A 109756-nucleotide genomic window follows, 5' to 3' on the forward strand; every position below is an offset into this window, starting at 1 on the left:
AAGTGCAGGTCAACGTCGGCGCTTCGCAGCTGCAGGAAGGCATCTTCGAAGTGGTGGTGACCGGCACCGTGACGACCAAGGTGCAGGACAAGGTTGCCTTCCTGGTCGAGGCGCACCAGGCCGGTATCTTCGATATCCGCAACGTGCCGGTCGAGCAGCTGGACCCGCTGCTGGGCATTGCCTGCCCCACCATCCTCTACCCGTACCTGCGCGGCAATATCGCCGACGTGATCACGCGCGCCGGCTTCCAGGCCATCCACCTGTCGGAAATCAACTTCCAGGCGCTGTACGAGCAACGCCTGCAGGCCGCCATGGAAGAGGCGCAAGGTGGTGCCGAAGGCGGCAACAGCGGCATCGTCATGCCCGACGGCAGCCAGGCTCGCCACTGATCCCGGCGTTCTGCGCCATCCACTGAAACGGGGCTGCGGCCCCGTTTTGCCTTTGGGCTACCATCGTTGGCGCAAGCGGCCAAAGCGCTTGCGCCAACTACTGTTCGAGCTGCCATGAAACTGACCTTCCTGGGTGCCGGGGCGTGGGGCACCGCCCTCGCCAGCCATGCCGCGGCCACCAATGACGTGGTGTTGTGGGGACGCGACCCGGCGCAGCTCGCGGCGCTCGCGGCCACGCGCGAGAATGCTGCCTACCTGCCCGGCGTGACACTGTCCGAACGGCTGGCGGTGCAGGCGCATTTCGAGCAGGCGGTGGCGCACGCCGCCGACGATGCGGATGGCATCGTGGTGGTGGCGACGCCGGTGGCGGGCCTGCGCGAGATGACGCGCCGGCTGGCCGCGCGCAGCGCGAAGCCGGTGTCGATGCTGTGGCTGTGCAAGGGCTTCGAGGCCGGCACCCACCTGCTGCCGCACCAGATGGTGCGGGCCGAGCTCGATGCCGTCGGGCGCACCGAGGGCTTTGCCTATGGCGTGCTGACCGGCCCCAGCTTTGCCCGCGAGGTGGCGCTGGGGCTGCCGTGCGCGCTGACCGTGGCCGGCACCGAGCCCTCGCTGGCGGACCGCGCGCAAGCGGCCTTCCACCATCACGCCATGCGCATCTATGGCAGCGACGACCTGACCGGCGTGGAAGTCGGCGGGGCGGTCAAGAACGTGCTGGCGATCGCCACCGGCGCCAGCGACGGGCTGGGCCTGGGGCTGAACGCGCGCGCCGCGCTGGTCACGCGCGGGCTGGCCGAGATGACGCGCCTGGGGCTGGCGCTGGGCGGCCGGGTCGAGACCTTCATGGGCCTGGCCGGCGTCGGCGACCTGATCCTGACCGCCACCGGCGACCTGTCGCGCAACCGCAAGGTGGGCCAGCAACTGGCGGCGGGGCAGAGCCTGGAGCAGATCCTGGCCGGGCTGGGGCACGTTGCCGAAGGCGTGCGCTGTGCCCAGGCGGTGGCCGAGCTGGCCGCCACGCACGGCATCGAGATGCCGATCGCGCGCGCCGTCTGCGCGGTGCTGTTCGACGGGCTCAGCGCCGCCGACGCGGTGGCGCAGCTGCTGCAACGCGACGCGCGCGACGAATGACAGGCCGCGTATCCACTGATTTCTGAGCTTCTGCATCGCATGTCAACACGACGCCAGGCGCTGATCGCGCTCGCTGCCGCCTGCGCCGCCGGGGCCTCCGGCAGCGCTTTCGCCCAACCCTGGCCGGCGCGGCCGCTGCGCATGGTGGTGCCGTTCCCGCCGGGCTCGTCGCCCGACCTGATCGCGCGCATCCTGACCGAAAAGCTGGCCGCCGCGCTGGGCCAGCCGGTGGTGGTGGAAAACCGCCCGGGCGCCGGCGGCAACATCGGCACCGGCATGGTCGCGCGCGCTGCGCCGGACGGCTACACGCTGCTGTTCACCATCAACGGTCCGCTCGTGACCGCGCCCACGCTGTCGCGCAACCTCAACTACGACCCGTTCCGCCAGCTGGCGCCGGTCACGCTGGTGGCGACCTCGCCCAATGTGCTGGTGGTCGATGCAAGGCTGCCGGTGCACAACCTGCGCGAGTTCGTCGCGCTGGCGCGGTCCCGGGCGGGTGAGCTGAATTATGGCTCGCCCGGCAACGGCAGCGCCTCGCACCTGGCGATGGAGCAGCTGAAAGCGATGGCGGGCGTCGACCTGCAGCACGTGCCGTATCCCGGCTTCCCGCAGGTCACCACGGCGATGGTCGGCGGGCAGGTGCAGGCGGCCTTCATGGTGCCGGCGATCGCGATGCCGCAGGTCAACGCCGGCAAGCTGCGCGTGCTGGCGGTGACCACCACGGGGCGCACCGCGGTGCTGCCGTCGGTGCCTACGGTGGCGGAATCCGGCTACCCCGGCTTCGAGGCGATTTCGTGGCAGGCCGTGCTGGCGCCCGCGGGCACGCCGCAGGCGGTGATCGACCGGCTCTATCGCGAACTGGTGGCGATCATCGGTAGCGCCGACGTGCGCGACAAGATGCGCGCGCAGTATTTCGTGCCGGCCGGCACCGCGCCGGCATCGCTGCGGCAGACCATGGCGAGCGAGAAGGCGCGCTGGGACAAGGTAATCCGCGCAGCCGGCGTGCAGCCGGAGTAAGCCGCCGCGGCAGCTTCAGCTGCCGCCCGCGAAGCCGTTCTGCCGCCAGGCTTCGAACACCACCACGGCAACCGTATTGGACAGGTTCAGGCTGCGGTTGTCCGGCCGCATCGGCAGCCGGATGCGCTGCGCGGGCGCGAACCACTCGCGGCGCTCGGGCGACAGTCCGCGCGTCTCGGAGCCGAACACGAACCAGTCGCCCGGCCGGAACGCCACCTGGCCGAACGGCGTGGAGCCGCGCGTGGTCAGGGCGAACATGCGCGTCGGGTCGGGTTGTTCGCTGGCCATCAGCGCATCCCAGCTGTCGTGCACGCGCATGGTGGCGTACTCGTGGTAATCCAGTCCCGCGCGGCGCATGCGTGCGTCTTCCAGCGGAAATCCCAGGGGTTTGACCAGGTGCAGCTGCGCGCCGGTGTTGGCACACAGGCGGATCACATTGCCGGTATTGGGCGGGATTTCCGGTTCGACCAGGACGACATTGAACATGATGCGGGGCGATGGCGGGCGCACGGACGCCCTTCGTCAGAACGGTGCGCAGCTTACCGCGCGCCTGTGCCCCTGTCATCCCGCCCGCTATGGCGTGCGCAGCGCGACGATCACGCTGACCCGGGCCGCGCCCCGCGTCTTGAGCGCGGCGGCGGCCTCGTGCAGGGTCGCGCCGGAAGTCATCACATCGTCCACCAGCGCCACGTGCAGGCCGTCGAGCCGCGTGGCGCGCGTGGGCGCGAACGCACCGCGCAGGTTCACCTGCCGCGCGGCGAGGTCCAGCGCGCGCTGGCTGCCGGTGTCGCGCTGGCGCTGCAGCAGCACCGGATCGGCGCGCAGGCCCAGGCGGCGCGCCAGCGGCCGCGCGATTTCCCAGGCCTGGTTGAAGCCGCGCGCGGCCAGCCGTTGCGGCGACAGCGGCACCGGCACGATCAGGTCGGGTGCGGCATGCCGGGCCCAGGCCCCGGGCAAGCCCTCCGCCAGCCTGGCGGCGAGCCACGCCGCCAGCGGCAGGGCGTGGCCAAACTTGAGCGCCAGCACCAGCTGGTCCTGCGGCGAGGCGTAGTCGCCCAGCGCATGGGCGTGGTCGAAGGCGCGCGGCGAGGCGCCGCAGGCCGGGCAGTGGAAATGCCGCCCCAGCGCCAGCGCGCACACCGGGCAGCGCCGCACTGGGCGCAGCAGGTCGGCGGCGCAGGGCGCGCACACCACCTGCCGCTGCACCGTCCCGCACAGCGCGCAGGCGCTGGGCAACAACTGTTCGCGCGCACTGGACCAGGCGCGGCGGGCGGAGCCGGCAGCCTGCGCGGCGCGCGCGTATACTTGCCGTCCGGTCGCGGCCCATCGGGCGCGGCGGCCTTGTTCGTCCGGCGCCTTGGGCAGAGCCTGCCCGCGCGCCGGTTCCTGTTTTCCTTGCTGCCCTGTCTGCCCGTGTCCCTGCATGCCGCCGATTCTCCCGATGCCTTCCTGCCGCCCGCGCGCCTGACCCGGCTCGCCTTCGACCGGCGCAGCCGCGGCTTCGGCCAGCTCGATTTCCTGCTGGGCGAGATCGGGCGCCGCATGCAGGAGCGCATGGAGGTGATCCGCCTGGCGCCGCAGCGTGCGCTCGATATCGGCTGCGGCCACGGCCAGGGCCTGGCCGGGCTGCGCGCACGCTTTCCGGATGCGCAGATCGCCGGCCTGGACATCTCCGGCGCGATGCTGGCCGAGGCCGGCCAGCGCGATCCGCAGCGCCGGCCCGGCTGGATCGGCCGCATGCTGGGCAAGCGGCCGCTGTTCGACCTGGTCCAGGGCGATCTTGCCACACTGCCTTTTGCGCCCGCGAGCTTCGACCTGCTGTGGTCCAACCTCGCCCTGCACTGGCATCCGGAGCCGCACCGCGTGTTCCCGGAGTGGCACCGGGTGGCGCGCGACGAGGGGCTGGTGCTGTTCTCGCTGTTCGGCCCGGACACGCTGAAGGAGCTGCGCGCGGCCTTCGCCGAGGTCGACGACGTGCCCCATACGTTGCGCTTTGTCGACATGCACGACATCGGCGACATGCTGGTGCACAGCGGCTGGTCGACGCCGGTGATGGATATGGAAACCCTGACCGTGACCTACGAGTCGCCCGCCACGCTGCTGCGCGAGGTGCAGGCCTTCGGCGGCCTGCGCGCGCCGGCCGGGGCGCCGCCGCAGGGCCTGCGCGGCCGCGGCTGGTACCAGGCGCTGACGCAGGCGCTGGAGCGGCGGCGCAACGCCGAGGGCGTGATCTCGCTGAGTTTCGAGATCGTCTACGGCCATGCCTGGAAGCTGGCGCCGCGCGGCGCGCAGGCGCGCGACGGCGAGGGCCGCGCGGTGGTGCCGCTGGACCAGATCGGCCGTGCAAAACCGCGTCGCGCAGGTTAAAACTGAGTTAACTTGCGCCGGTGGCGGATTGCCGCAAACATAGAGCCGGCGCGGCGGGCGGGGCGATGGCAGCATTACGGCCCATGCACAGAATCAGGCGGCGCGCAAGCCTTGTGGTCAAGGCGCGCCCTTGTCCGTGTATGGGAAGCGCCCTATAATGCGCCAGTTTGTCGCAGTGGTCCCCTGGCACAAGAACGTCCTGGTTTGCACGCACTGTGCGGTCCGGACGCCATCGTCCCGGGTGTGCATCCGATGCAGAGTGGTTGGCGATGCAAGACTTGGGTATCGCATTCCAGACGGCAGGTGGTGACTCCGGCGGAAATCTCGACGGACCTTCCTCCTCGCCCCACGACTGGCTGATGAAGCGGAACTGCTCGCTGAGTCCACGCCAGGTCGGCTGGTTTTACCTCTCGATCCTCACGGTTTCGCTTGCCATCGCGTTGTTTTTCGCCTGGCAAGGGTCGTGGCTCGTGCTGCCCTTTGCCAGCATCGAGCTGATCGGGCTGGGCATCGCCCTGCTTGTGTATGCGCGCCATGCGACGGACTATGAGCGCGTCAGCATCACCGACGGCACGCTGGTCGTGGAGACAGCCAGCGCCGGACGGGTGACGCGCCAGGAATTCAATCCGTGCTGGGTGCGGATCGAACTGGGTGAATCGTTCCGCGCGCTGGTGACGCTGCGCTCGGGCAGGCGAGCGGTACAGGTGGGGTGTTACGTGGACCCGTACCGGCGACGCAAGTTCGCGCAGGAGCTCGCAGCGGCCTTGCGCCGCCTCTGAGAGGCGGCACAAGCGGCGGCGGGGACAGATTTGAATCTGTAAATTGGGTAGATAACAAATGAAAATGTGGAAGAAGGCATCCGCAGTTTGTCTGGCCGGCGCGTCCCTGCTTGCCAGCCAGGCGGCATCCGCGGTCAGCGACATGCCGGGCGGCCCCGCCGTGCGCCAGCTCAACCTGACCGAGCCGGTTACCAAGATCGCCGAACAGATTCACTGGCTGAACTGGATGATGCTGATCATCTGCACGGTGATCTTCATCGCGGTGTTCAGCGTGATGTTCTATTCCATCTTCACGCACCGCAAGGCCAAGGGCGCCAAGCCAGCCTCCTTCCACGAGAGCATCACCGTCGAGGTGGTGTGGACCATCGTCCCGTTCCTGATCGTGATCGCGATGGCCCTGCCGGCCACCAAGACCGTGGTCGCGATGAAGGACACCACCAACTCCGACGTCACCATCAAGGCCACCGGTTACCAGTGGAAGTGGGGCTATGACTACCTGAAGGGCGAAGGCGAGGGCATCTCCTTCGTCTCGACCCTGACCACCCCGCGCGAGCAGATCAACAACGAGCAGGCCAAGTCGAACACCTACCTGATGGAGGTGGACAACGAGCTGGTCGTGCCGGTCAACAAGAAGATCCGCATCGTCACCACCGCCAACGACGTGATCCACGCCTGGATGATCCCGGCTTTCGGCGTCAAGCAGGATGCGATCCCGGGCTTCGTGCGCGACACCTGGTTCAAGGCCGAGAAGATCGGCGTGTACCGCGGCCAGTGCGCCGAGCTGTGCGGCAAGGAACACGCCTTCATGCCGATCGTGGTGCGCGTGGTCTCCGACGCCGACTACACCAAGTGGGTCGACGGCAAGAAGAAGGAGCTGGCGGCCAAGGCCGACGATCCCAACAAGACCTGGACCCTGGACGAAGCCAAGGTGCGCGGCGAGAAGATCTACGCGGCCAACTGCGCGGTCTGCCACCAGCCCAACGGCAAGGGCGGCGGCGCGTTCCCGGCGCTGGACGGCTCCAAGATCGTGAACGGTCCCAAGGCCGGCCAGATGCACATGCTGCTGGAAGGCAAGGGCGGCATGCCGTCGTGGAAGCAGCTGTCGGACACCGAGCTGGCGACGGTCATGACCTATACGCGCAACGCCTGGGGCAACAAGACGGGTGAAGTGATCCAGCCGAGCGAATTCGTGGGCGCCCGCGCGGGCAAGTTCCCCGAAGGCGGCGGCGCGGCCAGCGGCGAAGCGCCGAAGGCCGAGGCCAAGCCGGCCGCTCAGGCTGACAAGCAGGCCAGTCTCGCGGGCAACCGCGTCGCGGGCTGACCCGCTGAAGACAGAACAGGATTAGAGGAGCATTTGCGATGAGTACTGCTACCCCGGACGCACTCGCCCATCCGCACGATCACGCGCATGACGACCACGCGCACGATCACCCGCATGGCTGGCGCCGCTGGCTGTTCGCCACCAACCACAAGGACATCGGTACGCTGTACCTGCTGTTCTCGTTCATCATGCTGCTGTCGGGCGGCGTGCTGGCACTGCTGATCCGCCTGGAACTGTTCGAGCCCGGCCTGCAGTTCTTCCGCCCCGAGCTGTTCAACCAGTTCACCACCATGCACGGCCTGGTGATGGTGTTCGGCGCGATCATGCCGGCCTTCGTCGGCTTCGCCAACTGGATGATCCCGCTGCAGATCGGCGCCTCCGACATGGCGTTCGCGCGCATGAACAACTTCAGCTTCTGGCTGATGCCGCCGGCCGCGCTGCTGCTGGCCGGCTCGTTCTTCGTGCCGGGCGGCGCCACCGCCGCGGGCTGGACCCTGTACGCGCCGCTGTCGGTGCAGATGGGCCCGGGCATGGACATGGCCATTTTCGCCATGCACATCATGGGCGCGTCGTCGATCATGGGCTCGATCAACATCATCGTGACCATCCTCAACATGCGCGCCCCCGGCATGACGCTGATGAAGATGCCGATGTTCTGCTGGACCTGGCTGATCACCGCCTACCTGCTGATCGCCGTGATGCCGGTGCTGGCCGGCGCCATCACCATGGTGCTGACCGATCGCCACTTCGGCACCAGCTTCTTCTCGGCCGCCGGCGGCGGCGACCCGGTGATGTACCAGCATATCTTCTGGTTCTTCGGCCACCCCGAGGTTTACATCATGATCCTGCCGGCATTCGGGATCATCTCGCACGTGGTGCCGGCGTTCGCGCGCAAGCGCCTGTTCGGCTACAGCTCGATGGTGTATGCCACCGCGTCGATCGCCATCCTGTCGTTCATCGTGTGGGCGCACCACATGTTCACCACCGGCATGCCGGTGACCGGCCAGCTGTTCTTCATGTACGCGACCATGCTGATCGCGGTGCCGACGGCCGTGAAGATCTTCAACTGGATCGCCACCATGTGGCGCGGCTCGATGACCTTCGAGACCCCGATGCTGTTCGCGATCGGCTTTATCTTCGTGTTCACCATCGGCGGCTTCACCGGCCTGATGCCGGCCGTGGCCCCGATCGACATTCAGCTGCAGGACACCTACTTCATCGTCGCGCACTTCCACTATGTGCTGGTGGCCGGCTCGCTGTTCGCGCTGTTCGCGGGCTTCTACTACTGGGGTCCGAAGTGGAGCGGGTTCATGTACAACGAGGCTCGCGGCCAGATCCACTTCTGGGGTTCGCTGATCTTCTTCAACGTGACCTTCTTCCCGATGCACTTCCTGGGCCTGGCCGGCATGCCGCGCCGCTATGCCGACTACCCGACCCAGTTCGCGGACTTCAACGCGATCGCGTCGATCGGTGCGCTCGGCTTCGGCCTGATGCAGGTGTATTTCTTCTTCTTCGTGGTGCTGCCGTCGTACCGCGGCGGCCAGCAGGCCTCGGACAAGCCCTGGGATGGCGCCGAGGGCCTGGAGTGGACCGTGCCGTCGCCGGCGCCGTTCCACACCTTTGAAGTTCCCCCGCAGGTCCGCTAAGGCGGTACCCGCGTAACCAGGCCGCGGAGGGGCGGCAGCGTTCGTCCCTCCGCGCCGGCAGGTATCAAGACCGTTATGCAGTCTCCAGACAAAAGCCCGTCACGCCCGGACCACAAGGCCGCCAACCGGCGCCTTGGGCTGATCCTGTTGTCGATCGTGGTGGTTTTCTTTCTGGGGTTCTTCGCCAAGATGAAGTTCCTTGGCTGAGGCGGCAGGGTAGCGAGATGAGCATCGAGCAGCAGCCAGGCAGGGAAGCGGACAAGCGGTTCAACCGCGGCATGATGCTGCGGCTGGTCGTGATCGTTGCCGTGATGTTCGGCTTTGGCTACGCGCTGGTGCCGCTGTACAAGAAGATCTGTGAAATCACCGGCCTCAACGTGATCACCACGCGCGAACTGCATGGCGCGGTGAAAAACACGCAGATCGACAAGAGCCGCACCATCACGGTGGAGTTCGACTCCAACGCGCGCGGGCCCTTCGCCTTCCGGCCGGTGAAGAACAGCATGGAAGTGCATCCCGGCGAGATGGCGACGATCGTCTACGAGGTGGCCAACGGGCAGCCGCGCGATATCTCGGCGCAGGCCATCCCGAGCTACGCGCCCAAGCAGGCGACCCAGTATTTCATGAAGCTGGAGTGCTTCTGCTTCAAGCAGCAGACGCTCAAGGCGAACGAGGCGCGCGAGATGCCGGTGGTGTTCGTGATCGATCCCGCGCTGCCCAAGGATGTGAAGAGCATTACGCTGTCGTACACCTTCTTCGAGGTGGGCACGCCGGTGGCGCAGGCGCCCGAAGGCCAGCTGGCGCCGCAGCCCGCGCCGGCCGGCAAGGGCATCTGAAGCGAGCGGCCGGGGCCGGTCAAGCGGAGGACGGGCGATGGATGAGATGAAGGACGCGGTCAAGCGCAAGCTGTCGTTTGCGCAGACCATGCGCGCGGTGCTGTGGTCGTTCATCGGCTTGCGCAAGGGCGCGGAGCACGAACGCGACATGGCCCGGCTGAACCCGGTGCATGTGGTGATCGCCGGGCTGATCGCGGCGGCGGTGTTCATCGCGGTCCTGGTCGTGATCGTGCGCCTGGTGGTCAGCCAGGCGGCGGCGTAGCAGGGCAGGAAGGGTAGACAACAAAAGCAGTCGCAGAACAAAGCAACCGCGGCGGCGGGGCCAACCAGAGGAGGCGGTTGGCCTGCAGTGCCAAGGCGGGGACAACGAATACTGAATCAAAGACTCTGAGCTGGAGATAAAAGAATGAGTGCGAATCGCGCAAACGCTCCGTACTACTTCGTACCGGGCCCGTCGCGCCACCCCATCACCGCAAGCTTCGGCCTGCTGATGACGGGCGCCGGCGCCGCCGGTTGGGTAAACGGGCAGTCCTGGGCGCCGTACCTGTGCGGCTTCGGCCTGCTGTGGTTCCTGTTCGTGCTCAAGAGCTGGTTTGGCGACGCCATCAGCGAGTCCGAAGGCGGCATGTACGGCAAGAACATCGACCTGTCGTTCCGCTGGTCGATGGGCTGGTTCATCTTCTCCGAGGTGATGTTCTTCGCCGCGTTCTTCGGCGCGCTGTTCTATGCCCGCGCCATCGCCATGCCGTGGCTGGGCGACCTGAACAACAAGATCCTGTGGCCCGACTTTGCCGCGGTATGGCCCAACACCGGCCCGGCCGGCGTGGTGGAAAACTTCCAGACCATGGGCCCGTGGCCGATCCCGACCATCAACACCGCGCTGCTGCTGATGTCGGGCGTGACGCTGACGTGGGCGCACCACGCGCTGCTGGCCGGCAAGCGCAGCCAGCTGATCCAGGGCCTGTCGCTGACCATCCTGCTGGGCGCGATCTTCATGGGCTTCCAGGTGTACGAGTACATGCACGCCTACTCGGACCTGAACCTGAAGCTGAGCTCGGGCATCTACGGCTCGACCTTCTTCCTGCTGACCGGCTTCCACGGTTTCCACGTGACCATGGGCGCGATCATGCTGGCGGTGGTGCTGATCCGCGTGCTGAAGGGCCACTTCACCCCGGAGCACCACTTCGCCTTCGAAGGCGCGGCCTGGTACTGGCACTTCGTTGACGTGGTGTGGCTGTTCCTCTACATCGTGGTGTACTGGCTGTAAATCCGGCTGCCGTACCGGCCGGCGGGCCCCGGGACTGACCGGGACCGCCGGCGCCAACGCAAAAGAGAAACGCCGCAGGGGCCTGGCCAGCCTGCGGCGTTTGTCTTTTGCGGGCCGCGGTCGGAGCCGGCGCGGCGCGCCCGTTCAGGGCGCCATGCGGATGCCGGTGCTGTGGATCCAGCCCATCCAGCTCGAGAACAGGATGAACAGGAACAGCGCCACCGAGAAGCCCACGCGCAGCATCAGCGAGCGCATCATGTTGGGCGTCTTGCCGCGGTCGCGCATCATGAAGAACAGGGCCGAGGCCAGGCTGGCGATGATCAGGATGAAGGCGATGATGATGACAAAGCGCATGGCGGGGCGGATTGGGGGTAGGCGCGGCGCGACGTGCGGCGCACAGGGCCATTATCGCACCGGCACCCGCTGCGCAGTGCCGCCGCGGCGATGAGCTGGCGCCGCTTCGCCAGCCCCTTGCCGCTGGCCGCCGCCGCGGTGGTGATCGCGGTGACTTGCGCGCTGGGCAGTTGGCAGCTCGACCGCGCGCACCAGAAGGAAGCGCGCGCCGACCGGCTGCAAGTGCTCGCCGCACAGCCGCCGGTGGTGCTTGGCACGGCGCCGCTGTCACAAGTTGTGACCGATCGCGTGGTGCGCGTGAGCGGGCGCTTCGACGCATCGCGCACCGTATTGCTGGATAATCGCCCCCACGGCACCGGCGGCCGCAGCGGCGACAGCCGCGCCGGCTTCCTGGTGGTGACGCCGCTGGTGATCGGCGCGGCGCCCGATGAGGCCGGCGCTCAACGCGCGGTGCTGGTGCTGCGCGGCTGGCTGCCGCGCGATGCCGAGGACCGCACCCGGATCGCGCCGTTCCCGACGCCCGAGGGCGAGGTGACCATCACCGGCACGGCATTGGCCGGAGTGCCGCGGGTCTATAGCCTGGGCCAGGAGGCGGCCGGCAGCCGGATCCGCCAGAACCTCGAGATCGCGCCGTATGCCGCCGAAACCGGCCTGGCCCTGCACCCGCTGGTGATCGAGCAGCGCAGCGATAGCGGCGACGGCCTGGCGCGCGACTGGCTGCCAGCCGACGTCGGCGCCGAGCGCCACTATGGCTATGCCTTCCAGTGGTTCGGGCTGGCCGCGCTGACGGTGGTGCTGGTGGTCGTGCTGGGCTGGCGCCGCGCACGGCGGCTGGCCGCACCCTGATCGAATGAATTGACCGCCCTTGCGCCGCGTACCGGTGCATTGGCTTGCCGAAGACAAAGGACAGACGTACTCCATGGCACAGCAAGACTCCGCTCCGGCCGCCGCGGCTTCGCCGCGCGACGCCCGCATCGACGCGCGCACGCGCCGTGGCCGCCTGCAGATGCTGATGCTGCTGCTGGTATGCGCGTCGCCGGTGATTGCCTCGTACTTCACCTACTACGTGATCAAGCCGCGCGGCGGCGCCACCAACTACGGCGCGCTGGTCGACCCGCAGCGGCCGATGCCGCCGGTGCGCGTCACCGACGAGCAGGGCCAGGCCGTGCCGCTGGAGCAGTTCCGCGGCAAGTGGCTGCTGGTCAGCGCCGATCCGTCGGCCTGCGACGAGGCCTGCGCGAAGAAGCTGTTCACCATCCGCCAGATCCGCGCCGGGCAGGGGCAGGACCGCCTGCGCATCGTGCCGGTGTGGCTGGTGACCGACGACGGCAAGATCGACGAACGCCTGGTCTCTGCCTACAACGAGCCCTACGCGGGCGTGCGCTTCCTGCGTATCGACCGCCAGGCCGCGCAGCACTGGTTGCCGGCCGAGCCGGGCAAGCGCGCCGAGGACACGCTGTTCCTGGTCGACCCGCTGGGCAACCTGATGATGCGCTTCCCCCAGGACCCGGACCCGAAGAAGATGAGCGGCGACCTGAAGAAGCTGCTCAAGGTCTCGCGCATCGGCTGAGGGGACGGCATGCTGCTGCAACTGGCCATCATCGGCGTCCTGATCGCGCTGTTTCCGCTGTCCTACGTGATGGTGAAGGGCGACCGCAACAAGTACCGCAAGCTTGCCTGGATCACGGCGTTCCTGACGCTGGACCTGATCATGTTCGGCAGCTTCACGCGGCTGACCGACTCCGGGCTGGGCTGCCCGGACTGGCCGGGCTGCTACGGGCATTCCAACCCGCATGCCGCGATGGAGCCGATCCGCGCGGCCGAGACCGCCATGCCCAGCGGGCCGGTGACGCTGGCCAAGGCATGGATCGAGATGATCCACCGCTACTTCGCCATGGCCGTCGGCGTGCTGATCATCACGCTGATGGTGCTGGCGTGGGTCAAGCGGCGCGAACTGAAGCAGTCGCCGTGGTTCGCCACCGGCGTGCTGCTGCTGGTGTGCGTGCAGGGCGCCTTCGGCGCCTTCACCGTGACCCTGAAGCTGCAGCCCATCATCGTCGTCACGCACCTGATGCTCGGCATGGCGCTGCTGGCGGTGCTGATCCAGCTGGGCTCGCGCAACGACCCGCCGCACCCGGTCGCGCCGCAGGCGGCGCGGCTGCGCTGGCCGGTGCGCATCGGCCTGCTGCTGCTGGTGATCCAGATCTTCCTGGGCGGCTGGGTCAGCACCAATTATGCGGTGCTGGCCTGCACCGACTTCCCGCTGTGCAATGGCCAGCTGGTGCCGGAGATGGACTTCCGCCATGGCTTTACGCTGTGGCGCCAGCTGGGCATGACCGCGGACGGCGACTACATCCCGCACGCGGCGCTGGTGGCGATCCACTGGGTGCATCGCGGCTTTGCGGTGATCGTGCTGGGCTACCTGGCATGGTTCGCCCTGCGTGCGCGCCGGCTCGAAGGGCTCAGCCGCGCCGCCGGCTGGCTGCTGGCGACGCTGGTGCTGCAACTGGCCACCGGGATGTCGAATATCGTGTTCGACTGGCCGCTGGTGGCGGCGGTCGCGCATAACGGCGGCGCCGCGGTGCTGCTGCTGCTGCTGGTCCGTCTCCACTACAATATCGGGCTGACGACCCGGGCCGCCGGCGCCCCCGCTGCCGTGCCGACTGCCGCCCGCGCCACATGAAAGACAAGACCCCTTCCGTGGTTACCGCTACCCATCCCCATTCCCTGGGCAAGTTGAGCCGCATACGGCACCTGGCCCGGCAATATGCCGCCCTGACCAAGCCGCGCGTGACGCAGCTGGCCGTGTTCTGCGCCATCATCGGCATGTTCCTCGCCACGCCCGGCATGGTGCCTTGGCCGGTGCTGATCGGCGGCGCCGCCGGCATCTGGCTGCTGGCCGGCGCGGCCTTCGCCATCAATTGCCTGGTCGAGCAGAAGATCGATGCGCTGATGCGCCGCACCGCCTGGCGCCCGTCCGCCACCGGCGAGATCACTACGCGGCAGACGCTGGTGTTCTCCGCCATCCTGGGTGGCGCGGGCATGTGGCTGCTGCACGTCTACGCCAACGACCTGACCATGTGGCTGACCTTTGCCACCTTCCTGGGTTATGCGGTGGTCTACACCATCCTGCTCAAGCCGGCCACGCCGCAGAACATCGTCATCGGCGGCCTGTCCGGGGCGATGCCGCCGGCGCTGGGCTGGGCCGCGGTGGCGGGCGAGGTGCCGGCCGAGGCCTGGTTCCTGGTGCTGATCATCTTCACCTGGACCCCGCCGCACTTCTGGGCGCTGGCGCTGTACCGCCGCGCCGACTACGCCAAGTCCGGGCTGCCGATGCTGCCGGTGACGCACGGCGAGCGCTACACGCTGCTCCATATCCTGCTGTACACGCTGATCATGATCGCGGCGACGCTGCTGCCCTTTGTCTACGGCATGAGTGGCTACATCTACCTGGCGGCCGCGCTGGCGCTTGGGGCGGGCTTCCTGGCCTATGCCTGGAAGCTGTACCGCAACTATTCGGACGAACTGGCGCAGCGCACCTTCCGCTTCTCGATCCTGTACCTGTCGCTGCTGTTCGCTGCGCTGCTGGTCGACCATTACTTCAAGTTCGTGCCGCAGGTCTGACCTGCTCTTTTCGCGTGCCCCGGCTGCGGCATCTTGCCGCGCCGGCGCGAGCGCGGCAGCATGATCGGCGATACTGCATGCTGTTTCCTTCTCATCCCTGACCCGTCCCCCGCATGCCAAGCCTCAGCCCTGCTTCCGGCCTGTTTGCCGCCTTCCGCCGCTTTTCCCTGCTGGCCGCGCTGGCCCTCGCCCTGGCTGCCTGCGGACAGCAGAAGGCGTTGTTCCGCAATGTCGATATCACCGGCGCCGCCGACTTCGGCAAGGACTTCTCGCTGACCGACCACACCGGCAAGGTGCGCACCCTGGCCGACTACAAGGGCAAGGCGGTGGTGATGTTCTTCGGCTACACCCATTGCCCGGATGTCTGCCCCACCACCATGGCCGAACTGAAGGCGGTCGTGGAGCAGCTGGGGCCGGACGCGGACCGCGTGCAGGTGCTGTTCGTCACGGTCGATCCGGAGCGCGATACGCAGGCGCTGCTGGCGCAGTACGTGCCCGCCTTCGATCCCCGCTTCGTCGGGCTGCGCCCGGCCGACGAGGCCGCGCTGCAGAAGCTGGCCAAGGACTTCAAGGTGTTCTACGCCAAGGTGCCGGGCAGTTCACCCAACAACTACACCGTGGATCACTCGGCCGGCAGCTATGTGTTCGACCCGCAGGGCAAGCTGCGGCTGTTCATCCGCCATGGCCAGGGTCCGGAGCCCATCGCGCACGACCTGAAGCAGCTGTTGTCCTGACGCAAGCGGGGCGCAAGGGTGTGGCATAACGTCGCACCAACGCTTCGCGGGCAACAAAAAGGCCGGTCCAGGGACCGGCCTTTTGCATGCTTGCGGCTGGGGATCAGGCGAATGCCTGCAGCGCGCCCTTCATCTTCTTCATCGCCGCCGCCTCGATCTGGCGGATGCGCTCGGCCGATACGCCGAACTCGTCGGCCAGCTCATGCAGCGTGGCGCCGCCGGAGCCGTCGTCCTCGACGTTGAGCCAGCGCGCCTCGATGATGCGGCGGCTGCGTTCGTCGAGCTTGCCCAGCGCTTCTTCCAGCCCCTCGACCTGCATGCGGTCGTGGCGCTTGGCCTCCATCACGCGCGTCGGCTCGTTGTGGTTGTCGGCCAGGTAGGCGATGGGGGCGAATTCCTCTTCGCCGTCGTCGACCTGGCCTTCGAGCGCCAGGTCGCCGCCCGACAGGCGGGTTTCCATCTCCATCACTTCTTCGGGCTTGACGTTCAGCTCGCGCGCCACGGCCTCGACCTGTTCCGGCGTGAAGGTGTGCCCGCCCTGCTTGTGGCTGCGCAGGTTGAAGAACAGCTTGCGCTGGGCCTTGGTGGTGGCCACCTTGACCATGCGCCAGTTCTTCAGCACGTATTCATGGATTTCGGCCTTGATCCAGTGCATCGCATACGACACCAGGCGCACGCCCTGGTCCGGATCGAAACGCTTCACCGCTTTCATCAGGCCGATATTGCCTTCCTGGATCAGGTCGGCATGGGGCAGGCCGTAGCCGAGGTACTGGCGGGCGATCGACACCACCAGCCGCAGGTGCGACATCACCAGGCGGCGGGCCGCATCGACGGAATCGTGGTCGCGCAGCTCGCGCGCCAGGCGTTGCTCTTCCTCTGCGGTCAGCAGCGGAATGCGGTGGACAGCCTGGATGTAGCTGTCGAGGTTGCCCACGGTCGCCGGAAAGGTCAGCGCAAAGCTGCCCGTGTTCCGGGGCACCGTCGGCAGACGGTTGTTCGTCAGGGTTTGGTCGGCAGACAAGACTGCGTTCACTCAATGGCTCCTTTCGCGTCCGGCGGTTTGGTTGCCGGTGCGCCGCGGCCCTTCGGGGAATCGGCGGCACTGCAACACATCTTAGCACTCTGGCCGGGTGAGTGCTAATTGGAGTACCGGTGGCTCCGATAGTTCCCGGGTATCGATCTGTCTGTTTGGATAGTCAGGTAGATCATAATGCGACGGCAACGATACCGCTGCCGCCGCGCACTGGTAGTTAGAGCCTGGTGTGGCAACGGGGTTCTGCCTGCCGGCGCAATGCTCTGTTCCACCACCGACTACACTCGACCCGCGGGCAGCGCACTGGCATGCTTGCGAGCCTCTCTTATCGGATCGGAGGAGTTATGTCTGTTATCGAACACTTGCTCAAGCCGCATGTGCGCGACCTGGGCGATTTCACCGTGCGCCGCCTGCTGCCGGCCGCGGCAACCCAGACCGTCGGGCCGTTTATCTTCTTCGACCATATGGGACCGGTGCAGCTGCCACCGGGCCAGGGCGCCGATGTGCGCCCGCATCCCCATATCGGTCTGGCCACGGTTACTTATCTGTTCGAGGGCGAGATCATCCATCGCGACAGCCTGGGCAGCGACCAGGCGATCCGCCCTGGCGACGTCAACTGGATGACCGCCGGCCACGGCATCGTGCATTCCGAGCGATCGCCCGAGCACGTGCGGCCGGAGGGCGCACGCCTGCACGGCATCCAGACCTGGGTGGCGCTGCCGCAGCAGCACGAGGGCGCCGAGCCGTCGTTCTTCCACCATCCCGCCGCGACGCTGCCGCGCATCGAGCGGCCCGGCCTGCGCATGGTGGTGATTGCTGGCGATGCGTTCGGCCAGACCTCGCCGGTCCAGGTCTTCAGCCGCACGCTGTACGTGGCGATCGAGCTGGACGCGGGCGCCAGCGTGGAGATTCCCGCCGACCACGCCGAGCGCGGCATCTATCCGGTCGACGGCGCGGTCGCGCTCGACGGCGAGCCGCTGCCGGCCGAGCACATGGTGGTGCTCACGCCGGGCCAGCCGGCCACGCTGACGGCCACGGCGCCGTCGCGCGTGATGCTGCTCGGCGGCGACCCGACCGACGGGCACCGCTTTATTTACTGGAATTTCGTCGCCAGCAGCAAGGTGGCGATCGAGGCCGCGGCCCAGCGCTGGGAGGACGACCAGTTCCCGCGCGTGCCCGGCGAGACCGAGCGCATTCCGCTGCCCCCGCGCAAGCCCTGACGGTGGTGCCGGGGCTGGCTCAGACCGGGCTGGCCCAGGTCACGCGAGTGCCCTGGCGCAGGCATTCGCGGACGGCCTCGATCTGGATGGTGATCGGCGCCGGCACCGGCACCGCGCCGTCCAGCACGCGCCGGATCCAGGCCACGGTCAGGCCGGCATCGCTGCCCGGCGGAAGCTCCGGCACGTCGCCGATCGAGCCGCCGGCCTGGCCCACCAGCGTGTGCTGGTGGCCTTCATGCAGCCAGTCGATGCGGCCGGTGCGCCGGGCATCGGCCACCACCTCGCCCTCGGTGCCGCGCGCCAGCAGCACGTTGGCGGGTTCGTGGGAGAAGTAGTCGGTCAGCGTCTCGCGGTATTCGGGGTGCGTGTAGCTGTACAGCCGCAGGCCTTCGGCCGGCGAGTGCTCGCCCACCGGCTGCAGCATCTTGGCCACCGTGTGCGAGGAATTGCGCAGGCCGATCACGGTGCGCCGCTCCAGCAGCCGCGACAGCCCGGGCGACAGCACATCCACCGGCAGCACCGCCAGCGGGCCATTGCCGTCGCCATCGCGCAGCCTGGCCGCGGCTTCGGCGGTGCTCGCGCACAGGGGCACGCCCAGGGCCTCGAACAGCGCCATGCTGGTCACGCGACCCTCGAACACGCGCGTGCCGTGCACCAGCACCGGAATGCCTTCGCGGGCCAGCAGCAGCGCCAGCAGCGGCACCAGGTTGGGCTGCTTGCGCGCGCCGTTGTAGCTGGGGATCACCACCACCTGCCGGTCCGGCGGCGCCGGCAGCGGCTCGCAGTGCGCATGCGCGGCCTCCAGCATGCCGGCCAGCTCGTGCGGCGCCTCGCCCTTGATGCGATAGGCCATCAGGATGGCGCCCAGCTCCAGGTCGGACACGCGGCCCGCCAGCATGGCGTCGAACAGGGCCTGCGCGTCCTCGCGCGGCAGCGCGCGCGCGCCGTTGACGCCGCGGCCGATCTCCTTGATAAAGCGGGCGGCGGGAAATGGGGCGGCGGCGGTGGTCATGGTGGCGTGGGGGTAGTGTGTTCTGGGTTCATGATAGCGGAGCGCGGCGGCCTCGCCCATGGCCGCCGGGCGCGCCCCGCGCCGCTACGCCGCTCCGCCGCTACGCCGCTTGCAGCAGCGCCGGATTGCGCTGCTTGCGGTAGAGGAAGTCCAGCACCGCGGTGCGGCAGCGGTGGTAGGCCGGATCGTCCGCCAGCGCCACGCGGTCGCGCGGGCGCGGCAGCTCCACCTTGAGGATTTCGCCGACGGTGGCGGCCGGGCCGTTGGTCATCATCACGATGCGGTCCGCCAGCAGCACGGCCTCGTCGACATCGTGCGTCACCATCACCACCGTGCTGCGCGTGCCCGCCACGATCTTGATCAGCTCGTCCTGCAGGTGCGCACGCGTGAGCGCATCGAGCGCGCCGAAGGGCTCGTCCATCAGCAGCACCTTGGGCGCCATCGCCAGCGCGCGGGCAATGCCCACGCGCTGCTTCATGCCGCCGGAGATCTCGTGCGGATACTTGCCCTCGGCGTGGCTCAGGCCGACCAGCGCCAGCGTGTCGTGGGTGCGCGCCCTGAGCTGCGCCTTGCCCTCGCTGGCCGAGAACACCCGCTCCACGCCCAGGTAGACGTTTTCGAAGCAGGTCAGCCACGGCAGCAGCGAATGGTTCTGGAACACCACCGCGCGCTCCGGCCCCGGCCCGGCGATCTCGCGCCCGGCGCAGATCAGCGCGCCCGTGGTGGGCGTGGCCAGTCCCGCCAGCAGGTTCAGCAGCGTGGACTTGCCGCAGCCGGAATGGCCGATCAGCGTGATGAACTCGCCCTCGGCGATATGCAGGTTGATATCGCGCAGGGCGACGAACGGTCCCTTGCGGGTCTTGAAGGTCTGGCCGACGTTTTCGATGCTGACGAACTTGTCCATGGCGATTCTCCCCGCGTATCAGTTGGTGCCGTAGCTGAAGCGCCGGGCCAGCGCCAGCAGCGCGTGCTCCAGCAGCAGCCCGATGATGCCGATCACGAAGATCGCGATCACGATGTGCTCGACCTTCAGGTTGTTCCACTCGTCCCACAGCCAGAAGCCGATGCCAGTGCCGCCGGTGAGCATCTCGGCCGCGACGATCACCAGCCAGGCCGTGCCGATCGACAGCCGCACGCCGGTCAGCATGTAAGGCAGCACCGCGGGCAGCAGCACGCGCGTGAACACCTTCCATTCCGACAGGTCGAGCACGCGCGCCACGTTCAGGTAGTCCTGCGGCACGCGCGTGACACCCACCGCGGTGTTGATCACCATCGGCCAGATCGAGCAGATGAAGATCGCCCAGATCGCGGCCGGATTGGCCGCCTTGAACAGCAGCAGCCCGATCGGCAGCCATGCCAGCGGCGAAACCGGCCGCAGCAGGCTGATCACCGGCGCGGTCATGGCGTTCAGGAAGGCGAAGCGCCCGATCAGGAAGCCGGCCGGGATGCCGACCAGCGCGGCCAGGCCGAAGCCCGCTGCCACGCGCGCCAGCGACGCCAGCACGTTCCAGCCGATGCCCTGGTCATTGGGACCGTTGCGGTAGAACGGGTCGGCAAAGAGCGGCACCGCGGCGTTCCACGTCGCGCCCGGCGTGGGGATGGCCGGGATCATGATGGCGATGCCGTGCCAGGCCAGTACGAACAGGGCGAAGCCCAGCAGCGGCGGCACCGCCTTGAGCACCAGCGCGGCAGCGGTCTCGCGGCGTGCCGCGCGCCGGGCCTGCGCGGAGATTTCCTGTTCGCGCCGGCGTGTCCGTTCCTTGGTGTCGGGATCGGCTGCGGCATCGGGCGTGGTGGAGGCAATGGCATTCATGTCGGGCTCCTTTGGTCAGGGCACTCTGGATCAGGCGGCGGCCGTGCCGGCGGCCTTGATCTTGAAACCGTCGGCGTAGGCTTTCGGGTCCTTGCCGTCCCAGACCACGCCGTCGATCAGCTTCGAGCTGCGCATGTCGCTCTTGGGCAGCGGCACCTGCGCGGCAGTGGCGGCCTGCTTGTAGATGTCGATGCGGTTGACCTGCCTGGCCACGGCGAGGTAATCCGGGTGGGCCTTGAGCAGGCCCCAGCGCTTGTGCTGCGTCAGGAACCACATGCCGTCGGACAGGAACGGGAAGTTCGCATTGCCGTCCTGGTAGAACTTCATCGCGTCGGGGTCGTCCCAGGTCTTGCCCAGCCCGTTGGTGTAGCGGCCCAGCATGCGGTCGAGGATGATGTCCATGTCGGTGTTGACGTAGGACTTGGCGGCGATGGTCTCGGCGGTCTTGCGGCGGTTGGAGGCCGATGCATCGATGAATTTAGAGGCCTCGAGTACCGCCGCCACCATCGCGCGCGCCGTGTTCGGATGCTTCTGCACGAACTCCGCGGTGGTGCCCAGGGTCTTTTCCGGGTGGTTCTTCCAGATCGCCTGCGTGGTCTCGGCGGTAAAGCCGATCTTGTCGGCGATCGCGCGCGCGCCCCACGGCTCGCCCACGCAGAAACCATCCATATTGCCCACGCGCATGTTGGCCACCATCTGCGGCGGCGGCACCGTGATGGCCTTGGCGTCCTGCATCGGGTTGATGCCGTTGGCCGCCAGCCAGTAGTACAGCCACATCGCGTGCGTGCCGGTCGGGAAGGTCTGGGCGAAGGTGTAGTCGCGCTTTTCCTTCGCCATCAGCGCTTTCAGGCTGGCGCCGTCGCGCACGCCCTTCTCGGCCAGCTTGGACGACAGCGTGATGGCCTGGCCGTTGTGGTTCAGGCTCATCAGCACGGCCATGTCCTTTTTCGGCCCGCCGATCCCGAGCTGCACGCCATAGACCAGGCCGTAGAGCACGTGGGCGGCGTCCAGCTCGCCATTGACCAGCTTGTCGCGCACGCCCGCCCAGGAGGCTTCCTTGGTCGGCGTGATCTTGATGCCGTATTTCTTGTCGAGCCCGAGCGTGGCCGCCATGACCACCGAGGCGCAGTCCGTCAGCGGAATAAAGCCGATGCGCACCTCAGTCTTCTCCGGCGCGTCGGAGCCCGCCGCCCAGGCGCCGGCGCGCACCAGCGGATCGACCAGCGTCATCACGCTGGCGCCGGCGATGGTGGCCAGCGCACGGCGCCGGCCGCTGCTGGCCGGTACCGCGTCGGCAGCGGCGTCGGCGTTCTGGACGGCTGCGTGCAGCGGCTTGGCATGGCTGAGGCGAGTGGGCATTGCTTGGCTCCAAAAAAAAGCGTCCCCTGCCGCCGCCGGCTTCGCCAGAAGACCGGTGCGTTGCGGGGACGCCGTTGTCCGTGGCGTGACGCGGCCCGCGTTGGCCGTGTCCGCCTGAATTGTCGATCGGCCGCCGTTGGCCGATACCAGCATGACGCAAGCCGTGTGCCAGCATCATGCGGTGCAGCATTTGGGGGAACGTGGTGCCGGAACGGGGCGAAATGGGCGAGGTCGGTGCGTACGTGACGCGGTCCGGACACAGCCGCCGCACTCAGGCGGAGATGGATCGGCCAGGCGGTAAGGAGGGGGGCGCCAGGAGGGTGCAACGCACCAGCCGCGTGCGGCGTTGCACCGCGGCGGCGATGGCAGGGCGCTCAGCCCATGACGTCGATCACGCGCTGTGCGGCATCCACCAGCTTCAGCCCGCGTTCCATCGCCATGCTGCGCAGGCGCTTGTAGGCGTCTTCCTCGCTCAGCCCGCGCGCCTGCATCAGCAGGCCCTTGGCGCGCTCCACCACCTTGCGCTCGGCCAGTTTCAGCCGCGTGGCGTCGAGTTCGGCACGCAGCTGCTGGTCCAGTTCGAAGCGTGCATAGGCGACGTCGAGCACCGTCTTGACGCGTTCGGCGCGCAGGCCGTCGACGATATAGGCGGTAATGCCGGCGCTCAGGGCGGCCTTGATGCGCTGGCTGTCGTCATTGTCGGTGAACAGCACGATCGGGCGCGGGGCATGCTGGGTCGAGACGCACACGTGCTCGATGGTGTCGCGCGCCGCGGACTCGGACGCGATGATCAGCATGTCAGGCTGGCTGGCGGTGATCACGTCGGGCAGCCGCAGGTCCGCGTCGACGACCTGGATCTCGGTGAAGCCAGCGTTCACCAGCCCGCTGCGGATGGTCTCGACGTTCAGGGGATCGGCGTCGAGCGGGTCGCGCACGAGCAGGATACGCAGCACCCGGCCGGCGGCGGGGGTGGCCGGCTTCGCTGGAGTGGGCGAGGGGGGCGGATGGCGTCTTGTCATGGCTGGCTCTGTTGCAGTGCGCCATGCAAGATTCGCGCCGGCAAGGTGGGTTTGGCGCCCCAGTCCGGGTGCAGCGGCGCTGCGAGCGTGCCTGGATTCATTGTATGCGGCCGTACGCAGGCCCCGGCCTCGCGGTGTATCCTGTTGCCCTGCTGCGCCCGGCACCGGGCCCCGTCGCAGCACCGATCTGACCTATCTGGAGAGATGCATGACCGAATTCGTGTTCGCCCCGCCCGCACCCGTTGGCGTGCCAGTGCGCGGCAGCGACGCCAGCTTTCCGGTCCGGCGCGTGTACTGCGTCGGCCGCAACTATGCCGCCCATGCCCGGGAAATGGGTTCGGACCCCGACCGCGAGCCGCCGTTTTTCTTCTGCAAGCCGTCCGACGCGGTCAGCTACGTCGCCGACGGCACCGAGGGCGCCTTCCCGTACCCGCCGGGCACCAGCAACTGCCACTATGAAGTGGAGCTGGTGGTGGCGATCGGCAAGGGCGGCCGCGACATCCCGGTCGAGCAGGCCGCCGGCCATGTGTTCGGCTATGCCGTGGGCCTGGACATGACGCGCCGCGACCTGCAGAACGAATCGAAGAAGACTGGCCGCCCGTGGGAGACCGGCAAGGCCTTCGACCGCTCCGCGCCGATCGGCCCGATCGTGCCGGTCGCGGCCATCGGCCATCCGCAAAAGGGCGAGGTCACGCTGTCGGTCAACGGCGTCGAAAAGCAGCGCGGCGACCTGTCGGACCTGATCTGGTCGGTGCCGGAGATGGTGTCGTACCTGTCGAAGCTGTTCGAGCTGCAGCCCGGCGACCTGATCTTCAGCGGCACGCCCGAGGGCGTGGGCCCGGTGGTCAAGGGCGATGTCATGCAGTGCCACGTCGGCGGCGTGGGCGATCTCACCATCAAGGTAGTCTGACCGATGCTCAAGCTTTACAGCTATTTCCGCAGTTCGGCCTCGTTCCGCGTGCGTATCGCGCTGGAACTCAAGGGCCTGTCCTATGACTACGTGCCGGTGCACCTGCTCAAGGAAGGCGGCCAGCAACTCAAGCCCGAGTTCCGCGCGGTGAACCCCGACGGGCTGGTACCGGCGCTGGCCGATGGCGAGCACGTGCTGCAGCAATCGCTGGCCATCGTCGAGTACCTGGACGAGGTCCACCCCGAGCCGAAGCTGCTGCCCGGCACGGCACTGGACCGTGCCTATGTGCGCGGCCTGGCGCAGGAGATCGCCTGCGAGATCCATCCGCTGAACAACCTGCGCGTGCTCAAGTACCTGAAACACACGGTGGGCGTGACCGACGAGGTCAAGGACGCCTGGTACCGCCACTGGATCGAGCTGGGCTTCGCCTCGCTGCAAGCCAACCTCGAGCGCAGCGGCAAGGCCGGGCGCTTCTGCTTTGGCGACACGCCCACGCTGGCCGACCTGTGCCTGGTGCCGCAGGTGTTCAACGCTCAACGCTTCAATATCGACGTGGCGCGCTATCCGGCGATCGCGAAGATCTATGAAGCGTGCATGGCGCTGCCGGCGTTCCAGAAGGCGGAGCCGAAGTCGCAGCCCGACGCGGAATAGTATTGCGCCCCGGCAAAGCGCAAACACCCCGGCACTGCCGGGGTGTTTTGTCTTGGAGGACGTCGGGATTTAACCCAGCAGCGCCTCGGCGAACTCCTCCGCCTTGAACGGCTGCAGGTCTTCTACCTTCTCGCCCACGCCGATGAAGTAGACCGGCACCGGGCGCTGGCGCGCGATCGCCGCCAGGATGCCGCCCTTGGCGGTGCCGTCGAGCTTGGTCACGATCAGGCCGGTGAGCCCGAGCGCGTCGTCGAAGGCACGGGTTTGCTGCAGGGCGTTCTGGCCGGTATTGGCGTCGATCACCAGCAGCACCTCGTGCGGGGCGCTGGGCATGGCCTTGCTGATCACGCGCTTGACCTTCTTCAGCTCTTCCATCAGGTGCAGCTGCGTCGGCAGGCGCCCGGCGGTGTCGGCCATGACGATGTCGATGCCGCGCGCCTTGGCGGCGTTGACGGCGTCGAAGATCACCGCCGCCGGATCGCCGCTTTCCTGCGCCACCACGGTGACGTTGTTGCGTTCGCCCCAGATCGCCAGCTGCTCGCGCGCGGCGGCGCGGAAGGTGTCGCCGGCGGCCAGCAGCACCTTCTGGTCATAGCGCTGGAAGTGCTTGCACAGCTTGCCGATGCTGGTGGTCTTGCCGGCGCCGTTGACGCCCGCGATCATCATCACCAGCGGCTGCTCGCGGCCCAGCGCCATGGTTTTTTCGAGCGGGCGCAGCAGCTGCGTCAGCAGCTCGCGCAGCGCCGCCTTGACGCCCTCGGCGGTTTCAATGCGTTCGGACCTGACGCGCTTGCGCAGTTCGCCCAGCAGGTATTCGGTGGCCTCGACCCCGGCGTCGGCCATCAGCAGCGCGGTTTCCAGTTCCTCGAACAGGTCCTCGTCGACCTTGACGCCGACGAACAGCGTGCCGAGGTTGCGGCTGGTCTTGGACAGTCCGGTGCGCAGGCGCTGCATCCAGCCCTGCCTGGCTTCCGCGCTGGGGGCGGGCGGCGGCACCAGTTCCAGCGCCTCGGCAGCCACTGGCGCCGGCGCGGGCGGAGGCACTTGTGCCGGCACCGGGACGGGCACGGGAACCGGCACGGTCGCGGGGACTGGCGTGGGCGTTGGCGTTGGTGCCGGGGACGGTGCCGGGGCGGGTGCGGGGACCTCCGGCGCGGGGGCCGGGGCTGGCGCGGGCGCCTCGACGGCGGCCTCCACTGGCGCCTCGACGGGCGCCGGCTCGGCCTTGCGCTTCTTCCAGAAACTAAACATTGGGGAACGGGGTCAATACCGGGGCCGAAACCCTGGCGGCAGCCACTGCCGCAGGCAACCGGTGATTAATCAATGGGTTACGCAGGCTTCGCGATGGCAGGGGAGAAACCGTTGTGGTCCCCGCCGGCGATTGCGTATAGTTCGCTACATGAGTTCACTACATGGCAGATTCGCGCGCAGCGTCGCGCACGCGGATCGATCGGCAAAATTTTAGCAGACGGGGTCGCATGAACCATTGCGCTGTCATGACCGCAACGGGCGCACCAGGCACCAACGCCGCCGCCCAAACGCGCATCCAACGCCACGTACCGCCCTCGCAGGCGCCTTCCGCACGCACCGCGCGGCTGGCGCGGCGGGCCATCCCCGCGCTGCTGCTGGCGCTGCTGCCCTGGTCGCTGCCCGTGGCGGCGCAGGGCGTGGTGGCCTCGCCGATGCCGGCGGCGCAGACCGCCCCGGCCGGCGCCACCGCCCACGGCACGACTGAATACCGCCTGTCCAACGGCCTGCGGCTGATCGTCAAGGAAGACCACCGCGCCCCCACCGTGGCACACCAGGTCTGGTACCGCGTGGGCGGCATCGACGAGGTCAGCGGCACCACCGGCGTGGCCCACATGCTGGAACACATGATGTTCAAGGGCACGCCCAAGGTCGGCGTGGGCGAGTTCTCGAAGCAGGTGGCGGCCCTCGGCGGGCGCGAGAACGCCATGACCAACCGCGACTTCACCATGTACTACCAGCAGATCGGCAAGCAGTACCTGCCGAAAATGATGGAGCTGGAAGCCGACCGCATGGCCAACCTGGTCATCACCAAGGACGAGTTCGAGCGCGAGATGAAGGTGGTGATGGAAGAACGCCGCCTGCGCACCGACGACTCCGCGCGCGGCACGGTCTATGAGCAGCTGCTGGCCACGGTCTACACCGCCGCGGCCTACCGCCACCCGGTGATCGGCTGGATGGACGACCTGGTCAACATGCGCGTCGACGACGTCAAGGACTGGTATCGCCACTGGTATGTGCCCAACAACGCCACCGTGATCGTCACGGGCGACGTCAGGGCCGACGAAGTGCGCGCGCTGGCCGAGCGCTACTACGGCAAGCTCAAGCCGCGTGCGCTGCCGGTACGCAAGGACCAGGAAGAACCGGCGCAGAAGGGCATCAAGCGCATCTGGGTCAAGGCGCCCGCCGAGAACCAGTACATGGTGATGGCCTACAAGGTGCCGCGCCTGCGCGACGTCGAGAAAGACGTCGACCCCTATGCGCTCGAGGTGCTCGCGGCCGTGCTCAACGGCTACGACAACGCGCGCCTGACCCGCGAACTGGTGCGCGAGCAGCGCCTGGCCGACGACGTCAATGTCGGCTACGACAGCATCAACCGCGGCGAGTCGCTGTTCGTGCTCGACGGCACGCCGGCGGCTGGCCACAACACCGACGAGATAGAGCGCGCGCTGCGCGCGGAGATCCAGCGCATCGCCCGCGAGGGCGTGTCGCCGGAAGAACTCAAGCGCGTCAAGGCGCAGGTGGTGGCCGGCCAGATCTACAAGCGCGATTCGGTATTCGGGCAGGGCATGGAGATCGGCGTGGCCGAGATCTCGGAGATCTCCTGGCGCCAGATCGACCGCATGCTCGACAAGATCAAGGCCGTCACGCCGGCGCAGGTGCAGGCCGTCGCCGCGAAGTATTTCAACGACGACAACCTGACCGTGGCCACCCTGGTGCCGCAGCCGATCGATCCGAACAAGCCCAAGTCCCAGGCCCCGTCGGGCCTGCGCCACTGAGAACAAGGCGATGACCCAGTCCGTCACTTCCGCGCCGCGCCCGCTGCGCAAACTGGCCGGCGCCGCGTTGGGCGCCGTGGTGCTGCTGGCCGCGCAGCTGGCGCAGGCAGCGATCCCGATCGAGCACTGGACCGCATCCACCGGCGCCCGGGTATTCTTCGTGCACAGCCCGTCGATCCCGATGCTCGATATCAATATCGACTTCGACGCCGGCAGCCGCTATGACCCGCAGGGCAAGGCCGGGCTGGCCACGCTGACCGCGGCCCTGCTGGACAAGGGCGCGGCCGCGCAGGACGGCCAGCCGGCGCGCGACGAGGCCAGGATCGCCGATGCCTTTGCCGATACCGGGGCCGCCTTCGGCGGTGCGGCCGGCGGCGACCGCGGCGGCATCGGGCTGCGCACCCTGACCGCGCAGCCTGAACTGGACCAGTCGGTCGCGCTGGCGGCGCAGCTGATCAAGGCGCCAACCTATCCGGATGCCGTGGTCGGTCGCGAGAAGCAGCGCCTGATCACCGCCATCCGCGAAGCCGACACCAAGCCGGGCGTGATCGCCGACAAGGCGCTGGCCCGGGCCATGTATCCCGACCATCCCTACGGCGTCGCCGCGACCCCCGAGAGCGTGGCGTCGATTACGCGCGACGACATCGTCGGCTTCTGGCGCGACAACTACGGCGCGCAGCGCGCGGTGGTGACGCTGATCGGCGCGGTCGACCGCAAGCAGGCCGAGGCCATCGCCGAGCAGCTGACGCGCGGGCTGCCGCCCGGCCGCGCCGCGCCCACGCTGCCGCAGGTGAAACTGAAGATCGCGCCCAGCGAGCAACGCCTGCCGCACCCGGCGCAGCAGTCCAGCGTGGCGCTGGGCCAGCCGGCGATCGCGCGCGGCGACCCCGACTATTTCGCGCTGCTGGTGGGCAACTACGTGCTGGGCGGCGGTGGCTTCAGCTCGCGCCTGACCGACGAAGTACGCGAGAAGCGCGGCCTGACCTACGGCGTGGACAGCTACTTCGCACCGTCCAAGCAGCCGGGGCCGTTCGGCATCAGCCTGCAGACCAAGAAGGCCCAGACCGACGAGGCGCTGGCGCTGGTGCGCCAGGTGCTGGCGCGCTTTGTCGCCGAAGGCCCGAGCGAAAAGGAGCTGCGCGCGGCCAAGGACAACCTGATCAACGGCTTTCCGCTGCGCATCGACAACAACCGCAAGCTGCTGACCAACGTCGCCAATATCGGCTGGTACGGGCTGCCGCTCGACTACCTCGATACCTGGACCGCGCAGATCGGCAAGGTCACGCGCGAACAGGTCAGGGCGGCGTTCCAGCGCCACGTGCACCCGGACAACATGGCGACGGTGATCGTCGGCGGCCCGGTGGGCAGCGCGCCCACGGCTTCGCGGCAGTGAGGTTAGCGATGATGTCGGCGGTGACGGCGGCATCGCCTGCGGCGGAACCTGCCGCAGGCTCTACAATCACGGCATGAATTCGCGTTCCCGATTGCCCTCGCCCGCGCCTCGCGGGCGATCTCCCGTCTCTCCCGTGCCGCGCCAGGCACCCGCACAGGTCCGCATCATCGGCGGACGCTGGAAGCGTACGCTGCTGCCCGTGCCTGACGCCCAGGGCCTGCGGCCCACGCCCGACCGCGTGCGCGAAACGCTCTTCAACTGGCTGGGCCAGGACCTGTCCGGCATGGAATGCCTGGATCTGTTCGCCGGCTCCGGCGCGCTCGGTTTCGAGGCCGCCTCGCGTGGCGCGGCCGCGGTGACGCTGGTCGAGTCCAATGCGCGCGTGGCCAGGCAATTGCGAGACAACGTGACGCGGCTGGATGCCGGGCAGGTGCGCGTGCTGCAAGGCGACGCCTTCACCATTGCCGCGCAGCTGCCGGATGCCAGCTTCGACGTGGTGTTCCTGGACCCGCCCTTCGCCGAGGACTGGATAGGGCCGTCGCTGGCGCACGCGGCGCGGCTGTCGCGGCCGGGCGGTGCGGTCTATGTCGAGACCGACCACCCGCTGACCGGCGCCGATGCGCCGGTGCCGGCATCGCTCGAGATCGTGCGGCACGCGCGCGCCGGAGCGGTGCATTTCCACCTGCTGCAGCACCGCGTGCCGGGCAACGGCGCCGCCTGAGGCGCCACGCCCGCGGGCCGTTGCCTGGCACCGCGGTTTCGGAAAGGGGAAGGGCCCCTTCCCGATTGCGAAACCGATTCTTGGGTGCACTGCCGCAAAACGGTGCCTCCGGCGACTTCCAAGCGGGGCATTTAGGGTTACACTACGCCGCTGTCACAACGCTCGCGACGCAGCACCCACGCCGGCCCGGCCGGCGCAAGAGGCGGCCCTTCCACGGCCGGCAGCGGGCAGATCAAGGAGGAAGTATGGTCAGCGCGGTCTATCCCGGCACCTTCGATCCAATGACCCGGGGACACGAGGATCTGGTCCGCCGTGCGTCGAATATCTTCGACGAACTGGTGGTCGGCGTGGCGCACAGCCCCAACAAGCGCCCGTTCTTTTCGCTCGAAGAGCGCATCAGCATTGCCCGCGAAGTGCTCGGGCATTATCCGAACGTGCGGGTCGAGGGCTTTTCCGGGCTGCTCAAGGATTTCGTGCGCAAGAACAATGCGCGCGTGATCGTGCGCGGACTGCGCGCGGTGTCCGACTTCGAGTACGAGTTCCAGATGGCGGGCATGAACCGCTACCTGTTGCCCGACGTGGAGACCATGTTCCTGACCCCGTCGGACCAGTACCAGTTCATCTCCGGCACCTTCGTGCGCGAGATCGCGGTGCTGGGCGGCGATGTCAGCAAGTTCGTGTTCCCGTCGGTGGAACGCTGGCTGCAAGAGAAAATCGCCAAACCGGAATAAAATACGGCTTCAGACACGTCAGACCGCGGCCAGTCGGGCGCGGGCGTGTCCGCAGGAAGGAAACACCATGGCGCTGATGATCACCGACGACTGCATCAACTGCGACGTTTGTGAACCCGAGTGCCCGAACGAAGCCATTTCGATGGGGCCCGAGATCTATGAAATCGACCCCAACAAGTGCACCGAGTGCGTCGGCCACTTCGACGAGCCGCAATGCCAGCAGGTCTGCCCGGTCGCGTGCATTCCCAAGGATCCGAACCGCGTGGAGACCCATGAGGTCCTGATGCAGCGGTACCGCCTGCTGACGGCAGCCCGGCACGCGGCCTGATACCGGATCACCCTGGCCCGGCCTCGCCATCCCGGCTTGCGCCGCGCAAAAAAAGCCCCCGGCACCGCAAGGTGACGGGGGCTTAACCTTTCCCCAATTACTACGGTTACTGCCTACTGCACTGCGCGGTCAGGCACCGATTGGCTTGCCGTCGGCACGACGCACCACGATGGTGGACGAGCGCGGCGGCTTGGCCGCATCCGGCCACTTGCCGGTCGGGTGCTGGATGTTGATGAAGCAGGTGGTCAGGTCCGGCGTGTAGGCGATGCCGGTGATCTCGCAACCGGTCGGGCCCGCCAGGAAGCGCTTCGACTGGCCCGTCGGCGAGATGTAGTACATGCTGTTGTTGCCGAAGGTGCCGGTGTAGGTGGCGCTGGTGCTCGAATCGGTCTGCACCCACAGGCGGCCCTTGGGATCGACGCGCAGGCCGTCCGGGCTCGAGAACGTATCGCCGTTGATGTTGCCCTTCAGGTTGTCCGTGGCCAGCGACGGGTCGCCGGCCTGCAGCAGGATGCTCCAGGTGAAGGTCGTGGCCAGCGGCGAATTGCCGGCTTCATTCCACTTCACGATATGGCCGTGCAGGTTGTTCTTGCGCGGGTTGGCGGCGTCGGTCTGCTGGCGGCCGCTGTTGTTGGTCAGCGTGCAGTACAGCGTGTTGTCCGGTGCCGCAGTGATCCACTCGGGGCGGTCCATCAGCGTGCCACCAGCCACGCGCGCGGCCGACTTGGTGTTGATCAGCACGTCTGCCTGGGTGACGAAGTCGACCGTGGTCGGTGCCGGCGAGACCGCCGACTGGGTCCAGTTGCCCGGGTCCGAGGCACCGACGGTGAGGCCGTTCTTGCCCTGCGACAGTTCGATCCACTGGCCGCTGCCGTCGGCGTTGAACTTCGCCACGTACAGCGTGCCGGTGTCCAGCAGGTTGGCGTTGGCGGCGCGATTGTTCGGGTCGAAGGCCTTGCTTGGCACGAACTTGTAGATGCAGCCCGGGGTGCCGTCGTCGCCCATGTAGAAGGCCACGTTGTTGCTGGCATCGGTGATGAAGGCGACGTTCTCGTGGTCGAAGCGGCCCATCGCGGTGCGCTTGGCCGGCGCGCCCAGCGTGCCGTACGGGTCGATCTCCACCACCCAGCCATAGCCGTTGTCGGCCTGGTTCGGGTCGATGTAGTTGTCGGTGCTTTCTTCGCAGGTCAGGTAGGTGCCCCACGGGGTATGGCCGCTCGAGCAGTTGTTGAGCATGCCGACCACGGTGGCGCCGACCACCGGTGCGGCCGGGCCGCCGACGCGGTACAGCGTGTTGCCGGTGTAGCGCTTGTTGTAGATCGAGTCGCGCTTGACCTGCCACTTGCCGCTGGCGGCCAGTTCCACTTCGATCACCGAAATGCCGACCGCCGACAGGGCGATGCGCTTCTGCTCCGGGCTTGCGGTAGCGGCATCGTAGGCGGTCGGGAACAGGATGTTGTAGTCCGGCAGTTCGTGGTTGATTGCCAGCAGGCCGCCCTTCTGCGGATCCACGCCCGGCAGTGTGAAGAAGTGCATGCCGTCGTGGTTGCCGCCGGCCTGGCGCTCGGTCTCGGCCGACGACTGGAAGGCGCCGGCATAGCCGGTGGCACCGGCTTCGACCGGGTCGCCGGCGGAGAACAAGACGTCGACGCTGTAGCCGCTCGGCACCACCACGGTGTCGGCGGTGGACTTGGCGATCGGCTCGAAGGTGACCTCGTAGCTCGGCGTGGCCGGCGCCGGGGCCGGAGCGGGTGCCGGGGCAGGGGCCGGTGCGGGCGCCGGAGCCGGAGCAGGATCGTCATCGCCGCCGCAGGCGGCCAGCAGGCCGCTGCCGAATGCCGACACCAGCGACAAGCCCAGGCCGCCGCGCAGCACCCGGCGGCGGGCCGGGTTGGCGGCGACGATGTCCTCGAGCATCTGGCCGGGCACGTCAACGTCGGGCTTGGCGGCGCGGCTTGCGGCGCGCGCTTCGTCGGTCAGGTACGACATGGGCTTTCCTCCTGTGGGATGTCATGCGCATCGGCAACCATGCGATACCGACGCGATTGGAAACCCCGCAATTTAGGTGGTGCCCATGGCACTTTGATGACACTATGTCTGCAACTGCAGACCGGTGCGTCCAGACGACGACGGGCCGCGGATGCGGCCCGTTTTCATGCTGCTGTCGCAGAAATATGCTGGCTGGGGTGCGGCGCTCAGCGCGCGGTATGCAGCTGCGCCATGGCGCGCTCGGCATCGCCGCGGGCCAGCAGGCCGAGCGGCTCGATGCAGCGGTCGATGGCGGCATCGATGGCTTCCTGCTCCTCGCGCCGCGGGGGCTTGAGCACGAAGTTGACCACGTCCTCGCGGCCCGCGCCGGCACCGCCGGGGCCATTGCGCGGATGGCCCACGCCCAGGCGCAGGCGCCAGTAGTCCTGCGTGCCCAGGTGGGCCGAGATGTCCTTCAGGCCGTTGTGGCCGCCCGCGCCGCCGCCGCGCTTGAGCTTGGCGGCGCCTGCGGGCAGGTCCATCTCGTCATGCACGACCACGATCTCGCCGGGCAGGATCTTGTAGAAGCGCGCCAGCGACACCACCGCCAGGCCGGAGCGGTTCATGAAGGTCGACGGCTTGAGCAGCCAGATCTCCTGGTCCCAGAGCCGTGCGCGCGCGGCCAGCCCATGGAAGCGGCCCTCCACGCGCAGCGTGGCGCCGCCCATGCGGGCCAGCTGGTCCACCAGCCAGAAGCCGGCGTTGTGTCGGGTGGCCTCGTACTCCGCACCGGGATTGCCGAGGCCGACGATAAGCTTGATCATGCGTTTGACTGTGTCGTTGGCGCGCGACTGCGCCACAGGCGCCAAGGATACCGAAAAACCGGCAGTCGGCTGCCGGGCGAAAAAAAACCGCCGCAGGAGCGGCGGTTTCTTCGTGGCGCGGCCCGCGGGCCGCCACCGCTGCGGCAGCTTAGGCAGCCGGGGTTTCGCCAGCGGCTTCGCCGCCTTCGGCAGCTTCCGACACGGCACCAGCCGGTTGCGAGATGCTGGCGATGGCCGGGTTGTCGTCACCGTGGGTGATCACGGTCACGCCCTTCGGCAGCTTCAGGTCGGACAGGTGCAGGGTCTGGCCCAGTTCCATCGCGCCGACGTCCACTTCGATGAACTCGGGCAGGTCGGCCGGCAGGCACGACACTTCCAGGTCATTGACGATGTGGTTGACCAGGCCGTGGCCCAGCTTCACGCCAGGAGCGGTTTCCTGGTTCATGAAGTGCAGGGGCACCTTGACGTGGATCTTGTCGTTGGCCGACACGCGCTGGAAATCGACGTGCAGCACCAGCGGCTTGAACGGGTGCATCTGGAATGCGCGCAGCAGCGCCTTTTCCGACTTGCCAGCGACTTCCAGGTCCAGGATCGACGAGTGGAACGCTTCCTTCTTCAGGGCGTGCCACAGGGCGTTGTGATCCAGTTCGATCATCTTCGGCTCGGCGGCGCCGCCGTAGATGATGCCGGGGGTCTTGCCCGAATTGCGCAGGCGGCGGCTCGCACCCGTTCCCTGTACGCTACGCTCGAAAGCGACAACTTTCATGATGACTCCAAAAGTAAGAAGGCTGTCCGCGACCAGACAGCCTCGTTGCGGCGCAAAGGCAAAATCATGCGCCGATCAAGTCACGTTGATCACCAGACAACGATGATCAACGCAGTAAAGCCTTAGATTCTATCAGGAACCCGCGAACAGCGACATGATCGAGTCGCCCTTGACGATGCGGGTGAAGGTCTCGGCCAGCAGCGGGGCGGTCGAGAGCTGGCGGATCTTCCCGCACTTGGCCGCTTCCTCGGACAGCGGGATGGTGTCGCACACCACCACTTCGTCCAGCGCCGAGTCCGCGATGCGGGCCGCCGCGCCGCCCGACAGCACCGGGTGCGTGCAGTAGGCAAAGACCTTCAGCGCGCCGCGCTCCTTCAGCACCTGGGCGGCCTTGCACAGCGTGCCGCCGGTGTCGATCATGTCGTCCATGATGACGCAGTTGCGGCCTTCGACTTCACCGATGATGTTCATCACCTCGGCCACGTTGGCCTTGGGACGGCGCTTGTCGATGATGGCCAGGTCGCAGTTCAGTTCCTTGGCCAGCGCGCGGGCACGAACCACGCCGCCGACGTCCGGCGAGACCACCAGCAGGTCGCCGTAGTTCTTCTCGCGCAGGTCGCCCAGCAGTACCGGCGAAGCGTAGATGTTGTCGACCGGGATATCGAAGAAGCCCTGAATCTGGTCGGCGTGCAGGTCCATCGTCAGCACGCGCTCGACGCCGGCGACTTCCAGCATGTTGGCAACCACCTTGGCCGAAATCGCCACGCGCGCCGAACGCGGGCGGCGATCCTGGCGGGCATAGCCGAAGTAGGGCATGGCGGCGGTGATGCTGCGGGCCGAGGCGCGCTTGAGCGCATCGACCATCACCATCAGTTCCATCAGGTTGTCGTTGGTCGGCGCGCAGGTGGACTGCAGCACGATGACGTGCTTGCCGCGAACGTTTTCCTGGATTTCGACCTGGACTTCTCCGTCGGAGAAGCGGCCAACCTGAGCCTTGCCCAGCGGAATGCCGAGGTGCTGTACGACAGCCTCCGCGAGTTTGGGGTTGGCGTTGCCGGTAAATACCATCAAGCCTTCGCTGCTCATTCGGGGCACCTGTCTTGCTGCTGGGGGAGCTTGGTGTCACCGGCGAAGCCGGTGACTTGGGGATATCGTGTTCCGTTAGGACACTATAGGAAGTAATGGCAGGGGAAGAAGGATTCGAACCTTCGAATGCCGGAATCAAAATCCGGTGCCTTGACCAACTTGGCGACTCCCCTACACAACCGGGCCGTTCTTCGTGGTACCAAACTGCCGTACCGCGCCGAACGATAACTTGCTATGCGAACGTCGCGAGCGGGTGCTGTGCCAGACTTCTCACACACCTGCCATCCCATTCGGGAGGCAACCTTTCCAAAACCTGCTGCGCTGTTTTTGCGTCGGGAAAACGCGCAAACACGCAGGCTCCGGAACCGGTCATCCGGGCATGCTGATTGTGTTGCTTCAGCCATGCCAGGGCTCGGGCGACTTCGCCGAACTTCGCTGTTGCTATCGGTTCCAGGTCGTTGCGACCGAAATCGAATTTGTTTGTGCGAGCAGCGAAGACCGCAATTATGGAGATCGGTGTATCCCTTGTCAAGCACTCGTCCGAAAAAATTTCAGCGGTCGGCACGTGCTGCTTCGGGTGGATGATCACGAACCAGCTGTCGGGCAGCTCGACCGGCGTGAGCTCCTCGCCGATGCCCTGCGCAAAGGCGTTCTGCCCGAGCACGAATACCGGCACGTCGGCGCCCAGCGTCAGCCCGATCCGCATCAGCTCGGCGCGTGTCAGCCCCAGGCCCCACAGGTGGTTCAGCGCCAGCAGCGTGGTGGCGGCGTCGGAAGAACCGCCGCCGATGCCGCCGCCCATCGGCAGCACCTTGTCGATGGCGATGTCGGCGCCAAAGTTGGTGCCGCTGGCGGCCTTCAGCGCGCGCGCGGCCCGCACCACCAGGTCGGTCTCGGCCGGTACGCCGGGCACCTCGGTGACGCGCATGACCACGCCGTCGTCGCGACGGCGGAAATGCAGCGTGTCGCACCAGTCGACCAGCTGGAACACGGTCTGCAGCGTGTGGTAGCCGTCGGCGCGGCGGCCGGTCACGTGCAGGAACAGGTTGAGCTTGGCCGGCGCGGGACAGTTGCGCAGTTCGGGTGGAGGCAGGGGATGGCTGCTTGGCATGGTCCGTTGATTGGGGGCAGTTAGGGCATCTGCGGATCGATGACCAGACGCACCGACAGCGGATTGCTACCGGCGTCGCGCGCCAGGTCGATACGGCGTGGCACCTGCGTTGCGGCAGCGCCTGTGTCGGCCGTCTCCTGCCAGGCGACGTAGCGCACGGTCCAGCCGTTCTGCGCCAGCGTCGCCAGCCGGCCCTGCTCGTCGCGCGTGGCGCGCGCAGGCGTGCCCGGGGTGGGACGCCCGTGCAGCCAGTCGCGCATGCCGGCCACCGGCAGCGCGAAGCCCAGCGCTTCCTCCATCAGGGTATCGACTTCGGGTGCGTTGCGCGGCGGCTGGTTGGGCAGGTCGAGCGTGGCGCCCGACGGCGTGGCGGTGACCACGGCCAGGGTCTGGCCCAGCGGCGAGACCAGGTCGAGCCGCACGTTGCGGCCCTGCTCCTCCCAGCGGAAGCTGCCCTGCACGCCCTCGTCGCGCCCGTAGCGCACGTAGCTGGCGGAAAAGCGGCCGGTGTACTGCCGGTTGGCGGCGTCCTGGTCGACATCGAAGCTGCGCGACGGCGCCACGCTGGCGCATGCCTGCAGCAGCAGGGGCGCGCCAAGGCAAAGCAGCGCCAGGCGTCGGGATCGGTTCATGGGCATGGTAGTGAGGACGGCGGCACGGCGGCCGCCGGGCTGACGGGAATGCGGCGCCGCGGACCGGCGTGCCGGCCGAGGCGCGCGGGCTACCTGGATGGCTGCACGTTGACCTTGTAGCGGCGCAGCGTGTCGATCAGGGTTTCGTTCTCCGGATCGATGCGCACCGCCTCGGTCCACGTCTTGCGGGCCTCGTCGTGTTCGCCGAGCTGCCACAGCACCTCGCCGAGGTGCGCGCCGATTTCAGCCTCGGGGGCCTTGGCATAGGCGTTGCGCAGCAGCGCCGCGGCGGGCTGCAGGTCGCCCATGCGGAATTTGACCCAGGCCAGGCTGTCCATGATGTACGGATCGTCCGGACCCAGCTCGGAGGCACGCTCCAGCAGCTTGAGTGCCTCGGGCAGGCGCTCGTTGCGGTCCGCCAGCGAATAGCCGAGGGCGTTGTAGCCCTGCTTCTGCTGCGGCTGCAGCGCAATCACGCGGCGCAGCCCGGTTTCCATGCTGGCGTAGCGCTTCTGGCGCTCGTCGAGCATGGCCAGCTCGTAGATCCAGTCGGCGTTGTCGGGCTCCGCCGCGATGCGGTCGTTCAGCACCTTGCGGGCGCGGTCGTAGGCCTTGCTCTCCATCAGCGTGGCTACTTCGGCCTGGCGGATGGCGGTCACGCGCTGCGAGCGCTGGCCGGGGTCGGGGATGTCCTCGGCGTCGGTGAGCATCTCGCCGAACAGCGCCTGGGCGTCGTCGAGCTTGCCCATGCGCGCCAGCAACTGGGCGCGCTTCGCGGTGGCCGCCGGTGCCAGGCGGATGTCCTCGATGCGGTCGAGCCAGCGGATCGCGCCCGCGTAGTCCTTGCGCTCCTCGGCGATCTGCGCCAGGTACTGGTAGGCAATGTCGGGATTGGCGCTGGGCTGCTTTTCGACCAGTTGCAGGTATTCCTGCAGGTACTGCTCGGCCTCGCCGTAGTTCTTCGCCTGCAGGCTGGTCAGGCCCAGCGCCAGCGGCACGCGCGGGTCGGCGGGAGCCACCTTGCGCAGCGTCTCGAATTCCTGGCGGGCCGCCGGCATGTCGTTCTTCAGCAGGTACAGCCGCGCCAGCGTGATATGGCCGTTGACCGATTCGGGCGACTTTTCCAGGAAGCGCTTGAGCACCGCCACGGCTTCGTCGGGCTGCTTCTCCGCGCGCAGTTCGGCCGACATCAGCGCGGCCGCTTCATACCCGGGCCGCAGCCGCAAGGCCTGGTCGAGCGCGGCCAGCGCGCCCGGCTCGTCGCCGGCGACTTCGCGCGCGCGCGCCAGCGCCAGCTGGGTCTCGGGCAGCCTGGCTTCGTTGCGGGTCAGGTCCTGCAGCAGCGTGGCCGCGCCGGCCGGATCGCTGGTGCGCGACAACTGCTGCTGCAGTTGCAGGATGGCATCGCCGCGCTGGCTGGCCGGGACCGCAGCCAGTTGCTGCTGCAGCAGCGGGCGGGCATCGTCCCAGCGGCCGTTGAGTACCAGCAGGGTCGACAGCACCTGGCCGGCCGCCGGCGAGGAGGGAGAAATCTCTTTCCACAGGCGCGCGGCGTCAAGCGCCTGCTGCGGGATGCGCGCGTTGAAGGCGATCTCGGTGGCACGCTGGGCGAAGCGCGGGTCGCGGGTCTGGCGCGCCAGTTCCAGGTAGGTGCGATAGGCCGGGCCGACCAGGCCGCGCTGGATGGAAATCTCGGCGGCCAGCACCATATAGACGATATCGTCGGTCAGCTCCAGCGACGGCAGTGCCGGCCGCGCGGGCTTGGCCGCCGGGGTGTCCGCCGCGGCCAGTTGCAGCATGGGCAGCGCACCGGCGCCGACCGGCGGCGCGGCGTGGCTGGCGCCCGCCGCCGCTGCCAGCAGCGCGCCGGCGGCCAGTGCGCGCACATGGCGCCGCGGCGCCTGCCACCAGCGGGCCGGGGTGCCGGCACGGCGTGCCGTGCGCGCGCCGGCGCCCGGCGATGTGGTCAGGCCGCCGCCCGCGGTGGCTTGCAACGTGGAGTCCGGCATCAGGTCCGGCATCAGGTCCGACATGTATTGAGTGCTCCGGCGCACGCTGGCGAAGGATGGGAGATTGCGCATTGATAAGGGCATTGTAGCCTGCCGCTACAATGCGCTGCTTGGCGCCGCAGGCCGGCGCCGCCAGGCGCTGCAGGAGTTTTGAGCGGTAACCAACGGAGAGGTTCGATGCCTGAATTGCCCGAGGTCGAGGTGACCCGGCGCGGCTTGCTGCCGCATGTGGTGGGGCGGCGCATCGCCGCGGTCACGGTGCGCCACCGCGGCCTGCGCTGGCCGGTCGACCCTGAACTCGAAACCTGCCTGGCCCAGCGCCTGGTGCGCCGCATCGAGCGCCGCGGCAAGTATCTGCTGCTCGAATGCGTCAGCGCCGACGCGGCGCAGCCGGTTGGCTGGCTGTTGGTGCACCTGGGCATGACGGGCACGCTGAGGGTGTTGCCCGAGGCACCGCCGCCGGGCGTGCACGACCACTTCGACCTGGTGCTCGACGCCGGGCCCGGTGCAGCGTCTGCGTCAACGCCAGGACCGCAGCCGGGTACCATCGTGCTGCGCTTCCGCGATCCGCGCCGCTTCGGCGCCATCCTCTGGACCACGCTGCCGGAGGCGGAACTGCCGTCGCATCCGCTGCTGAGCACCCTCGGCATCGAGCCGTTCGATCCCGCCTTCGACGGCGCCTGGCTGCACCGCCATACGCGCGGCCGCAGTGCCGCGATCAAGACCGTGCTGCTGTCCGGTGCGATCGTGGTCGGGGTGGGCAACATCTACGCGTCCGAAAGCCTGTTCCGTGCCGGCATCCACCCGACCACTCCGGCCGGACGCCTGAGCCGCGCGCGTTGCGACCGGCTGGCGCAGGCGGTGCGGGACACCCTGGCGCAGGCGATCGAGCGCGGCGGCAGTACGCTGCGCGACTTTGTCGGCAGCGACGGTGCCAGCGGCTACTTCCAGCTCGATTGCTTTGTCTACGACCGCGCCGGCCTGCCATGCAAGGTGTGCGCCAAACCGGTGCGCCAGATCGTCCAGGGCCAGCGTTCCACCTTCTATTGCACCAACTGCCAGCACTGACCAGCGCCCGGAGTGCTTCAGGGACCGCCCGCCGCCGCGGGTCGATGGGTCGGCGCAACACTGGCGCGGTGACTGCCGTCCAAGGGACGCGAATTCCACAAAAGCGCCGTGGAAACCTGTATCGTGTGCGCAGTCATAAAAAGTTACAAAATGGCCGGCCGCGCGTGAACGGCAGGGGGCGGACCGGCATTGCGTGAACACGGGCATGCCGCCCACAGGGTGGCGGGCCCCGAGGCAAAACCAAGTCAGCCCAACAGCTCCATGACAACGCTCGCCCACCAATTCGAACAATACGGCGCCTGGAGAACCGGGGTCCTCCAGTCACTGGCCGAATTCCAGTCCTGGCTGCAGCAGCACGACCTGTACGATGCGCAGGCCGACGACCGCGTGCAGCGCATCCAGAGCGTGCTGCGCAGCGACCGCCTCAAGGTCGCCTTCATCGCCGAGTTCTCGCGCGGCAAGAGCGAGCTGATCAACGCCATCTTCTTTGCCGACTACGGGCGCCGCATCCTGCCGTCGTCGGCGGGGCGCACCACCATGTGCCCGACCGAGCTGCGCTACGACGAAGCCGAGCCGCCCAGCATCCGCCTGCTGCCGATCGAGACGCGCCTGCAGGACGCCTCCACCGCCGACTTCATCGAGGCCGGCACTTCGGCATCGCATTGGCATTCGGTGCCGCTGGACCCGTCGTCGCCCGAGGGCATGCTGGAGGCGTTCCAGCATGTGGTGCAGACCATGCGCGTGCCGCCCGAGCAGGCCGAGGCCCTGGGGCTGTACCACGAGAACGACCCCGATGCTGCCTATGCGGTCGATGCCGAGGGCATGGTCGAGATCTCGCGCTGGCGCCACGCCGTCATCAATTTCCCGCATCCGCTGCTGCGCCAGGGCCTGGTGATCCTCGACACGCCGGGCCTGAACGCGATCGGCACCGAACCCGAACTGACGCTGCGGCTGATCCCGGATGCGCACGTTGTGGTGTTCGTGCTTGCCGCCGACGCTGGCGTGACCAAGAGCGACCTCGAGCTGTGGCGCAGCCATGTCGGCGCCGGGCACCGGCGCGGCTGCCTGGCGGTGCTCAACAAGATCGACGGCCTGTGGGATCCGCTGCGCCAGCCCGGCGAAATCGCGCAGGAAATCGCGCGGCAGGTGTCGACCACCGCGCAGGTGCTGGGCATCGAGCAGTCGCGCGTGTATCCGGTGTCGGCGCAGAAGGGGCTGGTGGCCAAGGTCACGCACGACGACACCCTGCTGGCGCGCAGCGGCCTGCCGGAGTTCGAGCACGTGCTGTCGGACCAGCTGATTCCGCGCCGGCGCGAGATCGTCTCTGATCAGGTCTACCGGCTGGTGCAGGACATGGCGCGCGCCGCGCAGCAGCTGCTGCAGAGCCGCCGCCGCGATATCGTCGAGCAGTTGTTCGAGCTGCGCGGACTGCGCGGCAAGAACCATGCGATGGTCAAGCACATGCTGATGCGGGTGCAGGGCGAGAAGGACGAGTTCGAGCAGAGCATCAGCAAGTTCCAGGCGCTGCGCCTGGTCTTCGGCCGCCACAGCGCCGACATCATCAAGAGCCTGCAATTGCGCGACGTGCGCCGCACCATGCGCAGCGCGCGCGAGCAGATGAAGGAGCGCTTCTTTTCGCGCGGCCTGCGCGAGGACATGGACGCATTGTTCGCGCAGCTGAGCGGGCTGGTGAGCGATGCCGACAACAAGATCGGCCAGCTGCACCAGCTGATCGAAAGCATGTACCGGCGCTTCAATGCCGAGCACGGCTTCACGCTGCCCGCGCCGATGCAGTTCACTGCCGAGCGCTACCTGACCGAGCTGCAGGAGACGCTGCGGCTGGTGCAGGCGCATTTCGGCACCATCAGCATGCTGACGCGCTCGCGCCCGCAGCTGGTGCAAAGCGCTTTCAACACCATGGCCAGCCGCGTGCTGGAGAATTTCCGCGGCCTCAACCGCGACATCGAGGTCTGGCTCAAGTCGGTGATGACGCCGTTGGAAGCCCAGGTGCGCGAACACCAGAAGCAGCTGCGCCGGCGTGTCGATTCCATCGAGCGCATCCATGAGGCCACCGACACGCTGGAAAGCCGCATCGCGCAGCTGGAGGAAGTGCTGAACGGGCTGGACGAACGCAGCGGGCGCATCGAGGCCTTTGCCCAGCGGCTGATGCGGCCGGCGGCGGATGCGGACAGTGCCAGCCTTGCGGTAGCGTAGCCGGGCTGCTCTTGCCGACCGGTATATCATGTGGCGCCGCGCCTTGCGGCGCCTTTTTCTTTGGCGCGCCGATGCCCATGTCCGCTCGCCACGCAGTTGCCACGCCGATGCCCCGCAAACCAGCCCCCCGTACCGCACCAGCCCTGCCTGATGACCTCCGTGTGCCCCTTGACTTCGGCGCGCGCGTGGTCGACTGGCAGCGCCGGCACGGCCGGCACGACCTGCCGTGGCAGAACACCCGCGACCCGTACCGGATCTGGCTGTCCGAGATCATGCTGCAGCAGACCCAGGTCAGCGCGGTGATCGAGTACTTCCAGCGTTTCGTGGCGCAGCTGCCCACGGTGCAGCACCTGGCGGCGGCGCCCGCCGACCAGGTCATGGCGCTGTGGGCCGGGCTGGGCTATTACTCACGGGCGCGCAACCTGCACCGGTGCGCCATGCAAGTGGTCAGCGAGCATGGCGGGCGCTTCCCCACCGACCCCGCGGTGCTGGTCACGTTGCCGGGCATCGGCCGTTCCACCGCGGCGGCCATTGCCGCGTTCAGCGCGGGCGTGCGATCACCGATCCTGGACGGCAACGTCAAGCGCGTGTTCGCGCGCTGCTTCGGCATCCATGGCCATCCGGGCGAGCGCGCGGTGGAAACGCGCATGTGGCAACTGGCCGAGTTGGCCTTGCCTGCGCCCGGCCCACGCCAGGCCGACGACATGGTCGCCTATACGCAGGGGCTGATGGACCTGGGCGCGACGGTGTGCTCGCGCGGCAAGCCGGCCTGCCTGGCCGATGCCTCGGCGTGCCCGCTGTCCGCAGATTGCGTCGCGCGCCGCGACGGCCTGACCGGCGTGCTGCCCGCGCCCAAGCCGCGCGTGGCGATCCCCGAGCGCAGCACGGTGATGCTGCTGGTGCGGCGCGAGCGTGAAGTGCTGCTGCGCCTGCGTCCGGACAGCGGCATCTGGGGCGGCCTGTGGAGCCTGCCGGAGATGCCGGTCGACACCGTGCCCTTCGACGCGGAAGACGCCGAGGCCCGCGCGCTCGACTACGCGCGCGCTTTCGGCACCCCCGCGCGCGCTGTGCTGGCCGGCGAGCTGACCCATGTGTTCACGCACTTCCGCCTGCTGATCCGCGCCATCCGGGTCGACCTGAATGTGGAGGCGAACGTGCTGCGGCAGGACAGCGCGACGCCGGCCGGGCAGCGCTGGCTGTCCCTCGACGACCTCGATGCGCTGGGCACGCCCGCGCCGGTGCGCCGGCTGCTTGAGGACCAGGCGCGGGTGGGTTTGTTCTGAAGCGTGAAGCGGGAGTGGGCGCGGGAGGAGAGACCGCCTACAGCATGTGGTTCTGCCGCATGTAGCGGTGCACGATCTCGATGCGCATGCCCGCGTCGGGCAAGGCCATCAGCATCTGCTTGGCTTTCAGCGGCACCGGCAGCAGCTCGCACAGCCGGTTGGCGACCCAGCTCGGGTCGTCCCACAGGTAGGGCTCGTCGAAGGGCATGCGGTCGGGCTGCTCGGCGTGCAGCCGCGTGACGATGCGGCGCAGCGCGTCCAGGCATTCGCCCAGCAGTTCCAGCTTGCAGTCGATGATGTCGGGCGGTAGCACGTCGGCGCGCGCCACCATCAGGCCGTCGTCGCGGGTCTCGTGGCTGATGATATGGAAGCGCTCGCGGCCGCGCGTGTGGATCAGCAGCACGCCCAGCTGCTCCATGTTGCAGTCGACGATTTCCGCGAGGCAGCCGACCAGTTCGGGCACGGTGGGCTGGTTGGGCCGGGCCACTTCCTCGCCGCTGGCGATCAGGCAGACGCCGAACGGCGCGCTGTCGCGCAGGCAGTTGCGCACCATGTCGACATAGCGCGCCTCGAACACGCGCAACGGTAGCCGTCCACCGGGAAACAGCACGGTGTGCAGGGGAAACAGCGGCAGGTTTTCGAGCGTCCGTGGCGGGTCTTCGGACCCTGAGGGACGGTAGAGGTCGGTCGAGGACATGCGGTGCAGGCTTGGGGTCGCGCAGCATTGGGCCGCCAGGCCGACGCCGCGCTCAGATGCCCCGTGCAGCCCGGGGGGCCATGCCGCGTGCGTCAGCCCGCCGGTGCGAGCTCTCGGTGTCTGACCAGCACATTACCATGTGCCCGGAAATAGTTGGCGAGCCTTTCGGCAATATAGACCGAGCGATGCTGTCCGCCGGTGCAGCCGATCGCCACGGTCAGGTAGCTGCGGTTGTCGGCGATGAAGCTTGGCAGCCACTTTTCCACGTAGGCGCGGATATCCTCGGCCATCGCCAGCACCATCGGCTGCGCCTGCAGGAAGTCGATTACCGGCGTGTCGCGGCCCGTCAGCGGCCGCAGCGCCAGGTCGTAGTACGGGTTGGGCAGCGAGCGCACGTCGAACACCATATCGGCATCACTTGGCACGCCGTGCTTGAAGCCGAACGACTCGAACAGCAGCGTCAGGCGCTGGCTGTCGTCGCGGATCAGCTCCTTGATCCAGCTGCGCAGCGTATTGGTGCGCACATTGCTGGTGTCGATGCGGTGCGCGGCCTCGGCAAGCGGGCTCAGCAGCGCGCGCTCCATCTCGATCGCTTCCATCAGCGCCGTGTCGTTGAAGGCGCCGCCGCCACCGGCCACGCCGTCGGTGCGTGCCGACAGCGGATGGCGGCGCCGCGTCTCGGAGTAGCGCTGCACCAGGGCGTCGGTGCTGGCGGTCAGGAAAATGACCTCGACCTGGTGCTCGGCGGCCAGCGCGCGCACGGTGTCGGGCAGCTGGTCGAGCGACTCGCGGCTGCGGATGTCGGTAGCCACGCCCAGGTGCGTGTAGCCCTGGCTGTCGAGGTAGCGGGTCAGTTCAGGGATGAACTGCGCCGGCAGGTTGTCCACGCAGTAATAGCCTGCATCTTCGAGGACGTTCAGTGCGACGGACTTGCCGGAACCGGATATGCCGGTGATGAGGATGATGCGCATAGCAACTGAAGCATAGCATCAGGTGCCGGCTGCGTCATGACAGCAGTTTGACAGCAGAAAAAATGGCGAACCGCCCGGTTCGCCATTTGGTTCGGCATTTCGCCGGTGGCGGCGCTCAGGCTGCCTTCGACAGGCATTCCTTCATGTAGGCCTTGTATTCATCGCCCTTCTTGCCCTTGCCAGACTTGCTGCAGGCAGCCATCTTGTCCTGCTGGGTCTTGGGCGCGCCGGACTTCGACAGGCATTCCTTCATGAACACCTTGCGTTCGTCGCCCTTCTTGCCGGAGGCCTGCGCGTTGCAAGCCTTCATCTTGTCCTGCTGGGTGTTGGCCGCGGGCTTGTCCGGATTGGCCGGGGTAGCAGGCGTGGCCGGCACGGCAGGCGTTGCCGGGGCCGCGGCCGACGGCTTGGCCGGCGTGGCAGGGGTGGCCGGCGTGGCGGTCTGCGCAAAGGCGCTGGCTGCGAACAGCGGGGTCACCAACGCGCACACTGCAATCAGGGTCTTCATGCTTGCTCTCCTCGGGGGTGGACAACCTTATCGCCGCGCGCCGGGGTCGGCGTTGCAGCTTCCGCAACGGGCGTGATGCCCATTACAGCACAAAACGGAGCATGCCTGAGAAACGTTGACGAGCGCTTGCCACGCCGTTGTAAGCAATTGAAAACGGCGGCGGACGGTGGCTTACAGCAGCCGGCCCTGGCCGCGCGAGACCGCATCGGCCTGCATCGCGGCGCGCTGGCGGTCCATGAAGTCGCGCAGCGTGTCGATGCCGCGCAGGCGCAGGATGGTGTTGCGCACAGCGGCCTCGACCAGCACGGCCAGGTTGCGGCCGGCCGCCACCTGGATCTTGACCATGTGGATGGGAAGCCCGAGCACGTCCAGGTACTGCGAATCCAGCGGCAGCCGCTCGAATTCGCCGTCGTTGCGCCGCACCAGCTGCACCACCAGCTTGATCTTCATCTTCCGCCGCACCGCGGTCTCGCCGAAGATGGTCTTGATGTCGAGCAGCCCCAGGCCGCGCACTTCCAGCAGGTTCTGCAGCAGCGGCGGGCAGCGGCCCTCGATGAAATCCGGCCCCAGCCGGACGAAATCGACGGCGTCGTCGGCCACCAGCCCGTGGCCGCGCGAGATCAGTTCCAGGCCCAGTTCGCTCTTGCCGAGGCCCGATTCGCCCATGATCAGCACGCCCATGCCGAGGATGTCGAGGAACACCCCGTGCATGGTCACGCGCGGCGCCGAGATGCGCGACAGGTACAGGCGCAGGTGGTCGATCACCGCGGCGGACGACACCGGCGTGGTGAACAGCGGCGTCGACGAGCGCGTGCAGCGCAGTTCCAGATCCGGCGGCGGTTCCATGCCGTCGGCGATCACCAGGAACGGCGGCTCCAGCAGGATCAGCTCGCCCATCTGGCGCTTGCGGGTCTCGTCGTCGAGCCGCTGGTAGTACGTGATTTCGGGCTTGCCGAGGACCTGGATCCGGTTCGGGTGGATCAGGTTGAGGTGGCCCACCAGGTCTGCGGCGGAGGTCGCTTCGCGGGCGAATTCCACGTCAAAGGCGCGGTCCGCGCCCTCCAGGCCGGCGACCCACGAGAGTTTGAGGTCGGCTGCGTTGTCGTCGAAGATGGACTGGGAGGTGACGCCGGTGAGTTCCATGCGGTATGGCTGGTAAGGCGGTGTTCGAAGCGCGTGGCGCCTGCCCGGTCTTGTGCCGGCCCGCTAAAGGGGAATCAGTGGATCAGGGATGCCATGCGATCAGCAGTTCGTGCACGGCATCGGGCGTGGGCAGGGTCGCCAGGCCCTCGCGCATGTCGCGATCCGACAGCAGTTGCGCGATCTCGGACAAAATTTCCAGGTGCTGCTGCGTGGCCTGTTCCGGCACCAGCAGGAAGATCAGCAGCGACACCGGCTTGCCGTCCGGCGATTCGAACGGAATCGGCTCGGCCAGGCGCATGAAGGCGGCAAGGGGCTGCTTCAGGCCCTTGATACGCCCGTGCGGAATCGCCACGCCGGCGCCCAGTCCGGTCGAACCCAGCGACTCACGCGCAAACAGGTTGTCGGTGACGATGGCGCGCGCCACGCCATGGTTGTTCTCGAAGAGGAGCCCGGCCTGCTCGAACACACGCTTCTTGCTGGTGACGCTGACGTCGAGGGTGATGTTGCCGGGTGGCAGCAATTTGGCCAAACGATTCATGGGCGATGCGCAGGATTTCAGTTAGCGGGCGGATCGTTCCGCCGGGCAGCGGCTGGCTCCCTGACCGCCGCCGGCGGAGGAGACGTCCGGCCCATTATAGAGCAGCGGCTACCCTTGTATTGTGCGGTGCAGCGCGAGCAGGCGCGGCCACGATTTCTCTCTCTTTGTATGGCGCAGCATACACCTTGGCGCTGCGCTTGCGAACATTTCGGGCTTCCCTGCGTGGCAAGGTTTGCTCCGCTGCCACAGCCGGGCACTGTACCAGGGCGCAAAAAAGCCGCGCTTCGCGGCGCGGCTTGCCTGTGGAATCCTGGTTCAGCAGCCCTCTGCGGGGCTGCCGGGCACGGGTTTATTGCTGCATTTGCGCCGCGGCCATCTGGTACTTGACCGCTTCGCGGTCGTGGCCTTGCACGCGATCCTTGTAGCGAATCACCTGACGGTCCAGCTTGTCGACGAGTGCGTCGATCGCCGCATACAGGTCTTCGTGATGCGCCTCGACAAAGATGTCCTTGCCCTTTAGATGCAGATTGATTTCCGCGTACTGACGCCGGTCCTTTTCCTTGTGATTGTCGACAGAGAGCAGCACGCTAACGCCAATGACTTGATCGAAATGCCTGACGATTCGCTCCAGCTTCGTTTCCACGTACTCACGCAGAGGGGGCGTGATGTCCAGGTGGTGTCCACTGATCTTGAAGTTCATAGCGCTTCTCCTTCTGAAAGAGCCTCACCAGGCAGGCGGTGGGCTCGGCTACAAAGACTTGCGGAGATTCACTGCGGGGATCTTCAGGGCTTCGCGATATTTGGCAACGGTGCGGCGTGCGACAACGAAGCCTTGCTCACCCAGCAGTTCGGCGATGCGACTGTCGGAAAGGGGATTCCTCGGGTCTTCGGCTCCTATCAGTTGCTTGATCAAGGCGCGGATGGCCGTTGATGAAGCCGCGCCACCGGTTTCGGTGGACACGTGGCTGCCGAAGAAGTACTTCAGTTCGAAAGTACCCATCGGCGTGGCCATGTATTTATTGGTCGTCACCCGGGAGATGGTTGACTCGTGTAAACCCAGTGTATCGGCAATCTCCCGCAAAACCAAGGGGCGCATGGCGATTTCACCGTGGGTGAAAAAGTTCTTTTGACGCTCGACAATGGCTTGCGAGACACGCAGGATCGTGTCGAACCGTTGCTGGATATTCTTGATCAGCCAGCGCGCCTCCTGCAGCTTTTGCTGCAGCCCCGCGGTGCCGGTCTCGCCCTTGGCGCCGCGCAGGATCTGCGCGTACATGTCGTTGATGCGCAGCCTCGGCATCACATCCGGATTGAGCTGCGCGATCCAGCCGCTGCCGCTTTTGCGCACGAATACGTCCGGCACGACGAAATCCGCTTCCGGCCGGCTGTACGCGTGGCCGGGGTAGGGGGCCAGCGAGCGGATCAGGTCGTGCGCGGCCTTCAGCGCGACTTCGTCGACCTGCAGCGCCTTCTTCAGCCGCGTGTAGTCGCGTACCGCAAGCAGTTCCAGGTGATGGGTGACAATGGTCAGCGCCAGTTCGCGCTGCGGGTGGGTCAGGCGGCGCAATTGCAGCGCCAGGCATTCGGCGGCATTGCGTGCGCCGACGCCGGCCGGATCGAAGCTCTGCAGCAGCGTCAGGATGGCGTGGACTTCGTCGGGGTCGAACTCCAGCTCTTCGGGCAGTTCCGCGCAGATCTCTTCGAGCGAGGCGCTCAGGTAGCCGTCGTCGTCGAGCGATTCGATCAGGAAGATGGCGAGCCCCTTGTCGCGCGCCGAGATCTTCAGCGGCGTGAGTTGCTCCATCAGGTATTCGCGCAGCGTGGGCTCGGCATCGCGCAGCTGCATTGGCGTCTTTTCGTCCTCGTCGCCTTGCGGCCGGCGGGCGAAGTCGTCCAGGCTCCAGTCGCTGTTGCCGTAGTCGTCGCCGCTGCTGTTGTCGCCGTAGCTGTCATCGGCGGCGCCTTCGGCGCGGGCGTCGCCATTGCCCTGGGGCTCGGCGGGGGCAGGCGCGGGCGCGCTCTGTACGTTGACCGAGCCGTCGGCCGCCACGCGCAGCGGGCTTTCGATCCAGTCGTTCTCCCGCTCGAGCAGCGGGTTTTCCGTCAGCGCCTGTTCGACTTCCTGCTGCAGTTCCAGCGTGGAAAGCTGCAGCAGCCGGATCGACTGTTGCAGCTGCGGGGTCAGTGCCAGGTGCTGGGAGAGGCGGAGCTGTAGCGACGGTTTCATGCGACCTATTTTATGCGCATCTTTCCGATGTTGGAACGGAAATTGCTATCGCTTATGCGCCGTGATCGCCGCTGACTCTCCCCGCCGCGCAGCCTCGGCTGCCCGCGCGGGGCAGCCGTCTTGTCACATGCGGAAGTTCTCGCCCAGGTAGACGCGCCGCACGGCGTCATTGGCGATGATGTCTTCGGGCTGGCCCGCGGCCAGCACCGTGCCTTCGCTGATGATGTAGGCGTGGTCGCAGATGCCGAGCGTCTCGCGCACGTTGTGGTCGGTGATCAGCACGCCGATATTGCGCGCCTTGAGGAAGCTGACGATGCGCTGGATCTCGCCCACGGCGATCGGGTCCACGCCGGCGAAGGGTTCGTCGAGCAGGATGAAGCGCGGCGACGACGCCAGCGCGCGCGCGATTTCCACGCGGCGGCGCTCGCCGCCGGACAGCGACAGCGCCGGGTTGTTGCGCAGGTGCGCGATCTGCAGGTCGTCGAGCAGGGCATCGAGGCGGCGCTCGATCTCGGCCTTGGCCAGCGGCTTGCCCTTGTCCAGCTGCAGCTCCAGCACCGCGCGGATGTTCTCCTCGACGTTGAGCTTGCGGAACACCGAGGCTTCCTGCGGCAGGTACGACAGCCCCATGCGCGCGCGCTCGTGGATCGGCAGGCCGCTGATGTGGTCGCTGTCGAGCACGATATCGCCTTCGTCCAGCGCCACCAGGCCGACGATCATGTAGAACGACGTGGTCTTGCCCGCGCCGTTGGGGCCGAGCAGCCCGACCACCTCGCCGCTCTTGACGTCGAGCGAGACGTCCTTGACCACCGTGCGCGAGCCATAGCGCTTCTTCAGGTGGCGCACGACCAGCGTGCTGCCGCCGGGCAGGACAGAGTTGGCTTCGACGACAGGCTTGTCGGCAATGGTGGCGGTATCGGTCATGGGTACGGTCAGGGTTTGTTGGCGGGCGCGGGCGCCGACTTCAGGTCCAGCGGCGAGCCGCCTGCGGTGCCGGACTTCTGGTCCTGGCGCGGCGACAGCACCGCGCGCACGCGGCCGGACGGGTTGGCCGCCGCGGCATCGCCGCTGCCGCCGCCCGCCGCGGTATAGAGTTCCTTGCGGCTGTCGTAGGTCAGCACCGCGCCGCGGATCTCGTCGAGCAGCTTGGCACCCTGCAGCCGCGCCATGCGGGCATTGCCGATCAGCTTGGAGAATTCCTGCTTGCCGTCGTACTCGATGCGGTCGCCCCAGCCGTCGATGTACTCGTCGACGCCCTCGCGCTTCTGGCGGATATAGGCCTGCCTGCCCGGCTTCGAGGTGGCCACGGCGAACTGGTAGCCCTCGGGGTCGGTGCGCAGCTCGGCGGCGTCGGACTTCAGGATCATGGTGCCCTTGGTCAGCACCACGTTGCCGGTTAGCGTGTAGATCTGCTTGACGTCGTCATAGCTGGCGTTGTCCGCCTCCAGCACCATCGGCTTGTCGCGGTCCGCGCGCTCGGCTAGGGCAGGCTGGGCCAGCAGGCCGAAGGCCAGGGCCAGCGAGAGCAGGGCCGGGGCGGTGCGTCGACGGGACGATGTCGTCAGGGAAGCGGTCATGTTGGCAGGGTTGCTTGAGGGCGTCTGGATGCGTGGTGGTGCGGTTTGCGCGGACTTTGGCGCGTGCGCTGCAGGGCGGTGCCGGCCGGCACCGCATGCACGGCTGCGCCGGACCGGGACTCAGGATCCTGGCGCACGGCCCGGGGACGGCCCGGTGATGATGGTGCCGCGTACATTGCCGAGCAATTGTACTTCGCGGGTGACGTTGTTGAAGATCAGTCCGTTGGCGGTCATGACCGAAGGGCCGCGCGTCAGCTTGACCGGCTTGTCGGTCTTGACGATGTCGTCATTGACCAGCAGCTGGAAATAGCTCGACGCCGCGGTCAGCTGCGGATCCTTGGACGGGTCCTTGCCCTGCTGGCGCAGCACGTGGCCATTGCCGTACAGGTCGATCACCGTGCCTTCGGCGTTCATGCGGCCGATGTCGGCACGCGCGGTCACCGGCGGGCGGTCCGGCTCGTAGGCGCGCATCGCGGGGCGCGTGACCTCGTAGGTCTGGTCGTCCTCGAAATGGACCATGCGCTCGCCGGTGAAGCGGATCTTGGTGCTGCCGTCGGGCGCCAGCTCGGTGGCCGAGAAGCGGTCCATGAAGTAGTCCGGCTCGTGCTTCTTGGTGGTCTGCGCGGCCTGGTCTTCCTTGGGGGAGTTGATCTGGACCAGCCAGAACGTGCTGCCCGCCACGATGGCCATCAGCAGCAGCGGCAGCAGCCGCATGACGATGCCGCTGAGGGAGGCGAGGAGTGCCTGCATGGTGTCCTTGGCGTTGTGCTGCTGGTGCCGTCGGTGGCGCGCCGGCTCAGATGACCTTGGCGCGGGTCAGGTCGTGGATATGCAGCGCGCCGGTCAGGCGCCCGTCGTCGTCCACCACCAGCAGCTGGTTGATGCGGTTGGCTTCCATCACCTGCACGGCTTCCACCGCCAGCTGGTCCTGGTTGACCACGTGCGGGTTGCGGTGCATGACCTCGCCGATCGGCACGGTCTTCCAGTCGCGCGGGGTTTCCAGCAGGCGGCGCAGGTCGCCGTCGGTGAACACGCCGATGGCGCGTCCGTCGGGATCGACCACCGCGGTCATGGCCATGCCCTTGCGCGTGATTTCCATCAGCGCCTGGGCCAGCGGCGTGCTTTCGCGCACCTCGGGCACGGCGTTGCCGGTGCGCATCACGTCGCGCACGTGGGTCAGCAGCTTGCGTCCGAGCGCCCCGCCGGGGTGCGAGCGGGCGAAGTCTTCCTCGCCGAAGCCGCGCGCATCGAGCACCGCCACCGCGAGCGCGTCGCCCAGCGCCAGCGCGGCGGTGGTGCTGGCGGTCGGCGCCAGGTTGAGCGGGCAGGCTTCCTTCTCGACCGCAGCGTCCAGATGGACGTCGGCCAGCTTGGCGAGGTTGGAGTCCGGGTTGCCGGTGACCGAGATCAGGCGCGCGCCGATGCGCTTGACGATCGGGATGATCGACAGCAGCTCGCCGGTCTCGCCGGAATTGGAGAAGGCGATCAGCACGTCGTCGCGCGTGACCATGCCGAGGTCGCCGTGGCTGGCTTCGGCCGGGTGCACGAAGAACGCGGGGGTGCCGGTCGAGGCCAGCGTGGCCGCGACCTTGCGGCCGATATGGCCGGACTTGCCGATCCCGGAAACGACCACGCGCCCGGTGCATAGCAGGATCAGCTGCACGGCACGGGCAAAGTCGCCGTTCAGGCGGCCGGAAAGTGCGGAAACCGCATCGGCTTCGGTCTGGAGCGTGTCGCGGGCGAGCCTGAGTGCTCGATCCGCATCGAAATTGGCTATCATGGCGACGAAGTATACCAACGAATGCGACCGCACCTGAGCCGACCCGTGGCGCGCGTCGTGCTCGCCCGTGCTCGCCGTATTTCCGCCGGCAGGGTGCCCGTGCCGGCTCGGCCGCGCGCCTCGCCGGTCACCCTGACCGCCTGATGCATTCTCCGCTGGAACTGACCCTGGTGCTGCTGGCCGCCGCCGTGTTCGGCGTGGTCGCGTTCCGCATGCTGCAGCTGCCGCCGATGCTGGGCTACCTGGCCGTCGGCATCCTGATCGGCCCGCATGCGCTGGGGCTGGCCAGCGATACCGCGCAGACCAAGTACCTGGCCGAATTCGGCGTGGTCTTCCTGATGTTCTCGATCGGGCTGGAATTCAGCCTGGCCAAGCTGCGCGCGATGAAGCGGCTGGTATTCGGCCTGGGCGGCTCGCAGGTGGTGCTGTCGATGCTGGCGGTGGTGCCGGCCAGCTGGGCCTTCAACTGGCTGTTCCCGTTGTCGTGGCAGGCCTCGGTGGCGCTGGGCGGGGCCCTGGCCATGTCGTCCACCGCGATCGTGTCCAAGATGCTGTCCGAGCGCATGGAGCTGGAAAGCGAGCACGGGCGCAACATCATCAGCATCCTGTTGTTCCAGGACCTGGCGGTGGTGCCACTGCTGATCGTGATTCCGGCGCTGTCGCGCGACCCGGGCGACCTGGTGATGGCGCTCGGACTGGCCACGCTCAAGATCGTGGTGGCGCTGGGCACGATCTTCTTCCTGGGCCAGCGCCTGATGAGCCGCTGGTTCCATGTGGTGGCGGCGCGCCGTTCGCAGGAACTGTTCATGCTGAACCTGCTGCTGGTCACGCTGGGCATGGCGGCGCTGACCGAGCGGCTGGGCCTGTCGATGGCGCTGGGCGCCTTCATGGCGGGCATGCTGATCTCCGAGACGCCCTACCGCCACCAGGTGGAGGAAGACATCAAGCCGTTCCGCGACGTGTTGCTGGGGCTGTTCTTCGTCACCATCGGCATGCTGCTCAACATCCGCGTGGTGCTCGACCATATCTGGCTGGTGCTGGCGCTGCTGGTGGTGCCGGTGCTGTTCAAGCTGGTGCTGATCGCGGCGCTGGCGCGCGTGTTCGGCTCGCGCCAGGGCGTGGCCATCCGCACCGGGCTGGGGCTGGCGCAGGCGGGCGAGTTCGGCTTCGTGCTGCTGAACCAGATCGACGGCCTGAACCTGGTCGACCCGGTGCTGATCCAGGTGATCCTGGCGTCGATGTTGCTGTCGATGCTGGCGGCGCCGTTTCTGATCCAGTACAGCGATGCCATCGTGCTGCGCTTTGCCGCCAACGAATGGCTGATGCAGTCGCTGAACATGACCCGCATCGCCGCGCAGAGCCTGCAGACCGAGAAGCACGCCATCATCTGCGGCTTCGGCCGCAGCGGCCAGAACCTGGCGCACATGCTGGAGCGCGAGGGCATCAACTACGTGGCGCTCGACCTGGACCCCGACCGGGTGCGCGAGGCCGCCGCCGCGGGCGATACCGTGGTCTACGGCGACGCCGGCCGGCGCGAGGCGCTGATCGCCGCGGGCCTGCACCGCGCCGCGGCGCTGATCGTGACCTATGCCAACACGCCGTCGGCGCTGAAGGTGCTGCACCATGTGCAGGAGCTGGCGCCGGCGCTGCCGGTGATCGTGCGCACGGTCGACGATTCCGAGCTCGACACGCTGCAGAAGGCCGGCGCCACCGAGGTGGTGCCCGAAATCATCGAAGGCAGCCTGATGCTGGCCTCGCACGCGCTGGTGCTGCTGGGCGTGCCGATGCGGCGCGTGGTGCGCGGCGTGCAGCAGGCGCGCGACGCGCGCTACAGCCTGCTGCGCGGCTATTTCCACGGGCGCGACGACGAAGAGGACATGGTCGAGCGCGACTCGGTGCGGCTGCATTCGGTGTCGCTCGGCCCGCAATCCACCGCGGTGGGCAGGCGCCTGGGCGTGCTGGGGCTGGAGCGCATCGGGGTCGAGGTGACCGCGGTGCGCCGGCGCGGCATCCGCGCCTTCGACCCGCAGCCCGAGACCGTGCTGGAGCCCGGCGATATCGTCGTGCTGCGCGGCCCGCCCGAGGCGCTGGAGGCCGCCGAGACTCGCATCCTGAACGGCTGAGCGCCGGATCTGGCGCGGCAGCAAGCCTCAGTGCGGGCGCGGCTCGACCCAGGACTCCGGCAGGTTGTCCAGCACCGCGCGCGGATCCAGCGAGCGGATCGGCACGTCGCGATCGGCCGGGATGCGGCCTTCGCCCTGCAGCATCAGGTAGCGCAGGCAGCACACCCGCAGGAAGGATGAGAAGTTGCTCGCGACGGCCTCGCTGCCGCGGTGCTCGGTCAGTTCGTCGTGCAGGCGCGTGATCAGCTGGTTGACGGTCATGCCGTCGCGCTGCGCCAGTTCTTCCAGCACTTCCCAGAACAGGCTTTCCAGGCGGATGCTGGTGGCCGCGCCGTGCAGGCGCAGCGAGCGCGACTGGCTCTGGTAAGACGCCGGATTGGCGCGGATAAAGATTTCACACATCAAGGGCTCCCTGGCGGGCGGCGCGGCCGGCAGGCCGTGCATGGCCGGCCGGGTCGGCAAGCCATGCATCGCGCGTGGCGGCGCCGCGTGCGGAAAGCACTAATGTACGATCCGCGTGCCCAGCACCGCAAGAAACTGCGCCAGCCAGGCGGGGTGCGCCGGCCATGCCGGGGCGGTGACGAGGTTGCCATCGGTGTGGGCCTGGTCGACCGGGATCTCGGCGTAGGTGCCGCCGGCCAGCTTCACTTCCGGCGCGCAGGCCGGGTAGGCGGAGCAGGTCTTGCCTTCCAGCACGCCCGCTGCCGCCAGCAGCTGGGCGCCGTGGCACACCGCGGCAATCGGCTTGTCCGCCTCGGCGAAGTGCCGCACGATCTCCAGCACGCGCGCGTTCAGGCGCAGGTATTCGGGGGCGCGCCCGCCGGGGATGACCAGCGCGTCGTAGCTGGCCGGGTCGATCTCGGCGAAGCTGGCGTTGAGGGTGAAGTTGTGGCCGCGCTTCTCGCTGTAGGTCTGGTCGCCCTCGAAATCGTGGATCGCGGTGGCGCACGCGTCGCCCGCGCGCTTGTCCGGACACACGGCATCGACGCTGTGGCCCACCATCTGCAGCGCCTGGAACGGCACCATGGTTTCGTAGTCTTCGGCGTAGTCGCCCACCAGCATCAGAATCTTTTTTGCCATCGTGGTCTCCTGTATGGTTACGGGTGTCCGGCGGGTGCCGGACGCGGCAAGCCGGCGCGGGCAGCCGGTCCGGCCGGCAGGGCCAATGTGCGGGGCACCCCGGTGGCGCGGGTGGTAATGGGTTACCACGGCGGGTTACCGCGCGTCCGCAGGCCGCCGCCACCGCTTTCCGACCGGCGCGCCGCGCGCCCATCCTCCGGATTCCTATGGCAGATTCCATCATCCAGTCCCCCGACCTCGGCGACGTCACCGGCTACCTGCGCGAGCGCATTCGGACCGTGCCGGACTGGCCCCAGCCCGGCGTGATGTTCCGCGACATCACGCCGCTGCTGCAGGACCCCAAGACCCTGCGCGTGCTGATCGACGTGTTCGTGCACCGCTATATGGATGCGCAACTGGACCTGGTGGCGGGCATCGATGCGCGCGGCTTTATCCTGGGCGCGATCGTCGCGTACGAGCTGAACCTCGGCTTCGTGCCGATCCGCAAGAAGGGCAAGCTGCCGTTCCAGACCGTGGCCGAGGAATACGAGCTTGAGTACGGCAGCGCCACGGTCGAGATTCACGCCGACGCCTGCAAGGCCGGCGACCGCGTGCTGCTGGTCGACGACCTGATCGCCACCGGCGGCACCATGATGGCCGGGCGCAGGCTGCTCGAGCGCCTGGGCGCGACCGTGGTCGAGGGTGCGGCCATCGTCGACCTGCCCGAGCTGGGCGGATCGAAGCTGCTGCACGGTGCCGGCCTGCCGCTGTTCACCGTGTGCAAGTTCGAGGGCCACTGAGCGATGCGCGCGCAAGTAAAGACCCACGCAAGGAGTGTCCATGCCTGACCTGCTGCTGTTTTTGCTGACCTCCATCGCCGTGACCGTGGCCCCCGGGCCGGACAACCTGCAGGTGCTGGCACGCGGCATGGCGCAGGGGCGGCGCGCGGGACTGGTGGCGGCGCTGGGCTTTTCGGTCGGCTGCCTGTTCCATACCGTGATCGCGGCGGTGGGGCTGGCCGCGGTGCTGCGTTCCTCGCCGCTGGCCTTCCAGCTGATCAAGTACGCCGGAGCGGCCTACCTGATCTGGATCGGCATCCAGGCGCTGCGCGCGCAGGGCGGTCTGGCGCAGGGCGGCACTGTCGATGCGGTGCCGCTGGCGCGCGTATTCCGCCAGAGCGTGCTGGGCAATATGCTGAACCCCAAGGTGACGCTGTTCTTCCTGGTGTTCCTGCCGCAGTTCGTGCGCGCCGATGCCGCGCACCCCGGGCTGCAGTTCCTGCTGCTGGGCGTGGTCTTCATGCTGCAGACCGCGGTGGTGTTCTCGCTGTTCGGGCTGTGCGCGGGCTGGCTGGGCGCCTGGCTGCGCCGGCGGCCGGCGACCGGGCGCTGGCTGGACCGCGCTGCCGGGGCCATCTTCGTCGGGCTGGGGATCAAGGTCGCGCTGCCCTGAGCCGCGTCGCTGGCGGGCCGCACGCTGCGCCGCCGCATCGTCGCGTCGGCCGATGGTGGCGTTGCCATGTTGCCCGCGCCCCGCAGCGCGGCCCCATGCCGTTGCCGGTGCCGGGGGCCGGGCGCATAATGAGCCCTTGACAACGACACGATGACCGGGCGGAGCCTCCAGTCAGTATTCGGCACCGGTCACGCAAAGGCGCAACATGGGCGTTCTCCTTCACCTGTTATCGGGCGTGGCCCTGCTCGTCTGGGGCACCAACATCGTCAAGGTCGGCATCCTGCGCGTCTACGGCGCTAACTTGCGCCACGTGCTGTCGACCAGCGTCTCCAACCGCTTCACCGCCTTCCTTGCCGGCCTGGGTGTCACCGGGCTGGTCCAGAGCAGCAACGCCACCGCGGTCATCGTCAGTTCCTTCGTCGGCCAGGGCCTGATCGCCGTGGCGCCGGCGCTGGCGATCATGCTGGGCGCCAACGTCGGCACCGCGCTGATGGTGCAGGTGTTCTCGCTGGACCTGTCGTGGCTGTCGCCGCTGCTGATCTTCGTCGGCGTGATCTGCCACCTGACCTGGAAGGGCAGCAAGCCCGGCCACGTCGGCCGCGTGCTGATCGGCCTGGGCCTGATCACGCTGGCGCTGGAGCTGATCTCGATCGCGACCCGGCCGGTGGTGCAGGCCGCCGGCGTCAAGGTGCTGTTCGCCTCGCTGACCGGCGATGCGGGCCTCGACATGCTGGTCGGCGCGTTCCTGACCATCCTGTGCTATTCCAGCCTGGCCGTGGTGCTGTTCTGCGGCGCGCTGGCCTCCGCCGGGGTGGTGTCGATCCACGTGGCGCTGGCGCTGGTGCTGGGCGCCAACCTGGGCTCGGGCGTGTCGGCGCTGCTGACTACCTCGGGCAACAACCAGCCGGGCAAGCGCGTGACGCTGGGCAACCTGCTGTCGCGCCTGCTGGGCTGCCTGATCGCGCTGCCGCTGCTGGGCCAGGCCGAGGAACTGCTGGCGCTGGTGGACCATGAGCCGCAACGGCTGATCGTCAATTTCCACCTGCTGTTCAACGTTGCGCTGGCGGTGCTGCTGCTCGGCGCCACCGCGCCGCTGGCGCGCCTGTGCGAAAAGGTGCTGCCCGGGCGCAATACCGGCGACAGCCAGGTCACGCCGCGCCATCTCGACCCGGCCGCGCTGTCGACGCCCACGCTGGCGCTGTCCAACGCCGCGCGCGAAGTGCTGCGCATCGGCGACCGCGTCGAGCAGATGCTCGACAACATGCTGCGCGTGATGCGCACCAACGACGCCAAGCTGGCCACCGCCACCTGCCGCATCGACAACGAAGTCGACGACCTCTACACCGCGATCAAGCTTTACCTGACCCGCATCAGCCTGGAAGCGCTGGACGAGCGCGACGGCCAGCGCTGGACCGAGATCATCTCGCTGACGATCAACCTGGAGCATGCCGGCGATATCATCGAGCGCATCCTGCTCGATACCAAGGACAAGAAGATCGCCCACAACCTGATGTTCTCCGAGGCCGGCATGCAGGAGATCGCCGAGATGCACGCGCGCCTGGTCGCCAACCTGCGGCTGGGTTTGTCGGTGTTTCTGAACGGCGACCTCAAGAGCGCGCAGGCGCTGATGGCGGAGAAGGCCAACTTCCGCGAACTTGAGCGCAAGTACGCACGCACCCATCTGCAGCGCGTGGCGGTGCAGACCGCGGAAAGCATCGAGACCAGCTCGCTGCACCTGGACGTGATCAGCGAGCTGAAGCGGCTGAACTCGCTGTTCTGCGCGACCGCCTATCCGGTGCTGGAGCAGGCCGGCGTGCTCAACCGCAGCCGGATGAAGGAAGACGAGGTGGCGCCGGTCACGAGCGTGCAGGCGGCGCAGCACTGAGCGGCACGGCTACAGCTTGTAGCCGAACTTGCGCAGCAGCGCCTTGCGCTCGGCCACATCCGCCTCGGTCTCGATCCCCAGCGGCGAGGCGCCGTCGATCACCCCCACCACGCCGCGTCCGGCATCGGTCTGCGCGACGATCACCTGCGTCGGGTTCGCGGTCGCGCAGTAGATCCGGCATACCTCAGGCACCGCGCGCACCGCGCCCAGCACGTTCACCGGGAAGAAGCCATCGCCCAGGAAAATCAGGAAGCTGTGCCCCGCGCCGATGGCGCGCGCGTTCTCGCAGGCCATGTCGATCAGGTGCTCGTCAGTGCCCGACCAGCGCACCAGCCGCTTGCCCGAGGCCTCGCAGAAGGCCAGCCCGAAGCGGATGCCGGGCACCGTGCCGACCAGCGCTTCGTGCAGGTCTTCCACGGTCTTGATGAAATGCGACTGGCCGAAGATGAAGTTGGTGGCTTCCGGCTTGGTGACCGGTACGACCGTCAGTTCCATGGCGTGGCTCCTGTGGCGATGCGTGTCGCCGTCCGCTCCATGGTAGGGCGCGAGGTAGCGAAAGCAAGCCGGCCCCTGCTATACCGGAGGGGTTGGCTTACCACCGGAGCCGCCCATGCCCGCCTTTTGCAGATGGCTTGCCATGCTTGCCATTGCCCCGACGCTTGCCGCCGCACAGGTCGCTCCGGCGTCACAGCGCGAGGTTGCGGTAAGCGAGCTGCAGCGCCCCAATGTCGTGGTGGTATTGCGCCATGCCAGCGCGCCGGGCGTCGGCGATCCGCCCGGCTTCCGGCTGGCGGATTGCGCCACGCAGCGCAACCTCGACGCGCGCGGCCGCGAGCAGGCGGCGCGGCTGGGCGCGAGCTGGAAGGCAGCCGGGTTCCGGCCGACGCAGGTGTGGAGCAGCGCCTGGTGCCGTTGCCAGGACACGGCGCGGCTGATCGGGCTGGGACCGGTGCAGGTGCAGCCGCTGCTCAATTCATTCTTCGGCGCCGATGCGCAGCGCCGCGACGCGCAGGTCGCGCAGCTGTCGCGGCTGATCGACGGTCTCGACCCGCGCGGCGGGCCTTACCTGATGGTCACGCACCAGGTGGTGATCACCGCGCTGAGCGGGCACGGCGCCGACAGCGGTGGCGGCGTGGTGATCGAGTTGCCGCAGGGCGGCGCGGCGCGGCGCACGCGGGTGTTGCCGGCTGGCGGGCTGGATTGAGCCGCGGCCCGGCGGACAGTACGCGTGTCACGCGCGCTTGAGCAGCGGCGCCAGATACTTCCCCGTAAAGCTCGCCTTGCTCTTCGCCACCACCTCCGGCGTGCCGCGCGCGATTACCTGGCCGCCGCCGGCGCCGCCTTCGGGCCCCATGTCGATCAGCCAGTCGGCGGTCTTGATGACGTCGAGGTTGTGCTCGATGATGACGACGGTATTGCCCTGGTCGCGCAGCTTGTGGATGACCTTGAGCAGCAGCTCGATGTCATGGAAGTGCAGGCCGGTGGTGGGCTCGTCCAGGATATAGAGCGTGCGCCCGGTGTCGCGCTTGGACAGCTCCAGCGACAGCTTGACGCGCTGCGCCTCGCCGCCCGACAGCGTGGTCGCCGACTGTCCGAGCCGGATATAGCCCAGGCCCACGTCCAGCAGCGTCTGCAGCTTGCGCCGCACCACCGGCACCGCGCTGAAGAATTCGTGCGCCTGCTCGACGGTCAGGTCGAGCACCTCGGAGATGTTCTTGCCCTTGTACAGCACCTCAAGCGTTTCGCGGTTGTAGCGCTTGCCGTGGCAGACGTCGCAGGGCACGTACACGTCGGGCAGGAAGTGCATCTCAACCTTGAGCACGCCGTCGCCCTGGCAGGACTCGCAGCGCCCGCCCTTGACGTTGAACGAGAAGCGGCCCGGATCGTAGCCGCGCTCCTTGGCCGAGGGCACGCCGGCGAACAGCTCGCGGATGGGCGTGAACAGGCCGGTGTAGGTGGCCGGGTTGGAGCGCGGCGTGCGGCCGATCGGGCTCTGGTCGACGTTGATGACCTTGTCGAAATGCTCTAGCCCCTCGATGCGGTCGTGCTGCGCCGGCTCCGGCGTCGAGCCGTACAGGTGGCGCGCCACCGCGTGGTAGAGCGTGTCGTTGATCAGCGTCGATTTGCCCGAGCCGGACACGCCGGTGATGCAGGTCAGCAGGCCCACCGGCACTTCGGCGGTGACGTTGCGCAGGTTGTTGCCGCTGGCATTGACGATGCGCAGCAGCCGCTCGTCGTCGGGCGCGGTGCGCTGCTTCGGCACTTCGATGCGGCGCTGGCCGGACAGGTATTGTCCGGTCAGCGAGGCCGGCGACGCCTCGATCTGCCGCGGCGTGCCCTCGGCCACGATCATGCCGCCGTGCACGCCGGCGCCGGGACCGATATCGACCACGTAGTCGCAGGCGCGGATCATGTCCTCGTCATGCTCGACCACCAGCACCGAGTTGCCGATGTCGCGCAGGTGCTTGAGCGTGCCGATCAGGCGGTCGTTGTCGCGCTGGTGCAAGCCGATCGAGGGCTCGTCCAGCACGTACATCACGCCGGTCAGGCCCGAACCGATCTGCGACGCCAGCCGGATGCGCTGCGCCTCGCCGCCAGACAGCGTGTCGGCGCTGCGCTCCAGCGACAGGTAGTCCAGCCCCACGTTGTTGAGGAAGTTCAGCCGCGCGGTGATCTCCTTGACGATCTTGTCGGCGATCTCGCGCTTGGCGCCGTGCATGTCCAGCGTCAGGAAATAGGTCAGCGCATCGCGCAGCGGCCAGCCGTTGATCTCGAAGATCGCGCGCGCCTGCTCGCCTTCGCCCAGCTTGACGTGGCGCGCCTCGGTGCGCAGCCGCGTGCCGTGGCAGGCCGGGCAGGGCTGGTTGTTCTGGTACTTGGCCAGTTCCTCGCGCACGGCGACGGAATCGGTCTCGCGGTAGCGGCGTTCCAGGTTGGGAATGATCCCCTCGAACACATGCTCGCGCACCGTGGCGCGGCCGCGCTCGTTGATATAGGTGAACGGGATCTCCTGCTCGCCCGAGCCGTGCAGCACCACCTGCTGCACCGTTTCGGGCAGGTCCTCGAACGCGGTGTCGGTATCGAAGTCGTAGTACGCCGCCAGGCTTTGCAGCATCTGGAAGTAGAACTGGTTGCGGCGGTCCCAGCCCTTGATCGCGCCCGACGCCAGCGACAGGTTGGGAAACGCCACCACCCGCTTCGGGTCGAAGAACGTGATCTGCCCCAGCCCGTCGCAGCTCGGGCACGCGCCCATCGGGTTGTTGAACGAGAACAGCCGCGGCTCCAGCTCCTGCAGCGAATACGAGCAGATCGGGCAGGCAAAGCGCGAGCTGAAGGTGTGCTCCTTGCCGCTGTCCATCTCCAGCGCCAGCGCGCGGCCGTCGGCCAGCCGCAGCGCGGTCTCGAACGATTCGGCCAGGCGCTGCTTGATGTCGGCGCGGACCTTGACGCGGTCGACTACCACGTCGATGCTGTGCTTCTCGGTCTTCTTCAGCTTGGGCAGCTGGTCGACTTCATAAACCCTGGCCTGCGCCTCGTGCGCGGTGCCGCCGCCCGAGCGGATGCGAAAGCGCACGAAGCCCTGCGCCTGCATGCTGTCGAACAGGTCCGAGTGCTCGCCCTTGCGGTCCACCACCACCGGCGCCAGGATCATCAGCTTGGTGTCTTCCGGCAGCGCCAGCGCCGCATCGACCATCTGCGACACGCTTTGCGCCTGCAGCGGCAGGTTGTGGTCGGGGCAGTAAGGGGTGCCGGCGCGCGCGTACAGCAGGCGCAGGTAGTCATGGATCTCGGTGACCGTGCCGACGGTCGAGCGCGGGTTGTGGCTGGTGGCCTTCTGCTCGATCGAGATCGCCGGCGACAGCCCTTCGATCAGGTCGACATCGGGCTTCTCCATCAGCTGCAGGAACTGGCGCGCGTAGGCGGACAGCGATTCCACGTAGCGGCGCTGGCCCTCGGCATAGAGCGTGTCGAAGGCCAGCGACGACTTGCCCGAGCCGGACAGCCCCGTAATCACGATCAGCCGGTTGCGCGGCAGGTCGAGATTGATGTTCTTCAGGTTGTGGGTACGCGCCCCACGGATCTTGATTTCTTCCATATGCCGAAAAGTCGTCGCCAGGCGGGCCGCCCCGGCCGGAATGCGCGCCCGGGCGCACCTGCGGGGGGCAGCCGGCATGGCCAGGTGACCCGGGAAGCGCCAAGGAGCAAACCTGTTAATATACCCAACTTCGGTTTCCGGGGTTGTCCGGCCACCAGCGGACCCGACCATTGCCGCCCAACGGCAACCAGCCCGACCCCGAATCCCACACGATCCCACGATCGCAATGCCGTCGATCCCTTCTTCTTCCCCGGAAACTTCCCCGGAAACGGGTGCCGCCGACGCATCCCAGGCTCCCGCGCGTGAACGCATGACGCGCGCCGAACTGCGCGCCGCGGTATCGCTGGCCAGCATCTTCGCGCTGCGCATGCTGGGCCTGTTCCTGATCCTGCCGGTCTTTGCCGAATACGCCCGGACGCTGCCCGACGGGCACGACGCCCAGCGCGTGGGCCTGGCGATGGGCATCTACGGCCTGATGCAGGCCTTCCTGCACATCCCGCTGGGGTGGCTGTCCGACCGCGTCGGGCGCAAGCCGGTGATGGTGGGCGGCCTGCTGCTGTTTATCGCGGGCGGCCTGGTCGCCGCGTTTTCCGACACGCTGTCGGGCATCATTGCCGGGCGCGCGCTGCAGGGCATGGGCGCGATCTCCGCCGCCATCACCGCCTGCATCGCCGACCTGACCCGCGAGCGCCATCGCACCAAGGCCATGGCGATGGTGGGCGGCAGCATCGGGCTGACCTTCGCGCTGTCGCTGGTGATTGCCTCGCCGCTGCTGCACAGCATCGGCATGTCCGGCATCTTCGGGCTGATGTCGGTGCTTGGCCTGGTCGCCATCGGCGTTACCGTGTTCCTGGTGCCGACCCCGCCGCCGCCGCACCCGGTGCGGCTGCCTTTCCGAAAGGTGCTGCTCAACGGCGACCTGGCGCGGCTCAATGTCGGCGTGCTGGCGCTGCACGCGTCGCAGGTGGCGATGTTCATGGTGGTGCCGGCGATGCTGGCCGATGCCGGCATGCCGCTGGACCAGCACTGGAAGGTCTACCTGCCCGTCGTGCTGGTGTCATTCGTGCTGATGCTGGGGCCGATGATGGCGGCCGAGCGCTATGGCCGCGTGCGCCCGGTGCTGCTGGGCGCGGTCGCGCTGATGACGGCGGTGCAGCTGCTGTTTGCCGCGGTGCACGGGCTGTGGGCGATCGTCGGGGTCTTGCTGCTGTTCTTCGTCGCCTTCAATGTGCTGGAGGCAATGCAGCCGTCGCTGGTGTCGCGCTACGCCGCGGCCGCGCGCGGCGCGGCGCTCGGCGTTTACAACACCACGCAGGCCCTGGGCCTGTTCCTGGGCGGTGCCGCCGGCGGCTGGCTGCTCAAGCACGAGGGCCGCAGTGCCGTGTTCGTGGGCTGCGCGGCGGTGCTGTTGCTGTGGCTTATAATCGCCTGGAGCATGAAGGCGCCGCCGGCGCGCGGGCAGGAAGCCGCACCGGCCACCGCGGCCTGAGCCGGCTCCGGTTTTCGCATCATTTCGTAAAGCATTTGGGCCAGAAAGAGGCCTAGCATCATCGCGCCACCCGGCATTCTGGCGGGGGCGCGATGTTCGTTTACGTCGCGTGTTCGTTTACGTCGCGGCACGATCGCGTCAAACTACAACCCGCTTTCATCGTCATCGTATTGCCACGCTTTTCAACACCGCGCGTGGCTTTTGGAGAACATTCACATGGCATCGGTCAACAAAGTCATTCTCGTCGGCAACCTCGGCGCAGACCCCGAAACGCGCTACATGCCCAGCGGCGACGCCGTCACCAACCTGCGCCTGGCGACCACCGACCGCTACAAGGACAAGCAGTCCGGCGAGATGAAGGAAGCCACCGAATGGCACCGCGTGGCGATGTTCGGCAAGCTGGCCGAGATTGCCGCCCAGTACCTGCGCAAGGGCTCGTCGGTCTATATCGAAGGCCGCATCCGCACCCGCAAGTGGCAGGACCAGTCCGGCCAGGACAAGTACTCCACCGAGATCGTTGCCGACCAGATGCAGATGCTGGGTTCGCGCCAGGGCGGTGGCGGCGGTGGCGGCGATGAAGGCGGCTACGGCGGTGGCGGCGGCGGTGGCGGTTATAGCCGCGAATCGTCGGGCGGCGGCTATGGCGGCGGCCGTGGTGCCCAGGGCGGCGGTGGCCAGCAGGGGGGCGCGGCGCGCCGTCCGCAGCAACCGGCCTCGAACGGCTTCGAGGATATGGACGACGATATTCCGTTCTGAGTATCGCGACACAAGCGCAACACAAGCTCGCCAGCATTGCCATCGAACCCCCGCGCTGCGGGGGTTCTGCTTTTTGGGGGCCGAATGCATGCAGGCGTGCCGCGCTCGGCCAGCTTATTCAGGTCCTTCCCGCTGCGCTGAACCCGCACAAACCGCATGACCTCATGCGCACACATTCGTATGCGCGGCATCGGTCAAGCCCTATATTTTGCGTTCTTATTTTGTATGCAAAATGGAGGTGCCCGTGAGGGTGTGGAATGCAGGACGCGGCTACGCCATGCCCGTGGCAATGGCCGGCTTGGTGGCGGGCATGGCTGGCGGGGCCAGCGGTACGGTGCGCGCACAGCCGGCCTCGTCGGTTTCGGTCTATGGACTGATAGACACCATGGTGCGCTCCTCGGACAACAACCGCGGGGACGAGCGCCTGGCCGAACTGGGCGAGGGATACTTCAGCGGCTCGCGCTGGGGCATGCGCGGCACCGAGGCGCTGGGCGGGGGATGGGCGGCGCTGTTCACGCTGGAAAGCGGCTTTGATCTCGCCACCGGCACCTCGCTGCAGGGGACGGCGACCTCCAACTACGGACAAGTCGGCACGCAGGGCGCGGGCCGCCTGTTCGGCCGGCAGTCGTACCTGGGGGTCGAGCACCAGACGTGGGGCAAGCTGACCTTCGGCCGCCAGTTCACCACGGCCTACGATGCAACATTCCGCTTCCAGCCCTATGGCCATCCCAACCTGGATGCGGTGGCGATCCTGAACGGCTACACCGGTCCGCGGCAGGACAACATGGTCAAGTACGCGGGCAGGCTGGGCGCGTTGTCGGCGGCCGCGCACTACACCTTCGGCGAAGTGCCCGGTGACGCGACGGCGGGCAGCAGCCGGGGCCTGGCGCTGGCCTGGACGACGGCGCGGTTCGACGTCGGCGCGCTGCTGCAGCGCACCGATGCGCTGCCGACCGCCGAGGCGCGCACGATCTGGGGTATCGGCGGCAGCAGCCAGCTGGGCCGCGTCAAGCTGGCGCTCGGCTACCTGGACCACCGCTACCGCCTCAGCCCGACCCGCAATCATGTGCTGACCGGCGGCGCCACGCTGCAGGCGACGCCCGCGCTGGCGCTCTCGCTGGCGGCGGGCTATGACCGGCAGACCGCGGCCAGCGGCCATCGGCTGATGCTGACCGGTGTGGCCGAGTACGCGCTGTCCCGGCGCACCAGCGTCTACGCCGAAGCCGACTTCAATCGCATCAGCGGGGCCTATGCCTTGCCCGCCTTCATGGGCGTGCGCGGCAACAAGTTCGGCGGCGGTGTCGGCCTGCGCCATCGCTTGTAAGACGGAGAGCGCATCGTGGTTTCCAGAAGACAATGCATGGCACGCCTGCTGGCACTGCCCGCGCTCCCAGCGCTGGCCGCGATGCCGGCGCACGCGGAGCGCGGCGCGGCATGGCCGCGGCATCCGGTGCGGCTGGTGGTGACGTTCCCGCCCGGCGGGTCCAGCGACATCGTCGCGCGCCTGCTGGCGCCGCTGCTGCAGGAGCGGCTGGGGCAGCCGTTCGTGACCGACAACCGCCCGGGGGCAGGGTCCACCATCGGCGCCGCGGCCGTCGCCGCCGCGCCGAACGATGGCTACACCCTGCTGATGTCGAACTCGGCGGCGCTCAGCATCTCGCCGTTCCTGCTCCGGCGGCCCAGCTACGACCCCGTGCACAGCTTTACCCATGTGCATTACATCGGCGCGGTGCCGATGGTGTTCGCGGTGCATCCATCGGTGCCCGCGCGCAGCCTGGCGGAACTGGCGGCGTGGATCCGCGCGCAGCGCGATCCGGTGCCGTTCGGCAGCGGCGGCGCGGCGTCCGTGGCGCATATCGTCGGTGAACTGTTCGCGCAGCAGGCCGGGCTGAAGCTGACCCACGTGCCCTACAAGGGCGCGGGGCCCATGCGCACCGACCTGCTTGGCGGGCAAATCCCGTTCGCGGTGGACGCGTTGCCGCAGAACCTGCCGTTCCTGCAATCCGGCGACCTGCGCCTGCTGGCCGTGACCTCGGCCCGGCGGGTGCCGCAGGCGCCGCGGCTGCCCACCGTGGGGCAAGCCGGCTATCCCGGCCTGGTGGCCGAAAACTTTGTCGGCGTCTCGGCGCCGGCCCATCTTCCCGAGGACATCGTGCAACGCTTGCATCAGTCACTGCAGGGCATCCTGCAACAACCGGCCGTGCGCGGCCAACTGGAGGCCCAGGGCTTCGTGCTGGCCGAGCGCCGGCCCGAGGCATTCGCTGCCTACGTGCGGCAGCAGGTGCAGGCATGGGGGCCGGTGGTTGCGGCCACCGGGGCGATGCTGTCATGAGCGCGCGCATCCAGGTGGTGCTGTTCGGGCCCGAGGGCCGCGGCAGCTTCAACGAGGCCGGTCATGCCGGCGCCGTGCGCGCGCGGGACGCCGGCCATGATGTGGCCGTGGCATGGATTGCCGACCCGGACCCGCAGGCGCGCGCCGCGGCCGTGCTGGCATTGTGCGAAAGTGAACCGGACCTGGTCGTGGCCCATGGCGGCCAGGGCGACTACCCGGTCGCCGTGGCCGCCGCGCGCCATCCGCTGCGCCGCTTCGTGGTCACGCAGGGCAGCGTGCTGGGCGCCAACACCGCCAGCTACACCGTGCTGCAGGAACAGTCCGCGTTCCTTGCCGGCGTGCTGGCCGCGACGGATTCGCGCACCGGGGTGGTGGCGCACCTGTCCGGCGAGAAAGTGCGTCCCGGCCTGAAGGGCCGCGCGGCGTTCCTCCATGGCGTGCGCAGCGCCATGCCAGGCGCGACGGCGCTGACCACCTTCTGCGGCAACCAGCATGACCCCGAACTCGCCGGCCGCGCCGTCGCCGCGCAGGCCCGGGCGGGTGCCGATATCGTCTTTGCGATGATCGACGGCGGCCGCGACGGCGCCATCGCCGCCTGCCGAGCCAGCGGCATCCGCCAGATCGGCAACGTGCTGGACTGGACGCGCCGGCATCCGGAGGTGTTCCTGGCTTCGGCCGTGGCCGATAGCGGCTTGTGCGTCGAGCAAGCGATCGCGGATTTTGCGCACGACCGGGTCACATGGGGGACGGTGCGCGCGTTCGGACTCGAGACGCCGGCCGCGGTGCGGCTGGCGCTGGGCCGCGATGTCAGCCAGGCCGCGCGCGTGGCGCTCGACCACTGGAGCCAGCGGCTGCTCGATGGCGGCGTGGCGGTGGACGAAGACTATGCCGGCCCCGAGTTCGAGACCGGCGGCATACCTGCGGCCGCGTAGTCATCGCATTGACGGGAGGCCATCACCGGCAGCCTTCACGCCAGCGCCGGCAAACCGGCCTCCCGTTCCCACTCGACGCAGTTCCGCCCGTTGTTCTTGGCCGCGTACAGCACGTTGTCCGCGCGCATCAGCAGCGCCTCCAGGTCTTCTCCCGGCCGCAGCGTGGCCACGCCGAAGCTGGCAGTCACGTTGCGCATGCCGGGCAGGGCCCCCATGCTGGTCTGCTCCAGCGTCTCCCGCAGCCGCTCGGCCAGCTGCAGCGCCGCTTGGTGCGGGGTGTCGGGCAACAGCACGACGAATTCCTCGCCGCCCAGGCGCGCGGCGATATCGCGGCGGCGGATGCCCGCGCCGATGATGCGGCCGACCTGCGCCAGCACCGCATCGCCGGCGGCGTGGCCGTAGTTGTCGTTGATGAACTTGAAGAAGTCCAGGTCGCACAGCAGCACGCTCAGCGCCTCGCCCGGGCGCGGCGGGATCTGCCGCGCGGCCAGGGTCTCGAGGCTGCGGCGCGTGTGCAGCTGGGTCAGCGGATCGGTATCGCGTTCATGGCGCAGGTCGTCGATCACGTCCTGCGCGGTCGCGGCCAGCAGCGCCAGCCCGAGCGCCAGCAGCAGCAGCGCCAGCGTGGCCTGCAGCCATAGCCAGCAGGCGGTGGGCGGCAGCACGGCGGCATCGTGCGCGGCGGCCGGCGCCAGCGCCAGCAGCGTGCGCGGCAGGAACTGGAGCGCGAACACCAGGTACATCCAGAACAGCACCCGGTCCACGGTGCGGCCGGTGCGCAGCCGTGCCAGCGGCGCGACCCCGGGCAGCAGGATCACCGCGACGCCGACATTGAGGATGTAGATGCGCGCGACCAGGCTCGGGTACACCAGGTCGAACCACGCCACCATGCCGAACAGCGCGAGCGGCAGCGCCACCGCCGCGCAGCGGTCAGGGCGTGCGCCGATGCGGGCCAGCATGCCGCGCAGCAGCAGCACGGCGCTGCCCAGGTAGAGCGCGCCGGCGACGGTGGCAGGCCCGCCGCCGGCGCGCGGCGGCCACAGTACCTGCAGGCCGATGGCCGCGGCGGCCAGCAGATAGCAGGCGCCCAGCTGCAGCAGGTGGGGCCGCGTGCGCTCGTGGCGCCATGCAAACAGGAAGCAGAGCGCAAGCAGCAAGGCAATGGCGGGATTGACCAGTGCCAGGAATCGACCGGCATCGTGCAACACGGAGCGTCCCCTGTCTTGGTGAGTTCTCTGGCAGGGAATAAAGCCCGCGTGCGCAGCGCGTCAAAGCGCGCAAGCCAGGGAACATGGATAGCGGCATGCGCCCGCGCGGGCGCGGTGTGGCGCCGTCGGCGGGGCCCGCAGTGCGGCCCGCGGCAATGAACTGGGCGGCAAACTGCTGGTAACAAATTGTTTCTGTGCGAGCATTCTAGACACGGGTGGCGCCTGAGGCGCCCCCCCGAATGGGGGCCTGACCGGCAAACAATTGTGAACACGCGCGCCCGCGCCTGCCCGTGGCGTCACGGCCGCCGGATGCCCGCTTGGCGGCATTTGTGACTAATCTGTAGATGCTGTCGGATCCTCCGGCAGTTCGGTTTTCCCGTACGCAAGGAGATCACGATGAAGACCAAGAAAGCGATGCCAGTGTTGTTGCTGGCGGCAAGCGTGCTGGCGGCGCCGTTTGCGATGGCGCAGGGCGGTGCCAGGTCCAAGCCGATGACCGATCCCATGGCGGCGTCCGCGCCGGCGGCGCAGAGCTCGCCGTATATGCAGGTGCAGCAGTGGAAGAAGGGCGACCGGCTCCCCACCGAGTTTCGGGACCGCCAGTATGTGATCGACGACTACAAGCAGTACAACCTGCCCGCGCCGCGCAAGGGTACGCGCTGGGTCGGGATTGGCGCCGAGTATTACCTGGTGGCGCCCAACGGCGTGATCCAGCAGGTCGGATCAGGCTCCTGAGGCCAAAATTGAAAAACCGCCACGCCTGACGCGTGGCGGTTTTTTTGTGTCCACATCGGCTGTCAGATGCCCAGGATCTTTTTCGCCTCGAGCAGCGACTTCATCGATTCATCGTGCTTGCCGGCCTTGTGATAGGCCTCGCCGTCGGCGCGCAGCTTGGAGACCTTGGCGGCGTCCTCGGTCGAGAGCTTCGGGTTGGTCGACAGCTTGGCGTCGATGGCCTTCATCTCGTTTGGACAGTTGTGGGCGAATGCCATGCCGGTGGCGCCGCACAGCACGATTGCCGTGACCATGGGAAGGAACTTGCGCACGCTAGCCTCCACGCAGAACGGTTGGAGTATTCAGCATAGTGCATGACACTGCCATTGGCGGCAGCCTGGCCGGCGCCGCGGAACATACCCTCTCGAAGGGGTAGATCGCGCGCTTTTGTTTCTCATTTGAACGCTGCCACGGCGGCCTGTTACCGGCCATGCCGTGTGCAATTCATCCGATATTCAACCATTGGGGCGAAGCCGGCGCCGGGCCCGGCAGGGCCATTCCGATGGTCTCGTCCCGCATTTTTACGGGCCTTCTTGCCGGCTGACTCAAGTGCCGGGCATGGCAAAGGCCACGGCATTTTTTGTGTATCGGCTGGCGCTTCAGGGCTGAAACAGCCCATGCCAATGCACGATTTATCGCAGTCGCCTCCCTGTCTAGATTGGAGCTACCCGGCATCGCACCGGGCCTTCAATCCATGAAAACGGGGGGCTTCCACCAATGCAACAGATCGACCTGAAACGCGCGGCGCTTCCGCTCGCCTGCCTTGCCATCCTGCTCGCGGGCTGCGGCGGCGGCGGTGGCGATTCCACCAGCGCCGGGGCCGGCCCGGCCGCCAGCGTGCCCGGTCCCGCCGGCGCCGACGGCAAGACCATGCTGTCCGGCACCAATGCGCCCACCGCGGACATGGGCAGCGATGGCGATTTCTACCTCAATGTCTCGAGCTCGACGCTGTACGGCCCGAAGGCCGGCGGCGAGTGGCCCGCCGGCGTGTCGCTGATCGGCCCGCAAGGCGTGGCCGGGGCGCCGGGCGCCACGCTGCTGCATGGCGGGGCCGATCCGACCGCGGCGGACGGCGCGGTGGGCAGCTTCTACCTGAATACCACCACCAGCACGCTGTTCGGGCCGAAGACCGCGGAAGGGTGGCCGGCGGGGATCTCGGTGGTCGGCCTGACCGGCCCGGTCGGACCCGCGGGCCCTGCAGGTGCCGACGGTGCGCCCGGTCCGGCCGGAGAGAAAGGCGAGCAAGGCGAGCAAGGCGAGAAGGGAGACAAGGGCGACCCCGGCGAGCCCGGCACGGGCGCCACCGTCTACACCGCCAACTTCGCCGTCACGGCGCCGCCGGGCGGCGTCGGCACCTATGTCATGACCGGTACCGGGCTGACGCTGCAGAGCAGCGACCCGTACTTCGGCGCGGTGATGCCGGTGGCCTGCGAGGGCGGCTTTACCCTGACCGCGATCCTGGCGGGCCAGGTACCCGCCAAGGCGGCGTACACCGTCACGGCGCACCGTGTCGCCAGCGGCACGGCGCTGGACCACGTCGACGTGCTGCCCATCACCGACGCGTCGCAATGCGTGCTCGACAACAGCGAGCGCACCTGCTCGACACCGGCAACCACGCCGGTGGCCGCCAACGACGTGGTCCAGGTCCAGGTCAGCGGCAACAACAGCTTCAACTGGGGCGGCGGGCTGTACGTGAACCTGTCGTGCAAGTCCGGTAACTGAACCACGGCGCCGCGTCGCGCTGTGCAAAACAGCGGCCGCCAGGCCGCCTCCTGACCCTCTGCCAGGGCCGCCGGCGCGCCACGCGCGCGGGCCACGTAGCGCGTCCTGGTTTTCCCCCACGCCTTCCGGTGTTATTTTTGGAGGGCGTCATTTTTTTGCCCGTCCCGATCCGTACCATCCCGATTGCACTGACGTCATACGGGAGCGCCCCCGCGCATGGAAACCTCCGCCGAACATTATTCGCTGGCCCTGCTGTGCGCCGCCGTGCTGACCGTGACGGTGGTCGGCATCCATTACGAGGCGCTGCGCCTGTTGTCGGCGATGCATCCGCGGCGCTGGAGCGGGCGCATGAATATCGGCGTGCTGATCGTCTGCATCATCCTGGTCCATTGCCTCGAGGCGCTGGTGTTCGCCGCTGGCTTCTGGTTTGCCGACCGCGTGCTGGGGCTGGGCGGGCTGGCCGGCGTGGCGGTGCCCGGGGTCGAGGCCGCACGCGCGCAGCCGGATGCGCTGCTCTACGCCTACTTCGCGCTGGAAACCTTCACCACCCAGAGCCTGGGCGATATCGTGCCGGTGGGCGCGAGCCGCCTGATCGCCAGTATCGAGCCGCTGGTCGGGCTGATCCTGATCGGCTGGTCCACCTCGTTCACCTACGTCATGATGCGCCGCGACTGGGAACTGGAGCGCGAGGAGGGCGGCGAGGGCGGCGAGCATCGCCGCGGCTAGTACCTGGCGGCATCGTTCCCCGCAGGCTGGCAATGTCGCAAGTGTCGCAAATGCTGGTAGTGCCAGGCCGCGCGGGAACGATTAAGCTCGCGGTATTTGCCAGATACCGTCGAGCCAGAGGAGACATCGCATCATGCCAGCACGCCAGCGAATCCTTAACCGCATTGCCGCCCTTGTCGCCCTTGGGGCCCTGGCGGTGGCATGCGGCGCGCATGCGCAGAGGCAGGACCAGGGCGGTGCCGCCGCCGCCATCAATGAAGCCGTGCAGCAAGGCACCACCCCCTACCGTCCCGACCCGTCGGCGACCCCGGCCAGCATCCAGTCGGACGAGTGCCGCGCGCTGGCCGAGCAGATTGCGCAGGCGCCCAAGCGCGAGTACCGCGCCACCGAGCCGGCCATCGAAACCGCCCAGGGCCGCATGGTGCCGGAACTGGAACGGGACCGGCCGAAGAAATCGCTGCAGCAGGCGTACCGGGAGAAGTGCACGCAGTAAGCGCCCGGCCGCGCTTTCGAACGGGCCGCGGGCTCAGCCGTGCCCGGGCGTCACATACGCCCCGGTGCGATGCAGCTCGCCCTCGGCCTGCTCCAGCGCGCGGATGGCGCCCTTGCCCTTGCGCGCCAGCAGTTGTTCGACCAACGCCTCGACCACGGCCACGCCGGCCGTGATCGACGGAAAGAACGACGGGCTTTCGACCGAGAACAGCAGCGTGCAGTCCGCGGCCAGCGCGATCGGCGCGACCGTGCTGTCGGTCAGCGCGATCACCTTGCAGCCGCACTCGCGCGCGGCCTCGGCCACGCGGATGCTCTCCTGCGAATAAGGGGCGAAGCTGACCACCACCACCGCATCCCTGGGCGCCAGCCCGCGCAGCTCCATCTCCAGCGTGCCGGCATCGGCGCGGATCAGGTGCACGGTGCTGCGGAACAGCCGGTAGACATAGTGGAAGGTGAACGCGATCGGGAAGCATGAGCGGAAGCCCGCCACATGCACGCAGGCCGCGTGCGACAGCAGCTCGGCGGCTTGCGGCAGCGTCTTCTCGTTGCTGGTGGCGATCCGGTCCAGGTTGTGGTGCTGTGCCTCGAGCATCTCGCCCAGCATGCGGCTGGCACTGCTTTCGCGCACCACCTTGCGCGCGCGCCGCGCATACGGCTGGGTGCCGCCGCGCAGTGCATCGACAAACAGCTCGCGCATGGCCTGCCAGCCCTCGAAGCCCAGATGCTGCGACAGCCGCACCAGGGTGGCGGGCTGGACCCCGGCGCTGGCCGCGATCTTGCGCATCGACAGCACCGGCACGTCCTGCGGATGGTCGAGCAGGTAGCGCGCACCGCCCTGGAATTGCGTGCTGAGGTTGGGAAAGCCGCGGCGCAGCAATTCCAGCAATGCCTCCAGGTCGTGGGGCGGCGCTGGTGGCGATGTGGGCGGTGGTGTCCCGGGCCGGGTAGAGGCGGGGGGATCGGACGACATGGGTGCTCCGGCTTCAAGGATGTAACGATTGTTGCACAGGTGCGGCGGCCTGCGCACCGCGTCGGCGCGATGGCGGGCGGATTAACGTCCGCGCCGGCCGGAATCTTTACCCCTGATGACACGCGGCCACGTCACTGTCACTTCGCTACAACGCCGGTTCGTCCACATCGTATTTTCCTTACCCGCTTAACGGATCGTGACTTACACTCCGCGCCATAACCTCCGGAATTCGGTCGTCCGGAACATAATGAGTAGCGGAGCGCGAGCATGGGACATAGAAGCCCGGCAGTGCGACACGGTGGGAGGGTCAACCTGCCGTTTCGGGTCATATTCAGGGTCATCCCGGGGGTCGGATCCTACACAGGAATCCGGGCGATCGGGACTCAGGGGGCTGCCGGCATGCGATGCCGGGGCAGGCCGCTGCATGGCTTCACGCTGATCGAAGTGATGATCACCGTGGCGGTCATCGCCATTCTTGCCGCCGTCGCCATTCCCAACTACAGCCGTTACGTCGTGCGCTCCAACCGCGCGGCGATCGAGTCCTTCATGCTGGAGGTCGCGGGCGCGCAGGAGCGCTTCCTGGTCGACAACCGCGCCTATGCCGCCGACCTCGGGGCGCTCGGCATGTCGGTGCCCGCCGGCCTGGCCACGCGCTACGACGTCACGGTGACACCGGGCGCGGCGCCGCCGCCGCGCTACAGCATCGTCGCCACGCCCAAGGGCAGCCAGCTCAGCGACACCGGTTGCGGCACGCTGACGCTGACCAGCGCCGGCGCCAAGTCCGCGTCGGGCGCAGGCACCGACTGCTGGAACTGACCATGCGGCCCAATCTTTCCCGCGCCAATGATCGCCGGCGGCGCGCACGCCGCGGCTTTACGCTGATCGAGCTGCTGTGCGCGTTGTCGGTGCTGGCGATCCTGGCGGTCGCGGCGGCGCCTTCCTTCGCCGCGCTGATCGCCAGCCAGCGCGTGCGCAGCGCCTCGCTCGACCTGGCCGCGGCGCTGGTGCTGGCGCGCAGCGAAGCGGTCAAGCGCAATGCCACGGTCTCGCTGGCACCGGCGGGCGCCGCCTGGACGGCAGGGTGGACGGTGAGCGCGGGCGCCGAGACGGTACGTTCGTTCGGGCCCTATGGCGGGCTGACCATCACGCCCAGTGCGGCCGGCGGCCTGGTGCTTGGCAACGACGGCCGGCTGACCGGCGCGGCGATGACGTTCGAGTTCGCGCCCGGCGGCGATACCTCGGCCACCACGCGCGTGTGCGTGCAGGTCAGCGAGACCGGCCGCATCGCCTCCACCAACGGAGCCTGCACATGACGCGCATCGCCATGACGTGCATCGCCATATCGCGGCGGCGCCTGCCGGCGCGCCGCGCGCAGGCGGGCTTCCTGCTGATCGAAGTGCTGGTGGCGGTGGTGATCCTGCTGGTCGCGCTGCTGGGCACCGCCGGACTGGTGGCGCGCTCGGGCCAGACCGAGATGGAGTCCTACCAGCGCGTGCAGGCGCTGGCGCTGCTGCAGGACATGGCCGCGCGCCTGAACGCCAACCGCCAGGTGGCAGCGTGCTATGCCAACGGCGCCGCCGGCATGCAGCTGGGCAGCGCGGCCGCGCCGCCCGCCGCATGCACACAGGGCAGCGCCGCGCAGAACGCCACCGCCAACGCCGACCTGCAGGCCTGGAACGCGGCCTTGCTCGGCAGCGCCGAGATGCGCCCGGGCGCCAGCGCAGTCGATCCCGCGCAAGCGGTGGGGGCAATGATCGGCGCGCGCGGCTGCATCGAGACCGTCGACGCGGTCAACCAGGTCTACCGCATCACCGTGGCGTGGCAGGGGCTGGCCACCACCGGCGCGCCGGCGCTTGGCTGCGGCAAGGACCAGTACGGCAACGACGCCTATCGCCGCGCGGTCAGCACGCAGATCCGCATCGGCACCCTCGGGACCGTGTCATGACCGCGCCGCATTTTTCCGTGCCTTCATCCCGCGCCCGCGCCCGCGCCGCGCGCCTGCGCCGCCAGCGCGGCATCTCGCTGGTCGAGCTGATGATCGGCATCACCATCGGCCTGGTGCTGCTGACCGCGCTGGCCAGCCTGTATTACGCCAACAGCCTGTCGCGCACCGAGTTCGCCAAATCGGCCGAACAGGTGGAGAACGGGCGCTATGCGCTGGAGCAGATCCGGCGCGAGGTGGAGCTGGCGGGGTTCTTTGGGGTGGGCAATATCGCGCGCGGCAACAAGGCCGCGGAGCCGGCGCTGTGCGCGACCGACCCGGCTGCTTTGGGCTTCTCGTTCACCGCCGAAACCGTGCCGTTGGCACTGACCGGCTATGCGCCCGGCGTGGTGGCCCCGTGCCTGCCGGATCTGGCGCCAACCTCGGAGGTGCTGGTGGTGCGGCGCGTCTCGACCACACCGGTGGTGGCGCCCGCGCCCGGATCGGCTTACCTGCAGGTCTCGGCCTGTTCGCAGGACGCGCAGAACTTCGTCTTCGACGCGAGCGGCGCGGCGGCCTTCGCGCTGCGCACCAAGGCCTGTGATGCGGCACAGCCGGCCGAATTGCGCCGGGCCATGGTGCGCATCTTTTACCTGGCCGGCTGCGACCGTTGCAGCAACGGCGGCGACGGCATTCCCACGCTGAAGATGGCCGAGCTGGTCAACGGCGCGTTCCAGTCGCGCTCGGTGGCGCAGGGCGTGCAGGACATGCATGTGCAGTACGGGGTGGACCAGGACAGTAACGGCTCGGCTGACTGCTATGTGACCGATCCGCGCGCCAACAACAGCGCCGTGTGCACCGCGGTGCCGGGTTATGACTGGGGCGTGGTGATCAACAACCTGGCCAATGTCACCACCGTGCGCGTGCACTTGCTGGCGCGCACGCTGAAGCCTTCCGGCGGCCATACCGACAAACGCACCTACGAAATCGGCCGCGCGGTGGCCTCGGGTCCGTTCAACGACGGCTACAAGCGCCACGTCTACGCCCAGGTGGCGCGGCTGGTCAACGTGGCCGGCCTGCGAGAGCAATGACGCCATACCGGCACAACACTGCGATGAGAACCATGACCAAGTCAACCGGCGGCGCGCTGCGCCGCAGTCAATCCGGGGTCACGCTGGTGGTGACGCTGGTGTTCATGGTGATGTTCCTGATGATCGCGGTGGCCATGGTCAATTCCGGACTGATCAACGTCAAAGTGGCATCCAACCAGCAGCACAGCGCCGAGGCGCGCGACGTGGCGCAGCAGGCGATCGAGCAGGTGATCAGCGACGACTTCACCAAGGCGCCGGTGGCGGTGGACGTGCCAGTCGACGTGACGGGCGACGGCACCGCGGATTACGTGGCGCAGGTGGCCGTGCCGACCTGCGTGACCAGCAAGCCGGTAGCCAAGGTGATCGATCCGGAGAAGCATCCCGAGGATGCCGAATGCACGCTCGGCAGCAGTACCGGCAACGGCAATCTCGTGGTGGGCCCGGGCGGCGCCAACGTGGTCAGCTCGCTTTGCAACGATACGCAGTGGGATGTCGCCGCCACAGTCAATGACGCCAACACCGGCACGGTCGCGACGGTGCACCAGGGCGTGGCCGTGCGCACGCTGTATGGCTCCACGTGCCCCTGATTGCCATGGGCGAGACCGAGATCCTGAAAGGAAGAACCAGCATGTCCATGCCCGCCCGCCGGCTTCGCGCCTATGCCGCCTGTGCCACGGCCCTGCTCGGGCTGGCCGCCGCGCCTGCGGCGCTGGCCGAAGACATCGACCTGTTCACCGGGCTGCAGAGCAACGCCGGCGCGCGCCCGAACGTGCTGCTGATCCTGGACAACGCCTCGGCCTGGAACGCCAATGCGCAGGTCGATTGCGAAACCCCGGGCGTGGTGGGCCCGAACAACCTGAACAACAACGTCGGCGCCGAGCAGTGCGCGCTGTACAAGGCGGTGTCGGACCTGATCCGTGACCCCAATACCGTCGGCAAGATCAACCTCGGCGTGATGATGTTCGGCGGCAGCAATAACTCCGGCGCCCAGTTCCGCTTCCCGAACGTTACGCCGCCGACCGCGCCGTCCGGGCTGGTGCTGCTCGACCAGGCGGGCGGCGAGCAGATGCTGGCGTTCATCAAGAGCATCGACCGCACCAAGGACAGCTCCAACAACTCGCAGGTCGGCGGCGCCATGCAGGAAGCGTGGGCGTTCTTCTCCGGCAAGACCGGGCTGTCGGGCACCACCTACAAGTCGCCGATCAGCAATCCGTGCCAGAAGAACTTCATCATCTACATTGCCAACGCGCTCAACAACGGCAAGCCGCAGGACACCGGTCAGGACGCCTACAACAAGCTCCGGGAGGCGGGCGCCACCGCCGCGCAGCTGACACCGATCCCGCTGTCCAGAGCCAACAACATCGACAACTGGGGCGATGAATGGGCACGCTTTCTCAACGGCATGGACCTGAACGCCGCCAACAACGCGGGTTCGGCCACGGCGACGCGCCAGAACATCATCACCTACACCATTGGCGTCACTGACGGCAGCAAGCAGAGCCAGGACTACCTGGAGTTCGTCAACAGCATGGCCAGCAAGGGCGGCGGCGGCAACTTCACGGTGCGTGCCGGCGACGACGACGCGTTGGCCAAGGCGCTGAAGGACATCTTCAACGAGATGCAGGCGGTCAACAACGTGTTCGCCTCGGTCAGCCTGCCGGTCAGCGTGAACGGGCAGGGCTCGTACCTGAACCAGGTCTACATCGGCATGTTCCGCCCCGATGGCAAGGCACGTCCGCGCTGGGTCGGCAACCTCAAGCAATACAAGCTGGGTTACGACACCAATGGCAACCTGGTGTTGCTCGACGCCGGCACGCCGGGCGGCACCGAGCAGACGTCAAAGAACGCGATCAGCAATGCCAGCACCGGCTTTATCTCGCCCAATGCGCGCAGCTACTGGACCGAGGATCCGCCAAAGCAGGTTGGCAGTTCCAGTATCGTCACGGACTGGCCCGCCGACGGCTTCTGGAAGAATGCCTCGGCGCAACTGCGCAACGCCAAGGATGCGCCCGACGGCGAGATTGTCGAGAAGGGCGGCGCCGGCGAAATGCTGCGCGCCGACTACCTCACCAGCCAGAGCGGGCGCCGGCTGCTGACCTGCGCCAATGCCAAATGCAGCAAGGACACGGCGCTGACCAACTTCAATACCGCCAACAGGGCGCTGACCGAGGGCGACGGCCCGTCGCTGCTGAAGACCACCGCGGCGGACGTGGCCAATATGATCGAATGGGTGCGCGGCAAGGACGTTTTTGCCGCGTTGACCGGCACTGACCCGAAGAAGGAGTCCGAGCCCGGCCCCGGCGGCAACGTCACGGTGCGCGGCTCGATCCACGGCGACGTGCTGCATTCGCGCCCGGTGGTGGTCGACTACGGCGGCAGCACCGGCGTGGTGGTGTTCTACGGCGCCAATGACGGCGTGTTCCATGCTGTCAACGGCAACCGCACCGGCGCGATTTCCACCACCGCCGGCCAGGTGCGCGCCGGCGGCGAGCTGTGGGGCTTTGTCGCCCCCGAGTTCTACGGCAAGCTGGCGCGCCTCTACAACAACGCGCCAGAGGTGCGGCTGACGGGCAGCCCGCAGGACACCGCCGAGGTCCAGTTCAAGCCGCGCGACTATTTCTTCGACGGCACCACCACGGTCTACCAGAACCTGAGCAACCCGGCCGCGCCGCAGGTGACCATCTACCTGACCGCGCGGCGCGGCGGCCGCTTGGTGTATGCGCTCGACGTCAGCGATCCGGCGCAGCCGAAGTACCTGTGGAGCAAGACCAGTGCCGATATCCCGGAACTGGGCCAGACCTGGTCGCAGCCGCGCGTGATGCGCGTGCGCGGCTACGCCACGCCGGTGCTGATCATGGGCGCCGGCTACGACCCCGACGGCGAAGACGCAGACCCGGCGTTCGAAGGCGATGCCACCGCGACCAACAAGCAGGGCCGCGGCGTGATCGTGCTCAATGCCGCGACCGGCGATGTGGTCTGGGCTGCGCTGGGCAGCTGCGCCGGCATCACCACCGGCACCTGCGTCACCATCGACAGCCGTGCGATCCCTTCTGACGTTGCGGTGGTCGACCGCAACGGCGACGGCTATGCCGACAAGGCCTACGTCGGCGACGTGGGCGGCAATGTCTGGCGCATCGACTTCGGCGCGCTGGAAACCGACGTGCCGTCGAAATGGACCATCGGCAAGCTGGCCCAGCTGGGCGGGGCGGTGAACACCAATGACGCGCGCAAGTTCCTCTATCCGCCCGACGTGGTCGCCACCGGCAAGTACGATGCCGTGATGATCGCCTCGGGCGACCGCGAGAAGCCGCTGTATTCGCTGAGCCAGACCTCGGGCGCGGCGCAGAACGTGCGCAACCGCTTCTACATGATCAAGGACCCGAACGTCGACGGCAAACCGCCGTCCACGTGGGCCGCGATCAGGGAGGCCGATCTGGTCGATGCGACCAGCGTGGCCTACCGCGATAGCGCGGTGGCGAGCGGCTTCTACCTGTCGCTTGCCCCCGGCGAGAAGGCGGTCAATGCGCCGCTGACGGTGGCGGGCTACACCTACTTCGGTACCAACACGCCTTCCAAGGTCTTGCCCGGCGCCTGCTACCCAGACCTGGGCGAGGCGCGGGGCTACGCGGTGTCGTTTTTGACCGGGCTTGGCATGAACAACGGGCCGCGCTATGTCATCTTCGACAACGGCGGGCTGCCGCCGTCTCCGGTGTTCGGCATGGTGTCGGTCACGCAGACCGACGGCTCGACCCGGCTGGTGCCGGTGCTGATCGGTGGCGGCAAGGCGGGCGGCACCGGCGGCGATGACAAGTCTTCGCTGGGCGGCCAGGAAGTGAAGCCCGCCAGTGCCGGCAAGCGCAAGCGCACCTACTGGTACACGCAGAGCGACAAGACCTGAGCGCCAGCCCTAGCACCGCTACCGGGGCGCTGCCGCCATCGCGGCTTCCTCTTCCCACCACCCACCCCCCAGCGCCTGCAGCAGCGCCGCCGAATCCGCCAGCCGGTCGGCGCGCGCCTGCGCCAGTTCCAGCGCGGCCTGGCGCGACTGCCGCTCGGCATCCAGCAGCACCAGCTGGCTGACGCCGCCGAGCCGGTACTGCTCCGACACCACCGCCAGCGTATCGCGCGCCTGGCGCGCGCTGTCGGCGCGTTCGCGCAGCGCGGCGGCGTCGGCCTCGAGCGCGCGCAGCGCGTCGGCGACATTCTGCAGGCCCTGCAGCACGGCTTGCCGGTACGCGGCCAGCGACTGCTCATACGCCGCTTCCGCCGCGCGCTTGCGCGCCTGCAGCTCGCCGCCGCGGAACACCGGCTGCACCAGGCCCGCGGCCAGGCTCCAGACGTTTAGGCTGCTGAACAGGTCGCGTGCCGCGGTGGCCTGAGTGCCGCCGCTGGCGCTCAGCGTGACCTGCGGATAGAGGTTGGCGGTGGCCACGCCGATATTGGCCGAGGCCTGGTGCAGCAGCGCCTCGGCCGCGCGGATATCGGGCCGGCGGCGCGCCAGCGTCGCGGGCAGGCTCACCGGCAGCGTGTCGGGCAGGTGCATGGCATCGAGATGGAATTCCGGCAGCGCGGCCGCGGCCGGGGTCTGGCCGGTGTAGACCGCGAGCTGGTGCCGGGTGGCATCGAGCTGGCGCTGCAGCGCCGGCACCAGCGCCTGGGTTTGCGCCAGCTCCGCGCGCCGGCGCTGCACCTCGACGCGCGCGACGCCGCCCGCGCGCAGGCGCGCCTCGGTGATGCCGAGCTGGCGCTGCTGCGCCGCCACCATCGCGGCGGTGTCGGCCAGCTGCGCGCGCAGGCCGGCTTCGCGGATGGCTGCGGTGGCGACGTTGGCGGCCAGCGCCAGGCGCGCGGCCTCGAGCTCGTAGCGCTGGTAGTCCACCACGGCCTGCAGGCCTTCCAGCTCGCGCCGCTGGCCGCCGAACAGATCCAGCGCGTACGAAACCTGCACCGTCGCGCCGTACAGCGTGAACGGGCCGGGGCTGGGGATGCCGGTGATGCCAAGCGACTGGAAATCGACCTGCTGGCGCGAGGTGTCCAGCTTCGCGTCGATGGCAGGCCAGCGCGTCGCGCCGGTGCGCGCGGCCAGGTTCTCCTGCGCTTCCAGCAGCCGCGCGCGGGCCTGCGCCAGCGTCGGGCTGGCCACCAGCGCGCCGCGGATGGTGGCATCCAGCGCCGGGCTGCGGAACAGCGTCCACCACTGCGCCGGGACGTCGGCGCCGGCCGCCAGCGTCTGCGCGTGGGCCTGGCCGGGGGCGTCGGCACTGTCCGCCGCGACGGTCGCAACCGGCTGCGGACCCGGCACGTAGCCGGCGTCGTCCGGCGGCGCGGGCACGCGGAAATCGGGCCCGACCGCGCAGCCGCACAGCAGCGCGGCGGCGAACAGGGATGTGAGTCGTTGCATGGCCAGCTCCTTCAATCGAGCGTGCGCCGGTAGAAGCGCACCGCGATCGCCATCACCACCACGATAAACACCGCCATCGGCCACAGATTGGGCCACAGCTCGAACCAGCCGTTGCCCTTGAGCAGGATGCCGCGCACCATGCGGTGGAAATAGGTCATCGGCAGGATGTTGCCGATCGCCTGCGCCCAGCCCGGCATGCCGGCAAACGGGAACATGAAGCCGGACAGCAGGATGTTGGGCAGGAAGTAGAAGAAGGTCAGCTGCATTGCCTGCAGCTGGTTCTGCGCCAGCGACGACAGCGTGATGCCTACCGTCAGGTTGGCCGCGATGAACAGCAGCGCCGCCAGGTATACCGCCAGCACCGAGCCGACGAACGGCACGCTGAAGATCCAGCGCGCGGCCAGCAGCACGATGGTCGACTGGATCAGGCCGATGAAGATATAGGGCACGATCTTGCCGGTCATCACCTCGAGCGGCCGCACCGGCGTGGCCAGCAGGTTCTCCATGGTGCCGCGCTCGCGTTCGCGCGTCATTGCCAGGCCGGTCATCATCACCATCGTCATCGTCAGGATCACGCCCATCAGGCCAGGGACGATGTTGTACTGGGTGATGCCTTCCGGATTGTAGAGCCGCTGCACCTGCACCTCGAAAGGCGGCCTGCCGCCAGCCAGCGGCGCCAGCGAGCCCTTCAGGTCATGCGTGGCCACGCTGTAGGGCAGTTGCGGCAGCGCGGCGATGGCCTGGCCGGTGGCGGAAGGGTCGGTGGCGTCGGCCTCGACCAGCAGCGCGGGCCGTTCGCCGCGCAGCAGCCGGCGCGTGAAGTCGGGCGGGATGGTCAGCACGAACTGCACCTCGCCTTTCATCAGCGCTTCGCGCCCGGCGCGCTCGTCGGGCAGCGTGCCGACCAGCTTGAAGTAGGTCGACTGTTCCATGCTGGCGATGAACGAGCGCGTGAACTCGCTCTGGTCGGCGGCGATCACCGCGGTCGGCAGCTGGCGCGGGTCGGTGTTGATGGCAAAGCCGAACAGCAGCAGCTGCATGATCGGCAGGCCGACGATCATGCCGAAGGTGACGCGGTCGCGCCGCAGCTGCAGGAATTCCTTCAGCACGATGCTCCACCAGCGTTGCAGCGAGAAGCGTGACGGCGTTGAAGAAGTGGCCGGCGTCATGACGCCTCCTTTTTCTTGCGCGCCATGTTGTCCTCGGCGCCGCTCATCATGTGGATGAACACGTCTTCCAGGCTGGTCTGGGCCTGCTCGACGCGCCGGCCCGGCCCGGCCAGTCGCGCCAGGGTGTCGCCCAGCGCCTGCGCATCGCGCCCGGTCACGTGCAGCGCGGTGCCGAACGCCACGGTCTGCTCCACGCCCGGCGCGCCCTGCAGCTGCGCCGACAGCGCCGCGAGATCGTCGCCTTCCACGCTCCAGGTCGACAGCTGCTGGCTTGCCACCACTTCATCGGCAGTGCCGTGCGCCAGCAGCCTGCCGTAGGCGATATAGGCCAGTTTGTGGCAGCGCTCGGCCTCATCCATGTAGTGCGTGCTGACCAGCACCGAGATGCCGCGCGCGGCCAGCCGGTGCAGCTGCTCCCAGAAGTCGCGCCGCGCCTTGGGATCGACGCCGGCGGTGGGTTCGTCGAGCAGCAGCAGCTCGGGCTCGTGCAGCAGGCAGGCCGCCAGCGCCAGGCGCTGCTTCCAGCCGCCCGACAGCGCGCCGGCCAGCTGCGCCGAGCGCGTGGCCAGGCCCAGGTCCTCGAGCGCGCGCTCCACGGCCTCGCGCCGGTTGGGCATGCCGTACACGCGCGCGACGAAGTCCAGGTTCTCGCGGATCGACAGGTCGTCCCAGTAGGAGAACTTCTGCGTCATGTAGCCGACGCGGCGCTTGATCTCGTCGGACTCGGTCAGGATGTCGTAGCCCAGGCAGGTGCCCGCGCCGGAGTCCGGCGTCAGCAGTCCGCACATCATGCGGATCGAGGTGGTCTTGCCGCTGCCGTTGGGGCCGAGGAAGCCGAAGATCTCGCCGCGCGCGACCTGCATGCTGAGGTCGTTGACGACATGCTTGTCGCCGAAGTGCTTGTTCAGCCCGCGCACGTCGATGGCGAGGCCGTTGCCGTTCGCGCTGGTGTTCATTGCCGCACCACTTCGACAGGCTGGCCCGGCCGCAGCTTGGGCGCGTCGGCGGCCGACGGGCGCGCCTCGACCAGGAACACCAGCTTGCGCCGGGTCTCGTTGCTGTAGATCACCGGCGGCGTGTACTCGGCCTCGTTGGCGACATAGCTGATGGTGGCGGCCACCGGCGCGGCGCAGCCGTCGCAGCGCACCTGCAGCGCCTGTCCGTTGCGCAGCGCGCCCACCACCGTTTCCGGCACGTAGAAGCGCACCTTGACGTTGCCCGGCGGCAGCATGCGCACCACCGGGCTGCCCGCCGGCACCCATTCGCCCAGTCGGTAGGGCACGTCGTAGACCAGCCCGGCTTGGGTGGCGGCCACGGTCTTGCGCGACAGCTTCCACTGTGCCTGCGCCAGCGCGGCGCGCGCGGCCGCCACCTGCGCGGCCTGCGCCGCCTGCTGCGCCTCGCGTCCCGGCAGGCGCGCCACGTCGATATCGCGCCGCAGCTCGCGCACGCGCGCGGCGTCGCTGCCGGCCTGCGCACGCGATTCGTCGAGCTGCGCCTGGGCGATGCCGCCGATCTCGTACTGGCGCTGGTCGCGACGCAAGGCCGCGGCGCTGCGCTCGGCCTGGGCCTGGGCCTGGGCCAGCTGGGCCCGGTTGACCTCGACTTCGAGCGGGCGCTTGCCGGTCTTCAGGTCCTGCAGCGTGGCTTCGGCCGCGCGCAGCTGGTCTTCGGCCTGCTGGCGTGCGGCGCGCTCGTCGTCGGCTTCGAGCGCGAACAGCGCCGCGCCCTGCGCGACCTGCTGGCCGCGCTGCACCGAGAGCGTGTCGAGGCGCCCGGCGAAGGGCGAGGCGACGCTGACGAATTCGCCTTCGACGTAGCCCTGCCAGCTATCGGTGCGCGCGTTGCCGCAAGCGGCGGCAAGCAGCGCGGCGCCGAGCAGGGCAGTGGCGCGCAGCGCTGTGCGCAGGCGCGGACGATGGATGGAAGCAGCGTGGTTCATGCGGACTCCGGAGAATGCCGGGCCGTGCGGCCCTTCCGTTTGGCGGCGTCTGCAAGCGTCTTCGGCTGCGCCGTTGCCGGCGCCGCGGACAGCCCATGCGTCAGCAGCGCCGTGACATGGCGCACCAGCGCGTCGGTATCGACCGCTTCCGCGCCGGGCAGCCGGCGCCAGATATGCGTGGTGGCCAGCGGCAGCAGCGTCAGCCCGACCAGCGACGGCACCACCAGCGCCGGTTCCAGGCCGGGGTTGAGCTGGCCGCGCGCAATCGCTGCCGCCAGCGGCGCCATCAGCGCGCCGGCACGTTCGAGCGCAAAGCGCTTGAGCACGCGCTCGCGCAGCGCGCCGTCGTCGCTGGCCACTTCGCGGATCCACAAGCCCGGAAACCAGGGGGCATCCGCGACGCCGCGGATCAGCCGGGTGGCGATGCCGACCAGCATCGCCAGCGGCTCGTCGTCGGGGTGGCCGCCGGCAAAGAAGCGGGCCACCAGCGGCTGCACTTTCTCTTCGATCACGGCGTCGAGCAGCAGGTCGCGGTCGCCGAAGTAGTAGTGCACCAGTGCCGGGGTAACGCCGGCCAGCGCCGCGATGGCCTTGACCGGCGTGCCGGGCACGCCCTGCCGCGAGAACAGTTCGGTGGCGGCATCGAGGATGCGCTCGCGCTGGCCGGGCTGGCCCGCCGGGCGGCCCGGGCTGCGCCTGGGGGGCTTGGGAGGGGCGGGTTTGCGGGGCATGGCGGCTGGCTCGGCGGAAAGGGGTGTTCAGCTAATATTAATTTTTGCGTTAATTAATTCAAGGACGGTTACAACTTGGACCCGCGCCAGGCCGTCCGCAGCGGCAATGTGCTTTTTGGGGGGATTTGGGGCGGTCGGCAAGCAACGTTGCCGCCGCACGTGGCGCAAGACGGTACCGTCTTGCGCGCGCGGGAGAGGGGAGAAAACCGGCGCGGTAGAGAACCTGCCGTCGCGAATTACCGAAGAGGCAACGCCGGCCTACTGCCGCGCATTCCTCTTGTTATCCGGCCACGCCGTATTGAAGTTGGTGCGGAACGGATTGATGTCCAGGCCCCCACGGCGCGTATAGCGCGCATACACCGCCAGCTTGACCGGCTTGCACTGGCGCATCACGTCCATGAAGATGCGCTCGACGCATTGCTCGTGGAACTCGTTGTGGTTGCGGAACGAGATCAGGTACTTGAGCAGGCCTTCCTGGTTGATCGGCGCGCCCACGTAGCGGATCTGCACGCTGCCCCAGTCCGGCTGGCCGGTCACCAGGCAGTTGGACTTGAGCAGTTGCGACACCAGCGTTTCTTCCACCGGCGTTTCTTCCTGGTCGGCGCTGAGCAGCTCCGGCGCGGGCTCGTAGCGGTCCACCTCGATGTCGAGGCGGTCGAGCAGCAGGCCGTCGAGTTCGCCCATCTTCTGCGTGCCGAGGTCGGCTTCGGTCACCAGCCGCACCTGCACGGTGCCGCCGGTGGCTTCGGACAGGTCGTGGTGCAGCAGCTGCTGCAGCGCTTCGGGCGAGGCAATCCGGGTCTGGTTGAACGAGTTCAGGTAGAGCTTGAACGACTTGGACTCGATGATGTTGGGCGTGTCCGACGGGATGATGAAGGTGGCCAGCGCCACCTGCGGCTTGCCCTTCAGGTTCAGCCACGACAGCTCGTACGCGTTCCAGATGTCGACGCCGAAGAACGGCACCGGCCTGCCCTCGGGCAGGCCGATCTCGGTGCGCTTGGGCTGGCGCGGGATCGGGAACAGCAGGGTGGCGTCGTACTCGGTCTTGTAGGCCGAGGGCTTGCCCAGCGGCGAGTGTTCGGGAAGGCTCATGGGGCGCTCGGCGGGATCAGGACAGGAACAGCTTGTACACCGGGTTGTCGGTCTCGTCCCAGTGTACGTAACCCAGCGTCGAAAGGAAGGCGCGGAAGGCGCGCTTCTCGTTCTTGGGGACCTGGATGCCGACCAGGATGTTGGAGGTGTCGGCGCCCTGGTTGCGGTAGTGGAACAGGCTGATGTTCCAGTTCGGGCTCATGCTCGACAGGAACTTCATCAGCGCGCCCGGGCGCTCCGGGAACTCGAAGCGATACAGCAGTTCGTCATGCGCCAGCGCCGAGCGCCCGCCCACCATGTAGCGGATATGCTGCTTGGCGAGTTCGTCATTGGACAGATCGAGCGTGTCGAAGCCATGCTTGCGGAAGCTGGCGGCGATCTTGTCGTTCTCGGCGCGGCTGGCGATCTGCACGCCGACGAAGATATGGGCCATGCTGGTGTCGGCGATGCGGTAGTTGAACTCGGTCACGTTGCGCGTGCCCACCAGCTCGCAGAAGCGCTTGAAGCTGCCGCGCTCTTCCGGGATGGTCACGGCGAACACGCCTTCGCGGGCCTCGCCCACCTCCGCGCGTTCGGCGACGAAGCGCAGGCGGTCGAAGTTCATGTTGGCGCCGCAGGCGATCGCCACCAGATGCTGGCCCTTGAGCTTCTCGCGCTCGGCGTACGCCTTCAGGCCCGCCACCGCCAGCGCGCCGGCCGGCTCGAGGATGCTGCGGGTGTCCTGGAACACGTCCTTCACGCCCGCGCAGATCGCGTCGGTATCGCACAGGATGATGTCGTCGACCAGTTCGCGCGTGACGCGGAAAGTCTCCTTGCCGACCAGCTTCACCGCGGTGCCGTCCGAGAACAGGCCCACTTCCTTCAGTTCGATGCGCTTGCCGGCATCGACCGAGCGCTTCATCGCGTCAGAATCGACCGTCTGCACGCCGATGACCTTGATCTCGGGGCGCACCGCCTTGATGTACGCGGCGACGCCGGAGATCAGCCCGCCGCCGCCGATGGCGACGAACACGGCATGGATCGGGCCCGGGTGCTGGCGCAGGATTTCCATGGCGATGGTGCCCTGGCCGGCGATCACCTCGGGGTCGTCGAACGGGTGGATGAAGGTCAGCTTGTGCTTCTTCTCCAGCACCGCGGCGTGGTTGTAGGCGTCGCTGTAGGACTCGCCGTGCAGCACGATCTCGACCCACTGGCCGCCGCGCTCGCGCACGGCGTCGATCTTCACCTGCGGCGTGGTCACCGGCATGGCGATGATGGCCTTGCATTGCAGCCGGGCCGCGGCCAGCGCCACGCCCTGCGCGTGGTTGCCGGCCGATGCGGCGATCACGCCGCGCTTGAGCTCTTCCGGCGACAGCGACGCCATCTTGTTGTACGCGCCGCGCAGCTTGAAGGAGAAGACCGGCTGGGTATCCTCGCGCTTGAACCAGACCGAGTTGCCGGTGCGGGCCGACAGCTGGTGCGCGTAGGTCAGTTCGGTCTCCTGCGCCACGTCATAGACCTTGGCGGTCAGGATCTTCTTCAGGTAATCGGGTCGGGCGGCGGACTGGCGGGTCATGGTCTCGGGGCTGGCCGGCGCGCGCCATTGACGCGCAAAAAAGCCGGGAAATTCTGGCGGAAACCGTCAATGATAAAGGATGCCGGCTTGCCGCACCCGGCCGGGGCGGCGCAGTCGCCGCCTGGCGGCAGGGCCGCGACGCGAGCGCCGTGACGGCGGAGTGGATCGGCATTCACTCTGCGCCGGGTTCAGGCGGCCCGCCAGGCCGCCGCCGGGACTTGCATCGGCCCCGGGTTGCGCTTGCGCCATGTAGGACGGCGCCCGGTGGACGCCGGGCAAAACGACGTGTTACGGTTTAACGCGATGCCACAGCTACCGCTAATCGAACCCAATACCGCCCTGTTTCTCGACTTCGACGGCACGCTGGCCGACCTGGCCCCGCGGCCCGAACTGGTGCAGGTCGAACCAGAACTGGTCGGCACGCTGCGCACGCTGTACCAGCGGCTGGACGGCGCGCTGGCCGTCATCTCCGGGCGGCCGATCATCGAACTCGACCACTTCCTGCAGCCCCTGCAATTGCCCGCGGCCGGCATCCACGGCGCCGAATTCCGCACCGACGGCGGCATGGTGTCCAAGACCGACGCCCCCGGGCTCGAACCGCTGATCCCCCACCTGGAAGCGCTGGTGCGCGCCTACCCGGCGCTGCGGCTGGAGCGCAAGTCGGTCGCGGTCGCGATCCACTACCGGCAGGCGCCCGAGCTGGCCGGCATCGTCGATGCCGCGGTCACTGACGTATTGCGCCATGCCGTCGGCCTGGAAGCGCTGCCGGGCAAGATGGTGGTCGAGATCAAGCCGGCCGGCGTCGACAAGGGCGATGCCATCGCGGCCTTCATGAAGGCCCCGCCCTTTGCCCAGCGCGTGCCGCTGTTTGCCGGCGACGACATGACCGACGAACCCGGCTTCGCCGCGGTGCGCAAGCTGGGCGGCCTGGGCGTGCTGGTGGGCCAGCGCGAGACCGTCGCCGCGGTGAGCGTGCCAGGCCCGGCAGCGCTGCGCAGCTGGCTGCACCGCTCGGCGCATGCGCTGGCGTCATCGGCCAGTGCCGGCGCACCGCGCGCCGTGCCCAACGAGGCCGGGCCGGGCCCGGGCCGGGGCTCAACGACATCGTAAGGGAGAACCCGCCGTGACCAACCCGAGCAGCCCGGCGGAGCTGGGCAAGCCGCCGACCGAAGGCGTTAACCGCACCGTGGACGGCGGCACCCGCTTCGCCAATCCGTCGCTGTCGCTTGGCATGATCGGCAACTGCGCCATCTCGGCGCTGGTCGATTGCCGCGGCCGCATCGTCTGGTCCTGCCTGCCGCGCTTCGACGGCGACCCGGTGTTCAATGCCCTGCTGGACCCGAGCGAGAACGCCGGCCATTTCTCGATCGAGATCGAGGACTTCCATTCGTCGCGGCAGTGGTATGAGCCCAATACCGCGGTGCTGCGCACGCGGCTGACGGACATCCACGGCAACTGCCTGGAGATCACCGACTTCGCCCCGCGCTTTTTCCGGCTGGGGCGCTATTTCCGGCCGACCACGCTGATTCGCCGCATCCGCCCGGTGCGCGGCGCGCCGCGCGTGCGCGTGGTGGTGGCGCCGCGCTTCGAATGGGGCCGCAAGGCGCCGCAGATCACGCGCGGCAGCAGCCACGTGCGCTACATCGGCGACGACATGACCCTGCGCATGACCACCGACGCGCCGCTTGCCTACGTGCTGTCGCATACGCCGTTCCTGGTCACGCGCGGGCATAACTTCATCCTGGGCCCGGACGAGACCCTGGCGCACGGCGTGGAAGAGACGGCGCGCGATTTCGAGCAGGAAACCACCGCCTACTGGCGGCTGTGGAGCCGCCGGCTGGCGGTGCCGCGCGAATGGCAGGACGCGGTGATTCGCGCCGCGATCACGCTGAAGATGTCGCTGTACGAAGAGACCGGCGCCATCGTCGCGGCCATGACCACCAGCATTCCGGAAGCGCCGGGCAGCGGCCGCAACTGGGACTACCGCTTCTGCTGGCTGCGCGATGCCTTCTTCGTGGTGCGCGCGCTCAACAGCCTGTCCGAGGTCGGCACCATGGAGGACTACCTGCGCTGGCTCTCCAACGTGGTGATGCAGTCGCAGGACGGCCATATCCAGCCGCTGTACGGCATCGGCCTGGAGCGCGAACTGCCCGAGAGCATGCTCGACCACCTGCCCGGCTACCGCGGCATGGGGCCGGTGCGGGTAGGCAACCAGGCGCAGGAGCACTTCCAGCACGACGTCTATGGCAATGTGGTGCTGGGCGCGGCGCAGGCCTTCCATGACCACCGGCTGCTGCATCGCGGCGGCGCGGCCGAGTTCGGCCGCCTCGAAGCGGTGGGCGAGCAGGCGGTGCGGGTATTCGGCACGCCCGACGCCGGCATGTGGGAGCTGCGCACGCGGGCGCGCGTGCATACCTCGTCGGCGCTGATGAGCTGGGCCGCCTGCGACCGGCTCGCCAAGGTGGCCGAAAAACTGGTGCTGCCCGAGCGCGCCGCCTACTGGCACGGCCACGCCGATCGCATGAAGGAACGCATCCTGGCCGAGTCGTGGAGCGAATCGCGCCAGGCCTTCGCCGAAAGCTTCGGCGGGCGCGAGCTTGACGCCAGCGTGCTGCTGATGGCCGAGGTCAACTTCATCGACCCGCGCGACCCGCGCTTCATCGCCACCGTCAAGGCGCTTGAGACCTCGCTGTGCGATGGCCCCTACATGCGCCGCTACGAGGCCCCGGACGATTTCGGCAAGCCCGAGACCGCCTTCAATATCTGCACCTTCTGGCGCATCGACGCGCTGGCTCGCATCGGCCGCCGCGACCAGGCGCGCGAAATCTTCGAGGCCATGCTGGCCGCGCGCAACCCGCTCGGACTGCTGTCCGAGGATACCCATCCGGTGACCGGCGAGATGTGGGGCAATTTCCCGCAGACCTATTCGATGGTCGGGCTGATCAATGGCGCCATGCGGCTGTCGGCGCCGTGGGATACGGTGATCTGAGCGGCGATGAACGAGTGGGGGGGCGGCATCCGCGCACGGCATGCAGTGCCGGCACCAAGAACAAGGAACTGAAGAAAAACATCTATGCCAAGACTTGTAGCGGTATCCAACCGGGTCGCAGATCCCCGCAACGTCGCCGCGGGCGGCCTGGCCGTCGCGCTGTCCGAGGCCCTGCGGCAAACCGGCGGCCTGTGGTTCGGCTGGAGCGGCAAGGCGCTGGAAACCGCCCAGGGTGGCACCCCCGGCGAAGGCGACCTGCACCTGCAGCAGGCCGGCAACGTCACGCTGGCCACCGTCGACCTGAGCCGCGAGGACCACGACGCCTACTACCTGGGCTACAGCAACGGCGTGCTGTGGCCGGTGTTCCACTACCGGCTCGACCTGGCCGATTTCGATTCCAACTTCCTCAACGGCTACCGGCGCGTGAACCAGCTGTTCGCGCGCAAGCTGGCGCCGCTGCTGCAGCCCGACGACATCATCTGGATCCATGACTACCACCTGATCCCGCTGGCGTCGGAACTGCGGGCGATCGGCTGCGGGCAGAAGATCGGCTTCTTCCTGCACGTGCCGCTGCCGCCGCCGCTGATCCTTGCCGCGATCCCGCAGCACGAGTGGCTGATGCGCGCGCTGTTTGCCTACGACCTGCTCGGCTTCCAGAGCCATGCCGACGTCGAGCATTTCTCGCGCTACGTGCAGGCCGAAGCGCAGGCCGAGCCGATGGGCGAGCATCGCTACCGCGCCTTCCACCGCACGGTGCGGGCGCAGGCGTTCCCGATCGGCATCGACGTCGACGAGTTCATGGAACTGGGGCGCGGCGAGGAAGCGCAGGAAACCTACGAGATGATGTGCGCGCAATATGCGCGCCGGCGGCTGCTGCTGGGTATCGACCGGCTCGACTATTCCAAGGGCCTGCCGCAGCGGCTCAAGGCGTTCTACCGGCTGCTGGCCGAGTATCCCGAGAACCGCTCGAGCGCGACGCTGGTGCAGATTGCCGCGCCTTCGCGCGAATCGGTCGACGCCTATGTCGACCTGCGCCGCGAGATGGAACAGCTGAGCGGCTCGATCAACGGCGAATTCGGCGAGCTGGACTGGATGCCGGTGCGCTATATCCACCGCACGACCGCGCGCAAGCGGCTGCCCGGCTTGTGCCGCGCCAGCCGCGTGGCGCTGGTGACGCCGCTGCGCGACGGCATGAACCTGGTGGCCAAGGAATTCATCGCGGCCCAGGATCCCGAGGATCCGGGCGTGCTGGTGCTGTCGCGCTTTGCCGGCGCCGCCGAGCAGCTGCGCGAGGCGCTGCTGGTCAATCCCTATGACACGCGCGCCACCGCGCAGGCGATCCAGCAGGCGCTGCACATGCCGCTGGCCGAGCGCCAGCAGCGCCACCAGAAACTGCTGGAGCGCATCCGCGCGCAGGATGTGCACTGGTGGAGCCGTGAATACCTGCGCGCATTGACCGAGACCGAAGGCGCATAGAGTCGGCGCGTTCCGGTCGGGGAGCAAGACCATGAGCGAAGAAAACCTGGCTGCGCAATCGTGCACGCCTTGCCGCGGCGGCGTGCCGCCGCTGACGCCCGACGAGGCCGAGGCCCTGCTGCAGCAGGCGCCAGGCTGGGAACTGGCCGATGGCGCGACGCGGCTCGAGCGGCGTTTCAGCTTCGGCAATTTCGCGCAGGCGCTGGCCTTCGTGACCGGCGTCGGCCAGCTGGCCGAGGCGCAGGGGCATCATCCCGAGATCAGCTTCGGCTGGGGACATGCGACGGTGTCTTGGCGCACGAAGAAGATCAAGGGCCTGCACCGCAATGATTTCATCATGGCGGTGAAGACCAGCGAACTGGCCGAAGCGCAGCAGGGCGGCGGCTGAGCCGGCTTGCTTCCGTCTCAGCGCAGATCCGCCGGCGTATCGATATCCCGGAACGCGCCCTCGTCCTCGGTCAGGATCCGCGTCACCGGCTTGTCCTTCAGCAGCGCGCGCGCGCCTTCGTCGCCGTCCAGCGCCAGGAGGGCCTCGCGCCAGGCCGCGCCAAAGCCCACTGGATGGCCCCGCTGGCCGTTGCGCCACGGCGCGGCGATGGTGTCGGGTGTGGTGATGGTCAGCGCCACCGCGCGGATCAGTTCCATCGGCAGCCAAGGCATGTCGGCCAGCGCCACGACCCAGCCGCGCGCTTCGGGCGTTGCCGCCACGGCGGCACGCAGCGCCGCGCCCATGCCGGCTTCGGCCTCGGGCGCTTCCAGCACCCGGCAGCCGCCGCGGCGCAGTTCTTCCGCCAGCGCCGGGTTGCCGGGGCGGATCACGGCAATCGATTCGGGCAGCGCCGCTGCCAGCGTGCGGGCGCTGCGCCAGGCGACGGAGCGTCCGCCGGGCAGCAGCTCCAGCAGCTTGTTGCGCTGGCCGGCGGCATCGAAGCGGCGGCCGAAGCCCGCGGCCAGCAGGATGCCGGTGGGCAGGTCGGTGCGGAGCAGGGGAGCGTTGGGGGCGGCGGTCATGGCGGCACTCGCGGGGTCGTCAGGCAGGATCGGGCGCCACGTCGCAGCTGCTGCCGGAGCTGGCAGCCATTTCGCGCGCGGCCTTGGCGCCTTCCACCTGCAGGATGTCGGGCAGCGAGACGTGGTTCTTGGCCGCGATCACCTCGGCCAGGATCGAGATCGCGATCTCCGGCGGCGTGCGGCTGCCGATATAGATGCCCACCGGGCCGTGCAGCCGTGCCAGCTGCAGCTCGGTCAGGTCGAACTCCTTGAGCCGTTCGCGGCGCGCCTGGTTGTTGCGGCGCGACCCCAGCGCACCCACATAGAAGGCGCGGGTGCGCAGCGCTTCCATCAGCGCCAGGTCGTCCAGCTTGGGGTCGTGCGTCAGCGCGATCACGGCGCAGCGCTCGTCCAGCTTCATGTCGGTGACGGTGTCGTCCGGCATGGTGCGTACCATGGTGACGCCGGGGATGTCCCAGGTCTCGGTGTATTCCTCGCGCGGGTCGCACACGGTGACCTGGAAGCCCAGGCCGACCGCGATCTGGCACAGGTACTTGGACAGCTGCCCGGCGCCGATCACCAGCATGCGGTAGCGCGGGCCGTGGATGGTGAGCAGGGTCTTGCCGTCGAACGCCAGCCCGTCGGTGGCATTGGCCGGGCCCAGCGTGGCCACGCCCGTGGCCATGTCCAGCGTGCGCGCGACCAGCCGGCCGTTCTCCACGGCATCGAGCAGTTCGGCAATGCCGCTGGCCGGCTTGAGCGGCTCGGCGACCAGCTCGATGGTGCCGCCGCACGGCAGGCCAAAGCGGTGCGCTTCCTCGGCGCTGATGCCGTACTTGATCGCTTCGGGCCGGTCCGAGGTGATGCCTTGGCGGCGCACGCGGTCGATGATGTCGTCCTCGATGCAGCCGCCCGAGACCGAACCGACCACCAGGCCGTCGTCGCGCACGGCCAGCATCGCACCCTCGGGCCGGGGCGACGATCCCCAGGTCCGCACTACCGTCACCAGCAGCACGCGGTGGCCTTGCTGCTGCCACTGCACGCTGTTCTTCAGGACTTCGAGATCCACGCTGTCCATGATCGTTTCCGCTTCGCTTGTTCTGTCGGTTCGTTATCGGAGTTGTCGCCGGCGGCTGCGGCGGGGGCGCCCTCGGCCGCTGGCGTGCTGTCTGTGGCGTCAGGGGTGACGGCCTCGGTGAAGCGCGCAAAGAAGGTGTCAGCCATCTTGCGTGCCGCGGCGTCCACCAGCCGCGAGCCGATCTGGGCGATCTTGCCCCCCACCTGGGCGTTGACGGTATAGGTCAGGACAGTTTCATCGCCGTCTGGTTCCAGCCGCACCCGGGCGCTGCCCTTGCCGAAGCCCGCCGCGCCACCCTGGCCGTCGAAACGGATGGTGTAGCTGTCGGGCGCCTGGATGTCTTCCAGCGCCATGCGGCCTTTGAAGCGCGCCTTGACCGGGCCCACCGCGGCCGTCATCGCCAGCAGGTAGGCGTGGTCGCCGTCGGGCTCGATACTCTCACATCCCGGGATGCATTGCTTGAGCAGCTCGGTGTCGTTGAGCGCTTCCCATGCCACCTGCTGCGGGACCGGCAGGCGCTGGCTCTGGTTCATTTCCATGGCGGGGTTTCCTTTCTTGGCGGGTTGGGGGCGCCGGCCCGCGCGGGCCCGCCCTGGTCGGACAGCAGGGATTCGAGTGCCAGCAGGCTATCCAGGTTGTGCGCGGGGCGCAGCGCATCGACATGCGGCAGGATCGCCTGCACGCCGCGCGCCTGCGGCGCGAATCCAGGGTAGCGCAGCAGCGGGTTGAGCCAGACGATGCGATGGGCAAAGCGGCGCAAGCGAGCCATTTCGTCGCCGAGCAGGTCGATATGCTCGTGGTCGAGCCCGTCGGTGACCAGCAGCACGGTGGCGCGGCCGGACAGCGTGCGGCGCGCCCAGTGGCGGTTGAAGCTCGCCAGCGCGGCGCCGATGCGGGTGCCGCCGGCCCAGTCGCGCACCTGGCTTGTAATCACGGCGACGGCTTCGTCGGGGTCGCGTTCGCGCAGCGAGCGGGTGATATTGGTCAGCCGCGTACCGAACAGGAACACCGACAGCCGCTCGCGCGACTGCATCAGCGCGTGGCAGAAGTACAGCACCGCGCGCGAGTACTGGCTCATCGAGCCGGAGATGTCGAGCAGCAGCACCAGCGGCGGCTTGCGCTCGGCGTGCCTGCGGAATTTCCAGCGCAGCCACTCACCGTGCTGGCGCACCGCCAGGCGCGCGCTGGCGCGCAGGTCGGCGTGCGTGCCGCAGGTGGCGGCGCGCAGCCGGCGCGTGCGCTGCAGCGCAAGGTGGGTGCGGCGGGTGCGTACCAGATGTTGCAGCGCGCGCCATTCCTGCGCGCTCAGCGTTTCGAAATCGCGCTGCGCCAGGCGTTCCTGGTCGGAGAAGGTCAGCGGCACGTGGATGCGCTCCGCCTCGGTCTGCGCCGGGCGCGACGGCATTTCCGGCTGGCGCGCGGCCAGCGCATCGGCCAGCCGGTTGCTGCGCTTCGGCGGCGGCGCGCCCGCGTCGACACGCGGCAGCAGCAGCGCGCGCAGCTTGCCTTCCCAGTCAGGGTCGCGCCAGAACAGGTCGAAGGCGGCGTCGAACAGCGGCCGCTGGTCGGGGCCGGACAGCACCAGCGCCGCCAGCGCGGCGCGCACGTCGTCGCGCCGGCCGATGTCGAGCAGGCGCAGCGCGGCCAGTGCATCGACCGCGTGCGCCGGCGACAAGGCAAAGCCGCCGTCGCGCAGCAGCCGCATGAAATGGGTGACGTTGCGCGCCAGCACCGGCAGTCCTGCATGCGGACCGCCGCTGCGCGCCGCGGCGTGCAGCATGGGCACGGTTCAGCCTCCCGGCGCGGCGCCGGCCAGCAGTTCCGCCACGGTGGGGCCGTCGACGCGCGCCAGGTCGTCCTGGTATTTGAGCAGCACGCCCAGCGTGTCGCGCACCGATTGCGGGTCGAGCTCGGTTACACCCAGGGCCGCCAGCGCGCGGCACCAGTCGATGGCCTCGGCGATGCCGGGCGCCTTGAACAGGTCGATGCCGCGCAGCCGGTGCACGAAGTCGATGGCTTGCGCCTGCAGCGCGGCGGCGGCCTCGGGCGCGCGCGCGGCGACGATCTGCAGTTCACGGTCGCGGTCGGGATAGCCAACCCACTGGTACAGGCAGCGGCGCTTGAGCGCGTCATGGACCTCGCGCGTGCGGTTGGAGGTGATCACGATCAGCGGCGGGCGCTCGGCCCGGATCACGCCGATCTCGGGGATCGACACCTGGAATTCGGACAGCACCTCGAGCAGGAAGGCTTCGAACGGTTCGTCGGCGCGGTCGATCTCGTCGATCAGCAGCACGCGCGGCACGCCCGGGGCGGCGGGATCGGGCAGCAGCGACTCCAGCAGCGGGCGCTTGAGCAGGTAGTCGTCGTGGTACAGCGATTGCGCCTCGGGCCGCTCGCCGCGGGCTTCGGCCAGCCGCAGGGCCATGATCTGGCGCGGGTAGTCCCATTCGTACAGGGCGCTGGCCGCGTCGAGTCCCTCATAGCACTGCAGCCGCAGCAGGCGCGTGCCGAGCACGCCCGCCATGGCTTGCGCCAGTGCGGTCTTGCCGACGCCGGGCTCGCCTTCGAGGAACAGCGGGCGCTGCATGCGCAGCGCGAGGTAGAGCACCGTGGCGGTTTCGCGGTCGGCGAAATATTGCTGGTGTTCGAGCTGGGCGAGGGTTTGGTCGATGGAGGCGGGAAGCATGAAGCGTTCTGTTTGCCGACGCGCCTCGCACGCCAGCGGTTTTGCTCCCCTCTCTCGCCTGGCGGGAGAGGGGAGACAACATGCGGCAGTGAAGAAGCGCTACCCCTTCACCGCCGCCTCCACCGCCCTTGCCGCCAGCACCGGAATCAGATGCGCCCGGTACTCCGCCGACGCGTGCAGGTCAGTATTCAGCTTCCCCGCATCGACCTTCACCCCACGCGCCGCCTGCGTGCTGAAGTCGGCCGACAACGCCTGCTCCAGCGGCTGGCAACGGAACACGCTGTCGGCCGCCCCGGTGACCGCCACGCGCACCGTATTGCCGGTGCGCGCCACCATCACCCCCACCAGCGCAAAGCGCGATGCCGGATTGCGGAACTTCACATAGGCCGCCTGATCCGGGATCGGGAACCGCACCGCGGTGATCAGCTCGTCGGGTTCCAGCGCGGTTTCGTAGAGGCCCTTGAAGAAGTCATCCGCCGCGATGCTGCGCCGGTCGGTGACCACGGTGGCGCCCAGCCCCAGCACGGCCGCGGGATAGCACGCCGCCGGATCATCGTTCGCCAGCGCGCCGCCGATGGTTCCCATCGCGCGCACCTGCCGGTCGCCGATGCCCCCGGCCAGCGCCGCCAGCGCCGGGATGCGCTGGCGCACCTCGGCGTTGGCTTCCACGTCGGCATGGCGCGCGGCGGCGCCGATGACGACCTCCTTGCCTTCGACGCGGATCTCGGCCATGCCGGGAATGCGCGCGACGTCGACCAGCGTCGACGGCGATGCCAGCCGCAGCTTCATCGCCGCCAGCAGGCTCTGGCCGCCGCCGAGGAACTTGGCGTCGGGATCGGCCTTGAGTTTTTCCACCGCCGCCTTGGCATCCGCGGCGCGTTCAAAGTTGAATGCGTACATGTCGGTTTCCTTTGCGGTGCGGTGGCTCAGGGTTGGGGTTGCGCGGCCTGGATCGCCTGCCATACGCGATGCGGCGTGGCGGGCATCTGCACATCCTTCACGCCCAGCGGCGACAGCGCGTCGACCAGCGCGTTGATGAAGGCCGGCGGCGAGCCGATCGCGCCGGCCTCGCCGCAGCCCTTCACTCCCAGCGGGTTGTGCGTGCAGGGCGTGCCGCTGGCGGTCTCGACGGTGAAGTCGGGCAGGTCGCCGGCGCGCGGCATGGCGTAGTCCATGTACGAGCCGGTCAGCAGCTGGCCGCTGTCTTCGTCGTAGACGCACTGCTCCAGCATCGCCTGGCCCAGCCCCTGGCCGATGCCGCCATGCACCTGGCCTTCGACGATCATCGGGTTGATGATGTTGCCGAAGTCGTCGACCGCGGTGAACTTGACCACCTGCGACGCGCCGGTGTCGGGGTCGACCTCCACCTCGCACACATAGGCGCCGGACGGGTAGGTGAAGTTGGTCGGGTCGTAGAAGGCGTTTTCGTTCAGGCCCGGCTCGAGCTTGTCGAGCGGGTAGTTGTGCGGCACGTAGGCGCTCAGCGCGACCTCGCCGAAGGTCTTGGTCCGGTCCGTGCCGGCCACGCGGAACACGCCGTTGCTGAACTCGATGTCGCTGTCAGACGCCTCCAGCAGGTGCGCGGCGATCTTCTTGGCCTTGGCCTCGATCTTGTCGAGCGCCTTGACGATGGCGGAGCCGCCCACCGCCAGCGAGCGCGAGCCGTAGGTGCCCATGCCGAACGGCACGCGCCCGGTGTCGCCGTGCACGATCTCGACCTGGTCGAGCTGCAGCCCGAGGCGGTCGGCCACCACTTGCGCGAAAGTGGTTTCGTGGCCTTGGCCATGGCTGTGCGAGCCGGTGAAGACCGTCACGGTGCCGGTCGGATGCACGCGGATTTCGCCGACTTCGAACAGGCCCGCGCGTGCGCCGAGCGCGCCGGCGATGTTCGACGGTGCGAGGCCGCAGGCTTCGATGTAGCAGGAATATCCGAGCCCGCGCAGCTTGCCGCGCTGCTTCGCTTCATCGCGCCGGGCCGGGAAGCCCTTGACGTCGGCCAGTTCCTGCGCGCGCGCCAGGCAGGGCTCGTAGTCGCCGGTATCGTAGGTCAGCCCCACCGGGGTGGCATACGGGAACTGCCGGATGAAGTTTTTGCGCCGCAGTTCGGCCGGATCGATGTTCAGCTCGCGCGCGGCGGTTTCGACCAGCCGTTCGACCACGAAGGTCGCTTCGGGCCGCCCCGCGCCACGGTAGGCATCGACCGGCGCGGTGTTGGTGAACACCGCCTGGACCTCCGCATAGATCGCCGGTGTAGCGTACTGGCCGGCCAGCAGCGTCGCATAGAGGATGGTCGGCACGCTGCTGGCGAAGGTCGACAGGTACGCGCCCATGTTGGCGACCGTATGCACGCGCATCGCCAGGAACTTGCCGTCGGCATCTAGCGCCAACTCGGCCTTGGTCACGTGGTCGCGGCCGTGCGCGTCGGTCAGGAACGACTCGCTGCGGTCCGCGGTCCACTTGACCGGGCGGCCGACCTTCTTCGATGCCCACGTCAGCGCCACGTCTTCCGGATACAGGAAGATCTTGGAGCCGAAGCCACCGCCGACGTCGGGCGCGATGATGCGCAGCCGCGATTCCGGCAGCCCCAGCACGAACGCGCCCATCAGCAGGCGCTCGACATGCGGGTTCTGGCTGGCCACGTAGACGGTGTAGCTGTCGTCCTGGCGCGCATAGCTGGCGTTGACCGCGCGCGGCTCGATCGCGTTGGGAATCAGCCGGTTGTTGACGATCTCCAGCGTGGTCACGTGCGCGGCCCTGGCGAAGGCGGCGTCGGTGGCGGCCTTGTCGCCGTGGCCCCAGGTGTAGCAGGTGTTGGCCGGCACGTCGTCGTGCACCAGCGTCGACGCCGACGCGGCATCGGCGGCGCGGACCACGGCGGGCAGCTCTTCGTAGTCGACGTCGATCTGCTCGGCGGCGTCGCGCGCCTGCTGCAGGGTCTCGGCGATCACCAGCGCCACCTGGTCGCCGACGTGGCGAACCTTGTCGTGGGCGATCACCGGGTGCGGCGGCTCTTTCATCGGCGTGCCGTCGATGCTGTGGATCAGCCAGCCGCAGGGCAGGCCGCCCACCTTGTCGGCGGCAAGCTCGGCGCCGGTCAGCACGGCGATCACGCCGGGCGCGGCCAGCGCCGCGGTCTTGTCGATCGAGCGGATGCGCGCGTGCGCGTACGGCGAGCGCAGGAAATACCCGTAGCTCTGCTGCGGCAGCACGATGTCGTCGGTGTACTGGCCGTTGCCGGTCAGGTAGCGGTAGTCTTCCTTGCGCTTGACCGAAGCGCCCACCAGGCGCTGGTTGTCGGGTGCGTTCATGGCAGGTCCCCCTTATTCCGCGCTGGCGGCGCTGGCCGCCGTGCCCTGCATGGCCGCCTGGCCCTGCTGCACCGCACGCACGATATTGTGGTAGCCCGTGCAGCGGCACAGGTTGCCTTCCAGGTGGGCGCGGATGGTGGCGGCGTCGGCGTCGGGATGCTGCTGGACCAGCGCGGTCGCGCTCATCACCATGCCCGGCGTGCAGAAGCCGCATTGCAGCCCGTGGCATTCGCGGAAAGCCTCCTGCATCGGGTGCAGGCCGTTGCCAACCTTGTCCCCGGCCAGTCCTTCGATGGTGGTCACGGTGGCGCCGTCCGCCTGCAGCGCCAGGATGTTGCACGACTTGACCGCCCGGCCATCCAGGTGGACCGTGCAGGCGCCGCACTGCGCGGTGTCGCAGCCGACGTGGGTGCCGGTCAGGCGCAGCTGTTCGCGCAGGAACTGGACCAGGAGGGTGTTGGGTTCTACCTGCGCGTCAACGGGCTTGCCGTTGACCGTCAGGCGGATCGGAATCGCCATGCTTGTCTCCATGTGGGGTGGACGCGCATGACCAATTCCCAGATCCCGAAAGCAAAGCGCGGGACTGGCCACGACGCGGTACTGCCGCTTAAGACGGCTATAGGACGGCTAATTCGTGATATTGGTGCTGCCGCTGCAACTGCGGTTGGTGCGCCAGCGAACCTTGCGGCCGGCGCATCGGCACGGCCGGCGAACGTTTGGCCGCGACAGGCTCTAACAGTTAATCACAAATCCCGCACAGGTGCCATGTGGTTTGCCCGCGCCCCGTTTGGGGCACGGCCCGCTAGAATGAGCCGCGCCACTGGCCCTGTCCCTTTACATGGAAGCCTTCTTCGACTGGCTGTTCGAAACCATTGCCTTGCCCAAGGTAGGCCTGCCCGCGATCTTCGTGGTCAGCCTGGTGTCGGCCACCTTGCTGCCGCTCGGCTCCGAGCCCGCCGTGTTCGGCTACGTCAAGCTCAATCCGCAGATGTTCTGGCCGGCGATCCTGGTCGCCACCGCCGGCAACACGGTTGGCGGCGCGATCGACTGGTGGCTGGGCTACGCGGCCAAGCTGGCACTGGTGCGCTACCACAAGCGGCGCCGCGCGCGCGAGCACGAGGCCGAACACCTGGAGCACCGCGCCCACGCGCGCAAGCCGCCCAAGCCCAAGCTCGATGCGCGCTACTTCCGCTGGATGCGCCGGCTGGGCCCGCCCACGCTGCTGATGTCGTGGCTACCCGGCGTTGGTGATCCATTGTGCACTTTGGCCGGCTGGCTGCGCCTGTCGTTCTGGCCCAGCCTGGCCTGGATGGCGGTCGGCAAGTTCCTGCGCTACCTGGTCATGACCGCTGGGCTGATGTGGATTCCGGACACTTTCTGGCAGAACATTGCGCACACCGTGAAGGCCTGGTTCTGATTCCGGCGCGGCTTCGGGACCGTCTTGCGGGGCGCATCGGGCGCCCGGACAGTCGCTAATCCCTTGTTCCGACAAGGATTCCGTCATGCTGCGGTGCGGCGAAAGCAGGGCTTGCAGTACAATCGCCCTTTACTGAACGATTCGCGCACTGTCCCCGTGCGCAGCAGGAAGCGGTCCCCCCAATGAACGCCCCACTCGTGCTCGACGCCAAGCTCGCCGCGCAGGACGCCCCGCCGCGCCTGCGTGAAATCCCCTATAACTACACGTCCTTCTCGGACCGCGAGATTGTCATCCGGCTGCTCGGCGAGGAAGCCTGGCGCATCCTGGACGAGCTGCGCAGCGAGCGCCGCACCGGCCGCTCGGCCCGCATGCTGTACGAGGTGCTGGGCGATATCTGGGTGGTGCGCCGCAATCCCTACCTGCAGGACGACCTGCTGGAAAATCCCAAGCGCCGCCAGATGCTGGTCAGCGCGCTGCACCACCGCCTGAACGAGATCGAAAAGCGCCGCGCCGCCGACCGTGCCGAGCACGCCGAGCCCGCCGCCGAGGACCGCTCGCACCGCGTGGAGCAACTGGTCGCCTTCGCCAAGCAGGCGATCGAGGACTTCAAGAACGAATTCGCCGCCGCCTACGACCTGCGCAAGCGCGCGCAGCGCGTGCTGGGCCGCGTCACGCAGAAGGACAACATCAAGTTCGATGGCCTGTCGCGCGTGTCGCACGTGACCGACGCCACCGACTGGCGCGTGGAATACCCGTTCGTGGTGCTGACGCCGGATACCGAGGAAGAGATCGCCGGCCTGGTCAAGGGCTGCTTCGAGCTCGGCCTGACCATCATCCCGCGCGGGGGCGGCACCGGCTATACCGGCGGTGCCGTGCCGCTGACGCCGATGAGCGCGGTGATCAATACCGAGAAGCTGGAGCAGCTGGGTCCGGTCGAGCAGACCGACCTGCCGGGCGTGTCGCACAAGGTCGCGACCATCTTCTCCGGCGCCGGCGTGGTGACGCGCCGCGTGGCCGATGCCGCCGACCGCGCCGGCCTGGTGTTCGCGGTCGACCCGACCTCGATCGACGCCTCGTGCATCGGCGGCAATGTCGCCATGAACGCCGGCGGCAAGAAGGCCGTGCTGTGGGGCACCGCGCTCGACAACCTGGCCTGGTGGCGCATGGTGGACCCGGAGGGCAACTGGCTGGAAATCACCCGGCTGGACCACAACCTGGGCAAGATCCATGACGTGCCGGTGGCCACCTTCGAGCTGAAGTGGTCGGACGGCAACCGCGCCCCGGGCGAGAAGGTGCTGCGCACCGAGACGCTCGCCATCGAGGGCCGCAAGTTCCGCAAGGAAGGCCTGGGCAAGGACGTCACCGACAAGTTCCTGGCCGGCCTGCCCGGCGTGCAGAAGGAAGGCTGCGACGGCATCATCACCAGCGCGCGCTGGATCCTGCACCGCATGCCGAAGTTCATCCGCACCGTGTGCCTGGAGTTCTTCGGCCAGGCGCGCGACGCCATCCCCAGCATCGTCGAGATCAAGGACTTCCTGGACGCCGAGACCAAGAAGCCGGGCGGCGCCATCCTGGCCGGCCTGGAGCACCTGGACGAGCGCTACCTGCGCGCGGTCGGCTACGCCACCAAGAGCAAGCGCAACGCCTTCCCGAAGATGGTGCTGATCGGCGATATCGTCGGCGACGATGAAGACGCCGTGGCGCGCGCCACCTCGGAAGTGATCCGCATGGCCAACGGCAAGAGCGGCGAAGGCTTTATCGCCGTCAGCCCCGAGGCGCGCAAGAAGTTCTGGCTGGACCGCTCGCGCACCGCCGCCATCGCCAAGCACACCAACGCCTTCAAGATCAATGAAGACGTGGTGATCCCGCTCAACCGCATGGGCGAGTACACCGACGGCATCGAGCGCATCAATATCGAGCTGTCGATCAAGAGCAAGCTGCAGCTGGTCGACACGCTCGAAGCGTTCTTCGCGCGCGGCAACCTGCCGCTGGGCCGCAGCGACGACGCCAACGAAATCCCCAGCGCCGAACTGCTGGAAGACCGCGTGCAGCACGCGCTGACGCTGCTGCGCGAGATCCGCGCGCGCTGGCGCTACCTGCAAGCCCACCTGGACACGCCGCTGGCGCAGGCCAAGGCCTCGCTGATCGGGCACGGGCTGGGGCTGCTGGGGCAGGAGTTCGAGGCGCGGCTGCACCAGCAGCCGGACGCCAGCGTGTTCCACCTGCTGCAGGACCGCACCATCCGCGTGTCGTGGAAGAACGAGATCCGTGCCGAGCTGCGCAAGATCTTCAACGGCGGCGAATTCAAGCCGATCCTGGACGAAGCCCAGAAGATCCACAAGCAGGTGCTGCGCGGCCGCGTCTTCGTGGCGCTGCACATGCACGCCGGCGACGGCAACGTGCACACCAACATCCCGGTCAACTCCGACGACTACGACATGCTGCAGGACGCGCACCGCGCGGTGGCCCGCATCATGGACCTGGCGCGTTCGCTCGATGGCGTGATCTCGGGCGAGCACGGCATCGGCATCACCAAGCTGGAGTTCCTGACCGAGGCCGAGATTGGCGACTTCCGCGCCTACAAGCAGAAGGTCGATCCGCAGGGCCGCTTCAACAAGGGCAAGCTGCTGCCCGGCGCCGACCTGCGCAATGCCTACACGCCGTCGTTCGGCCTGATGGGGCACGAGTCGCTGATCATGCAGCAGAGCGACATCGGTGCGATTGCGGAGAGCGTCAAGGACTGCCTGCGCTGCGGCAAGTGCAAGCCGGTGTGCGCCACCCACGTGCCGCGCGCCAACCTGCTGTACAGCCCGCGCAACAAGATCCTGGCGACCTCGCTGCTGGTCGAGGCCTTCCTGTATGAAGAGCAGACCCGCCGCGGCATCTCGGTCAAGCACTGGGACGAGTTCTCCGACGTGGCCGACCACTGCACCGTGTGCCACAAGTGCGTGACGCCGTGCCCGGTCAAGATCGACTTCGGCGACGTCTCGATGAACATGCGCAACCTGCTGCGCAAGATGGGGCAGAAGAAGTTCAACCCCGGCACCGCGGCGTCGATGTTCTTCCTCAACGCCACCAACCCCGAGACCATCAACCTGACCCGCAAGGTCATGATCGACTGGGGCTACAAGGCGCAGCGCCTGGGCAACGACGTACTGAAGAAGCTGGCGAAGAAGCAGACCGCGCATCCGCCCGCGACCGTGGGCAAGCCGCCGGTGCGCGAGCAGGTGATCCACTTCATCAACAAGAAGATGCCGGGCAACCTGCCCAAGAAGACCGCGCGCGCGCTGCTCGACATCGAAGACAACGAGATCGTGCCGATCATCCGCGACCCGAAGGCGACCTCGCCGGAATCGGAAGCGGTGTTCTACTTCCCGGGCTGCGGCTCGGAGCGGCTGTTCTCGCAGGTCGGGCTGGCAACGCAGGCGATGCTGTGGCATGTCGGCGTGCAGACCGTGCTGCCGCCGGGCTACCTGTGCTGCGGCTATCCGCAGCGCGGCAGCGGCCAGTACGACAAGGCCGAGAAGATCGTCACCGACAACCGCGTGCTGTTCCACCGCGTGGCCAACACGCTGAACTACCTCGACATCAAGACCGTGGTGGTCAGCTGCGGCACCTGCTACGACCAGCTGGCCGGGTATGAATTCGAGAAGATCTTCCCGGGCTGCCGCATCATCGACATCCACGAGTACCTGCTCGAGAAGGGCGTCAAGCTGGAGGGCGTGACCGGTACGCGCTACATGTACCACGATCCCTGCCACACCCCGATCAAGACCATGGACCCGACCAAGCTGGTCAACGACCTGATGGGCGGCAACACGGGTTTGGGCAAGATCGAGAAGAACGAGCGCTGCTGCGGCGAGTCGGGCACGCTGGCGGTGACGCGCCCGGATATCTCGACGCAGGTCCGCTTCCGCAAGGAAGAGGAAATGACCAGGGGTGCCGACAAGCTGCGTGCCGATGGCTTTACCGGCGACGTCAAGATCCTGACCAGCTGCCCGTCGTGCCTGCAGGGACTGTCGCGCTACAAGGAAGATGCGTCGGTGCAGGCGGACTACATCGTGATCGAGATGGCCAAGCACCTGCTGGGTGAGAACTGGCTTCCCGAATACGTGCAGAAGGCCAATGCCGGCGGCATTGAGAGGGTGCTGGTCTGAAGTGCAAGGGGAGCCAGTCGTCGGCTACGCGAGAAATGGCTCCCTACCGTCATTCCCGCGCAGGCGGGAATCCAGCGTCTTTGAAAGTCACTGGGTTCCCGCATGCGCGGGAACGACGGTCGTTAACTGAACGGCATTCCCCGCTGCGGGGGCTGTTGTACGGCGCTTCTGCGCCGTTATTGATAGCTCATTGTGAACGTCGCGGCGGCATTGGCCGTGCCCGGCGTCACAGTGCCGGTACGGATGTAGCGCGCAGTCAGCGGGACTTGCATGTCGCTGGCGCCGGTCACGGTGCCGACATTGAACTGGTGGAGGTTGCCGGCTAGCGCCGACGCGGGCCCGAAATTCATCGGCGTGCCGTTGTAGAGGATTTGGTAGGCCACCCCACCGGCACTCGACCCGCTTGCCAGCGACAGGTTGCTGCCGGTGTTGCCGGGCTGCGTGGCATCGGTGAGGGTCATGGCGATGGCAGTCGGGCCGGAACAGCTGAGCAACAGCCTGAATGCGGTCTGGCCGGCTGTCGAGCCCGTGGCCTGGAAGGCGGAGGCGCTGAGCTGCGGCATGTTGACGGTCAAGGAAGGGGTCTGCACGGTGCAGGCCGGGGCGATGATCTGCGTATTGCCGCTTATCATCAGCTGGGCAACGGTCAGCGAGCCATAACTGGCTTGCGCCAGCAGGGGTGGCAGCGTAACGGTACCCGGCATCACCGGTCCCGTGACAACCATCTGCACGCGGTAGCGGCTCATCGGGCCGTATGGGGTCCAGGCCTGGTTGGTAATGGCTTGAGATACCGGCGGCGAGGCCAGCGGGGCGCTGTCGATGCCGGGCGTGCCGGACATCCAGTTTGCCCAGCCCGCCTTGATGCCGACGCCGGGGACAGTCGTTTGGTATACGTTGCTGTAGCCGGGCACCAGCTGCATCGGGCTCGCATAGCCATACGTGTACTGGAACGTGCCGCTGCACGAAATATTTACCGGGCCGGCCGTAACCCAGTTGCTGTCGTAGAGAACGGTTCCCGCCGGCGTGTCGCGCGGTACACTGATTGTTGCCGGTAGCGAGATGGTTGCAGTGCCGGGATTGCCGCTGGTGACAGTGCAGTCGGCGGCCGCCGGGGAAGCAAGGCTCATACTCCAGAGCAGGAGCGCGCAAAGTCTGAGGGCGGCGATCCATCGATTTGCCTGTTTGCGGTGCACGCAGCTGGTCATGACTACTATTTGATTGTTGCCTGGAGGCAATCACTATTCCAGCGGCAGAGAAGGGAAACAATAAGCCAAACCTGAAAACGGTATTCTCTGCACGTTTTTTGCATATGCGGAAACGACAGCGAGCCTTGTCGCGAACAACAAGCATCCATGGATAAAATCACCTCATGAGCGGAGTTCCCGACTGCGCCCTGTGCCGCTCCGACGGCGGCGAACTGGTCTGGATGGGCGACCGCGCCCGCCTGATCCTGGTCGAGCATGACCGTTTTCCCGGCTTCTGCCGCATCGTCTGGAACGACCACGTGGCCGAGTTGAGCGACCTGGACGAGGGCGACCAGGCGTGGCTGATGCGGCTGGTCGCGCGCGCGGAGCGGGTGGTGCGCGAGGTGATGACGCCTGATAAGGTCAACCTGGCCGCTTTCGGCAACATGGTGCCCCACCTGCACTGGCAC

Annotated in this window: 105 protein-coding genes and 1 tRNA gene (2 of these 106 cut by a window edge); 54 read left to right on the top strand and 52 right to left on the bottom strand. The window is 68.2% G+C overall.

Annotated features, from left to right (window positions below):
- The 3 genes from secB to CBM2588_RS02885 form a co-directional block, all read left to right on the top strand.
- Positions 1-389, top strand: the 3' portion of a protein-coding gene (gene secB, locus CBM2588_RS02875; protein ID WP_062796574.1) for a protein-export chaperone SecB. The gene continues 133 nt to the left of window position 1, outside the view; only the last 389 of its 522 coding nucleotides appear in the window; its start codon lies off the left edge, out of view; it ends in the stop codon at positions 387-389.
- A 114-nt stretch (positions 390-503) separates the two neighbouring features.
- Complete coding sequence (locus CBM2588_RS02880) at positions 504-1520, top strand: NAD(P)H-dependent glycerol-3-phosphate dehydrogenase (protein WP_115679273.1); 1017 nt, start codon at positions 504-506, stop codon at positions 1518-1520.
- Between the two features lie 39 nt (positions 1521-1559).
- Positions 1560-2537: a Bug family tripartite tricarboxylate transporter substrate binding protein gene (locus tag CBM2588_RS02885; RefSeq protein WP_115679274.1), complete on the top strand. Its 978-nt coding sequence runs from the start codon at positions 1560-1562 to the stop codon at positions 2535-2537.
- 15 nt (positions 2538-2552) lie between these two features.
- Here the strand turns inward: CBM2588_RS02885 and trmL are convergent, their stop codons facing one another.
- Together trmL and CBM2588_RS02895 are read right to left on the bottom strand one after the other, a co-directional pair.
- The gene (gene trmL / locus CBM2588_RS02890) at positions 2553-3023 is read right to left on the bottom strand and encodes a tRNA (uridine(34)/cytosine(34)/5-carboxymethylaminomethyluridine(34)-2'-O)-methyltransferase TrmL (RefSeq protein ID WP_115679275.1); all 471 of its coding nucleotides are present in this window, start codon (positions 3021-3023) and stop codon (positions 2553-2555) included.
- 87 nt (positions 3024-3110) lie between these two features.
- The gene (locus tag CBM2588_RS02895; RefSeq protein ID WP_231942092.1) at positions 3111-3962 is read right to left on the bottom strand and encodes a ComF family protein; all 852 of its coding nucleotides are present in this window, start codon (positions 3960-3962) and stop codon (positions 3111-3113) included.
- On the opposite strand from CBM2588_RS02895, the gene CBM2588_RS02900 reads away from it, so the two are divergent.
- From CBM2588_RS02900 to CBM2588_RS02930, 8 genes are all read left to right on the top strand, one after another.
- Positions 3951-4904, top strand: coding sequence for a methyltransferase domain-containing protein (locus CBM2588_RS02900; protein WP_172583551.1), 954 nt, complete (start codon positions 3951-3953; stop codon positions 4902-4904). The two genes, CBM2588_RS02895 and CBM2588_RS02900, sit on opposite strands and share 12 nt — an antisense overlap.
- Positions 4905-5173: 269 nt before the next feature.
- Positions 5174-5683 carry a DUF2244 domain-containing protein gene (locus CBM2588_RS02905; protein WP_018008670.1) on the top strand — a complete coding sequence of 170 codons (510 nt, stop codon included), beginning with the start codon at positions 5174-5176 and terminating at the stop codon, positions 5681-5683.
- Between the two features lie 58 nt (positions 5684-5741).
- Positions 5742-7004 (top strand): cytochrome c oxidase subunit II, encoded by a 1263-nt coding sequence (gene coxB, locus CBM2588_RS02910; protein ID WP_115679278.1) that lies wholly within the window; start codon positions 5742-5744, stop codon positions 7002-7004.
- Between the two features lie 38 nt (positions 7005-7042).
- Positions 7043-8650: a cytochrome c oxidase subunit I gene (gene ctaD, locus CBM2588_RS02915; protein ID WP_018008672.1), complete on the top strand. Its 1608-nt coding sequence runs from the start codon at positions 7043-7045 to the stop codon at positions 8648-8650.
- Positions 8651-8725: 75 nt separating this feature from the next.
- Entirely contained in the window at positions 8726-8857 is a 132-nt protein-coding gene (locus CBM2588_RS30995; protein WP_217449847.1) for a cytochrome oxidase small assembly protein, read from the top strand.
- A 17-nt stretch (positions 8858-8874) separates the two neighbouring features.
- The gene (locus CBM2588_RS02920; RefSeq protein WP_115679279.1) at positions 8875-9486 is read left to right on the top strand and encodes a cytochrome c oxidase assembly protein; all 612 of its coding nucleotides are present in this window, start codon (positions 8875-8877) and stop codon (positions 9484-9486) included.
- 37 nt (positions 9487-9523) lie between these two features.
- Positions 9524-9748 carry a DUF2970 domain-containing protein gene (locus tag CBM2588_RS02925; RefSeq protein ID WP_115679280.1) on the top strand — a complete coding sequence of 75 codons (225 nt, stop codon included), beginning with the start codon at positions 9524-9526 and terminating at the stop codon, positions 9746-9748.
- Between the two features lie 144 nt (positions 9749-9892).
- Positions 9893-10753, top strand: coding sequence for a cytochrome c oxidase subunit 3 (locus CBM2588_RS02930; RefSeq protein ID WP_115679281.1), 861 nt, complete (start codon positions 9893-9895; stop codon positions 10751-10753).
- Between the two features lie 144 nt (positions 10754-10897).
- Here CBM2588_RS02930 and CBM2588_RS02935 read toward each other — a convergent pair whose 3' ends face one another.
- The gene (locus tag CBM2588_RS02935; RefSeq protein WP_012351630.1) at positions 10898-11107 is read right to left on the bottom strand and encodes a twin transmembrane helix small protein; all 210 of its coding nucleotides are present in this window, start codon (positions 11105-11107) and stop codon (positions 10898-10900) included.
- Positions 11108-11197: 90 nt separating this feature from the next.
- Between CBM2588_RS02935 and CBM2588_RS02940 the strand changes: the two genes are divergently transcribed.
- From CBM2588_RS02940 to CBM2588_RS02960, 5 genes are all read left to right on the top strand, one after another.
- A complete protein-coding gene (locus tag CBM2588_RS02940) occupies positions 11198-11953 on the top strand; it encodes an SURF1 family protein (protein WP_115679282.1) in 756 nt (251 codons plus the stop codon).
- A gap of 73 nt (positions 11954-12026) precedes the next feature.
- Positions 12027-12677: an SCO family protein gene (locus tag CBM2588_RS02945; protein WP_115679283.1), complete on the top strand. Its 651-nt coding sequence runs from the start codon at positions 12027-12029 to the stop codon at positions 12675-12677.
- A gap of 9 nt (positions 12678-12686) precedes the next feature.
- Positions 12687-13790 carry a COX15/CtaA family protein gene (locus tag CBM2588_RS02950; protein WP_115679284.1) on the top strand — a complete coding sequence of 368 codons (1104 nt, stop codon included), beginning with the start codon at positions 12687-12689 and terminating at the stop codon, positions 13788-13790.
- Complete coding sequence (gene cyoE / locus CBM2588_RS02955) at positions 13787-14731, top strand: heme o synthase (protein WP_115679285.1); 945 nt, start codon at positions 13787-13789, stop codon at positions 14729-14731. Before CBM2588_RS02950 ends, cyoE begins: the two co-directional genes overlap by 4 nt.
- A 113-nt stretch (positions 14732-14844) precedes the next feature.
- Positions 14845-15465, top strand: coding sequence for an SCO family protein (locus CBM2588_RS02960; protein WP_115679286.1), 621 nt, complete (start codon positions 14845-14847; stop codon positions 15463-15465).
- A 103-nt stretch (positions 15466-15568) separates the two neighbouring features.
- Here CBM2588_RS02960 and rpoH read toward each other — a convergent pair whose 3' ends face one another.
- Positions 15569-16498 (bottom strand): RNA polymerase sigma factor RpoH, encoded by a 930-nt coding sequence (rpoH, locus tag CBM2588_RS02965; protein ID WP_092307491.1) that lies wholly within the window; start codon positions 16496-16498, stop codon positions 15569-15571.
- A gap of 344 nt (positions 16499-16842) precedes the next feature.
- Between rpoH and CBM2588_RS02970 the strand changes: the two genes are divergently transcribed.
- Entirely contained in the window at positions 16843-17718 is an 876-nt protein-coding gene (locus CBM2588_RS02970; RefSeq protein ID WP_115679287.1) for a pirin family protein, read from the top strand.
- Positions 17719-17737: 19 nt separating this feature from the next.
- On the opposite strand, the gene ybiB is transcribed toward CBM2588_RS02970, so the two are convergent.
- The 5 genes from ybiB to CBM2588_RS02995 all read right to left on the bottom strand — a co-directional run bounded on the left by ybiB (position 17738) and on the right by CBM2588_RS02995 (position 22921).
- A complete protein-coding gene (gene ybiB / locus CBM2588_RS02975) occupies positions 17738-18730 on the bottom strand; it encodes a DNA-binding protein YbiB (protein WP_115679288.1) in 993 nt (330 codons plus the stop codon).
- A gap of 100 nt (positions 18731-18830) precedes the next feature.
- Positions 18831-19634 (bottom strand): ABC transporter ATP-binding protein, encoded by an 804-nt coding sequence (locus CBM2588_RS02980; protein WP_115679289.1) that lies wholly within the window; start codon positions 19632-19634, stop codon positions 18831-18833.
- A gap of 18 nt (positions 19635-19652) precedes the next feature.
- Complete coding sequence (gene ntrB, locus CBM2588_RS02985; protein ID WP_115679290.1) at positions 19653-20543, bottom strand: nitrate ABC transporter permease; 891 nt, start codon at positions 20541-20543, stop codon at positions 19653-19655.
- A 30-nt stretch (positions 20544-20573) separates the two neighbouring features.
- Entirely contained in the window at positions 20574-21902 is a 1329-nt protein-coding gene (locus CBM2588_RS02990; protein ID WP_115679291.1) for a CmpA/NrtA family ABC transporter substrate-binding protein, read from the bottom strand.
- A gap of 374 nt (positions 21903-22276) precedes the next feature.
- Positions 22277-22921 carry an ANTAR domain-containing response regulator gene (locus CBM2588_RS02995; protein ID WP_115679292.1) on the bottom strand — a complete coding sequence of 215 codons (645 nt, stop codon included), beginning with the start codon at positions 22919-22921 and terminating at the stop codon, positions 22277-22279.
- A 208-nt stretch (positions 22922-23129) separates the two neighbouring features.
- Here CBM2588_RS02995 and CBM2588_RS03000 point away from each other — a divergent pair, with 208 nt between their 5' ends.
- Both CBM2588_RS03000 and maiA read left to right on the top strand, forming a co-directional pair.
- On the top strand, positions 23130-23831 hold the full coding sequence (locus CBM2588_RS03000) for a fumarylacetoacetate hydrolase family protein (protein ID WP_115679293.1): 702 nt from the start codon (positions 23130-23132) through the stop codon (positions 23829-23831).
- 3 nt (positions 23832-23834) lie between these two features.
- Positions 23835-24482, top strand: coding sequence for a maleylacetoacetate isomerase (gene maiA / locus CBM2588_RS03005; protein ID WP_111518181.1), 648 nt, complete (start codon positions 23835-23837; stop codon positions 24480-24482).
- A 69-nt stretch (positions 24483-24551) separates the two neighbouring features.
- On the opposite strand, the gene ftsY is transcribed toward maiA, so the two are convergent.
- Positions 24552-25733 (bottom strand): signal recognition particle-docking protein FtsY, encoded by a 1182-nt coding sequence (gene ftsY, locus CBM2588_RS03010; protein WP_115679294.1) that lies wholly within the window; start codon positions 25731-25733, stop codon positions 24552-24554.
- A 227-nt stretch (positions 25734-25960) separates the two neighbouring features.
- Between ftsY and CBM2588_RS03015 the strand changes: the two genes are divergently transcribed.
- From CBM2588_RS03015 to CBM2588_RS03035, 5 genes are all read left to right on the top strand, one after another.
- Positions 25961-27508, top strand: a complete 1548-nt coding sequence (locus CBM2588_RS03015; protein ID WP_115679295.1) for a M16 family metallopeptidase — start codon at positions 25961-25963, stop codon at positions 27506-27508.
- A gap of 10 nt (positions 27509-27518) precedes the next feature.
- Positions 27519-28901 carry a M16 family metallopeptidase gene (locus tag CBM2588_RS03020; RefSeq protein WP_115679296.1) on the top strand — a complete coding sequence of 461 codons (1383 nt, stop codon included), beginning with the start codon at positions 27519-27521 and terminating at the stop codon, positions 28899-28901.
- 73 nt (positions 28902-28974) lie between these two features.
- Positions 28975-29622, top strand: a complete 648-nt coding sequence (gene rsmD / locus CBM2588_RS03025; protein WP_172583552.1) for a 16S rRNA (guanine(966)-N(2))-methyltransferase RsmD — start codon at positions 28975-28977, stop codon at positions 29620-29622.
- Positions 29623-29867: 245 nt separating this feature from the next.
- The gene (gene coaD / locus CBM2588_RS03030) at positions 29868-30353 is read left to right on the top strand and encodes a pantetheine-phosphate adenylyltransferase (RefSeq protein ID WP_012351649.1); all 486 of its coding nucleotides are present in this window, start codon (positions 29868-29870) and stop codon (positions 30351-30353) included.
- 67 nt (positions 30354-30420) lie between these two features.
- Positions 30421-30681: a YfhL family 4Fe-4S dicluster ferredoxin gene (locus CBM2588_RS03035; protein WP_012351650.1), complete on the top strand. Its 261-nt coding sequence runs from the start codon at positions 30421-30423 to the stop codon at positions 30679-30681.
- 129 nt (positions 30682-30810) lie between these two features.
- Here the strand turns inward: CBM2588_RS03035 and CBM2588_RS03040 are convergent, their stop codons facing one another.
- The 8 genes from CBM2588_RS03040 to CBM2588_RS03075 all read right to left on the bottom strand — a co-directional run bounded on the left by CBM2588_RS03040 (position 30811) and on the right by CBM2588_RS03075 (position 39101).
- Positions 30811-32670: a PhoX family protein gene (locus tag CBM2588_RS03040; protein ID WP_115679298.1), complete on the bottom strand. Its 1860-nt coding sequence runs from the start codon at positions 32668-32670 to the stop codon at positions 30811-30813.
- Between the two features lie 206 nt (positions 32671-32876).
- Complete coding sequence (gene pth, locus CBM2588_RS03045; RefSeq protein ID WP_115681372.1) at positions 32877-33473, bottom strand: aminoacyl-tRNA hydrolase; 597 nt, start codon at positions 33471-33473, stop codon at positions 32877-32879.
- A 148-nt stretch (positions 33474-33621) separates the two neighbouring features.
- Positions 33622-34239: a 50S ribosomal protein L25/general stress protein Ctc gene (locus CBM2588_RS03050; protein ID WP_012351653.1), complete on the bottom strand. Its 618-nt coding sequence runs from the start codon at positions 34237-34239 to the stop codon at positions 33622-33624.
- Positions 34240-34371: 132 nt separating this feature from the next.
- Complete coding sequence (locus CBM2588_RS03055; protein ID WP_012351654.1) at positions 34372-35325, bottom strand: ribose-phosphate pyrophosphokinase; 954 nt, start codon at positions 35323-35325, stop codon at positions 34372-34374.
- A gap of 96 nt (positions 35326-35421) precedes the next feature.
- Positions 35422-35498 (bottom strand) — tRNA-Gln (locus tag CBM2588_RS03060).
- A gap of 59 nt (positions 35499-35557) precedes the next feature.
- Positions 35558-36436, bottom strand: coding sequence for a 4-(cytidine 5'-diphospho)-2-C-methyl-D-erythritol kinase (gene ispE, locus CBM2588_RS03065; RefSeq protein ID WP_115679299.1), 879 nt, complete (start codon positions 36434-36436; stop codon positions 35558-35560).
- 20 nt (positions 36437-36456) lie between these two features.
- Positions 36457-37068, bottom strand: coding sequence for a lipoprotein insertase outer membrane protein LolB (lolB, locus tag CBM2588_RS03070; protein ID WP_115679300.1), 612 nt, complete (start codon positions 37066-37068; stop codon positions 36457-36459).
- Positions 37069-37157: 89 nt separating this feature from the next.
- Positions 37158-39101 (bottom strand): tetratricopeptide repeat protein, encoded by a 1944-nt coding sequence (locus CBM2588_RS03075; RefSeq protein WP_115679301.1) that lies wholly within the window; start codon positions 39099-39101, stop codon positions 37158-37160.
- A 153-nt stretch (positions 39102-39254) separates the two neighbouring features.
- Between CBM2588_RS03075 and mutM the strand changes: the two genes are divergently transcribed.
- The 3 genes from mutM to mutY all read left to right on the top strand — a co-directional run bounded on the left by mutM (position 39255) and on the right by mutY (position 43642).
- Entirely contained in the window at positions 39255-40145 is an 891-nt protein-coding gene (gene mutM, locus CBM2588_RS03080; RefSeq protein WP_115679302.1) for a bifunctional DNA-formamidopyrimidine glycosylase/DNA-(apurinic or apyrimidinic site) lyase, read from the top strand.
- Positions 40146-40406: 261 nt separating this feature from the next.
- Positions 40407-42359, top strand: coding sequence for a dynamin family protein (locus tag CBM2588_RS03085; RefSeq protein ID WP_115679303.1), 1953 nt, complete (start codon positions 40407-40409; stop codon positions 42357-42359).
- A gap of 107 nt (positions 42360-42466) precedes the next feature.
- The gene (mutY, locus tag CBM2588_RS03090) at positions 42467-43642 is read left to right on the top strand and encodes an A/G-specific adenine glycosylase (protein WP_115679304.1); all 1176 of its coding nucleotides are present in this window, start codon (positions 42467-42469) and stop codon (positions 43640-43642) included.
- Between the two features lie 37 nt (positions 43643-43679).
- Here the strand turns inward: mutY and CBM2588_RS03095 are convergent, their stop codons facing one another.
- From CBM2588_RS03095 to CBM2588_RS03145, 11 genes are all read right to left on the bottom strand, one after another.
- Complete coding sequence (locus tag CBM2588_RS03095; protein ID WP_115679305.1) at positions 43680-44339, bottom strand: LON peptidase substrate-binding domain-containing protein; 660 nt, start codon at positions 44337-44339, stop codon at positions 43680-43682.
- A gap of 92 nt (positions 44340-44431) precedes the next feature.
- The gene (gene rapZ, locus CBM2588_RS03100; RefSeq protein WP_115679306.1) at positions 44432-45310 is read right to left on the bottom strand and encodes an RNase adapter RapZ; all 879 of its coding nucleotides are present in this window, start codon (positions 45308-45310) and stop codon (positions 44432-44434) included.
- A gap of 115 nt (positions 45311-45425) precedes the next feature.
- Complete coding sequence (locus tag CBM2588_RS03105; RefSeq protein WP_115679307.1) at positions 45426-45818, bottom strand: PsiF family protein; 393 nt, start codon at positions 45816-45818, stop codon at positions 45426-45428.
- A gap of 171 nt (positions 45819-45989) precedes the next feature.
- Complete coding sequence (gene hprK / locus CBM2588_RS03110) at positions 45990-46961, bottom strand: HPr(Ser) kinase/phosphatase (RefSeq protein ID WP_012351664.1); 972 nt, start codon at positions 46959-46961, stop codon at positions 45990-45992.
- Between the two features lie 82 nt (positions 46962-47043).
- A complete protein-coding gene (locus tag CBM2588_RS03115; RefSeq protein ID WP_018008706.1) occupies positions 47044-47499 on the bottom strand; it encodes a PTS sugar transporter subunit IIA in 456 nt (151 codons plus the stop codon).
- 349 nt (positions 47500-47848) lie between these two features.
- A complete protein-coding gene (hpf, locus tag CBM2588_RS03120; RefSeq protein ID WP_010814386.1) occupies positions 47849-48199 on the bottom strand; it encodes a ribosome hibernation-promoting factor, HPF/YfiA family in 351 nt (116 codons plus the stop codon).
- 48 nt (positions 48200-48247) lie between these two features.
- Positions 48248-49726: an RNA polymerase factor sigma-54 gene (locus tag CBM2588_RS03125; RefSeq protein WP_115679308.1), complete on the bottom strand. Its 1479-nt coding sequence runs from the start codon at positions 49724-49726 to the stop codon at positions 48248-48250.
- A gap of 123 nt (positions 49727-49849) precedes the next feature.
- Entirely contained in the window at positions 49850-50650 is an 801-nt protein-coding gene (gene lptB, locus CBM2588_RS03130) for an LPS export ABC transporter ATP-binding protein (RefSeq protein WP_115679309.1), read from the bottom strand.
- 8 nt (positions 50651-50658) lie between these two features.
- Complete coding sequence (gene lptA, locus CBM2588_RS03135; RefSeq protein WP_115679310.1) at positions 50659-51303, bottom strand: lipopolysaccharide transport periplasmic protein LptA; 645 nt, start codon at positions 51301-51303, stop codon at positions 50659-50661.
- A gap of 120 nt (positions 51304-51423) precedes the next feature.
- The gene (gene lptC, locus CBM2588_RS03140; RefSeq protein ID WP_115679311.1) at positions 51424-52053 is read right to left on the bottom strand and encodes an LPS export ABC transporter periplasmic protein LptC; all 630 of its coding nucleotides are present in this window, start codon (positions 52051-52053) and stop codon (positions 51424-51426) included.
- 46 nt (positions 52054-52099) lie between these two features.
- On the bottom strand, positions 52100-53083 hold the full coding sequence (locus CBM2588_RS03145) for a KpsF/GutQ family sugar-phosphate isomerase (RefSeq protein ID WP_115681373.1): 984 nt from the start codon (positions 53081-53083) through the stop codon (positions 52100-52102).
- Positions 53084-53226: 143 nt separating this feature from the next.
- Between CBM2588_RS03145 and CBM2588_RS03150 the strand changes: the two genes are divergently transcribed.
- Complete coding sequence (locus CBM2588_RS03150; RefSeq protein ID WP_115679312.1) at positions 53227-55206, top strand: cation:proton antiporter domain-containing protein; 1980 nt, start codon at positions 53227-53229, stop codon at positions 55204-55206.
- Positions 55207-55233: 27 nt separating this feature from the next.
- On the opposite strand, the gene CBM2588_RS03155 is transcribed toward CBM2588_RS03150, so the two are convergent.
- Both CBM2588_RS03155 and CBM2588_RS03160 read right to left on the bottom strand, forming a co-directional pair.
- On the bottom strand, positions 55234-55608 hold the full coding sequence (locus tag CBM2588_RS03155) for a ribbon-helix-helix domain-containing protein (protein ID WP_115681374.1): 375 nt from the start codon (positions 55606-55608) through the stop codon (positions 55234-55236).
- Between the two features lie 99 nt (positions 55609-55707).
- Positions 55708-56286 (bottom strand): DJ-1/PfpI family protein, encoded by a 579-nt coding sequence (locus CBM2588_RS03160; RefSeq protein WP_115679313.1) that lies wholly within the window; start codon positions 56284-56286, stop codon positions 55708-55710.
- Positions 56287-56492: 206 nt separating this feature from the next.
- Between CBM2588_RS03160 and CBM2588_RS03165 the strand changes: the two genes are divergently transcribed.
- The 3 genes from CBM2588_RS03165 (at position 56493) to CBM2588_RS03175 (ending at position 59602) form a co-directional block, all read left to right on the top strand.
- Positions 56493-57065: an adenine phosphoribosyltransferase gene (locus CBM2588_RS03165; protein ID WP_115679314.1), complete on the top strand. Its 573-nt coding sequence runs from the start codon at positions 56493-56495 to the stop codon at positions 57063-57065.
- 40 nt (positions 57066-57105) lie between these two features.
- Positions 57106-57717, top strand: coding sequence for a LysE family translocator (locus CBM2588_RS03170; RefSeq protein ID WP_115679315.1), 612 nt, complete (start codon positions 57106-57108; stop codon positions 57715-57717).
- 205 nt (positions 57718-57922) lie between these two features.
- A complete protein-coding gene (locus tag CBM2588_RS03175; RefSeq protein WP_115679316.1) occupies positions 57923-59602 on the top strand; it encodes a Na/Pi cotransporter family protein in 1680 nt (559 codons plus the stop codon).
- Positions 59603-59611: 9 nt separating this feature from the next.
- Here CBM2588_RS03175 and CBM2588_RS03180 read toward each other — a convergent pair whose 3' ends face one another.
- A complete protein-coding gene (locus tag CBM2588_RS03180) occupies positions 59612-60097 on the bottom strand; it encodes an adenosine-specific kinase (protein WP_115679317.1) in 486 nt (161 codons plus the stop codon).
- A 142-nt stretch (positions 60098-60239) separates the two neighbouring features.
- Here CBM2588_RS03180 and CBM2588_RS03185 point away from each other — a divergent pair, with 142 nt between their 5' ends.
- A complete protein-coding gene (locus CBM2588_RS03185) occupies positions 60240-60806 on the top strand; it encodes a histidine phosphatase family protein (RefSeq protein ID WP_231942093.1) in 567 nt (188 codons plus the stop codon).
- A gap of 27 nt (positions 60807-60833) precedes the next feature.
- Here the strand turns inward: CBM2588_RS03185 and uvrA are convergent, their stop codons facing one another.
- Positions 60834-63698, bottom strand: coding sequence for an excinuclease ABC subunit UvrA (gene uvrA, locus CBM2588_RS03190; RefSeq protein WP_115679319.1), 2865 nt, complete (start codon positions 63696-63698; stop codon positions 60834-60836).
- A 226-nt stretch (positions 63699-63924) separates the two neighbouring features.
- On the opposite strand from uvrA, the gene CBM2588_RS03195 reads away from it, so the two are divergent.
- From CBM2588_RS03195 to CBM2588_RS03215, 5 genes are all read left to right on the top strand, one after another.
- Positions 63925-65187 carry an MFS transporter gene (locus CBM2588_RS03195; RefSeq protein WP_115679320.1) on the top strand — a complete coding sequence of 421 codons (1263 nt, stop codon included), beginning with the start codon at positions 63925-63927 and terminating at the stop codon, positions 65185-65187.
- Between the two features lie 216 nt (positions 65188-65403).
- Complete coding sequence (locus CBM2588_RS03200; protein WP_115679321.1) at positions 65404-65943, top strand: single-stranded DNA-binding protein; 540 nt, start codon at positions 65404-65406, stop codon at positions 65941-65943.
- A 277-nt stretch (positions 65944-66220) separates the two neighbouring features.
- Complete coding sequence (locus CBM2588_RS03205) at positions 66221-67267, top strand: porin (RefSeq protein WP_172583553.1); 1047 nt, start codon at positions 66221-66223, stop codon at positions 67265-67267.
- Between the two features lie 36 nt (positions 67268-67303).
- Positions 67304-68275, top strand: a complete 972-nt coding sequence (locus tag CBM2588_RS03210) for a Bug family tripartite tricarboxylate transporter substrate binding protein (RefSeq protein WP_172583554.1) — start codon at positions 67304-67306, stop codon at positions 68273-68275.
- The gene (locus tag CBM2588_RS03215) at positions 68272-69207 is read left to right on the top strand and encodes a BMP family lipoprotein (RefSeq protein ID WP_115679323.1); all 936 of its coding nucleotides are present in this window, start codon (positions 68272-68274) and stop codon (positions 69205-69207) included. Before CBM2588_RS03210 ends, CBM2588_RS03215 begins: the two co-directional genes overlap by 4 nt.
- 35 nt (positions 69208-69242) lie before the next feature.
- Here the strand turns inward: CBM2588_RS03215 and CBM2588_RS03220 are convergent, their stop codons facing one another.
- A complete protein-coding gene (locus CBM2588_RS03220; protein WP_115679324.1) occupies positions 69243-70415 on the bottom strand; it encodes a GGDEF domain-containing protein in 1173 nt (390 codons plus the stop codon).
- 396 nt (positions 70416-70811) lie between these two features.
- Here CBM2588_RS03220 and CBM2588_RS03225 point away from each other — a divergent pair, with 396 nt between their 5' ends.
- A complete protein-coding gene (locus CBM2588_RS03225) occupies positions 70812-71150 on the top strand; it encodes an RcnB family protein (protein ID WP_115679325.1) in 339 nt (112 codons plus the stop codon).
- 62 nt (positions 71151-71212) lie between these two features.
- Here the strand turns inward: CBM2588_RS03225 and CBM2588_RS03230 are convergent, their stop codons facing one another.
- Positions 71213-71443, bottom strand: a complete 231-nt coding sequence (locus CBM2588_RS03230; protein ID WP_231942155.1) for a hypothetical protein — start codon at positions 71441-71443, stop codon at positions 71213-71215.
- Positions 71444-71906: 463 nt separating this feature from the next.
- Between CBM2588_RS03230 and CBM2588_RS03235 the strand changes: the two genes are divergently transcribed.
- The 3 genes from CBM2588_RS03235 to CBM2588_RS03245 all read left to right on the top strand — a co-directional run bounded on the left by CBM2588_RS03235 (position 71907) and on the right by CBM2588_RS03245 (position 74130).
- Complete coding sequence (locus tag CBM2588_RS03235) at positions 71907-72911, top strand: collagen-like protein (protein ID WP_115679327.1); 1005 nt, start codon at positions 71907-71909, stop codon at positions 72909-72911.
- A 216-nt stretch (positions 72912-73127) separates the two neighbouring features.
- Positions 73128-73637 (top strand): ion channel, encoded by a 510-nt coding sequence (locus CBM2588_RS03240; RefSeq protein WP_115679328.1) that lies wholly within the window; start codon positions 73128-73130, stop codon positions 73635-73637.
- 133 nt (positions 73638-73770) lie between these two features.
- Positions 73771-74130: a hypothetical protein gene (locus tag CBM2588_RS03245; protein ID WP_115679329.1), complete on the top strand. Its 360-nt coding sequence runs from the start codon at positions 73771-73773 to the stop codon at positions 74128-74130.
- Between the two features lie 33 nt (positions 74131-74163).
- Here CBM2588_RS03245 and CBM2588_RS03250 read toward each other — a convergent pair whose 3' ends face one another.
- On the bottom strand, positions 74164-75099 hold the full coding sequence (locus CBM2588_RS03250; RefSeq protein WP_115679330.1) for a MurR/RpiR family transcriptional regulator: 936 nt from the start codon (positions 75097-75099) through the stop codon (positions 74164-74166).
- Positions 75100-75498: 399 nt separating this feature from the next.
- Here CBM2588_RS03250 and CBM2588_RS03255 point away from each other — a divergent pair, with 399 nt between their 5' ends.
- From CBM2588_RS03255 to CBM2588_RS03280, 6 genes are read left to right on the top strand one after another with little or no spacing between them, the layout of a single operon-like run.
- Positions 75499-75915: a type IV pilin protein gene (locus CBM2588_RS03255; RefSeq protein WP_231942094.1), complete on the top strand. Its 417-nt coding sequence runs from the start codon at positions 75499-75501 to the stop codon at positions 75913-75915.
- Between the two features lie 2 nt (positions 75916-75917).
- The gene (locus tag CBM2588_RS03260; RefSeq protein ID WP_115679332.1) at positions 75918-76412 is read left to right on the top strand and encodes a GspH/FimT family protein; all 495 of its coding nucleotides are present in this window, start codon (positions 75918-75920) and stop codon (positions 76410-76412) included.
- Positions 76409-77044 (top strand): type IV pilus modification protein PilV, encoded by a 636-nt coding sequence (gene pilV / locus CBM2588_RS03265; protein ID WP_172583555.1) that lies wholly within the window; start codon positions 76409-76411, stop codon positions 77042-77044. The genes CBM2588_RS03260 and pilV overlap by 4 nt, the downstream gene beginning before the upstream one ends.
- Positions 77041-78111, top strand: a complete 1071-nt coding sequence (locus CBM2588_RS03270) for a PilW family protein (protein ID WP_115679333.1) — start codon at positions 77041-77043, stop codon at positions 78109-78111. The genes pilV and CBM2588_RS03270 overlap by 4 nt, the downstream gene beginning before the upstream one ends.
- 32 nt (positions 78112-78143) lie before the next feature.
- Positions 78144-78698, top strand: coding sequence for a pilus assembly PilX family protein (locus tag CBM2588_RS03275; protein WP_115679334.1), 555 nt, complete (start codon positions 78144-78146; stop codon positions 78696-78698).
- Positions 78699-78739: 41 nt separating this feature from the next.
- On the top strand, positions 78740-82009 hold the full coding sequence (locus CBM2588_RS03280) for a pilus assembly protein (RefSeq protein WP_115679335.1): 3270 nt from the start codon (positions 78740-78742) through the stop codon (positions 82007-82009).
- 18 nt (positions 82010-82027) lie between these two features.
- Here CBM2588_RS03280 and CBM2588_RS03285 read toward each other — a convergent pair whose 3' ends face one another.
- The 7 genes from CBM2588_RS03285 to ilvA form a co-directional block, all read right to left on the bottom strand.
- Complete coding sequence (locus CBM2588_RS03285) at positions 82028-83512, bottom strand: efflux transporter outer membrane subunit (protein WP_115681377.1); 1485 nt, start codon at positions 83510-83512, stop codon at positions 82028-82030.
- An 11-nt stretch (positions 83513-83523) separates the two neighbouring features.
- A complete protein-coding gene (locus tag CBM2588_RS03290) occupies positions 83524-84681 on the bottom strand; it encodes an ABC transporter permease (RefSeq protein ID WP_115679336.1) in 1158 nt (385 codons plus the stop codon).
- Complete coding sequence (locus CBM2588_RS03295; protein ID WP_115679337.1) at positions 84678-85637, bottom strand: ABC transporter ATP-binding protein; 960 nt, start codon at positions 85635-85637, stop codon at positions 84678-84680. The genes CBM2588_RS03290 and CBM2588_RS03295 overlap by 4 nt, the downstream gene beginning before the upstream one ends.
- The gene (locus tag CBM2588_RS03300) at positions 85634-86623 is read right to left on the bottom strand and encodes an HlyD family secretion protein (protein ID WP_115679338.1); all 990 of its coding nucleotides are present in this window, start codon (positions 86621-86623) and stop codon (positions 85634-85636) included. The genes CBM2588_RS03295 and CBM2588_RS03300 overlap by 4 nt, the downstream gene beginning before the upstream one ends.
- Positions 86620-87354 carry a TetR/AcrR family transcriptional regulator gene (locus CBM2588_RS03305; protein ID WP_115679339.1) on the bottom strand — a complete coding sequence of 245 codons (735 nt, stop codon included), beginning with the start codon at positions 87352-87354 and terminating at the stop codon, positions 86620-86622. The genes CBM2588_RS03300 and CBM2588_RS03305 overlap by 4 nt, the downstream gene beginning before the upstream one ends.
- Before the next feature lie 258 nt (positions 87355-87612).
- A complete protein-coding gene (gene queF, locus CBM2588_RS03310) occupies positions 87613-88446 on the bottom strand; it encodes an NADPH-dependent 7-cyano-7-deazaguanine reductase QueF (RefSeq protein WP_115679340.1) in 834 nt (277 codons plus the stop codon).
- A gap of 16 nt (positions 88447-88462) precedes the next feature.
- Complete coding sequence (gene ilvA, locus CBM2588_RS03315) at positions 88463-90001, bottom strand: threonine ammonia-lyase, biosynthetic (protein ID WP_115679341.1); 1539 nt, start codon at positions 89999-90001, stop codon at positions 88463-88465.
- Between the two features lie 303 nt (positions 90002-90304).
- Here ilvA and otsB point away from each other — a divergent pair, with 303 nt between their 5' ends.
- From otsB to CBM2588_RS03335, 4 genes are all read left to right on the top strand, one after another.
- Positions 90305-91111 carry a trehalose-phosphatase gene (gene otsB, locus CBM2588_RS03320; RefSeq protein ID WP_115679342.1) on the top strand — a complete coding sequence of 269 codons (807 nt, stop codon included), beginning with the start codon at positions 90305-90307 and terminating at the stop codon, positions 91109-91111.
- 13 nt (positions 91112-91124) lie between these two features.
- Positions 91125-92990 carry a glycoside hydrolase family 15 protein gene (locus CBM2588_RS03325; protein WP_115679343.1) on the top strand — a complete coding sequence of 622 codons (1866 nt, stop codon included), beginning with the start codon at positions 91125-91127 and terminating at the stop codon, positions 92988-92990.
- Positions 92991-93074: 84 nt separating this feature from the next.
- Complete coding sequence (otsA, locus tag CBM2588_RS03330) at positions 93075-94466, top strand: alpha,alpha-trehalose-phosphate synthase (UDP-forming) (protein ID WP_018008747.1); 1392 nt, start codon at positions 93075-93077, stop codon at positions 94464-94466.
- Between the two features lie 31 nt (positions 94467-94497).
- The gene (locus tag CBM2588_RS03335) at positions 94498-94854 is read left to right on the top strand and encodes a 4a-hydroxytetrahydrobiopterin dehydratase (protein ID WP_115679344.1); all 357 of its coding nucleotides are present in this window, start codon (positions 94498-94500) and stop codon (positions 94852-94854) included.
- A gap of 17 nt (positions 94855-94871) precedes the next feature.
- Here the strand turns inward: CBM2588_RS03335 and CBM2588_RS03340 are convergent, their stop codons facing one another.
- The 8 genes from CBM2588_RS03340 to CBM2588_RS03375 form a co-directional block, all read right to left on the bottom strand.
- A complete protein-coding gene (locus tag CBM2588_RS03340; RefSeq protein ID WP_115679345.1) occupies positions 94872-95477 on the bottom strand; it encodes a nucleotidyltransferase family protein in 606 nt (201 codons plus the stop codon).
- Positions 95478-95496: 19 nt separating this feature from the next.
- The gene (locus tag CBM2588_RS03345) at positions 95497-96534 is read right to left on the bottom strand and encodes an XdhC family protein (RefSeq protein ID WP_115679346.1); all 1038 of its coding nucleotides are present in this window, start codon (positions 96532-96534) and stop codon (positions 95497-95499) included.
- Positions 96507-97073: a CoxG family protein gene (locus tag CBM2588_RS03350; RefSeq protein WP_018008751.1), complete on the bottom strand. Its 567-nt coding sequence runs from the start codon at positions 97071-97073 to the stop codon at positions 96507-96509. The genes CBM2588_RS03345 and CBM2588_RS03350 overlap by 28 nt, the downstream gene beginning before the upstream one ends.
- The gene (locus tag CBM2588_RS03355; RefSeq protein WP_115679347.1) at positions 97064-98314 is read right to left on the bottom strand and encodes a vWA domain-containing protein; all 1251 of its coding nucleotides are present in this window, start codon (positions 98312-98314) and stop codon (positions 97064-97066) included. Before CBM2588_RS03355 ends, CBM2588_RS03350 begins: the two co-directional genes overlap by 10 nt.
- A gap of 9 nt (positions 98315-98323) precedes the next feature.
- Positions 98324-99220, bottom strand: a complete 897-nt coding sequence (locus CBM2588_RS03360) for an AAA family ATPase (RefSeq protein ID WP_115679348.1) — start codon at positions 99218-99220, stop codon at positions 98324-98326.
- A 99-nt stretch (positions 99221-99319) separates the two neighbouring features.
- Positions 99320-100120 carry an FAD binding domain-containing protein gene (locus CBM2588_RS03365; protein ID WP_115679349.1) on the bottom strand — a complete coding sequence of 267 codons (801 nt, stop codon included), beginning with the start codon at positions 100118-100120 and terminating at the stop codon, positions 99320-99322.
- 26 nt (positions 100121-100146) lie between these two features.
- On the bottom strand, positions 100147-102528 hold the full coding sequence (locus CBM2588_RS03370; RefSeq protein WP_115679350.1) for a xanthine dehydrogenase family protein molybdopterin-binding subunit: 2382 nt from the start codon (positions 102526-102528) through the stop codon (positions 100147-100149).
- 12 nt (positions 102529-102540) lie between these two features.
- The gene (locus CBM2588_RS03375) at positions 102541-103047 is read right to left on the bottom strand and encodes a (2Fe-2S)-binding protein (protein WP_115679351.1); all 507 of its coding nucleotides are present in this window, start codon (positions 103045-103047) and stop codon (positions 102541-102543) included.
- Between the two features lie 319 nt (positions 103048-103366).
- On the opposite strand from CBM2588_RS03375, the gene CBM2588_RS03380 reads away from it, so the two are divergent.
- The gene (locus CBM2588_RS03380) at positions 103367-103945 is read left to right on the top strand and encodes a YqaA family protein (protein ID WP_111518313.1); all 579 of its coding nucleotides are present in this window, start codon (positions 103367-103369) and stop codon (positions 103943-103945) included.
- Positions 103946-104127: 182 nt separating this feature from the next.
- Positions 104128-108102 (top strand): DUF3683 domain-containing protein, encoded by a 3975-nt coding sequence (locus tag CBM2588_RS03385; RefSeq protein ID WP_115679352.1) that lies wholly within the window; start codon positions 104128-104130, stop codon positions 108100-108102.
- A 176-nt stretch (positions 108103-108278) separates the two neighbouring features.
- Here CBM2588_RS03385 and CBM2588_RS03390 read toward each other — a convergent pair whose 3' ends face one another.
- Positions 108279-109307, bottom strand: a complete 1029-nt coding sequence (locus CBM2588_RS03390) for a fimbrial protein (protein WP_115679353.1) — start codon at positions 109305-109307, stop codon at positions 108279-108281.
- Positions 109308-109471: 164 nt separating this feature from the next.
- Here CBM2588_RS03390 and CBM2588_RS03395 point away from each other — a divergent pair, with 164 nt between their 5' ends.
- On the top strand, positions 109472-109756 hold the 5' portion of the coding sequence (locus CBM2588_RS03395) for an HIT family protein (protein WP_115679354.1). Its footprint extends 153 nt past the window's final position; 285 of the gene's 438 nt are visible here — the first part of the coding sequence; it begins with the start codon at positions 109472-109474; its stop codon lies off the right edge, out of view.

The organism is Cupriavidus taiwanensis, from assembly GCF_900250075.1.
Taxonomy (GTDB): Bacteria; Pseudomonadota; Gammaproteobacteria; order Burkholderiales; family Burkholderiaceae; genus Cupriavidus; species Cupriavidus taiwanensis_C.

Excerpts from the sequence above, each read along its gene's own strand:
- CBM2588_RS02880 (WP_115679273.1), top strand. The coding sequence starts at position 504 with ATGAAACTGACCTTCCTGGGTGCCGGGGCGTGGGGCACCGCCCTCGCC.
- CBM2588_RS02885 (WP_115679274.1), top strand. The coding sequence starts at position 1,560 with ATGTCAACACGACGCCAGGCGCTGATCGCGCTCGCTGCCGCCTGCGCC.
- trmL (WP_115679275.1), bottom strand. The coding sequence starts at position 3,023 with ATGTTCAATGTCGTCCTGGTCGAACCGGAAATCCCGCCCAATACCGGC.
- CBM2588_RS02895 (WP_231942092.1), bottom strand. The coding sequence starts at position 3,962 with ATGCAGGGACACGGGCAGACAGGGCAGCAAGGAAAACAGGAACCGGCG.
- CBM2588_RS02905 (WP_018008670.1), top strand. The coding sequence starts at position 5,174 with ATGCAAGACTTGGGTATCGCATTCCAGACGGCAGGTGGTGACTCCGGC.
- coxB (WP_115679278.1), top strand. The coding sequence starts at position 5,742 with ATGAAAATGTGGAAGAAGGCATCCGCAGTTTGTCTGGCCGGCGCGTCC.
- ctaD (WP_018008672.1), top strand. The coding sequence starts at position 7,043 with ATGAGTACTGCTACCCCGGACGCACTCGCCCATCCGCACGATCACGCG.
- CBM2588_RS30995 (WP_217449847.1), top strand. The coding sequence starts at position 8,726 with ATGCAGTCTCCAGACAAAAGCCCGTCACGCCCGGACCACAAGGCCGCC.
- CBM2588_RS02920 (WP_115679279.1), top strand. The coding sequence starts at position 8,875 with ATGAGCATCGAGCAGCAGCCAGGCAGGGAAGCGGACAAGCGGTTCAAC.
- CBM2588_RS02925 (WP_115679280.1), top strand. The coding sequence starts at position 9,524 with ATGGATGAGATGAAGGACGCGGTCAAGCGCAAGCTGTCGTTTGCGCAG.
- CBM2588_RS02930 (WP_115679281.1), top strand. The coding sequence starts at position 9,893 with ATGAGTGCGAATCGCGCAAACGCTCCGTACTACTTCGTACCGGGCCCG.
- CBM2588_RS02935 (WP_012351630.1), bottom strand. The coding sequence starts at position 11,107 with ATGCGCTTTGTCATCATCATCGCCTTCATCCTGATCATCGCCAGCCTG.
- CBM2588_RS02940 (WP_115679282.1), top strand. The coding sequence starts at position 11,198 with ATGAGCTGGCGCCGCTTCGCCAGCCCCTTGCCGCTGGCCGCCGCCGCG.
- CBM2588_RS02945 (WP_115679283.1), top strand. The coding sequence starts at position 12,027 with ATGGCACAGCAAGACTCCGCTCCGGCCGCCGCGGCTTCGCCGCGCGAC.
- CBM2588_RS02950 (WP_115679284.1), top strand. The coding sequence starts at position 12,687 with ATGCTGCTGCAACTGGCCATCATCGGCGTCCTGATCGCGCTGTTTCCG.
- cyoE (WP_115679285.1), top strand. The coding sequence starts at position 13,787 with ATGAAAGACAAGACCCCTTCCGTGGTTACCGCTACCCATCCCCATTCC.
- CBM2588_RS02960 (WP_115679286.1), top strand. The coding sequence starts at position 14,845 with ATGCCAAGCCTCAGCCCTGCTTCCGGCCTGTTTGCCGCCTTCCGCCGC.
- CBM2588_RS02970 (WP_115679287.1), top strand. The coding sequence starts at position 16,843 with ATGTCTGTTATCGAACACTTGCTCAAGCCGCATGTGCGCGACCTGGGC.
- ybiB (WP_115679288.1), bottom strand. The coding sequence starts at position 18,730 with ATGACCACCGCCGCCGCCCCATTTCCCGCCGCCCGCTTTATCAAGGAG.
- CBM2588_RS02980 (WP_115679289.1), bottom strand. The coding sequence starts at position 19,634 with ATGGACAAGTTCGTCAGCATCGAAAACGTCGGCCAGACCTTCAAGACC.
- ntrB (WP_115679290.1), bottom strand. The coding sequence starts at position 20,543 with ATGAATGCCATTGCCTCCACCACGCCCGATGCCGCAGCCGATCCCGAC.
- CBM2588_RS02990 (WP_115679291.1), bottom strand. The coding sequence starts at position 21,902 with ATGCCCACTCGCCTCAGCCATGCCAAGCCGCTGCACGCAGCCGTCCAG.
- CBM2588_RS02995 (WP_115679292.1), bottom strand. The coding sequence starts at position 22,921 with ATGACAAGACGCCATCCGCCCCCCTCGCCCACTCCAGCGAAGCCGGCC.
- CBM2588_RS03000 (WP_115679293.1), top strand. The coding sequence starts at position 23,130 with ATGACCGAATTCGTGTTCGCCCCGCCCGCACCCGTTGGCGTGCCAGTG.
- maiA (WP_111518181.1), top strand. The coding sequence starts at position 23,835 with ATGCTCAAGCTTTACAGCTATTTCCGCAGTTCGGCCTCGTTCCGCGTG.
- ftsY (WP_115679294.1), bottom strand. The coding sequence starts at position 25,733 with ATGTTTAGTTTCTGGAAGAAGCGCAAGGCCGAGCCGGCGCCCGTCGAG.
- CBM2588_RS03015 (WP_115679295.1), top strand. The coding sequence starts at position 25,961 with ATGAACCATTGCGCTGTCATGACCGCAACGGGCGCACCAGGCACCAAC.
- CBM2588_RS03020 (WP_115679296.1), top strand. The coding sequence starts at position 27,519 with ATGACCCAGTCCGTCACTTCCGCGCCGCGCCCGCTGCGCAAACTGGCC.
- rsmD (WP_172583552.1), top strand. The coding sequence starts at position 28,975 with ATGAATTCGCGTTCCCGATTGCCCTCGCCCGCGCCTCGCGGGCGATCT.
- coaD (WP_012351649.1), top strand. The coding sequence starts at position 29,868 with ATGGTCAGCGCGGTCTATCCCGGCACCTTCGATCCAATGACCCGGGGA.
- CBM2588_RS03035 (WP_012351650.1), top strand. The coding sequence starts at position 30,421 with ATGGCGCTGATGATCACCGACGACTGCATCAACTGCGACGTTTGTGAA.
- CBM2588_RS03040 (WP_115679298.1), bottom strand. The coding sequence starts at position 32,670 with ATGTCGTACCTGACCGACGAAGCGCGCGCCGCAAGCCGCGCCGCCAAG.
- pth (WP_115681372.1), bottom strand. The coding sequence starts at position 33,473 with ATGATCAAGCTTATCGTCGGCCTCGGCAATCCCGGTGCGGAGTACGAG.
- CBM2588_RS03050 (WP_012351653.1), bottom strand. The coding sequence starts at position 34,239 with ATGAAAGTTGTCGCTTTCGAGCGTAGCGTACAGGGAACGGGTGCGAGC.
- CBM2588_RS03055 (WP_012351654.1), bottom strand. The coding sequence starts at position 35,325 with ATGAGCAGCGAAGGCTTGATGGTATTTACCGGCAACGCCAACCCCAAA.
- ispE (WP_115679299.1), bottom strand. The coding sequence starts at position 36,436 with ATGCCAAGCAGCCATCCCCTGCCTCCACCCGAACTGCGCAACTGTCCC.
- lolB (WP_115679300.1), bottom strand. The coding sequence starts at position 37,068 with ATGAACCGATCCCGACGCCTGGCGCTGCTTTGCCTTGGCGCGCCCCTG.
- CBM2588_RS03075 (WP_115679301.1), bottom strand. The coding sequence starts at position 39,101 with ATGTCGGACCTGATGCCGGACCTGATGCCGGACTCCACGTTGCAAGCC.
- mutM (WP_115679302.1), top strand. The coding sequence starts at position 39,255 with ATGCCTGAATTGCCCGAGGTCGAGGTGACCCGGCGCGGCTTGCTGCCG.
- CBM2588_RS03085 (WP_115679303.1), top strand. The coding sequence starts at position 40,407 with ATGACAACGCTCGCCCACCAATTCGAACAATACGGCGCCTGGAGAACC.
- mutY (WP_115679304.1), top strand. The coding sequence starts at position 42,467 with ATGCCCCGCAAACCAGCCCCCCGTACCGCACCAGCCCTGCCTGATGAC.
- CBM2588_RS03095 (WP_115679305.1), bottom strand. The coding sequence starts at position 44,339 with ATGTCCTCGACCGACCTCTACCGTCCCTCAGGGTCCGAAGACCCGCCA.
- rapZ (WP_115679306.1), bottom strand. The coding sequence starts at position 45,310 with ATGCGCATCATCCTCATCACCGGCATATCCGGTTCCGGCAAGTCCGTC.
- CBM2588_RS03105 (WP_115679307.1), bottom strand. The coding sequence starts at position 45,818 with ATGAAGACCCTGATTGCAGTGTGCGCGTTGGTGACCCCGCTGTTCGCA.
- hprK (WP_012351664.1), bottom strand. The coding sequence starts at position 46,961 with ATGGAACTCACCGGCGTCACCTCCCAGTCCATCTTCGACGACAACGCA.
- CBM2588_RS03115 (WP_018008706.1), bottom strand. The coding sequence starts at position 47,499 with ATGAATCGTTTGGCCAAATTGCTGCCACCCGGCAACATCACCCTCGAC.
- hpf (WP_010814386.1), bottom strand. The coding sequence starts at position 48,199 with ATGAACTTCAAGATCAGTGGACACCACCTGGACATCACGCCCCCTCTG.
- CBM2588_RS03125 (WP_115679308.1), bottom strand. The coding sequence starts at position 49,726 with ATGAAACCGTCGCTACAGCTCCGCCTCTCCCAGCACCTGGCACTGACC.
- lptB (WP_115679309.1), bottom strand. The coding sequence starts at position 50,650 with ATGACCGATACCGCCACCATTGCCGACAAGCCTGTCGTCGAAGCCAAC.
- lptA (WP_115679310.1), bottom strand. The coding sequence starts at position 51,303 with ATGACCGCTTCCCTGACGACATCGTCCCGTCGACGCACCGCCCCGGCC.
- lptC (WP_115679311.1), bottom strand. The coding sequence starts at position 52,053 with ATGCAGGCACTCCTCGCCTCCCTCAGCGGCATCGTCATGCGGCTGCTG.
- CBM2588_RS03145 (WP_115681373.1), bottom strand. The coding sequence starts at position 53,083 with ATGATAGCCAATTTCGATGCGGATCGAGCACTCAGGCTCGCCCGCGAC.
- CBM2588_RS03150 (WP_115679312.1), top strand. The coding sequence starts at position 53,227 with ATGCATTCTCCGCTGGAACTGACCCTGGTGCTGCTGGCCGCCGCCGTG.
- CBM2588_RS03155 (WP_115681374.1), bottom strand. The coding sequence starts at position 55,608 with ATGTGTGAAATCTTTATCCGCGCCAATCCGGCGTCTTACCAGAGCCAG.
- CBM2588_RS03160 (WP_115679313.1), bottom strand. The coding sequence starts at position 56,286 with ATGGCAAAAAAGATTCTGATGCTGGTGGGCGACTACGCCGAAGACTAC.
- CBM2588_RS03165 (WP_115679314.1), top strand. The coding sequence starts at position 56,493 with ATGGCAGATTCCATCATCCAGTCCCCCGACCTCGGCGACGTCACCGGC.
- CBM2588_RS03170 (WP_115679315.1), top strand. The coding sequence starts at position 57,106 with ATGCCTGACCTGCTGCTGTTTTTGCTGACCTCCATCGCCGTGACCGTG.
- CBM2588_RS03175 (WP_115679316.1), top strand. The coding sequence starts at position 57,923 with ATGGGCGTTCTCCTTCACCTGTTATCGGGCGTGGCCCTGCTCGTCTGG.
- CBM2588_RS03180 (WP_115679317.1), bottom strand. The coding sequence starts at position 60,097 with ATGGAACTGACGGTCGTACCGGTCACCAAGCCGGAAGCCACCAACTTC.
- CBM2588_RS03185 (WP_231942093.1), top strand. The coding sequence starts at position 60,240 with ATGCTTGCCATTGCCCCGACGCTTGCCGCCGCACAGGTCGCTCCGGCG.
- uvrA (WP_115679319.1), bottom strand. The coding sequence starts at position 63,698 with ATGGAAGAAATCAAGATCCGTGGGGCGCGTACCCACAACCTGAAGAAC.
- CBM2588_RS03195 (WP_115679320.1), top strand. The coding sequence starts at position 63,925 with ATGCCGTCGATCCCTTCTTCTTCCCCGGAAACTTCCCCGGAAACGGGT.
- CBM2588_RS03200 (WP_115679321.1), top strand. The coding sequence starts at position 65,404 with ATGGCATCGGTCAACAAAGTCATTCTCGTCGGCAACCTCGGCGCAGAC.
- CBM2588_RS03205 (WP_172583553.1), top strand. The coding sequence starts at position 66,221 with ATGCCCGTGGCAATGGCCGGCTTGGTGGCGGGCATGGCTGGCGGGGCC.
- CBM2588_RS03210 (WP_172583554.1), top strand. The coding sequence starts at position 67,304 with ATGGCACGCCTGCTGGCACTGCCCGCGCTCCCAGCGCTGGCCGCGATG.
- CBM2588_RS03215 (WP_115679323.1), top strand. The coding sequence starts at position 68,272 with ATGAGCGCGCGCATCCAGGTGGTGCTGTTCGGGCCCGAGGGCCGCGGC.
- CBM2588_RS03225 (WP_115679325.1), top strand. The coding sequence starts at position 70,812 with ATGAAGACCAAGAAAGCGATGCCAGTGTTGTTGCTGGCGGCAAGCGTG.
- CBM2588_RS03230 (WP_231942155.1), bottom strand. The coding sequence starts at position 71,443 with ATGGTCACGGCAATCGTGCTGTGCGGCGCCACCGGCATGGCATTCGCC.
- CBM2588_RS03235 (WP_115679327.1), top strand. The coding sequence starts at position 71,907 with ATGCAACAGATCGACCTGAAACGCGCGGCGCTTCCGCTCGCCTGCCTT.
- CBM2588_RS03240 (WP_115679328.1), top strand. The coding sequence starts at position 73,128 with ATGGAAACCTCCGCCGAACATTATTCGCTGGCCCTGCTGTGCGCCGCC.
- CBM2588_RS03245 (WP_115679329.1), top strand. The coding sequence starts at position 73,771 with ATGCCAGCACGCCAGCGAATCCTTAACCGCATTGCCGCCCTTGTCGCC.
- CBM2588_RS03250 (WP_115679330.1), bottom strand. The coding sequence starts at position 75,099 with ATGTCGTCCGATCCCCCCGCCTCTACCCGGCCCGGGACACCACCGCCC.
- CBM2588_RS03255 (WP_231942094.1), top strand. The coding sequence starts at position 75,499 with ATGCGATGCCGGGGCAGGCCGCTGCATGGCTTCACGCTGATCGAAGTG.
- CBM2588_RS03260 (WP_115679332.1), top strand. The coding sequence starts at position 75,918 with ATGCGGCCCAATCTTTCCCGCGCCAATGATCGCCGGCGGCGCGCACGC.
- pilV (WP_172583555.1), top strand. The coding sequence starts at position 76,409 with ATGACGCGCATCGCCATGACGTGCATCGCCATATCGCGGCGGCGCCTG.
- CBM2588_RS03270 (WP_115679333.1), top strand. The coding sequence starts at position 77,041 with ATGACCGCGCCGCATTTTTCCGTGCCTTCATCCCGCGCCCGCGCCCGC.
- CBM2588_RS03275 (WP_115679334.1), top strand. The coding sequence starts at position 78,144 with ATGACCAAGTCAACCGGCGGCGCGCTGCGCCGCAGTCAATCCGGGGTC.
- CBM2588_RS03280 (WP_115679335.1), top strand. The coding sequence starts at position 78,740 with ATGTCCATGCCCGCCCGCCGGCTTCGCGCCTATGCCGCCTGTGCCACG.
- CBM2588_RS03285 (WP_115681377.1), bottom strand. The coding sequence starts at position 83,512 with ATGCAACGACTCACATCCCTGTTCGCCGCCGCGCTGCTGTGCGGCTGC.
- CBM2588_RS03290 (WP_115679336.1), bottom strand. The coding sequence starts at position 84,681 with ATGACGCCGGCCACTTCTTCAACGCCGTCACGCTTCTCGCTGCAACGC.
- CBM2588_RS03295 (WP_115679337.1), bottom strand. The coding sequence starts at position 85,637 with ATGAACACCAGCGCGAACGGCAACGGCCTCGCCATCGACGTGCGCGGG.
- CBM2588_RS03300 (WP_115679338.1), bottom strand. The coding sequence starts at position 86,623 with ATGAACCACGCTGCTTCCATCCATCGTCCGCGCCTGCGCACAGCGCTG.
- CBM2588_RS03305 (WP_115679339.1), bottom strand. The coding sequence starts at position 87,354 with ATGCCCCGCAAACCCGCCCCTCCCAAGCCCCCCAGGCGCAGCCCGGGC.
- queF (WP_115679340.1), bottom strand. The coding sequence starts at position 88,446 with ATGAGCCTTCCCGAACACTCGCCGCTGGGCAAGCCCTCGGCCTACAAG.
- ilvA (WP_115679341.1), bottom strand. The coding sequence starts at position 90,001 with ATGACCCGCCAGTCCGCCGCCCGACCCGATTACCTGAAGAAGATCCTG.
- otsB (WP_115679342.1), top strand. The coding sequence starts at position 90,305 with ATGCCACAGCTACCGCTAATCGAACCCAATACCGCCCTGTTTCTCGAC.
- otsA (WP_018008747.1), top strand. The coding sequence starts at position 93,075 with ATGCCAAGACTTGTAGCGGTATCCAACCGGGTCGCAGATCCCCGCAAC.
- CBM2588_RS03335 (WP_115679344.1), top strand. The coding sequence starts at position 94,498 with ATGAGCGAAGAAAACCTGGCTGCGCAATCGTGCACGCCTTGCCGCGGC.
- CBM2588_RS03340 (WP_115679345.1), bottom strand. The coding sequence starts at position 95,477 with ATGACCGCCGCCCCCAACGCTCCCCTGCTCCGCACCGACCTGCCCACC.
- CBM2588_RS03345 (WP_115679346.1), bottom strand. The coding sequence starts at position 96,534 with ATGGACAGCGTGGATCTCGAAGTCCTGAAGAACAGCGTGCAGTGGCAG.
- CBM2588_RS03350 (WP_018008751.1), bottom strand. The coding sequence starts at position 97,073 with ATGGAAATGAACCAGAGCCAGCGCCTGCCGGTCCCGCAGCAGGTGGCA.
- CBM2588_RS03355 (WP_115679347.1), bottom strand. The coding sequence starts at position 98,314 with ATGCTGCACGCCGCGGCGCGCAGCGGCGGTCCGCATGCAGGACTGCCG.
- CBM2588_RS03360 (WP_115679348.1), bottom strand. The coding sequence starts at position 99,220 with ATGCTTCCCGCCTCCATCGACCAAACCCTCGCCCAGCTCGAACACCAG.
- CBM2588_RS03365 (WP_115679349.1), bottom strand. The coding sequence starts at position 100,120 with ATGTACGCATTCAACTTTGAACGCGCCGCGGATGCCAAGGCGGCGGTG.
- CBM2588_RS03370 (WP_115679350.1), bottom strand. The coding sequence starts at position 102,528 with ATGAACGCACCCGACAACCAGCGCCTGGTGGGCGCTTCGGTCAAGCGC.
- CBM2588_RS03375 (WP_115679351.1), bottom strand. The coding sequence starts at position 103,047 with ATGGCGATTCCGATCCGCCTGACGGTCAACGGCAAGCCCGTTGACGCG.
- CBM2588_RS03380 (WP_111518313.1), top strand. The coding sequence starts at position 103,367 with ATGGAAGCCTTCTTCGACTGGCTGTTCGAAACCATTGCCTTGCCCAAG.
- CBM2588_RS03385 (WP_115679352.1), top strand. The coding sequence starts at position 104,128 with ATGAACGCCCCACTCGTGCTCGACGCCAAGCTCGCCGCGCAGGACGCC.
- CBM2588_RS03390 (WP_115679353.1), bottom strand. The coding sequence starts at position 109,307 with ATGACCAGCTGCGTGCACCGCAAACAGGCAAATCGATGGATCGCCGCC.